This window comes from Asaia sp. VD9, assembly GCF_037150015.1.
Taxonomy (GTDB): Bacteria; Pseudomonadota; Alphaproteobacteria; order Acetobacterales; family Acetobacteraceae; genus Asaia.
Genome location: NZ_JBBCQM010000002.1, coordinates 115,343 through 230,685, shown reverse-complemented (window position 1 = coordinate 230,685; position 115,343 = coordinate 115,343). Strand labels below are relative to the sequence as shown.

At 60.7% G+C, this 115,343-nt stretch carries 101 protein-coding genes, 1 tRNA gene, 1 other RNA gene and 1 pseudogene (2 of these 104 running past the window's edge); 34 read left to right on the top strand and 70 right to left on the bottom strand.

Annotated features, from left to right (window positions below; all coding sequences use genetic code 11):
- The 16 genes from rpoC to WFJ47_RS03340 form a co-directional block, all read right to left on the bottom strand.
- On the bottom strand, positions 1–1,459 hold the 5' end (the start) of the coding sequence (gene rpoC / locus WFJ47_RS03415; RefSeq protein ID WP_127100454.1) for a DNA-directed RNA polymerase subunit beta'. It extends 2,792 nt beyond the left edge of the window; only the first 1,459 of its 4,251 coding nucleotides appear in the window; the start codon lies at positions 1,457–1,459; its stop codon lies off the left edge, out of view.
- Between the two features lie 88 nt (positions 1,460–1,547).
- Positions 1,548–5,723: a DNA-directed RNA polymerase subunit beta gene (gene rpoB / locus WFJ47_RS03410; RefSeq protein ID WP_023979010.1), complete on the bottom strand. Its 4,176-nt coding sequence runs from the start codon at positions 5,721–5,723 to the stop codon at positions 1,548–1,550.
- 238 nt (positions 5,724–5,961) lie between these two features.
- A complete protein-coding gene (gene rplL / locus WFJ47_RS03405) occupies positions 5,962–6,336 on the bottom strand; it encodes a 50S ribosomal protein L7/L12 (protein WP_023979011.1) in 375 nt (124 codons plus the stop codon).
- Positions 6,337–6,414: 78 nt separating this feature from the next.
- Positions 6,415–6,933, bottom strand: coding sequence for a 50S ribosomal protein L10 (gene rplJ / locus WFJ47_RS03400; RefSeq protein ID WP_062165691.1), 519 nt, complete (start codon positions 6,931–6,933; stop codon positions 6,415–6,417).
- A 293-nt stretch (positions 6,934–7,226) separates the two neighbouring features.
- A complete protein-coding gene (gene rplA, locus WFJ47_RS03395; protein WP_264814532.1) occupies positions 7,227–7,919 on the bottom strand; it encodes a 50S ribosomal protein L1 in 693 nt (230 codons plus the stop codon).
- Between the two features lie 4 nt (positions 7,920–7,923).
- Positions 7,924–8,358 carry a 50S ribosomal protein L11 gene (gene rplK, locus WFJ47_RS03390; RefSeq protein WP_025885428.1) on the bottom strand — a complete coding sequence of 145 codons (435 nt, stop codon included), beginning with the start codon at positions 8,356–8,358 and terminating at the stop codon, positions 7,924–7,926.
- 103 nt (positions 8,359–8,461) lie between these two features.
- Positions 8,462–10,084, bottom strand: coding sequence for an efflux transporter outer membrane subunit (locus tag WFJ47_RS03385; RefSeq protein WP_336760872.1), 1,623 nt, complete (start codon positions 10,082–10,084; stop codon positions 8,462–8,464).
- Positions 10,081–11,364: an efflux RND transporter periplasmic adaptor subunit gene (locus WFJ47_RS03380; RefSeq protein ID WP_336760870.1), complete on the bottom strand. Its 1,284-nt coding sequence runs from the start codon at positions 11,362–11,364 to the stop codon at positions 10,081–10,083. The genes WFJ47_RS03385 and WFJ47_RS03380 overlap by 4 nt, the downstream gene beginning before the upstream one ends.
- Complete coding sequence (locus tag WFJ47_RS03375; protein ID WP_336760868.1) at positions 11,361–14,531, bottom strand: efflux RND transporter permease subunit; 3,171 nt, start codon at positions 14,529–14,531, stop codon at positions 11,361–11,363. The genes WFJ47_RS03380 and WFJ47_RS03375 overlap by 4 nt, the downstream gene beginning before the upstream one ends.
- 233 nt (positions 14,532–14,764) lie before the next feature.
- Complete coding sequence (locus WFJ47_RS03370) at positions 14,765–16,183, bottom strand: HAMP domain-containing sensor histidine kinase (RefSeq protein WP_336760867.1); 1,419 nt, start codon at positions 16,181–16,183, stop codon at positions 14,765–14,767.
- Entirely contained in the window at positions 16,170–16,895 is a 726-nt protein-coding gene (locus tag WFJ47_RS03365) for a response regulator transcription factor (protein ID WP_336760866.1), read from the bottom strand. Before WFJ47_RS03365 ends, WFJ47_RS03370 begins: the two co-directional genes overlap by 14 nt.
- A gap of 47 nt (positions 16,896–16,942) precedes the next feature.
- On the bottom strand, positions 16,943–18,175 hold the full coding sequence (locus WFJ47_RS03360; RefSeq protein WP_408868608.1) for a DNA recombination protein RmuC: 1,233 nt from the start codon (positions 18,173–18,175) through the stop codon (positions 16,943–16,945).
- 266 nt (positions 18,176–18,441) lie between these two features.
- The gene (locus WFJ47_RS03355) at positions 18,442–18,768 is read right to left on the bottom strand and encodes a hypothetical protein (RefSeq protein ID WP_233581927.1); all 327 of its coding nucleotides are present in this window, start codon (positions 18,766–18,768) and stop codon (positions 18,442–18,444) included.
- Positions 18,769–18,817: 49 nt separating this feature from the next.
- On the bottom strand, positions 18,818–19,354 hold the full coding sequence (locus WFJ47_RS03350) for a type 1 glutamine amidotransferase domain-containing protein (RefSeq protein ID WP_336760864.1): 537 nt from the start codon (positions 19,352–19,354) through the stop codon (positions 18,818–18,820).
- 144 nt (positions 19,355–19,498) lie between these two features.
- The gene (locus tag WFJ47_RS03345; RefSeq protein ID WP_336760862.1) at positions 19,499–20,677 is read right to left on the bottom strand and encodes an aminoacetone oxidase family FAD-binding enzyme; all 1,179 of its coding nucleotides are present in this window, start codon (positions 20,675–20,677) and stop codon (positions 19,499–19,501) included.
- Between the two features lie 15 nt (positions 20,678–20,692).
- A complete protein-coding gene (locus tag WFJ47_RS03340; protein WP_127100472.1) occupies positions 20,693–21,361 on the bottom strand; it encodes a glutathione S-transferase family protein in 669 nt (222 codons plus the stop codon).
- 98 nt (positions 21,362–21,459) lie between these two features.
- Between WFJ47_RS03340 and minC the strand changes: the two genes are divergently transcribed.
- The 4 genes and pseudogenes from minC to WFJ47_RS03320 form a co-directional block, all read left to right on the top strand.
- Positions 21,460–22,218 carry a septum site-determining protein MinC gene (gene minC, locus WFJ47_RS03335; protein WP_233581928.1) on the top strand — a complete coding sequence of 253 codons (759 nt, stop codon included), beginning with the start codon at positions 21,460–21,462 and terminating at the stop codon, positions 22,216–22,218.
- Positions 22,219–22,331: 113 nt separating this feature from the next.
- Positions 22,332–23,147, top strand: coding sequence for a septum site-determining protein MinD (minD, locus tag WFJ47_RS03330; RefSeq protein WP_127100474.1), 816 nt, complete (start codon positions 22,332–22,334; stop codon positions 23,145–23,147).
- Positions 23,144–23,416: a cell division topological specificity factor MinE gene (gene minE / locus WFJ47_RS03325; RefSeq protein ID WP_127100476.1), complete on the top strand. Its 273-nt coding sequence runs from the start codon at positions 23,144–23,146 to the stop codon at positions 23,414–23,416. Before minD ends, minE begins: the two co-directional genes overlap by 4 nt.
- A 27-nt stretch (positions 23,417–23,443) precedes the next feature.
- A pseudogene (locus tag WFJ47_RS03320) lies at positions 23,444–23,812 on the top strand (YidB family protein); the annotation flags it as partial.
- A gap of 206 nt (positions 23,813–24,018) precedes the next feature.
- Here the strand turns inward: WFJ47_RS03320 and WFJ47_RS03315 are convergent.
- Together WFJ47_RS03315 and WFJ47_RS03310 are read right to left on the bottom strand one after the other, a co-directional pair.
- Positions 24,019–24,423: a hypothetical protein gene (locus WFJ47_RS03315; RefSeq protein ID WP_336760861.1), complete on the bottom strand. Its 405-nt coding sequence runs from the start codon at positions 24,421–24,423 to the stop codon at positions 24,019–24,021.
- 130 nt (positions 24,424–24,553) lie between these two features.
- Positions 24,554–25,744 carry an SMP-30/gluconolactonase/LRE family protein gene (locus WFJ47_RS03310; protein ID WP_127100480.1) on the bottom strand — a complete coding sequence of 397 codons (1,191 nt, stop codon included), beginning with the start codon at positions 25,742–25,744 and terminating at the stop codon, positions 24,554–24,556.
- Between the two features lie 219 nt (positions 25,745–25,963).
- Between WFJ47_RS03310 and WFJ47_RS03305 the strand changes: the two genes are divergently transcribed.
- Entirely contained in the window at positions 25,964–28,303 is a 2,340-nt protein-coding gene (locus tag WFJ47_RS03305; protein ID WP_336760859.1) for a TonB-dependent receptor domain-containing protein, read from the top strand.
- Positions 28,304–28,427: 124 nt separating this feature from the next.
- Here WFJ47_RS03305 and WFJ47_RS03300 read toward each other — a convergent pair whose 3' ends face one another.
- The 12 genes from WFJ47_RS03300 to WFJ47_RS03245 all read right to left on the bottom strand — a co-directional run bounded on the left by WFJ47_RS03300 (position 28,428) and on the right by WFJ47_RS03245 (position 43,290).
- Complete coding sequence (locus WFJ47_RS03300; protein WP_336760856.1) at positions 28,428–29,198, bottom strand: glycosyltransferase family 2 protein; 771 nt, start codon at positions 29,196–29,198, stop codon at positions 28,428–28,430.
- A 34-nt stretch (positions 29,199–29,232) separates the two neighbouring features.
- Positions 29,233–31,002, bottom strand: a complete 1,770-nt coding sequence (locus WFJ47_RS03295) for a hypothetical protein (protein WP_336760855.1) — start codon at positions 31,000–31,002, stop codon at positions 29,233–29,235.
- Between the two features lie 281 nt (positions 31,003–31,283).
- Positions 31,284–32,219, bottom strand: coding sequence for an ABC transporter ATP-binding protein (locus tag WFJ47_RS03290; protein ID WP_127100488.1), 936 nt, complete (start codon positions 32,217–32,219; stop codon positions 31,284–31,286).
- Positions 32,216–33,163 (bottom strand): ABC transporter ATP-binding protein, encoded by a 948-nt coding sequence (locus WFJ47_RS03285; protein ID WP_127100490.1) that lies wholly within the window; start codon positions 33,161–33,163, stop codon positions 32,216–32,218. Before WFJ47_RS03285 ends, WFJ47_RS03290 begins: the two co-directional genes overlap by 4 nt.
- On the bottom strand, positions 33,153–34,133 hold the full coding sequence (locus WFJ47_RS03280; RefSeq protein WP_336760851.1) for an ABC transporter permease: 981 nt from the start codon (positions 34,131–34,133) through the stop codon (positions 33,153–33,155). Before WFJ47_RS03280 ends, WFJ47_RS03285 begins: the two co-directional genes overlap by 11 nt.
- Positions 34,130–35,110: an ABC transporter permease gene (locus WFJ47_RS03275; RefSeq protein ID WP_408868607.1), complete on the bottom strand. Its 981-nt coding sequence runs from the start codon at positions 35,108–35,110 to the stop codon at positions 34,130–34,132. The genes WFJ47_RS03280 and WFJ47_RS03275 overlap by 4 nt, the downstream gene beginning before the upstream one ends.
- Positions 35,111–35,219: 109 nt before the next feature.
- Positions 35,220–36,230 carry a DNA polymerase III subunit delta gene (gene holA, locus WFJ47_RS03270; RefSeq protein ID WP_336760850.1) on the bottom strand — a complete coding sequence of 337 codons (1,011 nt, stop codon included), beginning with the start codon at positions 36,228–36,230 and terminating at the stop codon, positions 35,220–35,222.
- Positions 36,231–36,236: 6 nt separating this feature from the next.
- On the bottom strand, positions 36,237–36,887 hold the full coding sequence (locus WFJ47_RS03265) for a hypothetical protein (protein ID WP_336760849.1): 651 nt from the start codon (positions 36,885–36,887) through the stop codon (positions 36,237–36,239).
- Positions 36,888–36,891: 4 nt separating this feature from the next.
- Entirely contained in the window at positions 36,892–39,489 is a 2,598-nt protein-coding gene (gene leuS / locus WFJ47_RS03260; protein ID WP_336760848.1) for a leucine--tRNA ligase, read from the bottom strand.
- 47 nt (positions 39,490–39,536) lie between these two features.
- Entirely contained in the window at positions 39,537–39,971 is a 435-nt protein-coding gene (locus tag WFJ47_RS03255; protein WP_233581948.1) for a DUF3576 domain-containing protein, read from the bottom strand.
- A 217-nt stretch (positions 39,972–40,188) separates the two neighbouring features.
- Positions 40,189–42,300, bottom strand: a complete 2,112-nt coding sequence (locus WFJ47_RS03250) for a hypothetical protein (protein WP_127100504.1) — start codon at positions 42,298–42,300, stop codon at positions 40,189–40,191.
- A gap of 705 nt (positions 42,301–43,005) precedes the next feature.
- On the bottom strand, positions 43,006–43,290 hold the full coding sequence (locus tag WFJ47_RS03245) for a hypothetical protein (protein ID WP_127100508.1): 285 nt from the start codon (positions 43,288–43,290) through the stop codon (positions 43,006–43,008).
- A gap of 342 nt (positions 43,291–43,632) precedes the next feature.
- Here WFJ47_RS03245 and WFJ47_RS03240 point away from each other — a divergent pair, with 342 nt between their 5' ends.
- Positions 43,633–44,880 carry a dicarboxylate/amino acid:cation symporter gene (locus WFJ47_RS03240; RefSeq protein WP_127100510.1) on the top strand — a complete coding sequence of 416 codons (1,248 nt, stop codon included), beginning with the start codon at positions 43,633–43,635 and terminating at the stop codon, positions 44,878–44,880.
- Between the two features lie 272 nt (positions 44,881–45,152).
- Here the strand turns inward: WFJ47_RS03240 and WFJ47_RS03235 are convergent, their stop codons facing one another.
- A complete protein-coding gene (locus WFJ47_RS03235) occupies positions 45,153–46,559 on the bottom strand; it encodes an amino acid permease (RefSeq protein ID WP_233581929.1) in 1,407 nt (468 codons plus the stop codon).
- A gap of 331 nt (positions 46,560–46,890) precedes the next feature.
- Between WFJ47_RS03235 and WFJ47_RS03230 the strand changes: the two genes are divergently transcribed.
- Complete coding sequence (locus WFJ47_RS03230; RefSeq protein ID WP_336760844.1) at positions 46,891–48,513, top strand: dihydroxyacetone kinase subunit DhaK; 1,623 nt, start codon at positions 46,891–46,893, stop codon at positions 48,511–48,513.
- A 118-nt stretch (positions 48,514–48,631) separates the two neighbouring features.
- Here WFJ47_RS03230 and WFJ47_RS03225 read toward each other — a convergent pair whose 3' ends face one another.
- The gene (locus WFJ47_RS03225) at positions 48,632–49,399 is read right to left on the bottom strand and encodes a GntR family transcriptional regulator (RefSeq protein ID WP_336760843.1); all 768 of its coding nucleotides are present in this window, start codon (positions 49,397–49,399) and stop codon (positions 48,632–48,634) included.
- Positions 49,400–49,508: 109 nt separating this feature from the next.
- On the bottom strand, positions 49,509–50,525 hold the full coding sequence (locus WFJ47_RS03220; RefSeq protein ID WP_336760842.1) for an alcohol dehydrogenase catalytic domain-containing protein: 1,017 nt from the start codon (positions 50,523–50,525) through the stop codon (positions 49,509–49,511).
- 389 nt (positions 50,526–50,914) lie between these two features.
- Between WFJ47_RS03220 and WFJ47_RS03215 the strand changes: the two genes are divergently transcribed.
- Positions 50,915–51,697, top strand: a complete 783-nt coding sequence (locus WFJ47_RS03215; RefSeq protein ID WP_336760841.1) for a hypothetical protein — start codon at positions 50,915–50,917, stop codon at positions 51,695–51,697.
- A 47-nt stretch (positions 51,698–51,744) separates the two neighbouring features.
- Positions 51,745–53,061 carry an FGGY family carbohydrate kinase gene (locus WFJ47_RS03210; protein WP_336760840.1) on the top strand — a complete coding sequence of 439 codons (1,317 nt, stop codon included), beginning with the start codon at positions 51,745–51,747 and terminating at the stop codon, positions 53,059–53,061.
- A 79-nt stretch (positions 53,062–53,140) separates the two neighbouring features.
- Here the strand turns inward: WFJ47_RS03210 and WFJ47_RS03205 are convergent, their stop codons facing one another.
- From WFJ47_RS03205 to pstS, 3 genes are all read right to left on the bottom strand, one after another.
- Positions 53,141–53,962: a fructosamine kinase family protein gene (locus WFJ47_RS03205; protein WP_336760839.1), complete on the bottom strand. Its 822-nt coding sequence runs from the start codon at positions 53,960–53,962 to the stop codon at positions 53,141–53,143.
- Positions 53,963–53,964: 2 nt separating this feature from the next.
- A complete protein-coding gene (locus WFJ47_RS03200) occupies positions 53,965–54,432 on the bottom strand; it encodes a low molecular weight protein-tyrosine-phosphatase (protein WP_127100524.1) in 468 nt (155 codons plus the stop codon).
- Positions 54,433–54,645: 213 nt separating this feature from the next.
- Positions 54,646–55,638 carry a phosphate ABC transporter substrate-binding protein PstS gene (pstS, locus tag WFJ47_RS03195; RefSeq protein ID WP_336760836.1) on the bottom strand — a complete coding sequence of 331 codons (993 nt, stop codon included), beginning with the start codon at positions 55,636–55,638 and terminating at the stop codon, positions 54,646–54,648.
- Positions 55,639–55,745: 107 nt separating this feature from the next.
- Here pstS and WFJ47_RS03190 point away from each other — a divergent pair, with 107 nt between their 5' ends.
- Positions 55,746–56,117, top strand: coding sequence for a DUF4870 domain-containing protein (locus WFJ47_RS03190; protein ID WP_336760835.1), 372 nt, complete (start codon positions 55,746–55,748; stop codon positions 56,115–56,117).
- Between the two features lie 138 nt (positions 56,118–56,255).
- On the opposite strand, the gene WFJ47_RS03185 is transcribed toward WFJ47_RS03190, so the two are convergent.
- The 7 genes from WFJ47_RS03185 to WFJ47_RS03155 form a co-directional block, all read right to left on the bottom strand.
- Positions 56,256–57,245, bottom strand: a complete 990-nt coding sequence (locus tag WFJ47_RS03185; protein WP_336760834.1) for an ATP-binding protein — start codon at positions 57,243–57,245, stop codon at positions 56,256–56,258.
- A 168-nt stretch (positions 57,246–57,413) separates the two neighbouring features.
- On the bottom strand, positions 57,414–58,109 hold the full coding sequence (gene phoB / locus WFJ47_RS03180) for a phosphate regulon transcriptional regulator PhoB (protein WP_127100532.1): 696 nt from the start codon (positions 58,107–58,109) through the stop codon (positions 57,414–57,416).
- Positions 58,106–58,822, bottom strand: a complete 717-nt coding sequence (gene phoU, locus WFJ47_RS03175) for a phosphate signaling complex protein PhoU (RefSeq protein WP_127100534.1) — start codon at positions 58,820–58,822, stop codon at positions 58,106–58,108. Before phoU ends, phoB begins: the two co-directional genes overlap by 4 nt.
- Positions 58,823–58,853: 31 nt before the next feature.
- Entirely contained in the window at positions 58,854–59,675 is an 822-nt protein-coding gene (gene pstB / locus WFJ47_RS03170) for a phosphate ABC transporter ATP-binding protein PstB (RefSeq protein WP_127100536.1), read from the bottom strand.
- A gap of 19 nt (positions 59,676–59,694) precedes the next feature.
- Positions 59,695–60,564, bottom strand: coding sequence for a phosphate ABC transporter permease PstA (gene pstA, locus WFJ47_RS03165; protein WP_127100538.1), 870 nt, complete (start codon positions 60,562–60,564; stop codon positions 59,695–59,697).
- Complete coding sequence (pstC, locus tag WFJ47_RS03160; protein WP_127100540.1) at positions 60,561–61,535, bottom strand: phosphate ABC transporter permease subunit PstC; 975 nt, start codon at positions 61,533–61,535, stop codon at positions 60,561–60,563. Before pstC ends, pstA begins: the two co-directional genes overlap by 4 nt.
- A 137-nt stretch (positions 61,536–61,672) precedes the next feature.
- Positions 61,673–62,611 carry a glycosyltransferase family 2 protein gene (locus WFJ47_RS03155; protein WP_336760831.1) on the bottom strand — a complete coding sequence of 313 codons (939 nt, stop codon included), beginning with the start codon at positions 62,609–62,611 and terminating at the stop codon, positions 61,673–61,675.
- Between the two features lie 149 nt (positions 62,612–62,760).
- Between WFJ47_RS03155 and WFJ47_RS03150 the strand changes: the two genes are divergently transcribed.
- A complete protein-coding gene (locus tag WFJ47_RS03150; RefSeq protein ID WP_336760830.1) occupies positions 62,761–65,262 on the top strand; it encodes a glycosyltransferase family 2 protein in 2,502 nt (833 codons plus the stop codon).
- A gap of 260 nt (positions 65,263–65,522) precedes the next feature.
- On the opposite strand, the gene WFJ47_RS03145 is transcribed toward WFJ47_RS03150, so the two are convergent.
- Positions 65,523–66,734 carry an MFS transporter gene (locus WFJ47_RS03145; RefSeq protein ID WP_336760829.1) on the bottom strand — a complete coding sequence of 404 codons (1,212 nt, stop codon included), beginning with the start codon at positions 66,732–66,734 and terminating at the stop codon, positions 65,523–65,525.
- A 47-nt stretch (positions 66,735–66,781) separates the two neighbouring features.
- On the opposite strand from WFJ47_RS03145, the gene WFJ47_RS03140 reads away from it, so the two are divergent.
- From WFJ47_RS03140 to WFJ47_RS03130, 3 genes are all read left to right on the top strand, one after another.
- Positions 66,782–67,159 carry an AtzH-like domain-containing protein gene (locus tag WFJ47_RS03140; protein ID WP_127100548.1) on the top strand — a complete coding sequence of 126 codons (378 nt, stop codon included), beginning with the start codon at positions 66,782–66,784 and terminating at the stop codon, positions 67,157–67,159.
- An 84-nt stretch (positions 67,160–67,243) separates the two neighbouring features.
- Positions 67,244–67,780 (top strand): DNA starvation/stationary phase protection protein Dps, encoded by a 537-nt coding sequence (gene dps, locus WFJ47_RS03135; protein WP_127100550.1) that lies wholly within the window; start codon positions 67,244–67,246, stop codon positions 67,778–67,780.
- Positions 67,781–68,176: 396 nt separating this feature from the next.
- Positions 68,177–69,607 (top strand): calcium-binding protein, encoded by a 1,431-nt coding sequence (locus WFJ47_RS03130; RefSeq protein WP_336760827.1) that lies wholly within the window; start codon positions 68,177–68,179, stop codon positions 69,605–69,607.
- Between the two features lie 81 nt (positions 69,608–69,688).
- Here WFJ47_RS03130 and WFJ47_RS03125 read toward each other — a convergent pair whose 3' ends face one another.
- From WFJ47_RS03125 to ahpC, 4 genes are all read right to left on the bottom strand, one after another.
- Positions 69,689–70,672, bottom strand: coding sequence for an aldo/keto reductase (locus tag WFJ47_RS03125; protein WP_336760825.1), 984 nt, complete (start codon positions 70,670–70,672; stop codon positions 69,689–69,691).
- Positions 70,673–70,791: 119 nt separating this feature from the next.
- Entirely contained in the window at positions 70,792–71,904 is a 1,113-nt protein-coding gene (locus tag WFJ47_RS03120; protein ID WP_336760824.1) for a DNA topoisomerase IB, read from the bottom strand.
- Between the two features lie 102 nt (positions 71,905–72,006).
- Positions 72,007–73,566 carry an alkyl hydroperoxide reductase subunit F gene (gene ahpF / locus WFJ47_RS03115; protein ID WP_336760822.1) on the bottom strand — a complete coding sequence of 520 codons (1,560 nt, stop codon included), beginning with the start codon at positions 73,564–73,566 and terminating at the stop codon, positions 72,007–72,009.
- 83 nt (positions 73,567–73,649) lie between these two features.
- Positions 73,650–74,213 (bottom strand): alkyl hydroperoxide reductase subunit C, encoded by a 564-nt coding sequence (gene ahpC, locus WFJ47_RS03110; RefSeq protein WP_127100560.1) that lies wholly within the window; start codon positions 74,211–74,213, stop codon positions 73,650–73,652.
- Between the two features lie 144 nt (positions 74,214–74,357).
- On the opposite strand from ahpC, the gene WFJ47_RS03105 reads away from it, so the two are divergent.
- Entirely contained in the window at positions 74,358–75,299 is a 942-nt protein-coding gene (locus tag WFJ47_RS03105) for a hydrogen peroxide-inducible genes activator (protein ID WP_127100755.1), read from the top strand.
- Between the two features lie 122 nt (positions 75,300–75,421).
- On the opposite strand, the gene WFJ47_RS03100 is transcribed toward WFJ47_RS03105, so the two are convergent.
- Together WFJ47_RS03100 and WFJ47_RS03095 are read right to left on the bottom strand one after the other, a co-directional pair.
- Positions 75,422–76,036, bottom strand: a complete 615-nt coding sequence (locus WFJ47_RS03100; RefSeq protein ID WP_336760820.1) for a hypothetical protein — start codon at positions 76,034–76,036, stop codon at positions 75,422–75,424.
- Between the two features lie 72 nt (positions 76,037–76,108).
- Positions 76,109–76,324, bottom strand: coding sequence for a hypothetical protein (locus WFJ47_RS03095; protein WP_127100562.1), 216 nt, complete (start codon positions 76,322–76,324; stop codon positions 76,109–76,111).
- Positions 76,325–76,464: 140 nt separating this feature from the next.
- Here WFJ47_RS03095 and WFJ47_RS03090 point away from each other — a divergent pair, with 140 nt between their 5' ends.
- Positions 76,465–76,800: a hypothetical protein gene (locus tag WFJ47_RS03090; RefSeq protein ID WP_336760818.1), complete on the top strand. Its 336-nt coding sequence runs from the start codon at positions 76,465–76,467 to the stop codon at positions 76,798–76,800.
- Positions 76,801–76,867: 67 nt separating this feature from the next.
- On the opposite strand, the gene WFJ47_RS03085 is transcribed toward WFJ47_RS03090, so the two are convergent.
- Together WFJ47_RS03085 and thyX are read right to left on the bottom strand one after the other, a co-directional pair.
- A complete protein-coding gene (locus WFJ47_RS03085; protein ID WP_336760816.1) occupies positions 76,868–77,119 on the bottom strand; it encodes a hypothetical protein in 252 nt (83 codons plus the stop codon).
- Between the two features lie 4 nt (positions 77,120–77,123).
- Positions 77,124–78,032, bottom strand: a complete 909-nt coding sequence (gene thyX / locus WFJ47_RS03080) for an FAD-dependent thymidylate synthase (RefSeq protein WP_336760814.1) — start codon at positions 78,030–78,032, stop codon at positions 77,124–77,126.
- A 181-nt stretch (positions 78,033–78,213) separates the two neighbouring features.
- Between thyX and ssrA the strand changes: the two genes are divergently transcribed.
- Positions 78,214–78,546: a transfer-messenger RNA gene (ssrA, locus tag WFJ47_RS03075) on the top strand.
- A 161-nt stretch (positions 78,547–78,707) separates the two neighbouring features.
- Positions 78,708–79,232 carry a ClpXP protease specificity-enhancing factor SspB gene (locus tag WFJ47_RS03070; protein ID WP_336760813.1) on the top strand — a complete coding sequence of 175 codons (525 nt, stop codon included), beginning with the start codon at positions 78,708–78,710 and terminating at the stop codon, positions 79,230–79,232.
- Between the two features lie 169 nt (positions 79,233–79,401).
- On the opposite strand, the gene WFJ47_RS03065 is transcribed toward WFJ47_RS03070, so the two are convergent.
- Complete coding sequence (locus WFJ47_RS03065) at positions 79,402–79,932, bottom strand: helix-turn-helix domain-containing protein (RefSeq protein WP_336760811.1); 531 nt, start codon at positions 79,930–79,932, stop codon at positions 79,402–79,404.
- Positions 79,933–80,036: 104 nt separating this feature from the next.
- On the opposite strand from WFJ47_RS03065, the gene WFJ47_RS03060 reads away from it, so the two are divergent.
- The 3 genes from WFJ47_RS03060 to WFJ47_RS03050 are packed head-to-tail and all read left to right on the top strand — an operon-like array spanning position 80,037 to position 82,145.
- Entirely contained in the window at positions 80,037–80,603 is a 567-nt protein-coding gene (locus WFJ47_RS03060) for a hydrolase (RefSeq protein WP_336760809.1), read from the top strand.
- A 38-nt stretch (positions 80,604–80,641) separates the two neighbouring features.
- Complete coding sequence (locus WFJ47_RS03055; protein WP_336760808.1) at positions 80,642–81,724, top strand: AbrB family transcriptional regulator; 1,083 nt, start codon at positions 80,642–80,644, stop codon at positions 81,722–81,724.
- A gap of 28 nt (positions 81,725–81,752) precedes the next feature.
- A complete protein-coding gene (locus WFJ47_RS03050; protein WP_127100577.1) occupies positions 81,753–82,145 on the top strand; it encodes a VOC family protein in 393 nt (130 codons plus the stop codon).
- A gap of 114 nt (positions 82,146–82,259) precedes the next feature.
- Here the strand turns inward: WFJ47_RS03050 and WFJ47_RS03045 are convergent, their stop codons facing one another.
- The 5 genes from WFJ47_RS03045 to WFJ47_RS03025 all read right to left on the bottom strand — a co-directional run bounded on the left by WFJ47_RS03045 (position 82,260) and on the right by WFJ47_RS03025 (position 85,108).
- Complete coding sequence (locus WFJ47_RS03045) at positions 82,260–82,484, bottom strand: hypothetical protein (protein ID WP_127100580.1); 225 nt, start codon at positions 82,482–82,484, stop codon at positions 82,260–82,262.
- 153 nt (positions 82,485–82,637) lie between these two features.
- On the bottom strand, positions 82,638–83,237 hold the full coding sequence (locus WFJ47_RS03040; RefSeq protein WP_336760806.1) for a YceI family protein: 600 nt from the start codon (positions 83,235–83,237) through the stop codon (positions 82,638–82,640).
- Complete coding sequence (locus WFJ47_RS03035) at positions 83,234–83,821, bottom strand: cytochrome b (protein WP_233581934.1); 588 nt, start codon at positions 83,819–83,821, stop codon at positions 83,234–83,236. Before WFJ47_RS03035 ends, WFJ47_RS03040 begins: the two co-directional genes overlap by 4 nt.
- Before the next feature lie 28 nt (positions 83,822–83,849).
- On the bottom strand, positions 83,850–84,467 hold the full coding sequence (locus WFJ47_RS03030; RefSeq protein ID WP_336760804.1) for a YceI family protein: 618 nt from the start codon (positions 84,465–84,467) through the stop codon (positions 83,850–83,852).
- A gap of 29 nt (positions 84,468–84,496) precedes the next feature.
- A complete protein-coding gene (locus tag WFJ47_RS03025; RefSeq protein ID WP_336760802.1) occupies positions 84,497–85,108 on the bottom strand; it encodes an NAD(P)H-dependent oxidoreductase in 612 nt (203 codons plus the stop codon).
- Between the two features lie 159 nt (positions 85,109–85,267).
- Here WFJ47_RS03025 and WFJ47_RS03020 point away from each other — a divergent pair, with 159 nt between their 5' ends.
- The 5 genes from WFJ47_RS03020 to WFJ47_RS03000 all read left to right on the top strand — a co-directional run bounded on the left by WFJ47_RS03020 (position 85,268) and on the right by WFJ47_RS03000 (position 89,900).
- A complete protein-coding gene (locus WFJ47_RS03020; RefSeq protein ID WP_127100588.1) occupies positions 85,268–86,257 on the top strand; it encodes a LysR family transcriptional regulator in 990 nt (329 codons plus the stop codon).
- A 153-nt stretch (positions 86,258–86,410) separates the two neighbouring features.
- Positions 86,411–87,448 (top strand): tRNA preQ1(34) S-adenosylmethionine ribosyltransferase-isomerase QueA, encoded by a 1,038-nt coding sequence (gene queA, locus WFJ47_RS03015; RefSeq protein ID WP_336760800.1) that lies wholly within the window; start codon positions 86,411–86,413, stop codon positions 87,446–87,448.
- The gene (gene tgt, locus WFJ47_RS03010) at positions 87,445–88,617 is read left to right on the top strand and encodes a tRNA guanosine(34) transglycosylase Tgt (RefSeq protein ID WP_336760798.1); all 1,173 of its coding nucleotides are present in this window, start codon (positions 87,445–87,447) and stop codon (positions 88,615–88,617) included. Before queA ends, tgt begins: the two co-directional genes overlap by 4 nt.
- Positions 88,618–88,630: 13 nt before the next feature.
- A complete protein-coding gene (queG, locus tag WFJ47_RS03005; protein ID WP_336760797.1) occupies positions 88,631–89,692 on the top strand; it encodes a tRNA epoxyqueuosine(34) reductase QueG in 1,062 nt (353 codons plus the stop codon).
- Positions 89,685–89,900 (top strand): ribbon-helix-helix domain-containing protein, encoded by a 216-nt coding sequence (locus WFJ47_RS03000; protein WP_127100596.1) that lies wholly within the window; start codon positions 89,685–89,687, stop codon positions 89,898–89,900. The genes queG and WFJ47_RS03000 overlap by 8 nt, the downstream gene beginning before the upstream one ends.
- Positions 89,901–89,967: 67 nt before the next feature.
- On the opposite strand, the gene WFJ47_RS02995 is transcribed toward WFJ47_RS03000, so the two are convergent.
- Positions 89,968–90,219 (bottom strand): hypothetical protein, encoded by a 252-nt coding sequence (locus tag WFJ47_RS02995; protein WP_336760795.1) that lies wholly within the window; start codon positions 90,217–90,219, stop codon positions 89,968–89,970.
- Positions 90,216–90,653, bottom strand: coding sequence for a DUF2778 domain-containing protein (locus WFJ47_RS02990; protein WP_336760794.1), 438 nt, complete (start codon positions 90,651–90,653; stop codon positions 90,216–90,218). Before WFJ47_RS02990 ends, WFJ47_RS02995 begins: the two co-directional genes overlap by 4 nt.
- A 290-nt stretch (positions 90,654–90,943) precedes the next feature.
- On the opposite strand from WFJ47_RS02990, the gene WFJ47_RS02985 reads away from it, so the two are divergent.
- The 3 genes from WFJ47_RS02985 to WFJ47_RS02975 all read left to right on the top strand — a co-directional run bounded on the left by WFJ47_RS02985 (position 90,944) and on the right by WFJ47_RS02975 (position 96,177).
- On the top strand, positions 90,944–94,123 hold the full coding sequence (locus WFJ47_RS02985) for a response regulator (RefSeq protein ID WP_336760792.1): 3,180 nt from the start codon (positions 90,944–90,946) through the stop codon (positions 94,121–94,123).
- Positions 94,124–94,155: 32 nt separating this feature from the next.
- Positions 94,156–94,983: a TerB family tellurite resistance protein gene (locus WFJ47_RS02980; RefSeq protein WP_336760791.1), complete on the top strand. Its 828-nt coding sequence runs from the start codon at positions 94,156–94,158 to the stop codon at positions 94,981–94,983.
- Between the two features lie 156 nt (positions 94,984–95,139).
- Complete coding sequence (locus WFJ47_RS02975; protein ID WP_336760790.1) at positions 95,140–96,177, top strand: sulfite exporter TauE/SafE family protein; 1,038 nt, start codon at positions 95,140–95,142, stop codon at positions 96,175–96,177.
- A 38-nt stretch (positions 96,178–96,215) separates the two neighbouring features.
- Here WFJ47_RS02975 and WFJ47_RS02970 read toward each other — a convergent pair whose 3' ends face one another.
- Positions 96,216–97,367, bottom strand: a complete 1,152-nt coding sequence (locus WFJ47_RS02970) for an aldose epimerase family protein (RefSeq protein ID WP_336760789.1) — start codon at positions 97,365–97,367, stop codon at positions 96,216–96,218.
- Positions 97,368–97,727: 360 nt separating this feature from the next.
- On the opposite strand from WFJ47_RS02970, the gene WFJ47_RS02965 reads away from it, so the two are divergent.
- Positions 97,728–98,573: a VacJ family lipoprotein gene (locus WFJ47_RS02965; RefSeq protein WP_127100608.1), complete on the top strand. Its 846-nt coding sequence runs from the start codon at positions 97,728–97,730 to the stop codon at positions 98,571–98,573.
- A gap of 12 nt (positions 98,574–98,585) precedes the next feature.
- Positions 98,586–99,203, top strand: coding sequence for a phospholipid-binding protein MlaC (locus tag WFJ47_RS02960; RefSeq protein ID WP_127100610.1), 618 nt, complete (start codon positions 98,586–98,588; stop codon positions 99,201–99,203).
- 685 nt (positions 99,204–99,888) lie between these two features.
- On the opposite strand, the gene WFJ47_RS02955 is transcribed toward WFJ47_RS02960, so the two are convergent.
- From WFJ47_RS02955 to WFJ47_RS02945, 3 genes are all read right to left on the bottom strand, one after another.
- Positions 99,889–100,413 (bottom strand): GNAT family N-acetyltransferase, encoded by a 525-nt coding sequence (locus WFJ47_RS02955; protein WP_336760786.1) that lies wholly within the window; start codon positions 100,411–100,413, stop codon positions 99,889–99,891.
- A 68-nt stretch (positions 100,414–100,481) separates the two neighbouring features.
- Positions 100,482–102,161, bottom strand: coding sequence for an energy-dependent translational throttle protein EttA (gene ettA / locus WFJ47_RS02950; protein ID WP_023979103.1), 1,680 nt, complete (start codon positions 102,159–102,161; stop codon positions 100,482–100,484).
- Between the two features lie 80 nt (positions 102,162–102,241).
- Positions 102,242–102,315, bottom strand: a tRNA-Ile gene (locus tag WFJ47_RS02945).
- Between the two features lie 166 nt (positions 102,316–102,481).
- Here WFJ47_RS02945 and WFJ47_RS02940 point away from each other — a divergent pair.
- The 3 genes from WFJ47_RS02940 to WFJ47_RS02930 all read left to right on the top strand — a co-directional run bounded on the left by WFJ47_RS02940 (position 102,482) and on the right by WFJ47_RS02930 (position 105,145).
- Entirely contained in the window at positions 102,482–102,787 is a 306-nt protein-coding gene (locus tag WFJ47_RS02940; RefSeq protein WP_127100616.1) for a SelT/SelW/SelH family protein, read from the top strand.
- A gap of 156 nt (positions 102,788–102,943) precedes the next feature.
- Entirely contained in the window at positions 102,944–103,465 is a 522-nt protein-coding gene (gene ppa, locus WFJ47_RS02935; RefSeq protein ID WP_127100618.1) for an inorganic diphosphatase, read from the top strand.
- A 210-nt stretch (positions 103,466–103,675) separates the two neighbouring features.
- The gene (locus WFJ47_RS02930; RefSeq protein ID WP_336760784.1) at positions 103,676–105,145 is read left to right on the top strand and encodes a carbohydrate porin; all 1,470 of its coding nucleotides are present in this window, start codon (positions 103,676–103,678) and stop codon (positions 105,143–105,145) included.
- A 142-nt stretch (positions 105,146–105,287) separates the two neighbouring features.
- Here WFJ47_RS02930 and WFJ47_RS02925 read toward each other — a convergent pair whose 3' ends face one another.
- The 6 genes from WFJ47_RS02925 to WFJ47_RS02900 all read right to left on the bottom strand — a co-directional run.
- Positions 105,288–106,517 carry a glycosyltransferase gene (locus tag WFJ47_RS02925; protein WP_336760783.1) on the bottom strand — a complete coding sequence of 410 codons (1,230 nt, stop codon included), beginning with the start codon at positions 106,515–106,517 and terminating at the stop codon, positions 105,288–105,290.
- A gap of 225 nt (positions 106,518–106,742) precedes the next feature.
- Entirely contained in the window at positions 106,743–107,579 is an 837-nt protein-coding gene (locus tag WFJ47_RS02920) for a hypothetical protein (RefSeq protein WP_233581935.1), read from the bottom strand.
- A gap of 189 nt (positions 107,580–107,768) precedes the next feature.
- A complete protein-coding gene (locus WFJ47_RS02915; RefSeq protein WP_336760780.1) occupies positions 107,769–110,723 on the bottom strand; it encodes a glycosyltransferase in 2,955 nt (984 codons plus the stop codon).
- Entirely contained in the window at positions 110,686–112,452 is a 1,767-nt protein-coding gene (locus WFJ47_RS02910; RefSeq protein WP_336760779.1) for a tetratricopeptide repeat protein, read from the bottom strand. The genes WFJ47_RS02915 and WFJ47_RS02910 overlap by 38 nt, the downstream gene beginning before the upstream one ends.
- Before the next feature lie 31 nt (positions 112,453–112,483).
- Positions 112,484–113,938 carry an HlyD family type I secretion periplasmic adaptor subunit gene (locus WFJ47_RS02905; RefSeq protein WP_336760778.1) on the bottom strand — a complete coding sequence of 485 codons (1,455 nt, stop codon included), beginning with the start codon at positions 113,936–113,938 and terminating at the stop codon, positions 112,484–112,486.
- A gap of 3 nt (positions 113,939–113,941) precedes the next feature.
- Positions 113,942–115,343, bottom strand: partial view of a peptidase domain-containing ABC transporter gene (locus tag WFJ47_RS02900; RefSeq protein WP_127100765.1) — the 3' portion only. The gene runs 761 nt beyond the window's last position; 1,402 of the gene's 2,163 nt are visible here — the last part of the coding sequence; its start codon lies beyond the right edge, outside the window; the stop codon is at positions 113,942–113,944.

The following is a 115,343-nucleotide window of genomic DNA, read 5'->3' as shown; positions in this document are numbered from 1 at the left end:
CCATCTGGTCGCCGTCGAAGTCGGCGTTGAACGCGGTGCAGACCAGCGGATGCAGCTGGATCGCCTTGCCTTCGATCAGCACGGGCTCGAAGGCCTGGATGCCGAGACGGTGAAGGGTCGGCGCGCGGTTCAGCATCACGGGATGCTCGCGGATGACCTCTTCGAGGATATCCCAGACTTCCGGACGCTCCTTCTCCACCATGCGCTTTGCAGCCTTGATGGTGGTGGCGTGACCGTATTTCTCGAGCTTGCTGTAGATGAACGGCTTGAACAACTCGAGCGCCATCTTCTTCGGCAGGCCGCACTGATGCAGCTTCAGCTCGGGTCCGACCACGATGACCGAACGGCCCGAATAGTCGACGCGCTTGCCGAGAAGGTTCTGACGGAAGCGGCCCTGCTTGCCTTTCAGCATGTCGGAGAGCGACTTCAGCGGACGCTTGTTGGCACCCGTGATGGCGCGACCACGACGGCCGTTATCGAACAGCGCGTCAACAGCTTCCTGCAGCATGCGCTTTTCGTTGCGGACAATGATGTCCGGCGCACGCAGCTCGATCAGGCGCTTCAGTCGATTGTTACGATTGATCACGCGGCGATAGAGATCGTTCAGATCGGACGTCGCGAAACGACCGCCATCCAGCGGCACGAGCGGGCGCAGCTCGGGCGGAATGACCGGAACGAGGTCGAGGATCATCCATTCCGGACGCGAACCGCTCTCGGCAAAGGCTTCAAACAGCTTCAGGCGCTTGACGAGCTTCTTGCGCTTGGCTTCCGACGTGGCTTCGCGCAGGTCTTCACGCAGCAGATCGCCGTCAGACTTGTCCTGATCGCGGCCGTCACGGTCGATCAGACCCGGGCGATCGGTCTCGGTGGAGAGCAGACGCGCCTTCCACAGGATCTTCTTGACCGCCTCGGCACCGATACCGACTTCCAGGCCTTCGTCGGCATAGTCGTCCATGGCGTCGAAATACTGATCTTCCGACAGCAGCGAATAGCGCTTGAACGGGCTCGTGCCGGATTCGAGAACGATATAGCTCTCGAAATACAGGACCTTTTCGAGGTCCTTCAGCGTGATATCGATCATCGTCGCGATGCGGCTCGGCAGCGACTTCAGGAACCAGATATGCGCAACCGGCGAAGCCAGCTCAATATGGCCCATACGCTCGCGGCGAACCTTGGCAAGCGTGACTTCCACGCCGCATTTCTCGCACACGATGCCGCGGAACTTCATGCGCTTGTACTTGCCGCACAGGCACTCATAGTCCTTGATCGGGCCGAAGATACGCGCACAGAACAGGCCGTCACGCTCGGGCTTGAACGTACGGTAGTTGATGGTCTCGGGCTTCTTGATCTCGCCGTAAGACCAGGAGCGGATCTGCTCGGATGAAGCGAGCTGGATTTTGATCTGGTCAAAAGACTGGGTCTGGCCCGTCTGACCAAGGATCTTCATGAGTTCGTTCATGCGCCGAAATCCCATTTCACGGAGCGGGCCGGAAGGCCGGCCGCGCCCGCGTTAGCAACAAACACAGAAAAGGCGGAGACAAAGCGCATCAGATTGCGCTCTGCTCCAGATCGACATTCAGGCCGAGCGACTTCAGTTCCTTGATCAGAACGTTGAAGCTCTCGGGGATACCGGCTTCGAAATCGTCCTGCTCACGCACAATGGCCTCATAGACCTTCGTACGGCCGGAAACGTCATCGGACTTGACCGTGAGCATTTCCTGCAGGGTGTAGGCGGCACCGTAAGCCTCAAGAGCCCAGACTTCCATCTCACCGAAGCGCTGACCACCGAACTGCGCCTTACCACCCAGCGGCTGCTGCGTGACGAGCGAGTACGGACCGATCGAGCGGGCATGGATCTTGTCGTCGACAAGGTGATGCAGCTTCAGCATGTAGATGTAGCCGACTGTGGTGCGGCGCTCGAAAGCCTCACCCGTACGGCCGTCGATCAGCTGCGACTGGCCCGACTTGTCCACACCGGCCTTCACCAGCATGTCCTCGATATCCGGGATCGACGCACCGTCGAACACCGGCGTCGCGATCGGCACGCCCTTGCGGAGGTTACCGGTCAGCTCGAGAAGCTGCTCGTTCGGCAGGGTCGCGATATCGCTCTCGAACACGGCATCGCCGTAGACGTCACGCAGGCTCTCAAGCAGCTCGAGCTTGCGCTCACCGGTGCGCTGGTAGTCATCGGCAATCTTGCCGATATTCTGGCCGATATTGGCACAGGCCCAGCCCAGATGGGTCTCGAGAATCTGACCGACATTCATGCGCGACGGCACGCCCAGCGGGTTCAGAACGAGATCGACGGGCGTACCATCCTCAAGGAACGGCATGTCCTCGACTGGCACGACGCGCGAGACGACACCCTTGTTACCATGGCGACCGGCCATCTTGTCACCCGGCTGCAGCTTGCGCTTCACAGCCACGAAGACCTTGACCATCTTCATCACGCCCGGCGGCAGCTCGTCACCGCGCTGCAGCTTCTCGACCTTGCTGTCGAAACGGGCCTGAATCTTGCCAACGGCAGCGTCATATTCACGGCGCAGTGTTTCCAGCTCGGACATCACGCTGTCATCGCTGACCGTGATGTTGCGCCAGGCGCCACGCGGATGCTCGTCCAGAACCTCGTCGGTGATGACGGTGCCTGCACGAATACCCTTGAAGCCAGCCGCAGCCGTCTGGTTCAGCAGACGCTCGCGCAGACGGGCCACGAAGCTGCGCTCCTGAATGGCGCGCTCATCGTCACGATCCTTGGTCAGACGCTCGATCTCGGCACGCTCGATCGCCATGGCGCGCTCGTCTTTGTCCACGCCGCGGCGTGAAAAGACGCGTACGTCAACGATCGTGCCGCTCGTGCCCGGGGGCAGCTTGAGCGAGGTGTCGCGAACGTCAGACGCCTTTTCACCGAAGATGGCGCGCAGGAGCTTCTCTTCCGGCGTCATCGGGCTTTCGCCCTTCGGTGTGACCTTGCCGATCAGGATGTCGCCCGGGTTAACTTCGGCGCCGACATAGACAATACCGGCCTCGTCGAGGTTGCGCAGGGCTTCCTCGCCAACATTCGGAATGTCGCGGGTGATTTCTTCCTGACCCAGCTTGGTATCACGCGCCATGACCTCGAATTCCTCGATATGGATCGAGGTGAACACGTCATCACGGGCAATACGCTCGGAGATGAGGATCGAGTCTTCGAAGTTGTAACCGTTCCAGGGCATGAACGCGACGAGCACGTTGCGGCCCAGGGCCAGTTCGCCCAGCTCGGTGGACGGACCGTCAGCGATGATGTCACCAGCATGAACCGTGTCACCCACGCGTACCAGCGGACGCTGGTTGATGCAGGTGGACTGGTTCGAACGCATGTACTTGCGCAGACGATAGATATCGACGCCCTGGGTCGACCCGGCTTCGTCGGTGGCACGCACAACGATACGTGCACCGTCGATCTGGTCGATCACGCCATTGCGCTTGGCAACGATGGTCGCACCCGAGTCATGCGCCACAGCGGCTTCCATGCCCGTACCGACCAGCGGCGCATCGGCGCGCACCAGCGGCACGGCCTGACGCTGCATGTTCGAGCCCATCAATGCGCGGTTGGCGTCATCGTTCTCGAGGAACGGAATCAGCGCCGCAGCGACGGAAACGAGCTGCTTGGGCGAAACGTCGCAAGCCGTGACCTGCTCGGGCGGAACAAGACGGAAGTCACCCGAACGACGGACAGAAACCAGCTCGTCGGTCAGACGGCCCGTGCTCTTGTCCTGCGCGGCATCAGCCTGGGCGACGATCAGCTTGTCCTCTTCCATGGCGGAGAGGTACTTCCACCCGGCCTGCAGCACGCCATCCTGCACGAGGCGATACGGCGTCTCGATGAAGCCGTACTTGTTCACCTTGGCATAGGTCGAGAGCGAGTTGATCAGACCGATATTCGGCCCTTCAGGCGTCTCAATCGGGCAGATACGGCCGTAATGCGTCGGATGAACGTCACGGACTTCGAAGCCGGCGCGCTCACGGGTCAGACCGCCCGGGCCAAGCGCCGAGAGACGACGCTTATGCGTCACTTCGGAGAGCGGATTGGTCTGGTCCATGAACTGGCTGAGCTGCGACGAGCCGAAGAACTCACGCACAGCAGCAGCGGCAGGCTTGGCGTTGATCAGGTCATGCGGCATGACCGTATCGACATCGACCGAACCCATACGCTCGCGAATGGCGCGCTCCATGCGGAGCAGGCCGACGCGATACTGGTTTTCCATCAGCTCGCCAACGGAGCGGACGCGACGGTTACCGAGATTGTCGATATCGTCGATCTGGCCGCGACCGTCCTTGAGCTCGCACATGATCTTGACGGTGCGCAGGATGTCTTCCTTGCGCAGAACGCGCATGGTGTCCGGCGCATCGACCTCGAGACGCATATTCATCTTGACGCGACCAACGGCCGAGAGATCGTAGCGGTCGGCATCAAAGAACAGGCCCTGGAACATGGCTTCTGCCGTTTCCGGGGTCGGCGGCTCACCGGGGCGCATGATGCGATAGATATCGATCAGCGCTTCATCGCGGCGGTTGTTCTTGTCCACGGCCAGTGTATTGCGGATCCACGGGCCATGCGAGGAGTCGACAGCAAGCATCGGTAGCTCGGTGACACCCGATTCCTCGAGGGCTTCGAGACGCGCTTCGGTCAGCTCTTCACCAGCCTCGGCATAGATCTCGCCCGTGTTCTCGTTGACGAGATCCTGCGCAATGAAGCGGCCCAGCAGATCGGCACGACCGACGAGCACGTCCTTGGTCGTTTCCGCGATCTTGCGGCACATGCGCGCCGTCAGCTTGGCGTCGGCCTCGGCCACCACTTCACCGGTATCGGCGTCATAAAGCGGCTCAAGCAGCTTCATGCCACGGAAGGCCTCGGGATCGAACGGACGCGCCCAGCCCTTGGGCATGCGCGTGAACGGCACCGTGCCGTAGAAATAGGCCAGGATTTCGTCCTGATCCATGCCACGAATACCGAGAGCCTCGACGTCGCCGCCTTCTGCAGCCTTGGCGGCGCGGGCAGCGATGGAGTGCTCGCCTTCGAGGGCGTAGAGCAGGGTCGTGACCGGCAGCTTGCGCTTGCGGTCGATACGCACATAGATCAGGTCCTTGGCATCGAATTCGAAATCGAGCCAGGAACCGCGATAGGGGATGACGCGGGCAGCAAAGAGATACTTGCCGGAAGAATGCGTCTTGCCCTTGTCGTGATCGAAGAACACGCCGGGGCTACGATGCATCTGGCTGACAATAACGCGCTCTGTGCCATTGATGATGAAGGTGCCGTTATCGGTCATGAGCGGCATGTCGCCCATGTAGACCGGTTGCTCCTTGATGTCGCGGATCGAGCGTGAGCCCGTATCCTCATCCACATCCCAGACGATGAGACGCAGAATGACCTTCAGCGGCGCGGCGAAAGTCAGCCCGCGCTGGATGCATTCCTCAACATCATATTTCGGCTCTTCGAGTTCATAGGAAACGAACTCGAGACGGCCACGTCCCGCAAAATCGTTGATCGGGAAAACCGACCGGAACACTTCCTGAAGACCCGTCTGCTGACGGCTGTCAGGCGCCACGTTCATCTGAAGGAACGTCTCATAGCTCGCGCGCTGCACGTCAATCAGGTTGGGCATCGGCGCAACTTCGGGGATCCGCCCGAAGCTCTTGCGAATCCGCTTGCGTCCTGTGAACGATTTGGTGATTGCGTTCATCTATCCCTGCCCTCTCGCACCAGACCTTCGGGTCGTCCACACGCCAGGAAACCTGACATGGCGGGCGACCGGAACGACCGGCACCGTGAATTCGTAAAGTTGTTGCGTGACAACCGGCCCTTATACAGGGTTTGTCTGCAACGGCAAATCGGGCGGAAACCCAAAAGGATTTCCGCCCTGACCTGTCTCAATCCACAACCGGCTCCGCCCGGGGGCGAAGCGCGGTTCGTGGGCTTGATTACTTGACTTCGACCTTGGCGCCGTTGTCTTCAAGCAGCTTCTTGATCTTGGCTGCTTCGTCCTTGGAAACGCCTTCCTTGACGGTCTTCGGAGCGCCTTCGACCAGGTCCTTGGCTTCCTTCAGACCCAGGCCCGTGATGCCACGGATTTCCTTGATCACGTTGATCTTCTTGTCGCCGGCTTCGGCGAGGATCACGGTGAACTCGGTCTGCTCTTCAGCAGGAGCAGCGGCAGCGGCCGGGCCAGCAGCAGCAACGGCAACCGGAGCAGCAGCGGAAACGCCCCACTTCTCTTCGAGCAGCTTCGAGAGTTCAGCAGCTTCGAGAACGGTCAGAGCGGACAGTTCGTCAACGATTTTGTTCAGATCGGCCATGATGATGGTCCTATATGGTAACTGGTTTTCGATTCACAACCCGCGCTCCTGAAGAGGAGCGGTGCTGCGTAAGACAATTCAGGCGGCTTCGCCGGTCTTGGCATAGGCGCCGAAAACGCGAGCAAGCTGGCCGGCCGGAGCCTGGACAACACCTGCGATACGCGTAGCGGGGGTAGAAATCATACCCACCAGCTGCGCACGCAGTTCATCCAGCGACGGCAGCGCGGCAAGAGCCTTGACACCATTCGCATCAAGCGTCTGGCTACCAAGGGCGCCACCGAGCACCACAAGCTTCTCATTCGTCTTGGCGAACTCGACGATCGCCTTCGCGACTGCAACCGGATCCTCAGACCACGCAAGCGCGGTCGGGCCCTTCAGCAGCGGAAGAATCCCGTCGAATTGGGTCCCATGCAGAGCGAGGCTGGCCAGCCGGTTTTTCGCAACCTTGTACGTCGCACCCGCCGCACGAACGCGTCGACGCAGCTCCGTCACATCAGCTACCGTGAGACCTTTGTTTTCGGTCACGACAACCATGGACGTGCTGTTGAACACGTTGGCGAGGAATTCGACGAAGGCCCGTTTTTCCTGACGGTCCAAATCCATTCTCCTCGTCAGTCCGGAAATTTTGGCTTCCAGACCGGGTTACCCATGGCACTTCCCCGCAATCGGAAAAGTACCGCTCGCCTGTCCATTCAATCGGAACCCAGCATTCCGGCAGGTTGCCCTACCCTTGTCTGCTGGCGCCCCGTCTCCCGCTCGCGGATCCCTCTCAGGATCCCTTAGGCTGTTCCGTAGAACAGCACGCCCGGTCTCGGACAGGTTCGGAAGCGGAGAAATATCCCCGCCCCTGCGCCACCGCACGGCCAGGCCGCGCGGTGTCATCTCTCAAATCAGGCCGTGAACGACGCCACGTCGACGCGCACACCCGGGCCCATCGTGGAAGACAGGGCTGCCTTCTTCAGATAGGTACCCTTGGCACCGGTCGGACGTGCCTTCTGGACGGCATCAACCAGAGCCTTGATGTTCTCGACCAGCTTATCTTCACCGAAGGAAGCCTTGCCAACGCCAGCATGGATGATACCGGCCTTCTCGGCGCGGTATTCGACCTGGCCGGACTTGGCTGCCTGAACGGCGCCCTTCACGTCCATGGTCACCGTGCCCAGACGGGGGTTCGGCATCAGGCCGCGCGGGCCGAGGATCTTACCCAGACGACCGACCAGTGCCATCATGTCCGGGGTCGCAATGCAGCGATCGAACTCGATTTCACCGTTCTGGATCTTCTCGGCCAGGTCTTCCGCACCGACGACTTCCGCACCGGCTGCCTTGGCTTCTTCAGCCTTGGGGCCACGAGCGAAAACGCCAACGCGCAGAGTCTTGCCCGTGCCGTTCGGCAGCGAGATCAGACCACGGACCATCTGGTCAGCGTGACGGGGATCGATGCCAAGGTTCAGCGAGATTTCGATGGTCTCGTCGAACTTGGCCTTCGCATTGCCCTTGACCAGGGCAACGGCTGCGGACAGGTCATACTGCTTGTCGGTGTCGACCGTCGCGCGGGCGGCGTTCAGCCTCTTGTTCTTGGCCATAGGATCAGCCCTCCACCACGTTCAGACCCATCGACTTGGCCGAACCGGCCAGCATGCGCACAGCGCCGTCGATGTCATTGGCGTTCATGTCCTTGAACTTCTCTGCAGCGATCTCGCGCAGTTGCGCGGTCGTGACGGAGCCAACAGCGGCAGACTTGCCGACCGTCTGGCTGCCCTTGGAGACCTTGGCAGCCTTGAGCAGGAAGTAGGTGTTCGGCGGGGTCTTGGTGACGAAGCTGAACGTACGATCCGCATAGGCCGTGATAACGACCGGGATCGGCATGCCGGGCTCGAGAGTCTGCGTCTTGGCGTTGAACTCTTTGCAGAACTGCATGATGTTCAGGCCGCGCTGACCCAGGGCCGGACCGACTGGCGGCGACGGATTCGCCTTGCCGGCCGGGATCTGCAACTTGATGTAGCCAACTACTTTTTTGGCCATATCCGGGACTCCTCAATGGTTTGCCCGAACCGCGGTTCCAGTGAGGCGTTGCCGATCCTGCGATCGCTTACGCCTCTCCCGCGTTCCGAATGGGAGCGGCCCCTTACCGCCCCTGAGCCGGGGCTGTCAAGCCTTTCGTGCTCGCTCCCACCGCGTCACCGCCGCTCAGATTCTGGTCCCCGGGTCCTGTGCGCGTATCCACGTCACCCGCCGGGCGCGGATGATGCAGCCCGTCATATTGCAGCACACCAATCGGATCGATGGACTTGATCGAGGGCAATGCCGAACGATCCCAGCCACCGCCCAGAGCCTTGATCAGGCGCACGCTGGCCTGAAGCTGGATGGTCTGGGCCTGAACCGCGTCAATACGCGCCACAAGAGCCGCCTGCTGCGCCACAACCACATCGAGGTAGTTGGTCAAGCCGCCCGTATAGAGGGCCATGGTCATGCGCTGTGTGCGTAGGGCCGCATCAACGGCCGCATATTGCTGCTTCTGCTGATCTGCGAAGGCGCTGGTCTGGGACAGACCGTCCTCCACATCCTGAAAGGCCGAGAGCACGGTCGAGCGATATCGATCGGCGCTCTCGCGGTATTGGGCCCAGGCGCGCTGCAAGGCGGCACGACGTAGACCGCCCGTAAAAAGCGGCTCAACCGCCTGCACCCCGTAGCTCCACATGGAATTCCCGAGGCTGGCCAGGTCGAAGCCGTTATTCATGAAACCACCATTCAGGCTGAAGGTGACGTCAGGATAAAAAGCGGCACGCGCAACACCGATCGCCCGGCTATTAGCCGCAAGATTACGCTCGGCAGAAGCGATATCGGGGCGACGTTCGAGAAGCTGCGAGGGCAGACCGCTCGGAATACGCAGGATGGAATAAGGCAGGACCTGCGTCGTGGAGGGAGCGATATGGAAGCTGCCCGGCACGGTGTTCACCATTACCGCTATGGCATGTTCCAGCACCTGACGCTGGGCGCGTACATTGCTTTGTGACGCCATGGTCGCAAAAAGCTGGTTCTCGGCGCGTGAGACATCCAGCCCGGCCGCAATCGCGCCAGCCTGACGCAGCTGGGTGATTTTCACCGCAGTCTGATAATAGCGGATGGAGTCGGCATAGACCGCATACTGGGCATCAAGCCCACGCAGACCGAGATAATTGGACGCCAGTTCGGCTTCGAGCATCAGGCGCAGATTGGCGTAATCCGCCGCACTGGCCTGAGCCATGTTCTTCTGCATGCGTGTGGAATTGCGGATACGGCTGAAGAAATCCGGCTCCCAGGTCGCCGCACCACTGTAGAAGACGCTCGACTCGGTCGTGGGCGAAGTCGCGGTATTGCCGCGCCACAGACGCGTGAGCGATGTCTTGTTGTTCGACATCCCCGCAGAGCCATTGAGTTGCGGGGCAAGCTGCGCCTCGGTCTCTCGCGCGATATCGCGTGACTGGGTGAAGATCTCCGCCTGAGCCTGAAGGTCAGGGTTCGACGCCAGCATCCTCTCCTCAAGGGCGTTCAGCTGGGCATCGTGGAACACCTCCCACCATTTTCCCTTGGGCACGTCATCAGCTGGTCGGGCATCTACCAAGACGCCTTTCCCTTTCCACCCATCGGGGTAGATGAATTTGGGAGCCTGATAATTTGGCGCGAGGTCGCAGCCAGACAGGAGCGAGAGGCTGAACACGGCCCCGGCGATGCTCCCGCGCAGGGCACGTCTTGTGGAAGACCCTCTCATCGGCGCGCCCCGTTCTCACTGCTGCCACCGTCATCATCCTCGGGCGCAGGCTGATGCGGCTGAGGCGCAACGTTCTTGCGCGGGGCTGCCGTTGCATCGTTATAACCGCGCGTCGAGGGAACCACCTTCACCTCATCCCCTTCGAGCATATCGGCCGTGGGATTGGCCACAATCTGATCCTTGGCGGCAATCCCCCCCAGAATCTGGATGGTCATTCCATAATTGATGCCGGTTTTCACGTCGATCAGGTGGATGCGATTATCCACCACCGTGGCGAGCTGCGTGCCCTGGGCGCGGAAGATCAGTGCATTGACCGGCACAATCAGAACACCCGGCTCGCCCGGTGCCGTGAAATGCGCGGTCGCGTAGGAATCGGGCCAGAGTGAGCCATCCTCATTGCTGAGTTCCAGCTCGGTCGTGACCGTGCGCGTTGCCGCGTTGAAGGCCTGCGCGGTAGCAAGGAAGCTTGCGTCATAAACGCGCCCTGGAAACTGCGGCAGGGTCAGCTTGGCTGCAAGCTTGTCCGAAATCACCGCCGCATAATCCTGCGGGACGGAAACAAACACACGCATGCGATGCGTATCCGCCACCGTGAAGAGTTCGGAGGCATTGCCGCGCGAATTCAGGTCCCCGCCACCCGCATTGACGTAATCGCCCACATTGACGAGACGCGACGTCACGATGCCATCGAAGGGCGCCACGATACGCTTGAAGTTCTCGAGTGCCTCGAAACGCTCGACCTCATGCTGTGCCTGATCGACCTGCGCCTTCTGGGCGGCGGCATTGGCGGCCTGCACGTCGACCTCCTGACGGGACACAGCCTGAGTGTCACGCAGATCCGCCCAGCGCTTGGCCGTGATGACGGCCAGTTTGTAACGCGCGAGAACGACATTGTAGTTGGCCTTGGCGGCTTCGAACTGTGCATCGAGGCTCGGCGTGCTGATCTCGGCAAGCAGGTCGCCAGATTTCACATGGGCGCCGTAATCCTTGTACCACATCTTCACATAGCCGGAGACCTGCGCATAGATCGGCGCCTGATACCAGGCGGCCAAATTGGCAGGCAGGTCGAGATGACGCTCTGCCGGTCCCGGCTGCGGGTTGATGAGGCTGACGCGCGCGCGCGCATTATCGTCAGCTTCCTCACGCAGGGTGCTGTAATGCATCGAGCGCCCGATGATACCCCATGCCGCAATCAGAACAGCGATACCGAGCACGATGAGAATGATGAGGCGGCCCCGCTTGCGGTTCTGCTCGGCACCTGTTTTCGGGTGCTGGGTCATGCGTGGGCTCCCTCATCGCCGCGCTCATGCGGCTTTCTGTAATGGACAATGGCAAAAACGCAGGGGACGAACAGGAGCGTCGCTGCTGTGGCTACAATCAATCCGCCAATCACGGCCTTGCCGATCGGGGCGTTGTCGGAATTGCTCATGGACATGGGCACCATGCCGATGATCATGGCGAGTGCCGTCATCAGGACCGGGCGAATACGTTCATACCCGGCCTCGAGCGCGGCTTTCAGCGCATCCCCATGGATCTCCATACGCTCACGCGCGAAGGACACCACCAGAATGGCATTGGCCGTGGCTGTACCCATGCACATGATGGCCCCCGTCAATGCGGGCACCGAAAGCGAGGTATGGGTCAGGAACAGGCTCCAGGCGATGCCGCCCAACGCACCCGGCAACGCCGTGATGATGACAAACGGATCGAGCCAGGACTGGAAGTTCACAACGATGATCAGATAGACGAGCGTGATCGACATCGCGAGACCAATGATCAGCTGCGAATAGGCATCGGTCATCGTCACGGCCTGACCGCGCACCACCAGATGCGAGCCGCGCGGCAACTCGGACTTCATCGAATCCGCCACGTCCTGCACAGAGCGTGCCACTGTGCCGAGATCGATATTCTCGTTCGCGGCGTAGATATCGAACACGGGCATGATGTTGTAATGCGCAACTTCCGCCGGGGTGCCCGTCTGCTCGATCTCGGAGAGCGCGCCCAGAAGCTGAGGCTGGGCGTTCGTCGGGTTGCCGTCACCACGATCAATCGGCACCGTCTTCAGATCATTGAGTGTCTGGAGGTAGTTTGCCGGGGTCTGCACATCGATGAGCTGCGCCACGCCCGAGCTGTTCAGGTAATAGACCTGCCCCACCTGCGCACTGCCCGAAAGCACAACCAGCGCGTTCTGCGCGATATTCTGCTCGGTGATGCCGGTACCGAGCGCGAAGCTGCGCTTGGCGTTGATGCTGAGCGTCGGCTGGGTCATGGGCTGCTGGATGGACACATCCGTGATGCCCGGAATGGTCGCCAGCTTGCGACGCAGCTTCTTGGCAAAGGCGAAATTGCCGTAGAGATCGCGTCCCACCACCTGCACGTCGAGCGGCGCGGGCAAACCGAAATTCAGGATCTTCGCGGTCAGATCGGCGGGCTGGAAAGTGATCTGCGTTCCGGGAAAAGCCTCGATCAGCCCGGCCCTGATCTTGCGGCGATACTCGGCCGTCGGGCTCTCGTCGTTCTTGAGCGAGACCGTGATATCACAATCTTCGGTGCCCACGGTCGGGGTTGGGATGAAGGCCTGATTGAGCTGTGAGAAAGGTAGACCACAGTTGTTCAGCACCGCGTCGATCTGACCGGGCAGAATCTCGTGCATCTTCTTTTCGATCAGCACGGATATCTTGCCGGACTCCTCCAGACGCGTCCCGATGGGCGCGCGCATATGCAGTTGCAGGGTGCCGGATTTGATCTCGGGGAAGAAATCCTCGCCGACAAAGAAATAAAGCCCCGAGGACAGGATCGACACCGCCATGAAGAACGGGACGAATTTCTTCCTCTCCTCGATCAGGCCACCCAGCACAATCTTGTAGCGCTCACGGAAGCGGAAAAACCCGCTCTCGAAGCCGCGCTGGAACCGCCCGAAAAAGCCGGGCTCCCTGCCGTCATCGCCACGTTCATGGGCGGCCACCTGCGCGGCCAGCATCCAGTTGGCCATGGTCGGCACAAGGGTTCGTGACAGAATGAAAGAGGCGATCATGGCGAAGATGATGGCTTCGGCCATCGGCATGAACAGCCACCCCGCAACGCCGGTCAGTTCGAAAAGCGGCAACCAGACGATACAGATACAGGTGGTGGAAACGAAGGTCGGCACGACAATCTGATTGGCCGCATCGATGATGGCCATTTCCAGATCCTTGCCCATCTCAAGATGGGCGTCGATATTCTCGATCATGACGGTGGCGTCATCGACAAGGATACCGACCGCCAGGGCCAGACCGCCCAACGTCATCACATTGATGGACTGCCCGGCGAGACTCAATCCGATGACCGAGCAGAGAATGGCGAGCGGAATGGACGTCGCCACAATCAGGGTCGAGCGCCACGACCCAAGGAAGAGCAACACGGCGAGAGAGGTCAGCAGCGCAGCGATAATCATTTCGCGCACCACGTCCTCGACCGAATCCTTCACGAAGCCTGAGGCATCGGTCAGGATCTTGATGCTCGTGCCCTTGGGCAGGGTCTCGATCACCTGAGGCAGCAGCTTCTTCACGCCAGCCACCACGTCGAGCGTCGAGGCATCGCCGCTTTTCATGATGACCATCATGACGGCCTGACGCCCCTTCACCAGCACCATATTGGCCTGTGGTGGGCCGCCGCGATGCACATGGGCCACGTCGCGCAGATAGACCACCGCATTGCCCACCTGCTTGAGCGGCAGGTTATTGAAAGTCTCGACCTCGCGCGGCTGTGCGTTGGTGCGCACCATGTAGTCGAACGGTCCGATACGCTGATCGCCAGCGGGCAGCACGATATTCTGCTTGTTCAGCGCCGTGCTGACATCCACTGCCGAGAGGTTATGCGCCATCAGCTTGGAGGGATCGATATCCACCGTGATGTAAGGCGCGAGCCCTCCATAAGGGTTCGGGATCGATACGCCGGGCACGGAAACGAGCTGAGGCCTGATCAGGTTGGAGGCCATGTTGTACAATTCGGAGCCGTTCAGCTTGTCCGAATTGATCTGAAGCGTCAGGACCGGCACGGAAGACGCATTATAGGCCAGAATAAGCGGCGGCGTGGCGCCGGTCGGCAACTGCTTGATGACGGTCTGCGACACGGAGGTAATCTGTGTCTGCGCCACGGAGGTATCGGTACCGGGCTGGAAATAGACCTTGACGATACCACGCCCGTAATACGAGCCACTCTCGATATGCTCGATATTATTGACCGTCGTGGTCAGGGTGCGCTCGTAATAATAGACCACACGCCCGGACATATCCTCGGGCATGAGGCCCAGATACGACCACACGATCGCAACGACCGGAATATTGATGTTCGGGAACACGTCGGTCGGCGTCTTGATGACCGATCTGACGCCGAAAATCACGATGAAGATGGACAGGACAACGAAGGTATAGGGGCGCTTGAGCGCGGTGATGACAACCTGATTCATGCCATCGACCCATCACCCAGTCCGGCCACCACCCTATGCCTGTGCGCGTAGCCCGGCATGGAGTGACTCCATCCGTTTCCCGATATCATCAAGCAGGTTCCTTTTTCTGTTACAGCCAGACATACAAATCCAGCCGGGGGCGACAAGGAAAATTCCTTTTAAGTTCCGTTCTGGAACGACCTTTCATCGTGCTGTCACAACCTGCCCAGCCTGTATACGGGACCGGGCGCGGATCAGGCGGGCTCTGGACTGCTGGAGGCTTGAAAGATCATCTCGAACGCGCACCCCCTGGTCGCCGCGGTCCCATCGCCATCTGCAATGGCCAGCTCGACACCATGCAGGCGCAGGATCGCCATGACCAGACTGAGTCCGAGCCCGCTCCCCGGCACGTGACGGCTTTTATCCGAGCGATAGAAACGCCCCAGCACGGCCTCTCGTTCCGCCTCCGGAATACCGATACCGGTATCCGCGACGCGCAGATTGATCACGCCCGGACCAGGCGTCACCGACACGGTGACGTGCCCATCCGACGGGGTGAACTTCATGGCGTTATCGAGAAGATTGGCGAGAACCTCGACGAGCAGATCGCGATCCCCGAAGGTGACGAGCGCATCACTCGCGGGAGCGGCTACGACCAGACTGGTCAGGACGAGACCATTCGTCTCGGCTATCGGCTCATACAGATCGACGATATCGGCCACCAGATCGCCGAGATTCACATAGGCAAATCCCGCACGACGCCGACCGTTTTCGATTTCGCCGATACGCAAGAGCGCCGTGATGACCGAGAAACACTGGTCCAGATCCTGGGTCGCCTGCTCGATGACGGAATTCAGGTAATCCGCGTCATGCGGGCTCGATGTCGCCCTCTCGAGCCGCGCCCTCACTCGTGAAAGCGGTGTCCGCAGGTCATGGGCGATGTCATTGCCCACATCGCGTATCTCATCCATCAGATGCTCGAGGCGGTCCAGCATGCGATTGACCGACCCGGCAAGACGCTCGAGTTCGTCGCGCTCACGCCCGGCAGGCAGACGTTCATGCACATCGCCCTGCATGATGCGGTCTATCGCCTCGTGCATGGTCTTGACGCGCGCCAAGGCGCGGTGGCTGAGCACGACCCCCGTCAATAACGCGAACATCACCACAGGGAAGACCGAAAGCAGTGCGCCAGGGCGTATCATGTAATGCAGTTCGGAGAGCAGATGCAGCGAATGCGCCAGCACCAGAATACGGCCGCCCGGCACCTTTACAGCGAGAAACCGCATTTCATAAGGCGCGTCATCGGTGGGAGAGAGCGTCAGGCGATGGACCTTGCCATCCACGGTCAACCCCTCGGGCCATGCCTTCAGATCGCCTGCGATATGATGGTAATGCCCGTCGAACAGCCCGACCCAGTTGATCACCACGCGTAATTCGTTGCTGGCCCGCTCACGCACCTGATATTCAAGACGTTCGGGTGTCTCCTGCACCAGCACATCAGCCTCGCGATGGAGAATACCGCTGGAGCGTTCGGACTCGAAATGCGTCATCTGCACGAAAAGCAGAACGAATTGCAGCACCATGCCGCCAATGATGGCGGCCACAAAGGCCAGGGTCAGCCGGAACGTGGCTGTGCGGAAAACGCCGAAGCGTGACGTATCAGTGAGAGACACGCAGCATGAACCCCGATCCGCGGATACTGTGGATCAGGGGCGTCTCACCCGTGCCATCGACCTTGCGCCGTAGCTTGCCGATATGAACATCGACCAGATTGGTCTGGGGGATGAAGCGGTAATTCCACACATCCTCCAGGAGCATGGTGCGTGTCAGAACCTGATTGGGGCGGCGCATCAGATATTCGAGCAGCCGGAATTCCCTTGGCAACAACTCGATGTCACGCCCATCGCGCGTCACGGTGCGATCAATCAGATCCATATCCAGCGGACCAACGCGTAATGTCGTGGCGCGGGTGTCATTCGGGCGGCGCAAAAGCGCCTCGATACGCGCGACCAGCTCGTCCATGGCGAAAGGCTTGGTCAGATAGTCATCTCCACCGGCCTTGAGCCCGGTTACACGATCATCCACAGCGGAAAGCGCGGAGAGAACGAGGACAGGGGACTGGACATTCTGAGCGCGCAGCTTCTCGATCACGGAGAGCCCATCGAGCAGTGGCAGCATGCGGTCGAGCACCAGGAGGTCATAGACTTCGCTCGTCGCGGCCTCGAGACCGGCCTGACCCGTCGAAACGTGGGAAACCGAAAACCCGCGCGCCGCGAGCTCCTCAACCACCTCTTTCGCCAGTGTATCGTCATCCTCGACGAACAGGATACGCGCCTTGGAAGGCACCTCGAGCGGGACAGTAGAGGGGCTGTGATCCGGTATCATGATGTCCTCTGTGCCGAAACATGGCCCGTTTCGATAGTAAATTCCGCTTAAAGCTCGTCCAGTGTTTCAAGGTCGTCACCCGGAACCTGCCCGTCAAGACCACGAAGCTTGCGCCCCAGAACGCGGGTACGCCGTCTCGCCTCATCGATGGTATTGCTCATGGCACCTGCGCCACGCGCGAGTTTTTCGAGCACGCCATCCATGCGCAGCATCTCCTGGCGGGTGAGCCCCAGAAGCCGCGCAATTGCATCGGTGCGCTCCTCCAGCGCCAGGGTCACATAACCGAGATGAACGGTGCGCAGCAGGGCGGGGATAAGCGACGGCCCCATGACGATGACCCTATGGATACGCCCCACCTCATCGATCAGCCCCGGTATACGGGCGACCTCCATATAGAGCCCATCGGTCGGCAGATAGAGGACGGCGAACTCCACAGTCAGCGGCGGGTGAATATATTTCTCGGCAATCTTGCGCGCCTCAAGGCGCACGGCATTATCGAGAGCACGGCGCGCAATGCGCTCGGCTGACGGGTCGGTACGGTCCACAGCATCAAGCAGGCGTTCATAGGCTTCGGTCGGGAACTTGCTGTCGATCGCAAGTCGGGGCGGCACGGCGCTACGCACGGGCATACGCAGGGCAAATTCGACCGTCTCACTCCCCTCACCGATCCGGAAATTACTGTCATAGGACCCGGTAGGCAGGATATCGTCGAGGATGGCCCGCAGCTGTGCCTCCCCCCAGCCGCCGCGCGTCTTCACATTACCAAACAGACGCTTCAGATCGCCGATCTGGGCGGTGACCGCAGAGACCTCGCCGATGGCCTTTTGCATGGCCGCAATCTGCTCGACGACGCGCTGGAAAGAGGTCTGCATCTGCTTTTCGACCGTCACGTGCAACTGCTCACTGACCGAGGCCCGGATCTGGGTCAGCTGCTCGGCATTCTCACGCATCATTTCACGGAGCGTTTCGCCCTGAGCCAGTCTGGATTCGGACAGATCCTGCCCCAGACGCTGACTCAGCGTGGCCAGCCTGTCCGCTACGTCGGTGCGCTGCTGTTCGAGACGTGAGACAAGAACGCGCTCGGTTTCCATCAAGGCCGTGCGATGGAAATCGCTCTCGGCCCCGCGCTCGGCGGCATCACGCTCGAGCAGAACATAGATGCGCGAGAGCAGGTCACGATCTGTCCCACGCCGTGAGAGGCGGGACCAGAGAAAAACGGCCACGGCCAGCGCAAGCGCGGCAACGAGCCAAGGAAAAAAACTGAAGAAATCCTGCGACAATTCGGGCTCCGTATTCTGCTCCGAGTATAAGAACAAAATAGGAATGACGAAAGTCGTTTCCCGCGCGGCGCGCCTCTGAACCCATCATCGCGGGCGCGCGACCAGCCTCACGTTGAGATTGTCTTGAGCGCTGCGGCAGCTGCGATCGCCTGGCTCCCAGGGACCAGGCCTCGACGTGCAATTCAACGCAGTTGCCGAGGACCGCCTCCACGTGGCCCCATATCCCAGGACGGGTCCTGGCCCATCATGGGAGGGCGGCTGTCAGATCAGGGCTGGTGGATGTTGCCATAGGAGGCTGCACCAATCCCCGGGCAGGAGCAGGGGTTACCGAGCGGCACCTGTGTGGGCATCTTGCAGGTGTAGATCCCGGCCTTGCAGGTATAGCCATAGCCGACCACCTGCATCCCCGGCGGGGTCGGCCCCGGGGCCGCCGTGCCGGAACAGGCGGCCAGCAGCGACAGAGCCGCGAGCCCTCCCAGGATACGGGCGGAACGGCGGAACGGTGCGGGAGCATTCATCGGATCATTACCTCTTTGTTTGCGGGCCGGCTCCCGAACGACCGCGCTCTGCCTCGGCAGAACACGGCCAGTCATGACACACGGCCTCCTTGAAGCGCAGAACGACCGAGAATAAGGGCGGTTTTCAGGCAGATTTGTCACGATATTGCGTAACAAGCGTCGCACAGAAGGCGGGCAGATCATCCGGATTGCGCGATGTGAGCAGATTGCCATCCACTACGGTTTCGCGATCCACCCATTTTGCCCCGGCATTGAGAAGATCGGTTTGCAGTGAGGGCCAGGAAGTCAGGGTGCGCCCCTTTACCCCACCGGCCTCGATCAGCGTCCACGCGCCGTGGCAAATACTGGCGATCGGCTTATCCTGCGCGACGAAGCCGCGCAGGAATGCAATCGCGGCTTCATCGATCCGGAGCGCGTCCGGGTTGGTGGTCCCACCAGGCAGCAGGATACCGGCAAAATCGAGATCGGCGGCCTCACCGATCGTGGCGTCGACCGCGATTTTCGACGCGGGCGTCACGTCGCCTTCCATGGCCTGAATCTCCCCTTTCGCAGGAGAGACCACCATGGTCCTGAAACCAGCACCCTCGAGGGCCTTGCGGGGCTCGACAAGCTCACATTCCTCGACCCCGTTCGTGGCAAGGATGGCAATGCACTGACTCATGAAACGCACTCCTTATGCCCTGGACCGGGCGGATATGATCGTCATGCCAAGACGCGGCACACGCGTGGCGGTTCGCTCTACCATCCCGCAATCCGGCTGAAGGGTCTACGCGGCTGGAACTGACCTGCCTGGCAGGGCCTGCGCTTACCGCCTTGTGGCAATCGCCCTTCCGGCAGCGACGCCGCTGGACCAGGCCCACTGGAAATTATAGCCACCCAGCCAACCCGTCACGTCAACCGCCTCGCCTATGGCGAAAAGGGCTGGCACGTCGCGGGATTCGAGCGTCTTGGAAGAAAGGGCACGCGTATCGATACCGCCCTTCATCACCTCGGCCTTCGCATAGCCCTCTGTACCCGACAGACGCGGCCGCCACCGTCCGATCTGCTCCGCCAGAGCGATGATCCGCTTGTCGGGAAGATTGGCGAGCGTGCACTCGAGATCGGCCAGGGTGTTACTCGCAATATGCCGGGCGAGACGTTGTGGCAGATCCTGCAGGAGCGAAGTGGGCTCGGCACGCGGACGGGCCTTCTTGATCTCGCCCAGCGCGCTGCGTGCATCGCGCCCTGGCATCATGTCGATGGCGGGGGCATCGAGCGGCCCGTCCTGGTAGGAGGAAATCTGCAGGATGGCGGGGCCGGACAGCCCACGATGGGTGAAGACCATACCGTCCGTAAAACCTGTCTTGCCAATGCTGGCCCGTACCGGCAGCGAGACGCCCGCCAGCTCAGGCAGCGGCGTTTCGAGCGTGAGTGGCACCAGCCCGGGCACGGTCCTGACGATCTCCAGGCCAAATTGCCGCGCAATCCGCAAGGACAAGTCCGAAGCCCCAAGCTTGGGGATGGAGAGCCCTCCCGTGGCGAGCACGAGCGCGCGCGCCTGTACCTCGCCCGCATCGGTCTGGACACGAAAGACGTCGCCTGCCGTCACACCGCGTATGGTGGTGTTGAAGCGCAAGGTGCAGCCCTCGGCCTCATGCAGCAGCATGCTCACGATATCCCGCGCGGACTCCGAGCAGAAAAGCTGGCCTGCCGCCTTTTCCTGCCAGCCAATCCCATGCCGCTCGACCAGTGCGAGGAAGTCACGCGGCGTATAGCCCGCCAGGGCCGAGCGCATAAAATGCCGATTGGCGGAGAGAAAATTCTCGGCCTTCGCATCCAGATTGGTAAAATTGCAGCGGCCACCCCCGGAAATCAGGATCTTGCGTCCCGGTTCGGCAGCGTGATCGAGCACTACGACGGATGCTCCGCCCTTGCGCGCCGTCGCAGCAGCCATAAGCCCCGCCGCTCCCGCGCCGAGAATGGCTGCGTCAAAAACCTCGCTCATAGATATCCGGCCTTATCAGAAATCAAGATCGGCATAATGCGCGGGCGGGTTGAACCCGTTAACCCGGTCATTGAGCAGGGAGCGGAAGCTGGGACGCGATTTCATGCGCGCATACCAGTCCTTTGCTGCAGGGGCCTTGGACCAGTCGATATCGCCAATATAATCGAGGCATGAAAGATGCGCAGCCGCTGCAAAATCCGCCATGGAGAGCATATTGCCCGCCAGCCAGGCACGCGTCTCGGCCAGCCACCCGATATAATCCAGATGAAAACGCATATTGGCATAGCCTGCGCGCAGCGCCGTACCATCGGGATTACCGCGCCCTGCCAGGCGCTTGTCCACCTTTTCACCCAGAAGATTGCGCGAGACTTCATGGCCGAACTTGCCCTCGAACCAAGCCATGAGACGCCTTACTTCCACGCGCTCGGCCAAAGTCCGTCCCATCAGGGGCGTATCGGGATAGGCCTCCTCGAGATACTCGCAGATCACCCACGCATTCGGAATCGATAGCCCGTTCTCCTCAACCAGCAAAGGCACATCGCCCGCAGGGTTGAGCGCGAGGTAATCGGGACGGTTTTCCCAGACTTTTTCCGTCTTGGGCTCATAGGGTAACCGTTTCTCGGCAAGAACGAGCCTGACCTGACGACTTTGCGGCGAGAGCGGCAGATGATACAAAATGCGCATGCTGTATTCTTAAGCGTCTGCCCTGTTGCGAAGCAAGAGAGCTGACCCCTCGCCCAGCCCCTATTTCCGCCCCTGATCCCCCAGAGCATTTCCAGACGATGACAGACCAGACGACCCGCGCCGATATCGACCCCGCGCCCGCCAGAGCGCCCATGCGCATCCGGGCACGCGGGCGCTCCTTTCTGGCGCTCGTTCTCTCTCCCGAGGCACCGTTGACCGAATGGCTCTCGGGTCTCGACAACCAGATTGCCCGCTCGGTCGGTTTCTTCGCCGGTCGTCCCGTGATTCTCGATCTGGGGCTCGTCGCGCAGGATGCCGAAGGACTCGATCAATTGCAGGAAGAACTGGTCGCGCGCGGCATCCACATGATCGGCCTCGAAGGCGCTGACAGAAGCTGGGCGCAGCTTCAGGACTGGGAATGGCCTGCGTCGCTTGAAGGCGGCCGAGCCAGTGGCAGTGTCGAGTTTCCCGAAGCCACGACCGAGACGGGCGAGGCGCCGGAGCCGGTCCTGCCCTCGACCCAGCGTGCCGAGAGCCTGATTGTCGATCGGGCCATACGCTCGGGCCAGAGCATCATGCATCTGGATGGCGATATCGTGGTCCTTGGGTCGGTCGCCTCGGGCGCGGAACTCATCGCGGGTGGGTCCATTCATGTCTATGGCGCCTTGCGCGGACGGGCGATCGCCGGGGTCGGCGGACAGCCCGGTGCGCGTATCTTTGCCAGCCGGATGCAGGCCGAATTGCTCGCCATCGACGGGTTTTACATGATCGCCGAAGAAATCGAGGCGGGATTGCACGACCAGCCCGCCCAGGCCCTGCTCACTGAGGACCGTGTAACGGTGACAAAACTCGCCTGAACGGAACTATTTGCATTCTGGCGATTGCGGCGCGAACCCATTCCTCATTAGTATTAAATTGGCCGCACCATAGGGATTGCGGTGGTTTCCGTTTGAGTTTTGGTGGAGCGCACATGGCTAAGGTGCTGGTAGTCACATCCGGTAAGGGCGGGGTCGGCAAGACGACCACGACAGCAGCACTGGGTGCCGCTCTCGCCCAGTCGGGTCAGAATGTCGTGGTGATCGATTTCGATGTCGGTCTGCGCAATCTTGACCTGGTGATGGGCGCCGAGCGCCGCGTCGTGTTCGACTTCATCAATGTGGTCCAGGGCGATGCCAAGCTCTCCCAGGCCCTGATTCGTGACAAGCGTGTCGAAACGCTCTCGATCCTTCCTGCCTCGCAGACACGCGACAAGGATGCCCTGACCGCCGAAGGCGTGGCTCAGGTCATCGAGGAACTGCGTGACAAGTTCGACTGGATCATTTGCGACAGCCCGGCCGGTATCGAGCGTGGCGCGCAGATGGCGATGTATCACGCCGATATCGCGGTGGTCGTGACCAATCCGGAAGTCAGTTCGGTGCGCGACAGCGACCGCATCATCGGAATGCTCGACAGCACGACCGAAAAGGCCAAGAACGGCGAGAAGGTTGAGAAGCACCTCCTCATGACCCGTTACGACCCGTCGCGTGCCGCCAAGGGTGAGATGCTGAACACGGAAGACGTGCTCGAAATCCTCTCCATCCCGCTCCTGGGCATCGTGCCCGAAAGTGAGGAAGTGCTGCGCGCCTCGAATGTCGGCGCTCCCGTCACGCTCTCGAACCCCGAATCAGCCCCGGCGCGCGCCTATTTCGACGCGGCGCGTCGCCTCCAGGGCGAGAAGCTCGAGATCCAGGTCCCGCTTGAGCGCAAGGGGCTGCTCGACTGGCTGTTCAAGAAGAGGGTCGCATGAGCCTGTTCGGACTTTTCACCAAGCGCAATACAAGCGCTGTCGCCCGCGACCGCCTGCAGATTCTGCTCGCCCATGAACGCTCCGGAAATGGCAACTCGGAGCTGATCAGCCAGTTACATCGCGAGATCCTTGAAGTGATCAAGCGTCATGTAGCGGTCGATCAGGACAAGGTTCAGGTCAAGCTCGATGGTGGCCTCGATGGATGCTCGGTGCTCGAGATCGATATCGAAATGCCGCAGATCGACAAGGAAACACGACGCTCGGCCTGAGCCCAAGGGCCAGCGCATAATCGGAGACAGGATTTGAGCGGTTTTTTCGGTTCGATGATCAATTCCGCCCTCGGTTCCGTGGGGGACAAGCTCAAGGAGAAGCTGGGAGGCAGCATTGGTGAATATCTCACCAGTGAGCAGGGCATCCAGACACTGATGGATCAGGCGCGGCGCGCTGGTCTGGAGGATAAGGTACGCTCCTGGATTGGTTCCGGTGAGAACCTGCCCATTTCCGCAGATGAACTGCGCGCCCTGCTGACGGACGAGCAGGTGCAGATGCTGGTCTCCAAGACGGGCCTGCCCGCAGGCGCCCTCTTGCCTGCCCTGGCTCAATTTCTGCCTTCCGTGATCGATCATCACACGAGCGAGCAAGGCGAGGCGCCACCGGCCGCCTGACCCGCCATAATCAGGATAAGGATAAGGATAAGCCAGGCCATGATCCGGGCTTATCCTGCCGATTTTTCTACCGGTTTGATCCTGTGATTTCAGTGATGTGATTCGACAATTGCTTCGGCTTTTCTGTCACCGGATAGGACTTCACCCCGGTGAGCGAGGCCGTTCCACGCATGACGCGTGACCCGTCAGCGCCCCGGCTACCTGACCTACTCCCTCCGACTCCCAGACGCGCTACCCCGGGCCCTCCGCCAAAATCGCAGTAGGCTTGTCTCGATGACGACCCATGTGCTCCTCACCTTGGTTAGCAGGGATGCGGCAACGAGCGCTGTGAGAACATCGAAATAAGTACTGACCTCGATGGTAGTGAACCATGAGAACATATCGGGAAGGGTCATGCTCGCAACACGCAGCCCGTCATTCCCTCCATACCAGATCAGCAGGCACCCGAGCCCGATCAGCCCCACACCGAGCATCAGATGCCAGCGTCTGAGGCGGTTCAGTGCCTTTGCGGGTAAGTCTACCATCCATCGACGCAGGAGCTGGCCTGTCGGCGTATCCCGGGACACGCTCATGAAAGCCCATAACAACAGAACAGTAAGAGCTACGCTCATAGCGTCTTTTCCGTTCCCTCCCCCAGATCGCGTGGAACTGCCCTGAACTGGATCACGACGCCAGACGATGAGCAGCTCAACTCCGCGCTAGATTGAACCCGATGATTTGCCCACAGACAGGCGGACGGCGTCAACCGTGCATATGCGCGACGGTTTGGGGACTGGCATCGAGCGGCCTAGGTGGCTCGACCGGGAACCGGATCAGCAGATAAGGGGGCTTGCGGCGGTTCTGCCCATCATTGAACGAGGGCAGGCGATTCCACTGCCCCAATGTGCAATAGATCCAGTCGGCAGTCGCACAGATCCCATCGGGTGAGAGAATGCGGGCGTCACGTACGGCCATGGAAATCGCTCCGTCCGGATCGCGGCGCAAAATGCAGTCATGCTCGTAATTCGTGGTGTAAAGCCGTCCATGACGGTCAAAGCAGAGCCCGTCTGCAGTCCCCTTTTCACCCTCATCACGTATTTGGGCACCCAACTCCTCATCAGACAGGGTCTGGTCGGCAAGGGTCGCTGCCGAGATACTGTACAGTCGCCGGCTTGTAAGAGGCGCGTAATAAAGCCGGGACTCATCGGGCAGAAGAGCTATGCCATCGGCCCCGCCTGATACCATCTGGGGATGATGGGGAATGTAACGTCTGGGCTCGCCTTCGACGATCGCCATGAAGCCGGGCACAGCCTGGGTCGAGGGGTGGTGGGCCAGTACACGCTTGGTGCGCCCCGTGGCGATGTCAGCAACGATCAGTGCGGGCTCCGTGCCAAAAGAGGAGTCGGTCACGAAAACAGTTCCCTTGGCCCCGACAGAAAGGGCCACACGCAAATCGTTCATATGGCTGTCGCGCCGCATCACCGGCGCCTCGAGCAAAATCTTGTGCACCACCTTGTCTTGCGCCGGATCGATACACAGGATCTTTGCCGCCCCTTCGGGAATATCATGGCCCGCCAGCTTGCCGTCATCAATCACCCAGAGACGTCCCGCCGTGTCAGAGGTAATCCCATGCACCGACATCAGCCTGTCCTCAGGCGCCTTTTCCGAGGGAAGGCTCAGCGCATCTGAAGGGTAAGGGACGATAGCCCCGTCCTTGACTTCGCCCAGCGTCGCCCCAGGGTGATTATCCGCGTGGCGCGGAAAGCTTACGAACATGCGCCCATTGGGCAGCACCGCCACACCCGATGGGCCCGGACCGTCGAAACGCGCCACAATGTCAAAATCTCCCGATGAACTCGTGCCGTCATCGGCGTTTCCTGCTGCGAGAGCGGGCGTTACCAACCCCATCGCAGGCGCAAGAGAGGCAGCGGAAAGAAAGGATCGACGCTTCATGGCGAGATGACCTCAGTCGGGAATGCATAGGTTTTCAACGAACGCCGGGCTGAGGCGGTAGCTTCCTCTCTAAAATGCTTTTCATGAGCTTGTGGCCTGTCGCCAATTTGTCACACTCTGCAATAGAGGGACATCGACACCCTGATCACTATTGTTATGTTATATCATACAGAATAGGAACGAAGCCGATATATTCCGTTCCCAGCCTGTTGGATTGTCATGATGTCACCCCGCTCCCTGTGGTCGGCCGGCCTGCTCCTGTCCTGCTCCGTCATCGCCCTGACCCTGCCCGCCCGCGCGCATTCTGCCGCTGCGAACGCCCGTGATGCACAGCGCGGCACGCCCCTCGCCCCCAAAGCACACCCCACCGCCCCCAAAAGCCCGGCGGTTCCGCCCCCCAAGGAGGCAGCTGATAGCGGCTCACGCACGTCATTTGACAATCACGGCGCGGTCTCACCAGCGGATAGCGAGGCGAGCCATGAGGAACATATCATCGTCAATGCGCGCCTCGATGAAATCCGCTCATCCCTGCAATCCTCGACCGGTGCCACGACCTATCGCTTCACGCGGCGCGATATCGAGACCAATCCAGGTGGCGATAACGCCCCGCTGAACACCTTGCTGCTTCAGGCCCCTGGTGTAGCGCAGGACAGCTTCGGCCAGATCCATGTGCGCGGCGATCATAACGAGGTGCAGTTCCGCCTGGACGGCGTTCAGTTACCGGAAGGTCTGAGCGTGTTCGGGCAGGCGCTCATGACGCGCTTTGCCCATTCCGCCTCGCTCACCACAGGTGCGCTCCCCAGCGAATACGGTTTTCTGCAAGCTGGTGTGATTGACATCACCACCAAGAACGGCAGTGCCGATCCGGGCGGCGATGCCTCGATCTATGGCGGCGCGCGCGACTATTTCTTCCCATCGCTGCAATATGGCGGGCACGCCGGGAAGTGGGATTTCTTCGCCACAGGCGATTTCGTGCATAACCGCGTTGGCGTCGAAAACCCGACCTCGAGCTTCAACCCCATCCATGATCTGAGCAACCAGTATCACGCGCTCGGGCATCTGCGGTACACGGCCGATGAGAACACCCGTATCAGCCTGACAGGCGGCGTCTCGAACGCGCAGTATCAGCTTCCCAACAACCCAGGCCAGCAACGGCAATTCGCCAATCCCAGCTTCCTGGACTCCTCTTTGTCACAAGAGGTCTATGGCAGCGTGGACAGCGCCAGCCTTAATGAGCGCCAGAAAGAAATCACCGATTTCGGCATTCTTTCGCTGCAGAAGGATATGGGCAAGGTCAGCCTGCAAAGCTCGATCATGACCCGCTATTCGTCGCTCGGCTATTCTCCGGATCCGCTGGGCGACCTCGTCTATAACGGCATCAGTCAGCAGGCCGCGCGATCCGTCTTTTCCACTGGCTCACAGACGGACGTGACATGGCGTGCCAGCCGGCAGCATACGGTGCGTTTCGGCTATCAGGTGTATATCGAACGCAACAGCTCGAAAACGGACTCGGTTGTCTATCAGCAGACCGGCGCCGAGGATGACGGCACGCCCATCTATGACGGTACCACCACCAATGTGCATGACGGCAGCGGGCGCACGGGCTGGATGTATGGGCTCTATGCGCAGGACGAATGGCGTCCCGTGCACAACCTGACCATCAATTACGGAGTGCGCTTCGACGGTGTGGATGAATACACCCACTCCAAGCAGGTCAGCCCGCGTCTGAACATCGTATGGCGTGCCTGGCGGGGGGGCGTGCTTCATGCTGGCTATTCCCGCTATTTCACCCCACCGCCCTTCGAGCTCGTGTCCAACACCTCGCTCAGCAAATTCGTTGGCACCTCGAACGAGCCTCAGACGCTGCAGAACTACACGGTCAAGGCCGAGCGCGACCATTATTTCGACGCGGGTGTGACCCAGTCCCTGCTGCCGGGCTGGCATGCGTCTTTCGACGCCTATGTGAAACTTGCCAAGAACATGATCGATGAGGGGCAGTTCGGCGCACCGATCATTCTCTCGGCGTTCAATTATCGCCGTGGTCAGGTCAATGGCTATGAGCTCTCGACCAATTACGAGCACGGCCCGATTTCGCTCTATGGCAATGCCGCCTGGTCGCGCGCCATCGGAAAGGACATCACCACCGCACAATGGACGATGGACCCGGACGACCTCGCCTACACCGCGCATCGCTGGATTCATCTCGATCATGACCAGCGCTGGACGGCGTCCGCAGGGGGGAGCTATTCCTTCTTCTACCATACCGGCCATCCCACACGGGTTTCAGCCTCGATGGTCTATGGCAGCGGCCTGCGCGCTGACGGGCTCACCCCCAATGGACGTTCCGTGCCCATCTACGCCACGTTCAATCTCTCGCTCGTGCAATCCTTCAAGGATCTGTTCCAGGTGCCGTTCCTCAAGCGCACGGAATTGCGTCTGGATGTGCTCAACCTGTTCGACAAGAGCTATCAGATCCGCGACGGGTCGGGCGTAGGCGTGGGAGCACCACAATACGGCCTGCGCCGCACGATTTTGACAGGGATTTCGCAGCGATTCTAGGACGGCGCTATCGATAGGAAACGCGTCTCCTGCCTAGAGGGGACGCAAAGCAGGGCCTCATAGAAATCTGCCTATGAGGGGGTCTGCAAGTCCGGGACCACAAATCGGATCACGGCTGGCGCGGTCAGCTCAGCGCCCCAAGACGCAACCATGGGTGTCGCTGACTCATCTCGATGTAAATCGCACCATAGCGTGAGGACGTTTCGCTCCTGAGCATGGATTGCCCATGAACACGATAGCGCCCCAGTATCTCCGGGACGAAGCCACCCTCGAACCCATGCTCGACGAATTTGCACCAGAAGTCATAGTCTTCCCAGCCACCCTCGATATGGCTGTAACCCTGCACGCGTTCCCATGCAGCCTTAGACACCAAAGCCATGGCATCGACATAATTGCCCCGCTCGAAGAAATCCGGAGACCACAGATCAGCATAGCCGATCTGACGCTGATCCCCGAAAAATTCGAGCTGGCTGTAGCACGCTTCGTATCCGGATTCGTCCATCGCCTCTGACAGGCGTGAGAGGCATCGTGGATAGATTACGTTATCCGCATCGATGACGAAGACCCGGTCCGCCGTCGTCTGGGAGAAAGCAGTGTTTCGCGCCTGGGCCAATCCCTGATTTGTCCTGTGACGCAGGAGCAGAACCCGCTCGAAACGCGTGACATGCGCCTCGATCCATTCCTGCGCGACGGCGACGGAGTCATCCCGCTCCGAACGATCGTCAACGATGATCAACTCGATTCTATCCCAGTTCTGCGCAGCGACAGAATCGAGACAGGCGGGCAGGAATTCCGCGTAGTTGAAAAGACTGACCGCCACGCAAATCAGCATGCCTTCCCTGTCCTGGTCGCTTCGGCGTTCGATGACGCGCTCGACTTCGGCCAATTTATTCACGGGGCTCTCCGGACGGAACGTGATCGGGGCAGCATCAGATCCTGTTTCCCCATAGCATGCCCATAAGAGGGTCTACGGCAAAGAACGGATCAGGGCGCGCTGTGAGAAGCGCTTGGTTATTCATGCATACGCGCCGTGCTGTCTCCTGGCCATCAGCACTCTTGAGCAACCAGTCGATGAGATCGGGGGTATAGCGTGGCGTCTCCTTAAAATAGTGCTCCCCTGCCCTGAGCAAACCATGGGGGAGCCGCCCCTCTGTAACAAGGACGCTGCCAGTCCAGGCCGCGCGCTCAGCAAGTCCATGCCATTCAGCGCTGCCGAACTCGTCCGCATGGATATCAAGCAGGATCTTCGAGTGGCCCGTCACGTGGGTATAGAGCCGGGAAAGATGGGTTTTCTGCCTACGCGCCCCGAAAGGCGATCCAGAAGGCGATCCAGGTAGACGCCGACAATGGAGGAAACACGCATACTCGGCCAGGCGTGGGGCATAACCGGCCAGTACCCGCTCGCGATAGGGCGTGTGATCGCCACTGAACATCACCGCAACATCCCTATCCGTCCACATGGCGGCGGGATCCGGCTGCTTCTTTACGGCCTTGGGAAGCACCCTGAACAGAGGGTGATCCCGGTCCTCCTGGGTGAGAGGCGATGCATCGTATGAAAGCCCCGACGAGAGCGACAAAGCGGGCACACCGGCATCGGCAAGCATTTCCGTGAGTTGTGGCGTGACATCGATTACTCCGCGCGCAGCCATCAGGAATGGAACGGCGCGAGCGAAGCCGGGCGATTGGAGAGGCTCCGTATTGAGCATGAACGACCCGGTCACAACATCCTGGCGTCGCCAGATCCGCCCTCCCTCCCCATAGAAGAATTCGTGAGGTGCGATGACCAGAGTTACTTCGGGACGCGCGTTCAGATCTGAAGTTTCATCCAGCAACTGGATATCGGCGCCCGCCGTCCTCAGTTTGACCGCCAGATTCTTGGCGAATATCGTGACTGCTTCCTCTCCGGCACTGTGACGATAGAGGCCGAGCGTGTGCCCCCTGCTTCCTGCCGTGAGGGGAGAACGAAAACCGGGCTGCGCTGCTTCGCCTTCCCGAGCCGTAGAATACAGGCCGAGCGCGCGGGCAATCGCTTCATGGGTAAACAGGGCCCGTCCCTCTTGAGCTCCGTAGCAAAATGCATGGGCCGACGGAGAAAGACCGGTGCTGGTGCTGTCTCGATGCATGGCGCCATAAGCGGCTGGGTCAAACGCTGCAAAGCGCTCCAATCGCAGCACGGCCTCGCTCAGAATATGCGGGTCATAATCCGCAATCTGACCCGCCAACGGGGCGGAGATGCAAGGGATTCCCGGTGGCGTGGAGCGTGCCTGACGCAGTTCGCTCAGGCGACGTCTCAATTTGAGCGTCACGATCCACCAAAGCAGCCGGGCCGAGCGTCTGATCAGCTTACGCAAGGTCGGTGGTATGAAAGCAGTAAGGCGGCGGGCCTGCACGAGGACCCGCCAGCCTGCTGATCCGTGCACCCTGTCCAGATCTGACAGCGCACGCGCAAGGGCAGAATCGAGTGACTGGATCCGCGAGGATGAGCTTTGTACCTCTGCCTCGAAGCGTGCCTCGAGCACCGTGTGATCACGTCTGACGTTGAAGAGGTCGCGCTGCAACCGCGCGTGAAGCCGGGAGGGGTCCTCCAGTATGCTGTTGCCGGGCACTTCTGAATTCAGAGTATCGAGGGACGCTCGCCCCGGGACCCATTCCTCTTTCGGAAAACCCGGCTTTGCCGCAGCGGAGGAAGGATCAGGCATGGCTTCTGGTCTGCGTCCCGGGTGTTAGGTGTGAGAATTGGGGCATTCGACGCCTTTGCGCATCAAGCCGATGGCGGCTCGCTCATCTAACTCACTGGTCAAGGCGAGACGAGGCAACGCTTCATTGAAGGCGCTCTGGCGAAGCCGGTCAATATCACCCGGATCCAATCCTCTCGGAAAATCCTGCCGATGTCCCGTCGAAGGTAAGGAGACCGATATCGGAAGGGTCACAAAGTCCCCCCGCCTCGAGAACCTGGCGTGGAGTGCGGGGCCCGCATGATCTAGCCTGTCAGCGGATAATGGCAGGCGACATGGCGCCCATCCCGATACGGCGCCAGGAACGGTCTCTCGGTCGCGCATCGGGATCGCGCCACCGGGCAACGCGTGTGGAAGCGGCATCCCGATGGCGGGGAGAGCGGGCTTGGGACATCGCCTTGCAAGGGCACCCCGAGCGGCTTGCCGGGTTGCGGCACGGCTTCGACCAGCGCGCGCGTATAGGGATGAGATGGGGTCGCCAGCACAGAGAGCGTTTCCCCCTCCTCTACGATCCCACCAAGATACATGACGGCCATGCGATCGGCGATCTGACGGACGACCGCGAGATCGTGCGAAATAAACAGGCAGGCCAGATCGAGGTCGGCCTGCAGATCGCGCAGCAGATTGATGATCTGCGCTTGCACTGACACGTCGAGCGCTGAAACCGGCTCATCGGCGATGATCAACTCTGGTGACAGCGCGATCGCGCGGGCAATGTTCAGCCGCTGGCGTTGACCTCCAGACAGGGCGGCAGGATAACGGTCGTGAAAAGCTGCCGAAAGGCCCACGCGATCCAGCAATGCCTCGAGGCTCTCGCGTGACCACGGACGCCTGTGGATACGGAAGGGCTCTGCCAGGGCTTGGCCAATGGTCCAGCGCGGATTGAAGGCCGAGCCGGAATCCTGGAATACCATCTGCAATCGGCTGCGTATCTGACGTGTGGCACGCGCAGAAAGCGCCGCGAGGTCCTGCCCCCCGAAGACCACCTGCCCCCTGTCCGGGCGATCAAACCCCATCAGGAGACGCCCGAGCGTGGACTTGCCGCAGCCAGACTCCCCCACCAGAGCCAGCGTCTCGCCCCGCGCGAGCGTGAGTGAGACGCCCTCGACAGCGCGCAATTTTCCGCCCCCGCTGACGGAGTAGGCTCTGACCAGATCACGGGCTTCCAGCAAGGGTCTCATGGATACAGCACACAGGCGACCTTGTGATCACCCCGCTCCCTGAACGCCGGCCTCGTCTGGCATCGTGACTCGACCGCGGCGCAGCGCGGAGCGAAGACGCAGCCCGAAGGGCGCGTCTTCGGCGTAGGGGGGACGCCCTCGATGACCGGCAGACGGTCCGGTCTTGGCCCCTCAAGAGGTGGGATCGCGCGCAGCAACGCCTGTGTGTAGGGGTGAAGCGGAGTCGCCAGGAGCTTTTGCACCGGAGCTGTCTCGATCACGACCCCGGCATAGAGCACTGCGACGTGGGTACAGCTTTGCGACACGACGCCCATATCATGGGTGATCAGCATGACGCTGGCATCACGCGCGCCGATCTCACGCAGGAGGGTGAGGATCTGCGCCTGAACGGTCACGTCCAGCGCCGTCGTCGGCTCATCCGCGATCAGCAATTCGGGATCGCAGGAGAGCGCCATGGCGATCATGGCGCGCTGCCTCAACCCACCCGATAACTCATGCGGATAGCGCTCTGCCATGCGTTCCGGAGAGGGGACTCCCATTCGTCCGAGCAGCGCGATGACGCGTGCCCGTGCCGCGCGCCGAGACATCGTCATATGCAGCCGGATCTGCTCCTCGATCTGTGGACCGATACGCCTCACCGGGAGAAAAGCAGTCATGGGGTCCTGGAAGATCATGGCGGCTCGCTTGCCCCGGAACCCACGCCATTCAGCCTCGCCAAACCGGGTCAGATCCTGCCCGTCGAAAATCATCCTGCCAGACAGTTTCCCCGTTGGCTGCAGACCCAGAACGCTGAGACCCGTCAAACTCTTGCCCGAGCCGGATTCTCCGACCACCCCCAGAATCTGACCGCGTTCCAGGGTGAGTGAAACACCGTCGAGCAGTATTCCCGCCCTTGGATGATCAAGGCGCAGATCGTGCAGGGACAAGAGGGTCTTACCGGTCATGCGGACTTCGAACGATACGAGGGTCGAGCACCCGATACAAACCGTCGATCAGGGCATTGGCAATGACTACGAAAAAGGCCGCATAGAGCACGGTGGCCATGATCAGTGGCAGATCGAGCGTACTCAGCCCCTGATAGGTCAGATGGCCTACCCCCGGCAGCGCAAAAACGACCTCGGTCAGTAAGGCCCCGCCCCCGAGCAACTGCGCAAAATCGAGCCCGAAAAGCGATAGCGCACTCAACCCTGACAGGCGAAGCGCGTGGACAAACCATAACCGCCACGGCCCCACGCCCTTTGCGCGGGCCGTGCGCAAGGACTCCTCCTGCATGGCAACCAACAGATCGGTACGCAACACCCGACTGTATAGACCGATAAACGCTACTGAGAGCGTCATGGCGGGCAGAATCAGGCCTTTTGCCCAAGCGATAGGGCTGGTGGCGAAGGGCACGTAGCCCAGGGGCGGCACCCAGCGAAAAAGCCAGGTTTCATGAAACCGGCTCTGGCTCACAAGATTCACCATCTCACCCAGCCAGAAAACCGGCATCGACAGCCCGACCAAAGCCAGCCCGCCAATCAGCCGATCCAGCGCGCTGCCTTGCCAGGCAGCGCCGATCAGCCCGAAAACCAGGGCGCCTGCCAGCCAGAATAGCGCTGCGAATAGCACGAGCGACAGCGTAACGGGAGCAGCATCGAAAACCTCGCTCACCACGTTCTGGCCGTGATTGACGTAGGAGGTCAGGTTTCGCGAAATGAAGAGATGGTCCATCATCGTCAGGTAACGCACGGGCAAAGCGCGATCGAACCCATAGGCATGACGCACGCGCGCCACCACTTCTGGGCTCGCCCCGCGCCCTGCGATGCGGGCGGAGGGGTCTGATCCCGGCGTTGCGAAAAACACTGCAAAAACGAGTACCGAGATACCGAACAGGACGAGCACCATCTGACCGAGACGGGAGAGAAAGCCGCTCATCTCTGTCCCTTAGCCCTGAGCTCCGCCTGCGCCGCATCGCCCAGCGTATTGAGGCATAACACGGTGACGATGATCGCCAGTCCTGGCGCGATGGCAACTACGGGACGACTATAGATCAGTCCTTCGCCATCATGGATCAGACTTCCCCATGAAGCGGCTGGCGCCTGAACGCCGAGGCTGAGAAAGGACAAGGCGGATTCCGCAAGCAGGCAGAGCGCCATGATCAGAGGGGCCAGTACCAGCACGGTTTCCGCCAGAAGAGGGAGGATCTCACGGAGGACGATACGTAGCGATGATGCCCCCAGCCCGCGTGCGGCCAGTACGAAGCCCGCGCTGGACAGGCTTTTGGTCCGTGCGCGGATCGGACGCGCCGCGTAAGGCACGTAGATGAGGGCGATGATGAGAATGGGCAGTAACAGAGAGTCGGCTCTTAGGTGAAACGGACCCAGGGCGAGATCATGGCCGATTGTGACCACGCTCAGACTGATGGCAAAGAGATAGACCGGTACCGCCCAGAGAATATCCAGCAGACGCGAAATCACGAGATCGACCCAGCCGCCGCAATATCCCGCAAGGAGCCCACAGGCCGTTGCAGCGAGGAGCGACAGGCAGGCCGCCGAGAATGCAATCAACAGGGAGCTACGCGCACCATAGAGCAGCCTGGCGGCAATATCGCGTCCCTGTGAATCCGCCCCCAGGGCATAAGCACCCCAGCGCCAGGAGGGGCCTATGGGCGAGAGGCCGAGATGCAGCGGGTTATCGTTAGGCTGCATCACGTCCTGGCTTACCCCATCACGCACGACCACTCCCGCGAGGTTTGATTCCATAGGGTCGACACCGACCGCTCGGGCATAGAGCGGTGCAGCGAGCGCCGCCAGGATCATCAGGCCGAGCGTGCAGCACGCGCCAAGCGCATCGCGACGACGCAGAAGCATCCCCCAGAGGCTCCGCACGCTCACGAGCCATGTGCTTTGCATGCAGAGCCTGCACGGGCGCTCGACAGCGCCTTCACGTTACAGCTGATCGTGTCATCTCCCCGCTCGTCCGAAATCACCTATAACGGCGTGGCAGAGTTGCAGCGTGATTTCAACGCTGGAATGACCGGGGCCCGAGGCAGAGCTGTGCGACAAGGCGCCGCGAGAGCGCCAGATCGGGCGACCCTGTCTGTTTGCAGGCCAGTTCGAACCCCTGAACCGCCTCGCAGGCGCGACTCAATCCCGCGCGATCCCAGCGCTCGATCGCCTTGCTGAAGCTCTCCTGCTTCTTGAAGAAGACCGGAGGCTTGAGCATCTTCATTGCCTCCTGCCTGGATCGCCCCTCATCCATCCAGTCCAGCACGCGCATCAAGCGCGTCATGAGCGACAAACACGCCCGGGCCAGCGCAATGGGCGACAGGCCATCGGCCAGAGCACGTTCCAATGCAATATCGGCGATAGCGCGCTCACCCGCCAGGGCCGCAGATGTCGCGTCATCGAGCGTGGCATTTGCCGAATCCCCGATGCATTCCTGACACTCATCAAGGGTGAGCTTGCCGCTCTCACCCGCATAGAGGACCAGTTTATCGACCTCGCTACGCACAGCCGCACGATCAGCCCCAAGCACCGAAGAGAGCCAGAACAATGCGTCCCGATCTATGGCGATTCCCGCTTCACGAAAAAGCTCGGTCAGCGAGGCAATGAGGGTACGCCCCTCTTCCGGGTAGCACCCGATCGAGGCGATCTTCGGATTGGAATCGAGTGCCGCGCGCAGCTTGGCGCGGGACGCCAGGCCAGGTGCCTCGATCACCAGCAATGTATCGCTATCGATGCCCAGGGCTGCCGTCACCCTTGGCAGCACCCCATCCTGGGCGTCACGCACCCAGACCGCCCGTCGACCGCCGATGAGGGAAAGCGCGCCGACCTCTTCCTCAACACGCCCATGCTGCTCCTGATCCAGCACGGCAACACGGAATGGATCGTCCAGAGACTCTGCCACGAGGCGCACGCAGTGCGCTGCGCGTTCGCGTATCAGACCGAGATCATCGCCATAGAGCAGGACCCCGCGCCACTTGCCGATCTCGGCCAGGGTGCGCGCGGTCGAGCGGGCATCGATCTTCATACGGCGTTATTCATCCGTGCTGTTGAGGTCGGTACGACCCGTTGCGGCAGCGGGGAATCCGTCCGGTCCGGCCTTCTGGTAGGGCTGGCCATTACGCGTCGGCATGGCGTTGGGATCGAAATACGATGGCACATCATCGGCATTGTTGCGCGAAGGCTTGATCTGGGAGCGGAACCAGACTGCGATCTGCTGACGTATGATCCCCGCCAACCCCTCAGCCAGACGCGCATGGATGGTCTCGTCATTGAGCGTGGAGGCAAGATATTGCTCGAAGGTTGCATTCGCGCCATCGAGAAGCGTGGCATCGCCCTCTGCCAGGAATTTCGGGGAGGCCTCGACCGTGTAGAGCCTCCAATGCGCATTGCCGATTTCACGAATGCGCCCCGAGGTATTGTCGCTATGGATGTCGATTGCCGAGGCATTGATGCCGAAGCTGACATTGAGCGTATATCCATCAGGGGCCTTGGTGCTGCCCGCACCCAACTGCTCCTGTAGCGCCAGGCGCAATTGCTGCCCCGTCCGCTCGGACATGTTTGCCACATAGATACGCTGCATCTCGCGATTGACGCGCGCGCCCTCCTCGCTCCTGCTTCCGTAGAGCGGTTGAAACCCGCAACCGCTCAGGGTCAGGCAGACGAGCAGGACGAGACGACGCATGGATTCAGCCTGCCACAACGAAATTGACGATACGGTTGGGCACATGGATGCGCTTGACGATACGCTTGCCCTCGAGCATGCGCGCGACGTTCGGCTCTGCTTCGGCCAAGGGCAACACCATGTCTGAGGGCGCGTCGGGAGGAACCTCGATCGTGCCGCGCAGCTTGCCCATGATCTGCACACCCAGCGTCACGCTGTCTCGCGTCAGGAATTCTTCCAGTGCCTCCGGCCAGGCGCGTTCGACAACCATCGCGCCCTCTGGATCGAGCATTGCCACCATCTCTTCCGCCAGATGCGGCATCATGGGCGCCACGAGCAGGGAAAGGGCGAGGGCGGCTTCGCGTCGTGCCGCGCCAATTCCTGCCTCGCTCGATTTCTCGGCCTCCGAAAGGGCCGCACTCAGTTCGTGAAGACGCGCCACGGCCACGTTGGGCGTGAAGCCCTCCAGAGCCTCGGTCACGGCGCGAATGGTGCGATGCGTAGCCTGACGCAGGCTACGCCCGCCCTCGGCAAAGGCAACATCCGACGGCACCTGTGCGGCAACGGACTGAACCAGACGGTAGAGACGCTGGCCGAAACGGGCTGAGGCAGCCACACCCGCTTCCGTCCATTCCATGTCACGTTCCGGCGGGCTGTCGGAAAGGACGAACCAGCGCGCCGTATCTGCCCCGAAACGCTCGATGATCGCGGTGGGGGAAACCGTGTTGCGCTTCGATTTGGACATTTTCTCCAGACGGCCCTGCTGAACCGGCTGGCCATTATCGCGGCGCACATAGCCCTCGCCCGAACGCATGACGTCTTCCGGCGCAAGCCAGCCGTTCTCGTCGCGGTAGCTTTCATGGGTGATCATGCCCTGGGTGAAGAGCCCGGCAAAAGGCTCGTCCACATTCAGGTGACCGGTTTCATGCATGGCCCGGGTGAAGAACCGCGCGTAGAGCAGATGCAGGATCGCGTGTTCGATACCGCCGATATACTGGTCGACAGGCAGCCAGCTATTGGCCGCAATCGGATCGGTAGGGGTGGCGGCATGAGGCGCGGTAAAGCGCGCGAAATACCAGGAGCTATCGACAAACGTATCGAAAGTATCGGTTTCGCGACGTGCCTTGGCGCCGCATTGCGGGCAATCCACATGCTTCCAGCTCGGGTGATGATCGAGCGGGTTGCCGGGACGATCAAATGTCACGTCCTCGGGCAGCTTGAGCGGAAGCTGGTCATCCGGCACCGGAACGGCACCGCAACTATCACAGTGAATGACCGGGATCGGGCAGCCCCAGTAACGCTGACGGGAGATACCCCAGTCACGCAGGCGCCAGTTCACGACGCTCCGGCCGATCCCCATACCCTCGAGGCGCTCGATCGCCTTGCGCTTGCCTTCTACGATATCCAGCCCATCAAGGAAGCCGGAATTGATGAGCGTGCCGTCGCCCGTGACGGCGGTCTTGCCAATCGTGAATTCCGCCCGCTGCGCGCCGGTCGGCAGAATGACCGGACGCACCGGCAGAGCGTATTTGTGCGCGAAATCCAGGTCACGCTGGTCACCGCAGGGGCAGCCGAAAACGGCGCCCGTACCGTATTCCATCAGCACGAAATTCGCGATCCAGACCGGCACGGTTTCGTCGGGGGCAAAGGGATTGCTGACACGCAATCCCGTATCGATCCCGCGCTTTTCAGCGGCCTCGATCGCTTCCTCGGACGTGCCGAGACGCTGGCATTCCTCGATGAAACGGCGTACCGCCTCGTTCCCCTGCCCGACCTTGGCAGCAAGGGGGTGATCGGCCGCAATCGCCACGAAGCTCATACCGAACAGCGTATCGGGACGCGTTGTGAAGACCTCGACCGAATCCAGATCGACATCGAATCCTTCCGGCGGCGCATGAAGAGCAAAACGCACCCGTGCGCCCTCGGAACGACCGATCCAGCGCTCCTGCATCACGCGTACGCGCGCCGGCCAGCGATCAAGCTTGTCCAGCCCCCCGAGCAGGGGCGCCGCAAAATCGGTGATCTTGAGGAACCACTGGGACAGGCGCTTCTTTTCGATCAGCGCGCCGGAGCGCCAGCCACGGCCATCGACCACCTGCTCATTCGCCAGAACGGTGTTGTCCACCGGATCCCAGTTGACCGAGGATTCGCGTCGCTCGACGAGACCCTTGCGCCACATATCGAGGAACAGCTTCTGCTGATGGCCGTAATATTCCGGCAGACAGGTCGCGATTTCGCGCTCCCAATCGAGCGAGAAGCCCAGACGCTGCAAGGTGCCGCGCATGGCAGCGATGTTGTCGAGTGTCCACTGCCCCGGATGCACCCCGCGCTCACGCGCCGCGTTTTCAGCAGGGAGACCAAACGCATCCCAGCCCATGGGATGCAGAACCGAGAAACCGCGCGCGCGCTTGTACCGCGCCACAACATCACCAAGCGCATAATTGCGCACATGGCCCATATGGAGCTGACCCGACGGATACGGAAACATCTCGAGCACGTAATATTTCGGCTTTTCGGCGGCAGGATGGTCGTCTGCGGCAAAAGCGCGCACAGCGTCCCATTTTGCCTGCCATTCGGGCTCAGCCTTGGCGAAATCGTAGCCGAGTGTTTCTTGTTCCGTCATGATCTTCTGTCGTCTGTTCGCGTCACGTGGTCTTCAGTGCGGGAAAATCAGTCCCGATTGCCGTTATCGGCACGAAGCTGGCGTGCGCGGGCTAGGATGCGCGTCGTGATATCCGAGGTCGTGTTATTGGCAACCGGGGTATCCACCCATTCACCCCCCTGCTTTTCCTGACGGAATACCGAAACGCGCAGCGCGTCCGAACGCAGGCGACGATCAAGGATGTAGGCCGCGATCTTGAAACGCTCATTCGTGCTGGCGGGTGGCTGATACCAGTCAGTCAGAATCACACCACCGCTTGCATCGGCCGAGGCAAAAGGCATGAAGCTGAGCGTATCGATCGCACCGCGCCACAGATAGGCGTTGACCCCGCCCTGAAGCTGGTCGTCGCCACCGGTGGCGCCGCGATCAACGCCGAGCAGATGGTTGCGGGGCTGGGTCAGGCTGTCTGGATCGCGCCCACCGCCACAAGCGCTCAGCGCCATCAGCGCGCAGAGCGGCAGAACGGGAAGAAACCGTCCCTTGAGTGACGTCGCCTTTACGGGCGCGTTGAGAGGGGCGATCGGCTGCAAACGAGGTGTCATGTTGTCCCTATTAGACTGGCACTGGCCGCGTGTCGAAATCCCCGATCGCGGTACCCGCGCCCGGCTTCAACAACAGTTCATATCGCGCCCGCCCGATCACGCCAAGCGGGGCAATGATTTATCCGTTGGGGAGACTGACCCGCTCAAGCAGTTCGCGCAACCAGGCCTGCATGGTGTCGGGCAGGAAGGCATGGCGCGCCATGATGCCAGAGATCGTCACATCCGGCACGAGACGCAGCAGATGACGCTTGACGCGCTCGGCCTCCTCGCTCACGCCCTGCCCCGCCAGGGCGACGAGGTAATAGAGCACCCCGGCGGCACTGCGTGGATAGAGGCTGACGAAAGCGGCACCAGCCTGGCGCGCCTCTTCGGAGTTCCCCGACGCCTTGAGCACGAAAATGCTGAAGGGCTCCGAGAGAACGGCCAGAGGCTGCGAAGCGCGCAATGCCCGGAATTGCTGAATTTCGTCCAGCGCGACAGCCTTGTTGTCCGACAGCAGGGCCTGGATGGCCTTGAGCGCGTGGATAGACGGCGAAATCGCGATAGCCGGGAAAACACCTCCGGCACCGGTATATTCCGCCGTGAGGGCTCTTGCCTCGTCCAACTGTCCTGGGGTGAAGGTACGCGTCAGCATCGACAACCAGACACCCAGCGGGTTGGCGCGCAACTGTACCGCCACGTAGCCGGCAGACGCCGCTATATCCTCCATGTCTTCCTGCGCATTGCCCGACCAGTCATCGAGATACAGGAAAAAACGGATCAACGAGCGGACATACAGGACAAAAACCGATTCCTGATCGAGCTGATAGGCACGCTCGACCAGATCTTCGAGTTCCGACCCGAGCGTGACGTCGCAGCGCAGCAACAGCGTCAAGGCCCGAATGGCCATCTGGAACGCCGAAAGCTCCGCGATGGGACGCGACATCATGCGCTGTCCCTCGGACATGAAGAGCGACCACTGAAGCGACTTCATGACATAGAAAAGCAGGGCGCGCTGCGCACGCGTGTCACGCGGCAATTCGAAACGGTCAGCCCAGACGACGCTTCCCTCCTGACGCAGGCTCAGCAGACGTATGATCACATAACCTTCGGAAAGCTCGTCATGCTCGCAATTGGACCGTACCAGCCCAGAGATGACATAGTCGGTCCCGGGATTATGGGTATTGCCCAGAAGCGGGCCGGTTTCGCCTTGGGGCGTGGCTGGAAAAGGCACGACCGTGAAGGTTTGCAGCCCGACGAGCTTGACCTCGAGGCGCTCCGTCAGCTCTGCGGCGAGCCCCTCTGCATGATCACCCCCCGTAGCCTTGAGTGGCGATACAGCGATGGAGCCAAGCGTGCGCGGCATGGGCGCAGGTGAGAGGAACCCGGCCTCACTGCCATTGCCGCCGAAAAGACCCGAGCTTTCGACATGGATATCCGCATGCACCAGAGCGGGATCGGCTTCGGAGACGCCGCCATGGTGAGTCTTGGCATAGGCATCGAAGGCGATGCGTTCCTGCAGACCCCGCACCAGCCCCATGGTCGCAGGGCCGGGAACGGTGCCAAGCTGATCCTGAAACAGCTGCACAACCTGATCGCCAAGCGCCGCAGCCTGAGCATACTCACCCTTGGTCACCCAGGCCTGGATACGGGCGCGCCACGCTGCCTCATTCAATCCGTCACGCAGCAGGAGATGATCAGCCGTCTCGAGAATGGCATCCGGATCGACCTGTGTCCGCAGCGCGCTCTCGAAAAGCTGGTAGATATGCCGGTTCAGGCGCGTTCTCTGCCCCTCGATCCACTCATTGAATGCTGGATCGATCCCATTGAGTTCGCCAAGCAGGACTTCACTCGGAGGAGGGAGCTCGCGCAGGATAGACTTGCCACCATTGAGGATACGTTCCACATCGACCGAGGTCAGGGCAGGCTTGAGCGCGAGCGTATGACGCTGCACGTCGATCACATCCACACCGAGCGGGCTCAGCGCATCGAGAAGACGATGAATCTCCTGACGCAGCGAGGCTCTCGCGAGATCATCCGGGCGCCGGCTCCACAATAGTTCTGCCAGATGGGAACGCGCTACAGGCTTGCGATCGGAGAGTGCCAAAATGGCAAGCAGACCCTTCGTCTTCCCGCCAACGGGAAGAACGCTTTCACCTGTCAGCGTCGTCGCTTCCATGCGCCCGATAAGGCGCAGACGCAGCAGGGTAGAGTCGGTTTTTGCAACACCTCGGAGGGCAAGATCGAACATTACTTTACGCTTTCTCTTCTCAGCACCTTATATCACATTCCCTGTCGCTTATTTTTACGAAACGTTTTCTCTGATTAGGTATCGCACGTTGTTGATCGTGAAACCTGCGATAACAGGAGCGTGGGTATCGGCTACAACCTTTTGGGGAAGAAACACAGTAAATCATCCTTCCCAAAATGCGGGGCAAAAGTTTCTGCCCTCTGCCTATCGGCTTTGAGACTTACTAAACAAAGTTATAATAAGATGTGTTTGAAGTATTGCAACCGATCACCGGGAACAGAAAAAGTTGAAGGCTCGGCGCTTGCCTGGCCGACCCGCTGCCCGTAGAATGCTTATGGTTGTCCGCGTAGCTCAGCAGGATAGAGCACAGGATTCCTAAAATTGGGCGCCATACACGGAAACGTTATGGTGGATCTGCTCAAATTCGGGGAAAGCTCTGGCCTTGCGCCGTGCCAATCCCGAGCCAAACACCGCCCTGTCAGGGCGGTGGAGGTGTAGAGACTGTACGGGCAGCGCCTGTCGTCCGGTTCTGCCGGGCCATGGTGAAGAGACAGTCCAGACCACGAACGATCTGCGATGACCCCGGTCGCGCAGCATCGGCGGCGAAAGTCGAAGTGGTATGAATCCTGGGGCCGTGGGTTCGAATCCCGCCGCGGACACCATCATTACCAATGTTTATACTCCCCGACAGGGGACGAATAGTTTTCAGAGCGCGACAGTCTGGATTTCGGGCACGAAAATCGCGTGAAGCAAAAGCGCGAGCAGAACAAGCGCGATCAGAATACCGAAAAGCTTACCGAACAGACGAAACGCCGTAATAACGAGCAAGAGAAGTAAAAGCGCGAGCAGCGCGGTCTGTATCTGATGCGGCACCCCGAGTGAGGCCAGCACCCTGCGCGCAGTCTCCTCGATAAACGCGATCACGGAGACGATGAGGGTGAAGAGACCCATGATCAGTCCCACGATCACTGCCAGCGTATTCTGTATCACCGCAGCCGTCCCTCCGTTTGAGCCGACCCAAGCGGCCTTGCCTGATCAAGCATATGACCGAGATTACCCGTTCCCACAACGCAGGAATGAGGGAGGAGGCCGCACTGGCAAGGCGTCGTCTTGCCTCTCAACGGCGCTTAGCGACGTCACTTGCGTCCGTTTTCCCCGTCACCCACACCGCCCCAGCAAGAGAGGCGCGACCACGCTTCCTGGAACGCGTCAGGGTTTGCCTGAGCAGAGTTCCCCGGCGTGACCGATATCGCCCGCCCATGACTGGTCATTTGGTGTCCGGACCGATTCTGGCCTAGACCAGCCCCATCTGACACGCAGGGAGGCCACAGGATGAAGCGTCTGAGCATGACCACCATCATCGTCATCGCGATGCTGCTCGGCATATTCGTGGGGGGCTCCGCCCATGCGTTGATCGCGGATACTGTGCAACAGCAGCATTTCGCCCATTATATGTCGATCGGCTCCACGGTCTTCCTGCGCCTTATCAAGATGATCATCGCCCCGCTCGTGTTCTCGACTCTCGTCGTGGGCATCGGCCATATGTCCGACGCTGCAACGGTCGGGCGCGTGGGTGCCAAGGCGATGATCTGGTTCGTTGGCGCTTCGCTCTTTTCGCTCACGCTGGGCATGATTCTGGTCAATCTCTTCGGCCCAGGGGTCGGCATGCATCGCCTCCACGGTGTCGCGACCTCGCCGCTGGCAACCGATGGCATGTCGCTCGACAGCTTCGTCAAGCATATCGTGCCAGATTCCGTCTTCCGGGCCATGACCGATAACGAGATCCTCCAGATCGTCGTGTTTTCGGTCTTTTTCGGCGTGGCCTGCGCCTCGATGCCCGAGAAGTCACGGGTCATCATGGAATGGACCGAAAGCCTCTCCCAGATCATCCTGAAGGTCACGGGCTATGTCATGATGCTGGCACCGGTCGCCGTGTTCTGCGCCATGGCCGCCACCATCACGACCAACGGGCTCGGCGTGCTCATCAATTACGGCAAGTTCATGGGTGAGTTCTACATCGCCATGGCGCTGCTCTGGTGCGCCCTGATTGCTGCCGCCTTCCTGATACTGGGGCGCCCGGCCCGACGCCTGATCGGGCTCATGCGCGAACCCTTCCTGCTCGCCTTCTCCACCGCGAGTTCAGAAGCCGCCTATCCGCTGATGCTCGATCAGCTCTCGCGTTTCCCCATCTCGCGACGGATTTCGTCCTTCGTTCTGCCCCTGGGCTATTCCTTCAATCTCGACGGCACGATGATGTATTGCACCTTCGCGAGCATCTTCATCGCCCAGGCCTATGATATCAGCCTGCCCTGGAGCACGCAGATCGTCATGCTCCTGACGCTGATGCTGACGAGCAAGGGAGTGGCCGGCATTCCACGCGCGTCCCTGGTCGTGATTGCGGCAACACTCAGCCAGTTCAAGCTCCCGGAAGAGGGCGTCCTGCTGATTCTCGGGATCGATACATTCCTCGATATGGGGCGCTCCGCGACCAATGTCGTCGGGAATTCTCTTGCGACGGCCGTCGTCGCGAAGTGGGAAGGCCAGAACCCAGGAAATCCCGCCCCGGCTGCAGAGGCCTGAAACCCGGGACGCTCATGCCGGAAAGCGGCTCGTCACACGGCACGAATGTCGCGGCGGGCAGCCCGCGCCCAGAGCGATCATGCGTTACAGCTACGGGATGAAAGATCGGCGGCTCGCTCAGAGCGGTACCGCCGAGGCTCCTAGAAAGAAGCCAGTCGTGTCGCGGTGTCCCTACAACGACACCGCGGGCATATCCCGAGGGGAAAACTTCCCTCAAGCGCATTCTCGAACTCAAATCGCCCCTTCAGCAAGAGGGGCGTCGGCCCCTTGCTTCAGGCTTGACGCCGAGCCAGGGCAATCAGACCCCACCCACCGGCGAGCACCGCCGCAATGAGCGGTATGGCCATGACCGTGTAGGTCCCTTCCGGGTAATCCAGCCCCATCATGACCACCACAAAGCCCAAAAAGCCGAGGGTCAGCCAGGCCGTATAGGGTGCGCCGGGCATACGGAACCCGGCGCTCTCGACCTCACCCGTATTGACCAGCTTGCGCAGGCGTATCTGGCAGATCAGGATGAAGCTCCAGGTACTGATGATCCCCAGCGCCGCCACGTTGAGCACGATCTCGAACACACGTGCCGGAATAAGGTAGTTCAGTCCCACGCCGATCAGATAGACCGCAACAGTGGTCAGAATGCCGACATAGGGCACCGACTGTCGGTTCATCTTGGCCAGAGCGCGTGGGGCTGAACCACCCAAGGCAAGTGCGCGAAGAATGCGTCCGGTCGAATACAGGCCCGAATTGAGGCTCGACAGAGCGGCGGTAAGCACGACGATATTCATCACCGTATCCACGTGAGGGACGCCGAGAGCCTGAAAGAAGGTGACGAAAGGGCTGACCCCCTTGTGATACGCGTTCCAGGGCAACAGGCAGACCAGCAGGATGACCGAGCCCACATAAAACAGGCCGATACGGTAGATCACGCTGTTGATCGCCCGGGGAATGATCTCGCGCGGATTGGCGCACTCGCCAGCCGCAGTGCCGACCAACTCGATCGCTGAATAAGCGAAGACGACACCCTGCATCAGGAACAGCGCCGGCATGATCCCGTGGGGAAAGATACCCCCGTTTTCGGAAATCAGATGGAAGCCAGGCACCTGCCCGGCTACCGGCATCTTCAGACCCAGAACCACGCATCCGAAGATGAGGAACAGGGCAAGGGCCACGACCTTGATCAGCGAGAACCAGAATTCGAGTTCGCCGAAATAGCGCACCCCGATCATGTTCATGGTGCCCACGATCCCGAGGGCCACAAGAGCGAACACCCATTGCGGAACGTGATCGAAGGTGCCCCAGAAATGCATGTACAGCGCAACAGCGGTGATATCGACGATGCCTGTCATGGCCCAGTTCAGGAAGGACAGCCACCCGGCGGCATAGGCCGCCTTTTCGCCCAGAAACTCACGTGCATAGGACACGAAGCTGCCGGCACTCGGACGATACATGACCAGCTCGCCCAGCGCGCGCAGGATCAGGAAGCAGAAGATGCCGCAGACCAGGTAATCGATGGCAAGAGACGGACCCGCCTGTTGCAAACGTGTTCCGGCTCCGAGAAAAAGTCCCGTGCCGATCGCGCCACCGATGGCGATCATCTGGACCTGACGGCGGCCCAGATCCTTGTGGTAGCCCTCATCCACTTGCGGAGGCGGATGATGATGCGACTTGGATGGAATGTCCAAAACTCTGTAATCCTGACCCAGTTGACGAAATTTCTTGTATAATCGTAACGAATTCCTCGGCCTCTGCCAATCGTTTACATGATCGGGGCGGCAGAGGTCGCCAGGCTGAAATCCAGAGCACCCGGGGAATGATGTCAAGTCGCCCAACACCACAGGCAGCCCCGCTTGGCCGCATCAAGGCGGCTTCACACGGTCTGGTAGTCAGATGTCACATCAATGTGTCTTTCATCACATCGATATGTCATATTCCTGATCCCAATCCCCTCTTACGCTCCTCCACCTGAACGATCTTCGAGGCCAGGAAGCCTCTGATACCGTGGTGGAGAAGAGAATGAAGCGGTTCTTCAACAAGCGCGAAACGATTGTGACGGAGGGGCTGGAGGGCCTGCTTCGCTCCTCCAGCGGCGCCGATCTCTGCCGGCTCGATGGCGCAGAGGATATCCACGTCATTCTGCGCCGGCATTGGAACAAGGATCGCGTTGCCGTGCTCTCGGGCGGCGGATCGGGCCACGAGCCGGCCCATGCCGGATTCGTCGGCCGGGCCATGCTCACCGGAGCCATATGTGGTCAGGTTTTCGCCTCGCCCGGCGTGGATGCCATTCTGGCTGCCATACGCGCCGTCACGGGCGATGCGGGCTGCCTGCTCATCGTGAAGAACTATACGGGCGATCGCCTCAATTTCGGGATCGCAGCCGAGCAGGCAAAGGCCCTCGGGCTCAAGGTCGAGCTGGTGATCGTGGGCGATGACATCGCTCTGGGGCGCACGGACAGGGCGCGTGGCATTGCCGGAACGGTGCTCGTCCACAAGATCGCCGGTGCCGCCGCGGAATCCGGACAGTCGCTTGACGCGGTCGCCGCGCTCGCCCGCAAGGTCGCAAGCGGGCTCAGTTCCATCGGACTGGCTCTGAGCGATTGCAACGTGTTCACCCCGGACCAGCCCCCGAGACTGGGCGAGAACGAGGCCGAGCTGGGCCTTGGCATTCATGGGGAACCCGGCGTCGAGCGCATTCCCATGGACAGCCTCGACAGGCTGATGGCCCGTACCGCCGACAAACTCGAGGCCAGCCTGCCGAAAGAAGGCAAATTCATCATCCTGCTCAACATGCTCGGTAGCGTCCCCCCTATCGAGGCCCTCGCGTTGCTGGACGGTTTCTCCCGTACCGCTCTGGCTGAACGTACCGCCTGGATCATCGGCCCGGCTCCGCTCATGACGGCGCTGGACATGAATGGCTTCTCCCTCACCGCCCTGCCCGCTGAAACGGCGTTTGTGGACGCGCTGGCAGTTGAGGTCGGTCCAAGGGCCTGGCCGGGTATGGCGCGTTATGCACCCGTCGCCACCCTGCCCTCGCCTGAACTGCCTGAAACCTTTATCGACGCGCCCTCTGATGCCCCGCTGCTACGCAAGCTGATCACGACGGGTGCCGAAGCCCTGCTGAGCCACGAATCCGCCCTGAACGCGCTCGATGCAAAATGCGGGGATGGCGATGCCGGCTCGACCTTCGCCGAATCCGGCAGACAAATCCTCAAATCTCTCAATTCCCTCCCCCTTGCTGCGCCGCAGAAGGTTCTCGCAACGCTGGGCCGGTTGCTGGCGCGGCATAGCGGTGGCTCGAGTGGTGTACTGCTCTCGATTCTCGCCACCACAGCGGGGCGAGAAACCGACTGGCGCAGTGGGTTACAGAAGGGGGCGGCGCAGATGCAGGCCTATGGCGGAGCCAAACCGGGCGATCGCACGATGCTCGACGCGCTGCTGCCCGCCATTTCGGCGCTGGAAGCCGGCAAATCGCTTGGCGATGCTGCTGAAGCCGCACGGGCCGGTGCCGATGCCACACGGCAAATGACGGCGCGGGCTGGGCGCGCCTCCTATATCCCGGCCGAACAACTCGCCGATATCCCCGATCCAGGCGCCGAGGCGATTGCAGTCTTATTCGAGGCGATGGCGAAAGCGCTCTGAAACGTCAGAAAGGGGGGATGCAAAGCCTGCTTCCCTTTCCGGCGCCTGGGGACGCCCTTTTCACTTCTTGGTTTGCGCCACTCCCCTGCCTGCCCGAACGCCGCCTCCCGGGCAGGGATCAGAGCGCATTCACATCGACTTCGAGCGGGATCAGATCGCTCCTGACCCAGGCCTCGTACATGTCGAAGCGCGTACCATCAGGCCGCCAGGAGACTGAGCGCACGCGCAAAAGCGGTGCCGCACGACGTATATCGAGCGCGTGTGCAATCTCACGCGGTGCAGCGACCGCCATGATCGACCGATGGGCCCCTTGGAGTGGATAGCCCGACCGCGCCAGCAGGCTGCTCAGCGAAGAGCGTCCCTCGAGAACCTCCCGACCTGAAGCAAGCACCGGAATAAGCGCAGGAGGGCTGTAATTGATGCTGTAGAGCGCGGGCACATCGCGCAGCGCGCGAAGGCGCACAAGTTCGTATCCTGCGCTTTCCTGGGCGAGCTCGAGCGCAGTGCAGGCGCATTCGGGCAGGATCGTCTCTCCTGCCTTCAATACCGCCGTGCTGACATCGTGGCGGCCATGACTCAAGACGGTTTCAAGAAACCCCTTATCCCCCTGGATCATCCAGCCCTGCGGCGCCTCGATTGCGCATACGAAAGCGCCGCGCCCGGAGATACGCTGAATCAGACCGCGCGTCTCGAGTGTCTGAAGCGCCTGCCTCACCGTCGCCCGGGACAGTTCGAACCGCGTGCACAGCTCATGCTCGCTCGGAAGGCGCGCGCCTGTCGCGTATTGGCCGGAAGCGATGAGCGTCTCGAGATAGGAGGAGAGTTGGGCATAGTAAGGCGTCGTCGACAGGCGATCGATCGTGCCGTCCGGCAGGGATGTGGTCATGCGGGGAGTTCCGGTCTCTCTCGTCAGCGTCTCGACCCCGCATGTTAGCACGGAAAATCCTCAATGCAGGTCAGGCGCGATTCTCGGGCCCTCCCTTTTCATCTGCTCCTCAGGGAGAGGGATTGCAGCGTATCAGGACCTTGCGGGCCATTTCGGAACGGGCCGTGGCAAAAGCCTCTCGCGCCTCGTCAAGGGCGAATACATGACTGACAAGCCCCTGCAACGCAGGCGCAAGCATCGTCATGACCTCGATCGCCCGACCATAGGCTCCTGAAAGCGATTGAGAGCCGATGAGACTGAGTTCACGATCGAACAGGTCGAAAGGCGTGAGAACAATCTGCGCCTCGGGAGCGCAAACACCCATCTGTATCAGCACACCCCGGGGGGCGAGGCGGTCAAGCGCATCGGCCACCGCAGCAGGATGGCCGCTCGCTTCGATAACAAAACGCACGTCGCGCCGGTTCTCCCGCTCGCCAGGAGCAAAAGCGACTTCAGCGCCCAACTCGAGTGCCGCCGCACGGCGTGTGGCGCTGGGCTCGATCACCTCGATGCGCGCCGCTCCCTGATGGCGGGCCAGGGCGATCGCAAGGAGGCCGATACTTCCCGCCCCATAAACCAGGACGGAGGCGTCTTGCAGGGTGGGAGCCCGCTCAAAAGCATGGAGCACGCAGGCAAGGGGCTCGATCAACGCCGCCGCCTGAGCATCGAGCGATTGGGGAAGCAAGTGGACGATTTTTTCAGGCACCGCCACAGCCTCGGCAAACCCGCCATCGATCGTGACCCCAACAGGCACGAGATTGGAGCAGAGATTGAAAGCGCCCTCGCGACACATGGAGCACGTGCCACACGCAATATTCGGATCCACGCAAACCCGTGCCCCAATTGCGAAGCGCGTCACACCGGGGCCAATGGCCAGAACACGCCCGGAGAATTCATGACCTGCGATGCGGGGGAAACGCCCAAGAGGATATTCCCCATCGAGAAGATGGAGGTCTGTTCCGCAGATCCCGACCAGTTCCGGCGCGATCAGCACCTCGCCCGGCCCCGCAACGGGGCTCTCCCGATTTTCGAGGCGCATTCCGCCCTCGTAACCGCTCGTTCTGCCGTCAAATACCAAAGCACGCATGGCGTTTATCCTGAGTGAACCTATCCGGCAGACAGCGTGATATCCCAATGCCCGTGCTCGAAGAATGCCACGGACGATCGGGATACGCGCGCTGAAGCGCAATCGCAGCTCCTACCTTGACGCCTACATAACAGCGTTCTCGATGCAGACCATCCTGTACGGACAGTACGGATGATCAGCACTTTGTGAAAAGTGCCCAAACTGCTGCATTTTCAAAGACCTCTGCCCGCACCGGTGTACTCGAACACCGGTGCGAGCCGATTTTGCCGGTTGACCATCACGGGAAAGACGCGCTTCTTTCGACCTGTACGTACAGACCGTACAATTCATCGGGCTTCTGTAGAGGCGGCCCGAATGAACCCGTATCGTCCAGTCCAGGAACCCGTTTCATGTCCATGACCTATCGTTTGCGCCGCACTCTTCCGAGCCACCGCGCCGCCATCATCATGCCTGTCGATCATGGCCTGATCTTTGACAGGATCGAAGGGCTCGAAACCCCCTCATCGCCTTTTGCACGATGGGCCGGGCTGGGTGTCACGGGCTTCATGCTGACGCCGGGCCAGGTACGACAGACAGAGGCATTCTTCGCCGCGCATCCCGAGCTGACCCGCGTGCTCACCATCGACACCTATTACGATTACCGCCAGCTCGATGGCGGCGGAGCGCATGACCTGATCACCTCCGTCGAAGACGCCGTGCGCCTGGGGGTAGACGCGGTCAAGATGCTCTTCCCGTGGAACATGTCGAACAAGGAGCGCGTCGCGCTTTGCCATCGGGCCGGGAAGGTCATTTCCGCCTGCGATCGCTGGGATATTCCTCTCGTGCTCGAGCCCGTCCTGATTGGCGCGCCCCGCACCGAGGAAGTGATCATCGAGGAAGAGAAGATCGCTCGCATCGCCTATGATCTGGGCGCACACGTGGTCAAGATCGCTTTCCCTGGAGAGGCCCGCACCAAGCGCCTTGTCGAGGAATTGCAGGTTCCGCTCGTGATCGCAGGCGGTCCGCTGGCCGGCACCCCCGAAGACACACTGGACGCCGTAGGCCAGACCATTCGCGCCGGGGCACGTGGCGTTATCGTTGGGCGCAATATCTGGCAGCGTGACCAAAAGACCGCGACCCGGCTCCTGGACCAGTTGAACACGCTCGCGCAGTCGGTCACCTTCAACGACTGATTACAGCTCAACCGCATGATCGGCCCGAAAGGGGCGGAGAGATCGTCATGGGAATCGAACATGTGGCTGCCGGTCTCGATATCGGCAGCACCAATCTCAAGGCCCTGGCCATCACGCGAGAGGGAAGAATCATCGGGCGGGCCTGCCTGCCAACGCCCCGGCGCACGGCCGACAGAATGATCGATGCGCGCATTCTCGTGACGGAGGCAACATCCCTGCTCGGGCAGATTTGCGGGACTGATTATCGCATCGCCGCCATCGCCTCGGCAGGTATCGGTGAGGATGGCATGCTGGTTGATCCGTCGCTTGCCCCGCTCACCCCGGCTTTGCCCTGGTTCGATACCCAGCGTCACGCATTATTCAAGCGCTTCGCGTCGCGCCTCCCCCCCTGTGACGCGGCAGGCATCGTCGCCGATCCGTTTCGCACCCTGACGGGCTGGTACTGGGCCCGGCAGCAACCCGGCCATGAACGGGCAAGGCACTGGCTGTCCGTCACGGATTACGCCGCATGTTACTGGAGCGGCAGGCCATTCATCAGCGATACGATCGCCGCCCGGAGCGCTGCCTTTCTGCCCAGAACACGCCGCTGGGCGGATGACCGTGTGGCTTTGACCTTGGGCAATGTGGCATGGCTCCCCCCCGTCCTGCCCACGGGGAGTGTCGTCGGTCCCGTCCGGCACCCGGCACCCGGCGTCTCTTCCCCCTTTGCGGCAGAGGCGGTGGTGGTGGCAGGGGGACATGATCACCCCGTCGGAGGCTGGGGAATCACCCAGATCAACGCTAACGCCATTCTGGATTCGATGGGCACGGCAGAGGTCGTGGCCATGCAGATGCCAGAATATCCAGCGACTGAAATCAGCGCCTTCGATCTTGCACCGGGCATTCTGTCCCAGGGAGCAACGGTCATGCGTGTCGAGGAACTGGCGCGCAACCTCGCCTGGGCTTCTGAGGATGAAGCCACAGGCAACGCGATCAAGGCACTTTTCTCGGGCGCCCTCACGCCCGATTCCTGTCTCGATGAGACCTATTTCACGCCAGGAGGTCATGGCGGATACGCGCCCGCCTATGCGCCCTCTCTCCCAAACTCCCCGCTTTCGCGCGCCTCGGCGGTCACGGGCGCCCTGGCACGCATCGGCAATCAGGCGGTGGAGCGTCTCGCGGCTTTGCGGGATACGCCGTCATCCTTGTATGTTTCGGGAGGCTGGTCCCGTGCGCCAGGCTGGATCGCCATCAAGCGACGCTTTTCTTCTCGGGCGTTCGATGTCGTGCGCGAGCCGGAGTTGACCGCCGCAAGCGCCGCCCTGCTGGCCGCACGCGCCATCGGCTGGGCGCCGGATGTACCTACCCTTCTCATGCCAGGGTGAATGCGGCGCTCTTTTGACACGTCCAGCACCGCAGCCGATGAAGGCGCGGTGCCGAGGCGGGCCTGATCGCGGGCCTTGCCTAGAGTTCAAGCGCATCCAGAAGGGCTGTGACCATACCGAGATAAGACGTTCCGAAGAGCCGGTAATGCACCAACGCCGGGAACAGGCGATACACGCCAATGGCGCGCTCATATCCCTCAGGGAGGGGGCCGTAACTCTGCCAGAACCCCGCAGGAGGCGCCGAAAACAGGGTCAGCATGGCGAAATCGGCACTCGCATCTCCGATGACACAGGCCGGATCGATCAGGACGGCCTCCTCCTGTCCAGAGGATGCAGAAGAAATGAGGACGTTCCCCCCCCAAAGGTCACCATGCAGCAGGGCGGGACGGGGTGTCTGGGGCAGGAAACGGTCGAGCGTACCCGCAAGATGGTTCACACGCGCAGCCAGTTCCCTTGGCAGGAAATCCAGACATGAACGCAGGCGATGCTCTGCCCAGAACAGGCGCCAATCGGCGGTCCAGCCGTTGCGCAGCGCCATCGGACCGAAAGCGTAATCCTGATCCCAGCCATAACGGGGCGGCTGTGGGGCCTGATGCAGACGCGCCAGGCTTCGCCCGAGCACCCGCCAGCCCTCCTCGTCGAGCCTGCGGGGCGTCACATATTCCAGAACGAGCAGATCTGCCTGCACCGCCAGCACCTGCGGTGTTCGCGCGCCTGATTGCCGAAGAGCCTCAAGCATGCCCGCCTCAACCGGCGAGTGCGCACCCAGCTTGACCACAACCGAGCGCTCATCATCAAAACGGAGCTGCCATATCTCGGACAAATCTCCCCCACCCAAGGGGGAGGCTTCGAAAGACCCCGCTTCGCCGATCAGCCTCGCGGCCGTCTCAAGCCGCGTCATGCTCAGGAATCGAGCGTGAAGCTGGCCAGATGCGCGCAGCCCAGCGCGATCTCCTGCCACGCCGTCTCGAAATCAATATCCTTGCCGTAGAAGGGATCGGAGATCTCCTCACCCACGCGCTCAGGCACATAATCGAGCAGGAGACGTATGCGCTCCTGTTCCGCCTTGGGTGCGAGGCGGCGCAAGGCTCTCATATGGCCGGAATCGAGGGCGATGATATGGTCAAAGCGGCTGAAATCATCTTCCTGCACCTGACGGGCCACGTAGGAGTCAATGTCCAGACCATGACGTTTGGCCACGCGGCGCGCCCTCAGATCCGGTGCCTCGCCCACATGCCAGACACCAGTCGCGGCGGAATCGATATCGAGCGTCAGGCCGCGCTTGGCCGCCTCAGCCCGCATGGCGGCTTCTGCCAGGGGAGAACGGCAGATATTGCCTGTGCAGACGAAAAGGAATGAAGGCAAAGGCATAGGCTCTATCCCGCGCGGTCTTTGTTTTGCCCAAAACCAGAATTGGCGTACCGGCCTCGGGAGGAAAAGCCAGAATAGACAGCCCGACGCGGTTGAAAATGCCACACCCTATCAAGACTTTGCTACCGGAGCGGTCGGGAACTATTCGCAATTATCGACGCTACGCGCCCTCAAAGAGGCGCAGGCGTGACGCCCCCCTCAACTCGTTTTATCCTAATGGGCCCATCCAGCCAGGCAATCCTCGCGCACCGCCTCCGGGACCGGAATATAGTCGAGACGTTTTGCCTCCTCATTCCCTTCTCTCAGCCCCAGTTCGAAAAAACGTTTGACCTCAGGACGGGTCTGACTGGGGACGATGGCATAGGTTGCGCTCATGATCGGCCAGGCATTCGCGCCCGCGCTATCGAGCAAATCGACCACATGCCCCTGTGCGTGCTGCCAGTCGGCCTGCGCAGCCGTGGCTGCAAAACTGGCCGGGGTCGCCGCCACATAGGCGCCGTCATGGCTCCTGAGCTGCGCCATGGGGATATGATTGTGGCTGGCATAGGCATATTCGACATATCCTATGCCGCCGATCGTCTCATGCACGCTGGCCGCCACCCCGTCATTACCTCGTGCGCCTGCCCCCTCTGTCCAGGCAACCGAAGTGCCCGCACCGATTTTCGCTCTCCATTCCGGCGAGACATGCGACAGGTAGGAGGTGAATACGAAACTCGTCCCTGACGCGTCGGCGCGGTGAATGGGGGCCACATCGGCGTCAGGCAGTTTGAGCCCCGGATTTTGCGCCTGAATGCGCGGATCGTTCCATTCAGTGATGCGTCCGTCATAAAGCGCTGCCAGCGTAGGACCGTCGAGATGAAGCACCCCCGGAGGCACATCGGGGACATTGACGATCACCACAATAGCTCCGAGCGCGGTCGGAAACTGTAGAAGCTTGTGCTCCTCCAGCAGCGCCTTGGACGCAGGCTTGTCAGAGGCTCCGAAATCGACAGTACCTGCCACGACCTGATTGAGCCCGGCCCCTGAGCCGACACTTTGGTAGTTGACGCTGATTCCGGCCTTGTCACGCGCGAGCGTGCCCCAGCTTTCGTAGAGCGGGGCTGCAAAGCTGGAACCGGCTCCCGTGACGCTCTGCGCCTGCGCGCAGGAGAGGGAGAGCGAGGCAGCGAGACCCAGAAACAGCACAGGGCGCGAAATCGAAATCATGGCACCGATCATTTTTCTTTATCGACATGAACCTGCATCGGGATATTCTGCCCGACGCGACCCGACCTGAATTCTAGCACAGCACAGTAAAAGGACTGAAATCGCCCATGCAATCCGGTTTCACACAGGCCTGGCCGACCTCTCCGCGCGCTGAGCGCTCACGACGCTGGGCATGGATCGTCCATATCCTGTTCATCGCCTCCTTCTTCTGCGGCATCACCAGTATTCCCGGTGTGATCGTGGCCTATATGAAGCGTGGTGAGGCGCAGGGCACGATCTATGAGAGCCATTTCATCTATGCCATCCGCACGTTCTGGCTAGGTCTTCTCGGCGCGGCAATCTCGGGCGTGCTCTGCTTCGTCATTGTCGGCTATGTCCTGTTCGGCCTGCTCTTTGTCTGGTGGCTCATCCGCGTGATTCGCCCCGTCATTGCCCTCGTCGATGAAGCACCCATGCGCAATCCGCGCGGCTGGTTCTGAGTACGCTTTTATCAGTCCGGGCGGAGTTTCGCCCGGCTTCCCTGGCCTGACTCTCTGCCCCATCCCCGTGGACTGCTTGTTTGACGGGGAAGCAGGCCGTTCCTTCCCCCCAACAGATGCGCTTCCCGAGACCGGTCCCTAGCTGGTTTTGGGCAGCCAAATGCGGCAGGTCATCCCTTTGCCAGGGGCACTCTCGATGCGCAGCCGACCGCCATGCCTGTCAACGATATGCTTGACGATGGCAAGCCCCAGCCCCGTGCCCGATTGTGCAGCGGTCGCGCGCCCCTCTACACGATAGAAGCGCTCGGTCAGTCGGGGAACGTGCTGACTGTCGACGCCGCGCCCATTATCCGACACCGAAATCTCGACGCCCTTGCCATTCTCGGGCACGATTCCAACGCGGATTTCCACATCCGGTCCACCATATTTGAGAGCATTTTCGACCAGATTGAGCAGCACCTGCACGATCTGGTCCTCATCGGCCGGAAAGAACAGATCCTCCTCGGTCGGCATGAGGATCAGCCGTGCTTCCGAGGCGCGTATCAGGATCTGACTATCTTCCAGAAGACGGTCCATCAGGTCCTGTGCCGCGACTATGTCGTGCGGGCGCATGTGCTCAAGACGCTGAACACGCGACAGATAAAGCAGACGCTCGATAAGGCGTTCCATACGCGCTGCCTGCGCTGCCATGATGGCCAGAAATTGCTGCTGGGCAGCAGGATCATCTGACGCTGGTCCCTGAAGGGTCTCAATGAACCCGATGAGCGATGCCAGAGGCGTCCGTAATTCATGACTCGCATAGGCCACGAAATCGGCGCGCATGCGGTCCACGACTTCGAATTCAGAGCAATCTTCCAGGACAGCCAGAACGCCCTCATGCCACCCGATGGCGCTCGCAAAGCGTTCAGGCCACTGGCGGAACGTCACCTGAACGATGCGGCGCACCGGCACATCCAGCTCCACACGGGTCACGACACCGGTTTCGGGCGTCAGTGTGGAGAGCACCGACTGCACAGCCGGGTGGCGAATGACAGCCCCCAGCGCATCGCCGAATATCGAGTGCGCCACACGGTTGGCATGGAAGATACGCCCGCCACCATCGAGCAGGACCGCCGGTATCGGCAGCAACTCGCAAAAGGCAGGCGCTGCTGGCGATTCATGCGGCCTCGGAGCAGCGGGCAGAACCGAATGCCGATCGAGACGTGCCCTGCCGAGCCAGTATCGCCACGAGATGAACCACCCGACCAGGGAGAGACAAAGGAGGGTGGCGAGAAAAAGAGTCAGAGGCGCGTTTCCTCAGGCCTGATCGTCAAGCGCATAACCGGCAGAACGGACAGTCCGCACATAATCCAGTTCGTCGTCCAGATTGAGTGCCCGACGCAGACGACGGATATGCACATCGATCGTACGCAGCTCGACATGGACATTCGAACCCCAGACCTTCTGAAGCAGATCCTCACGCGAAAAAACTCGTCTCGGATGACGCATCAGAAACTCGAGCAGCCGGAATTCGGTCGGACCGAGAGTCAGGGCCCGCCCGTTGCGCTCGGCGCGGTGGGTCTGCAGGTCGAGCTGAAGATCAGCGAAGTTCAGCACGTTCTGCTTGACCGGCTGAGTGCGACGCAGCAAGGCGCGCAGCCGGGCATCGAGCGCCTCGATACTGCAGGGCTTGGCGATATAGTCATCGGCTCCGCTATCAAGACCGCGGATACTATCCTGCTCGTCGGCACGCGCCGTGAGCATCAGCACTGGCAGATCGTGGAGAGTCGACGTTCCCCTGATGCGCCTGCACAGATCGATGCCCGACATGCCGGGCAGCATCCAATCGAGCACGATCGCGTCGGGGCGGGCGCGGGAGATGAACTCCCAGGCCTGCTCGGCTTCGGGAAAGGCCGAGACGTCATAACCGAGCTTGTCGAGGTTATAACGGATCATCAGCTGCAGCGAGGGATCGTCCTCTACGACGACTATCTTCACCAGCGAACCACTCATCGTGAGACCACATCATCCCCTGCGGCCAGACCGCCACGCGGGCGTACCGCAGGCAGGTTCTCGCCTGTCACGGCGTAATAGACGCGCTCGGCGATGTTGGTCGTGTGATCGCCGATGCGTTCGAAGTTCTTTGCGATGAACAGCAGATGGGTGCACGGGCTGATGTTGCGCGGGTCTTCCATCATATAGGTCACGAGCTCACGAAACATGGCCGTGTAATACTCGTCGACCTCGCGATCGGCCTGCCAGACTTCGGTCGCGCGATCGGAATCCTGCTGGGTCACGGCGTCGATCACGCGGCGCAGATTTTCCTGCACCAGGCGCCCCATGCTGCGCAGCCCGGAGAGCGAGATCTGACGATCAACCAGATCGAAACGCTGGCTGCGCCGGGCGATAGACGCCGCATAATCGCCGATACGCTCCAGATCACCCGTGATCTTGAGTGCCGCCACGATCTCACGCAGATCGCCCGCCATGGGGCTGCGCAAGGCAAGGAGACGAATGGCCAGCGCCTCGACATCGCGTTCCAGCAGATCGACCTGCGGGTCCTGTGCCGGTGCGGCCTGAGCGGCATCCTCGTCATGTTCGGTTACTGCGGCGACCGCCTGGGCTACCTGACTCTCAACGATCCCGCCCATACGCGCCATCATGGCGCGCATACGATCGAGTTCCTGCTCGTAGCTCTTGACGGTGTGAAGGCTGTCCGCTGGCATGATACCTTGTCCCTACCCGCTTGGGGAAAACTTAACCGAAACGCCCGGTGATGTAATCCTGAGTCTGCTTCTGACGCGGATTGGTGAACATCCGGTCAGCACTATCCATTTCGATCAGGGAGCCAAGATAGAAAAACGCTACCTGATCCGCGCAGCGCGCCGCCTGCTGCATGTTATGCGTCACAATCGCAATGGTGAAATCCTGCTTGAGCTCGTCGAGCAGTTCCTCGATGCGTGCCGTCGAGATCGGATCGAGAGCCGAAGTCGGCTCATCGAGCAGAAGCACCTCTGGCTTGGTCGCGATGCTGCGCGCGATGCACAGACGCTGCTGCTGACCGCCCGACATGCCCGCAGCGGGCTCCTTCAAGCGATCGCGCACTTCCTTCCAGAGTGCCACACGGGTCAGCACGTCCTCGACGCGCGCATCCATCTCGGCGCGCGACAGCTTTTCGTGCAGGCGCACGCCGAAAGCGATGTTGTCGTAAATCGACATGGGAAACGGCGTGGGCTTCTGGAACACCATGCCGATGCGCGAGCGCAGCATGTTCAGATCCAGCGCCGGGTCGAGGATATCGGCCCCATCGAACAGTACCGATCCCGTGGCGCGCTGCCCCGGATAGAGGTCGTACATGCGGTTGAAGATACGCAGCAGGGTCGACTTGCCGCAGCCCGAAGGCCCGATCATGGCCGTCACGTTCTGCTTGCGAAAATCCATGGTGATGGATTTCAGCGCCTGCTTCTCACCGTAATAGAAATCGAGCTCGCGCACGGCCAGAGCGGCCTCGGGTGTCGCAGGCTGTGCGGCCCCCTGGGCCGACGATGATGCGGAAAGATCCTGCAGGGCTTCGCTCATGAGCGTGTCGTCCTCTTGCTTATGACTGTTTGCTGCGGAAGCCGAACCGCACGATGATATTGATACCGAGAACGCCAAGCGTGACCAGCAATGCACCGGTCCAGGCCAGACGCACCCAGTCATCATAGGAGGCGCCTGCATATTGATAGATGGCGATAGGCAGGCTTGCCATGGGTTTATCGAGACTGAAAGACCAGTTCTGGTTTCCGAGCGAAGTGAACAGCAAGGGTGCTGTCTCACCACTCACGCGCGCCAGGGCGAGCAGGATGCCAGTGAGTACGCCCGGCGCTGCCGAGCGCAGGCACAGGAACAGCACGACGCGCCAATGGGCGGCGCCGAGCGCCGAACCCGCCTCACGCATCGCGACAGGCACCAGACGCAGCATGTCTTCGGTGGTTCGAACGATAATGGGGACTGCCAGAATGGCGAGAGCCACAGAACCGGCGAAGCCGGAGAAGTGCCCGAAGGGCGCCACCAGAACCAGATAGACAAAAAGACCAATCAGAATGGAGGGTGCCGAAAGCAGCACGTCCGACACGAAACGCACGGCAGTGGCAAATTTCGATCCGGTACCGAATTCGGACAGATAGATACCGCATCCCAATCCGACCGGGGTGGCGATCAGAAGGGCCACAGCGGTCTGAATAAGACTGCCGAGAATGGCGTTGGCCAGACCACCATTGCTGCCGGGCGGTCCCATGGGATGCAGCAACGCAGCGAGCGACAGCCCTGCAAGCCCGTTCCAGAGCAGTGTCCAGAGGATTGAGGCGAGCGCGAGGACCAATATAGCCGTAGCCGTCAGGCTCATCCCGGTCGCAAGGCGGTCCATCAAGAGGCGCTGCGTAGCGCGCGGGTCCTTGCGCCAGCCCTGTCCCATCGACTTGCTCATGCGCGTTTCTCCCTCAGCAGCCAGCGCGCAATGGCCAACGTTGTGAAGGACAGAAGCATGAGAATGAAGCCCAGAGCCAGCAGGGAGGACAGCTTGAGACTGCCGGCGGCACTCTCGGGAAATTCCAGCGCCACGAGCGAGGCCACCGTGTTGCGCGGGGCGAAAAGCGACCAGCCGATGGTATTGGCATTACCGATCACGAAGGTAACAGCCATAGTCTCGCCCAGGGCACGGCCCATGCCCAGCACCACACCGCCAATCATGCCAGCGCGAGACCAGGGCACGATCACGCGACGCATGACCTCCCAGCGCGTCGCACCCAACCCATAGGCGCTCTCCTTGAGCATGGGCGGCATGACAGCAAACACATCACGCATGACTGCGGTGACGAACGGAGTGATCATGACAGCCAGAACGAGACCGCCCGTAAGCAGGCCGTATCCGAAGGGCGCGCCATGAACGAGCCAGCGCACACCGGGCACATGACCGAAATGATGCCGGAAAAAGGGCTGAACATGCTGCGCCATGAAAGGCACGACCACGAAGAAGCCCCACATACCAAAAATGATCGAGGGCACTGCGGCCAGGAGCTGCACCGCTGTCCCCACCACCCCGGCCACCATGGGTGGCGCAATGTTGGTCAGCCAGAAGGCGGCCCCGAATGCAAGCGGCACACCGATGGCAATGGCAATCAGTGTCGAGCCGATCGTGCCGAACACCGGTGCCAGAGCGCCATATTCGTTGGTGACAGGATTCCAGACATTGCTGAACACGAACCCCGGGCCGAACGCACCGAAGGCCTTGCTGCCGCCGAACGCCATGGTCAGAACAAGACCGCCCAGCGACACCAGAACGAGCAGGGCGCACGCCCCCACGAGCAGACGAAACAGCCGGTCACCCTTCCAGAAGGGAGTTTTGCGGGCTTCCTGGATCGGTGCAGGCTGGGTCCGCGAAGCGGCAGCACTAGTCATACGGTCGTTGCGTCCTGGCTCAAACGAGGAGGGATCAGGGTGGTCAGGCATCCTGTGCCAGTTTGTCGTGTAGCTTTCCAGCCCGTGCGAGACAACAAGCCTCGCCGCCGCCAGCCTGTGAATATTTCATGACACTCTCAGAATTGACGCCCTTCTGCCCAGCCATGAACCAGAAAATGCACGAGTGCCCCCGGTGGCCACCCCGCGACATCGCCATTCATCTCCAGGTATCGCTGCCCGGACCACTGTCTGGAAACCCGGCCATCCGCCAGAAGTGAAGGCCCGTTCTCGACGTGAACCGGGAGAGCGGAGGGCGAACCTGCCCAGGGCAGATAGAGATGCAGCATGCCATTATAGCGGTCGCGATAATGCGCTTCGTCCTCGAGTAGAACACTCACCAGATGACGACCGGGCAGATTGGGCGTGATCGCGTAGCGCATCAGCGCTGCCCGATCATCGGGGTCAACCAGAGAATTGCTCAGCTTCACCCGAGCACGCCCACGCATCTCGGCATAATCGTGATTATGCCAATGAAGATAGACAAAGCGTGTCAATACATAGCCGGGCGCCACGCGCGAGGCGGGATTATGCTGCCCGTTATCGACCACGCCTACGGTCCGCGCCGCCACGAAGCCCTTGATGAATTCGGGATCGAAGGCAAACCAGCCCGGCTTGCCCGGGACATTGAAGAAGGACCCGCCGATCCGGAACGCGCTTTTCTCCCCGTGTAACCGGGCAAATTCGGCGTGTATCTTTGCCGAACTGGTCGAAATCCCCTCCTCATCCGCAACCACCAGAAACTCGTCGCAATCGACCGGCAACGCAAATTCGTAATCGTGGAGGCGGTCCCATTGCCTGATCTCACGGGCAAAATGACGCCCCTTGCCGTGAAAGTCATCGGGCAGTTTGTGGTCGCGTCTGATCGTGGCGCCACAACGCGCGGCCTGATCGAGCAGATGCAGGGTCAGCGGATCAGTCGATCCGTTGTCGAAGATGACAAGATTTCCAAAACCGAAAATCTGGCCATAATAGGAGAGCCATGCCATCAGCATGGCGCCCTCGTCACGCTGCATCATGACCACACGAATGCGGGGCGAGGTCAGAATGAGACTTCTCCGCGCGTACGGTTCTCACCGGCGACGCATATCAGGCCCTGCGTTTCGCTACTCCCAATCCAGTATAAATTGGGTTTTCGACATAGTTTTTCTTGTATCGGGATTTTTTCATGACGAGTTCCCAGGGAAACAGCCCGTTTTTGGGCTATTGCGACGGTATTCATAAAGAAATACTGATCGGCTGGGCAGTCAACCGTCTGGATCCCTATCAACCGGTGCGCCTGCACGTCCTGATAGACGGCCAGGAAATCGCCCAGATCCTCGCGGACCAGTCCCGATCAGACGTTCAGACCGCACTGAAGACCCCCCATGATCGCCTCGGATTCAGCTTCACCATTCCGGTTCGCTTTATGGATGGCGTGGCGCATGAACTGTCGATACGCCTGCCGGATCGGACGATCCTGCCGATTGCCGAGCAGAACGGAGAAAACGCCCGCACGTCCCAAAGCTTCAAAATAGATGCGCGACCGGAATATACGAGCTGTGTCGACGGGGTCAAACAGGGCGCTCTGAAAGGCTGGGTTCTCCAGAAGATGCCGGGGGAGAGCGAATGGCGAGGCGATTGCATTGTCTCCGTGACCGCCAATGGCGTTCTGGTGGCACAGGTACGGGCCGATCGCTATCGCGGCGATGTAGCAGCGGCTGTGGGCTGCAACCCCAATTGCGGTTTCGACATTCCCATCCCGCAGCGCTTCAGAGGGTCTTCTCCGCGCAGCTTCTCGGTCAAGATCCTGCCCGAAGGCGAGGAGTTGATGGGCAGCCCCTTCACCACCTCGATTGCTGATGACGCGCTTGAAACACGCCTGCTCGATATCGCCGAGACCATCGACGAGCTGCATCGGGAACTGACAAAGCTGCGCACCGAAATACGCAATGCGATCCCGCGCGCCGGGTATAATCTCGGCAATTACGATCGCTGGGCCCTGCTCTATTACACGGCCCTGCGCGAACGCACCGCGCTACTGCGCGTGAAGGCCCCCCTGGGGACGGAGCCGCTCGTCAGTATCCTGTGCCCGACCTACAAGCCTCTCAAGGCTGATTACGTGACGGCCATCGAGTCCGTACTGCGTCAGACCTGGCGCAACTGGGAGCTGATTCTGATCGATGACGGGTTGGTCTGCCCGCAGACCACTGCACTGATGCAAGAATATGCTGCCCGTGATGCACGCATCCGCGTTCTGCCTCTCGAGAAGAATCTGGGCATTTCAGGCGCTACCAATGCGGGTATGGACGCCGCCACAGGCCTGTACACGGTCTTTTTCGACCATGACGACATGCTCGTGGATGTCGCAATCGAGACGATGATGCGCAAGGCGCTGGAGACAAACGCCCTCCTACTCTATTCGGACGAAGACAAGGTCGATCAGGCCAATAACTGGCAATCCCCCAACTTCAAGCCCGATTTCAACTACCGCTATCTGCTGGGCTGCAACTATGTCTGCCATCTCACCATGGTCGAAACCGAGACCATGCGAAAGATCGGCCCACTCCGGGCAAAGTATGATGGCGCTCAGGATCATGATTTCATCCTGCGCGCCTGCGAGATCATTCCCCATGACCGGATCGGTCATGTTGCGGAACTGCTCTACCACTGGCGCATGACGCCCAATTCGACGGCTGTGACCGTCGGCAACAAGAACTATGCCATCGCGGCGGGGGTGAAAGCCGTTTCGGATCATCTGGATCGGTGTGGCTATGAGGCCGCTGTTTCCTCCATCAATGGGCTCACCCTGTATCGCGTGGATTGGCGCCTCAGCGCTTCCCCGAAAGTGTCGATCATCATTCCGTTCAAGGACCAGATCGATATCACACAGCGCTGCATCGAAACCCTTCTGGAACGCACGGCCTATGACAATTACGAGATCGTGCTGATCAATAACTGGTCGGTCACGCCGGAGGCCCATGCTTTCATGGAAAGATTCGGCGCACACGAGAAACTGCGCTTTCTGACCATCGAGGAGCCGTTCAATTACTCGCGGCTCAACAATCTGGCCGCTCATGGCTGCACCGCCGATTTCCTGCTTTTCCTCAATAATGATGTCTTCGTGGAAGAGAAAAACTGGCTGCGGCTGATGGTCAACGAGGCCCTCGCCGATCCGCAGGTCGGCGCGGTCGGCGCGCGGCTGCTCTACCCCAACCAGACCATTCAGCATGCGGGCGTGGTCGTGGGACCCGCCGGTGTCGGTGCCCACGCCCATCGCGGATGCGGTCCCGAGGATTACGGCTATATCGGGCGGATCCTGCTCAGCCATGAAGTGACCGCCGTCACCGCAGCCTGCATGCTCGTGCGTCGGGAGGTGTTCGAGTCAGTCGGTGGCTTCGACGAGATCGAGCTCAAGATCGCCTATAACGATGTCGATCTCTGTCTCCGGATCAGGGATGCAGGGCACAGGATCATCTATTGCGCCGAGGCCGTGGCCTGGCATCACGAAAGCCTGACACGCGGCTCTGACGATGTGCCCGAACATGAGGCACGGTTCTTCCAGGAAGGCCAGATCATGCAAAAACGCTGGGCAGGCCACCCGCTTTTCGAGCGCGATCCGGCCTATCCTCGTTTTTTCACTGTCGATCTCCAGCCCTTCTTCGATCTTGTCGACCCCACCCGCAGCTGATTTGCAGGACATGATGCGTCCATAAGAAGCGAGAGCGGCAGGGGGATGATTGGCAGGGGCGAGACTAGAAGGCGACCGACCCCGGGGTGGGACTGACAGACGCAGGATCGCTCCGGTGCGTCCGTTTCCCCGTCGCACTGCCGCTGAATTTTCCCTGCGGAATGGCCTGGCACGAGCCCGTCCTTCTTGCGCCCTCCCGCATCCGGAACCTGTCAGGCCGAGCACCATGATCGCATAAAAGGGGGCCGAAGCCCCCTTTTTCAAACTCTGGGTATGTTGTTCTTCTTCGATTTGAACTCATCGGCGATGCTCAGCACATAGATGCCAAAACCTCCCAGTGAGAGGGCAAGTCCGACCCACCCCACCGACGTCCAGCCGAGTCCTGCCGAGATCGCGAGCCCCCCGAGCCAGGGGCCGACGGCATTGGCAATGTTGAACGCACTCTGGTTCAGCGCCGCCGCCAGGCCTTCTGCTCCGACCGCAACGGTAAGCAGGCGCGCCTGAACCACTGTCGCCAGACCGCCACTCGCGCCGATCATGAAGACATTGATGGCCAGCGGGATGAATTTATGGGCCGCCTCGGGAAAGCCCGCCATGGACGCCGCCCCCATGAGCAGCACCCCTGCAAGCGTGGGCATCATCTTGTGATCAGCGAGCCAGGCACAAACCAATGTGCCGATGGTCATGCCGATACCAAAGACAGCCAGCATGATCGGAACATAGGATTCGGGCACTTCGGTCACATGAATCATGATCGAGGCCAGATAGGTATAAACACAGAACACACTGCCAAATCCCACCGCGCCAATGGCGAGGGTCAGCCAGACCTGCTTGAGCTTGAGCGCTGTGAACTCATTGAGAATGCTGGCATCCTTGCGCGGCGTATCGCGGGGGGCAAAAGCCATCAGGAGCAGCGCCGTGCACAGGGCCAGGAAGGCGATCAGCGCGAAGGCCCAGCGCCACCCGACAATCTGCCCGATCCCATTAGCCAGGGGCACCCCCCCGATCGTGGCAATGGTCAGACCCAGAATCACGCGCCCCACAGCCTGGGAGCGCTTGTTCGGGGGCACCAGCGAGGAAGCCAGAATACCGGCTATGCCAAAATAGGCGCCATGCGGCAGGCCACTGATGAAACGGCACGCGAGAAAAAGGAGATAATTGGGCGCGATCGCGCTGATACCATTGCCCAGCATGTAGAGCAGCATCATGCTGATGAGCATGGTACGACGGCTGATCCCCGCGCTGAACAGCGCTATTGTGGGAGCGCCCACGCACACACCGGCTGCATAGAGCACGATGGCATGGCCCGCCTCCGGATCGGTCACACCGAAACTATGGGCAATCATTGGCACAAGGCTCATCGCGGCGAATTCAGCCGTGCCAATTGCAAAGGCCCCAAGGCCGAGACTAAAAAATATGATGCGTATGTCGCGCATCGACCGTGCCAGATCGCCAGATCCCAAGCCGCTCATGCCACCCTCAGCAAGTCTATGAATTACTCTCGCAAATAAGGGCGCCCATGACTTCTGCCGCATATCCCGAGACCGTCTCTGCCCTTACTCTGGCATCGGACGAATATGAAGAGGCACTGGCACAAAATGATGTCCCGCGCCTCGACGCCCTGTTCAGCGATGACCCGAATGTGATCCGCCTCGGCGCGACCGAGAATCTGTTCGGACCGGAGGCGATTGCTGCCTTCAGACGGGGGCGGACCGGGGGCGCACCGCCGCGTGAACGCCTCCGCCGGGACATCGTGGCCACCAGCCCCTTGTCAGGGTGCGTCACGATCCTCTTCAGGAACCTCAGCACAGGTCAGACTGGTAGGCAGAGCCAGACCTGGATCAAGGAGGGAAACCACTGGCGTATCCTGGTCGCTCATGTGTCTTTCCTTGTCTGAGTGGCGCAACCGACCCATATCATGAGCGTTCAGTTCTCATCGCTTTCTGCGAATGTCCGACAGCTAAAACGCAAGGGTATAACAATGACCACCAAACACGCGATGCATACGACCCAGAATGCTCTCAAGTCGAACGCCAAGACGGTCTCGATCGAGACACTCAATGCACGCCTGGCCGACCTGATCGATCTCGCGTTGATCACCAAGCAGGCCCACTGGAATCTGAAGGGGCCGCAGTTCATCGGTGTGCACGAAATGCTCGATGGCTTCCGCGACAGCGTCGACGATCTGGTCGACAAGGTTGCCGAGCGCGCCGTGCAGCTGGGAGGGACCGCCTACGGGACGGTTCAGGATGTATCCAAGAACTCGGCCTGCACTCCCTATCCGACCGATGTCTACAAGATCGCAGATCATATCTCGGCCCTCATCGACCGTTATGCGACGGTCGCCAACAACGTGCGCGAATCCATTGACGTAACCGATGAGGCAGGTGACGCCGATACGGCAGACCTGTTCACCGAAGCATCGCGCGCACTCGACAAGCATCTCTGGTTCCTCGAGGCGCACACCCAGGAGCCGACGGGGCAGATGCGTGACGGCGACCATACGGGCGCCCGCTAAGCTCCCGCTCTAGCGGAAGCAGCAAGAGATGAACCCCGTTCTCTTTATGAGACCGGGGTTTTTTCATGCGTCGTACAGCGGCGTCTTATCAGGATAGTCCCCATATCGCCCGAGCGCCCCTTGTCGTGCCTTCAGGTGCGGGTGCTCACCTTTCCCCTGAAAAAAAGATTTACGGCATGCGCTGCGCGGCAATGTAATCTTGCGGCGTACGCGACCTACGACGCTACAATGCGGTAAGCGTTAACAAAAAACGAAATAATAATGATTGTTGATGGTCAAACCGTCACGATTTGCGAGATTCCACTTAAATTAACGTAACTCGCGTTCCGGTTACAGTCTGTTTAACGGCATAACATTCATGGCTCCCCCGGGCTTTCCTCATATGGGTGGAACAGGATGAGTATTGTCACGATTGTCGGAACGTCTGGTACCGCGATTCACGTCACCGTTGACGGTGGACGTGCACAGGGCTTGGCTGAGCTCTACGCGCAGCAGATGGCCGATGCGTTTCAGAAGAACAAACTCGCCTCTGTGCGTCTTGCCCAGGGAGACAGCTCGGTGACTGGCACCGATAGTGTCACTCTGCAGGGCATGATCGCGTCGACCGGCGATTATGCTCCGCATGGCGATTACACATTCATCGGGGTGGGCAACTGGGCCGACAGCACAGCCTATCGCGCGGGCGAGACAGCAGATGGACGCGTCACGATCGAGGGCGCTGGACTCACCTCCACGGGTATCGTGACGATCCTCGGCGGAAATACCGATGGAATCACGTTCAACGCCGGAAGTTCGAATGGAAGTTTTCTGGGTGTCAGTGGCGATAACTATTTCAACGGTGCAAGCCAGTCAGCAAACTGGACGATCGTAACCGCTGCGGGTAACGACACCATCCTGGCGACGAACGGCACAAATGACATCGATGCCGGCACGGGTGAAAACCTGATCATGCTGCAGCGCGGTGTGAACAGGGTTGTCTCTGAGGGAAGCGATACCATCCGCGGGATCAGCGGTGGCCAGGATTCAGTCACATTGCTGGGCGGGAACTCCTTTGTCACGCTCAAGGAAAACGCCTATGTCGCCGATCAGGGTAGTGTGGCCAGCACCATCACACTGGGCGACAATAGCAGCGTCGTCGGAGGATCGGGCTCGATTGTCTTCTTCACTGGTGCCAAGGGAACCTTGACCGGTGCAAGCAATGATACGGTCTCGGCTCTGGGCGATCTGCGCGTCGATCAAGGGAGTGGGCAGACACTGAGTGTCACGGGCGCGCTCTCCTTCATCGCCGGGACGGGGAGCACCCAGGTCCAAGCCAGTCAGGCCACGCTATGGGGCGCGGATCATCTGTCATTGTCACTCGATGTCACCGGAACGGCATTGTGGACGGGCAATCAGAGCGCCTCGAGCACGAATGAACTCGTCGACGCCTCCTCATCGACCGGACACCTCGAAGCCTGGAGCGGTGCTGGCAACCAGACCCTCATCGGGGGCCAGGGAGGTGATCATTTCGTATTCGGAACATCTTTCGGCGATAATAGAGGGGCGACCAACGTGACCGTCACCGGTGGCAGCGGCGCGGCAAACACATTTGGCGTGCTGTCCGGTCATACAGCGGGTGATGTGACCATCACCGATTTCTCGGCGGCCGCGGGCAATACGTTCTTCATGTATAACTATCGGCCTGGCAACGCCCAGAAGGAGATCAACGCCTTGCTCGGTACGGCGACGGTATCCGGAGGTAACACCTCCATCATGCTCGATAATGACATGAAAGTGACTTTCCTTGGTGTCACAGACCTCAAGGCATCTGACTTCTCGATCAGTTGAGGCCCCCCTTCCGCTCCCGCAAAAACAGCCAGATGCCCAATCAGGGCATCCGCACGCAGTATTTCCGGCAACGGAACCGCCCTACCGGTTGACGAGCTTCATGTTGCTCTCATTGTAGCGCTGACCCGTGACCCGCTCAGCGCTCAACGCTGAGTCGAGTGCCGCAAGATCCTCCTGCCCGAGCCTGACCGTCAGGGCACCGAGATTGTCATCAAGGTAAGTCTGCCGCTTCGTACCGGGTATCGGCACGATGTCCGGCCCCTTTGCAAGCAACCACGCCAGTGCGATCTGGGCAGGCGTGGCTTCATGGCGGGTGGCAATAACCCCTACGACTTCAGCGGCTTTCTGGTTGGCTGTAAAGCTCGCCCCCTGGAAACGTGGATCTGTGTGGCGGAAATCGGTCACCGGATAGTCCTCTGCGGGTTTGGCCGTGCCCGTCAGAAACCCGCGCCCAAGCGGGCTGAATGGTACGAAGCCGATGCCGAGTTCGCGTAGAAGCGGCAGGATTTCGGCTTCCACATTGCGTTCCCAGAGCGAGTACTCACTCTGCAAGGCGGTCACGGGATAGACGGCATGCGCCTCACGTATGGCCCCCACTCCGGCCTCAGAGAGGCCAAAATGCAAGACCTTGCCCTCCTCGACCAGCTTGGCCACAGTCCCAGCGACCTCAGCCATGGGAATGGCGGGGTCCACGCGATGCTGATAGAGCAGGTCGATGCGATCGGTCTGCAGACGCCGAAGGGAGGCTTCGACCACCTCCCGGATATGGGACGGGCGACTGTCCACTCCAACGGATTTCCCGTTCTCTATTCGGAAGCCGAATTTGGTGGCCAGTGTCAGTCTCCCTCGACGGGATGACAGGGCGCGCCCCAGGAGTTCCTCGTTGCGAAAGGGGCCATAGACCTCGGCGGTGTCGAACAGGGTAATCCCCCGCTCGATAGCGCGGTCGAGCGTTGCGAGGCTCTCACGCTCATCAGCTTCCCCATAGGACTGGCTCATGCCCATGCAGCCCAGCCCCAGAGCGGAGACGCGCAGTGCTGACGTTCCAAGAACGCGATATTCCATGACCCTCTCCTCTGTCATCGACCCGGAGCAACGGCCGTCGCCCCCGGGGGAGGCGCAGCGCCTTATCCTGCTTTGACGCCGCTCCGGAATTTTCAGGGAAAACTAAAGCCAGGAACGTGTCAGGGTTTCCTGCGCTTGCCCGGCGGTTTGGCCGGTTTTTCCAGAAGGCGGGTGAGATATCCTACCATCATGGCCTCATCGGCACTCAGGGAGGTGCACCCGGTTTCCTGCTCCAGCAGGTCTTCGGCCTGTCGGGCGAAGGCCTTGCGCAAGCTGCCATCGAGATAACCCGTCAGGATCTGGGGGTGAATGTAACATTTGCGACAGACGCTGGGCGTGTTACCCAATCGTGCTGCCACATGCTCAATGGTCCGCAGGATATTCTTCTTCGCGCGCGCCCGACTATCACCCTCCTCGAGGCTGGCCAGAGTCAGCGCTGCCAAATGCGTGGCGGCCCAGGTGCGGAAATCCTTCGCCGTGATTTCCTCGCCGCTGATCTCCTGCAGATAGGCATTCACGTCATGAGAGTGGATCTCGTGGCGCTCTCCCTCATCATCGACGTACTGGAAGAGCTTTTGACCCGGCAGGTCCTGAAGCCGGGAAATCACGCGCACCAGCTTGGGATCACGCACGTCCAGATGCGCCTCGATACCGTGCTTGCCCCTGAAATCGAGGGCAAGCCTGCCGCCCTCGACGGTCGCATGACGATGGCGCAGCGTCGTCAGGCCGAAACTGCGGTTTTCCTTTGCGTAGGTTTCGTTGCCGATACGCGCCATGGTGCGCTCCATCAGCCTGACCACAGCGGCGAGAACACGGGTTCGATTGAGATGCGGGTGGCGCAGATCCTCATCCACACGCTGCCTTATGAGAGGCAGCTTGTCGCCAAAGACGAGCATGCGGGCGAACTTGTCTTCATCACGCACAAGACGCCAACGTGGATGGTAACGATATTGCAGCCTGCCGCGACTATCCTTGCCCACGGCCTGCAGGTGCCCTTTCGGGTTGGGGCAGATCCAAACATCCTGATAGGCAGGCGGGATGGCCAGACCCTTGATACGACTCAGGCTCTCGGGAGTGGTGATCCGCTCGCCGTCCGGCGTGCGATAGAAGAAACCACGACCGGCCCGATGCCGTGTGATGCCCGGGCGGGAACGATCCACATAGGTCAACCGGGCGGATCGGGCGTGATCGCGTGCCTCCTGTTCGGCGCTGCTCATCGTCTGATTGTCCATCGCACTCCCTTCCCGATCCCCTCGCATGGGGAGGAAAAAGCGCGACAGGGGCAGAAGGGTTCCCCCTCCTGCCCCTGCCAGACGAGACGATCATATGGTGCCTTATTCTGCCGGCAAACGAATGAGATAGTCAAAGGCAGAAAGCGCGCTCTTCGCTCCCTCACCGACAGCAATGACGATCTGCTTATAGGGCGTCGTCGTGGCATCACCGGCGGCAAAGACGCCCGGCACGGAGGTCGCGCCGTGATCATCGACCTTGATCTCGCCGAAATCGTTCAGCGCGAGCGTGTTTCGCAGCCATTCCGTGTTAGGCAGCAGACCGATCTGGACGAACACACCTTCGAGGTCGATCCTGTGATCCTTGCCATCGCCCCCGCGATAGGTCAGACCATTCACCTTGGTGCCATCGCCTTCAATCCGGCTCGTCAGCGCTTCGGTCAGTACCGTCACATTGGGCAGGCTGCGCAGCTTGTCCTGCAATACCTTGTCAGCCTTCAGCTTCGAACTGCGCTGCAACAGCGTGACATGACCAACGATACCAGCGAGATCGATAGCTGCCTCGACACCGCTATTGCCCCCACCGGCCACAGCAACGCGCTTGCCCTTGTAGAACGGGCCGTCACAATGCGGACAATAGGCGACACCCTTGGTGCGATACTCTTCCTCACCCGGCACACCGAGCTGACGCCAATGGGCACCGGTCGTCAGAATAACTGTGCGGCTATGCAGGATCGCCCCGCTTTCAAGCGCAATCCCATGCAGCCCACCCACACGGGATGCCGGAAACAGCTCCTTGGCGCGCTGCCCCGAGATGATCTCCACGTCATAGCTGCGCACATGGGCCTCGAGCTGGGCCGAGAGTTTGGGGCCCTCGGTTTCCTTGATCGAAATGAAGTTCTCGATCCCCGCCGTATCCATGACCTGACCGCCGAAACGATCGGCCACGAGTCCCGTGCGCAATCCCTTGCGCGCTGCATAGATTGCGGCGGAGGCACCGGCAGGGCCGCTGCCGATGATCAGCACATCGAAGGCCGGCATGTCCTTCAGGCGCTCGGCTGCACGGCGCGGTGCATCGTCATCCAGCTTGGCGAGGATCTGGTTCACATCCATGCGCCCGGAGCCGAAGGCCGTGCCGTTCAGATAGATCTGGGGCACGGTCATGATGTTCTTGGAGGCCACTTCCTCCTGGAACAACGCGCCGTCGATCGTCGTCACATTGATCGCAGGATTGATCACGCTCATGGCGTTCAGAGCCTGGACCACATCCGGACAGTTCTGGCAGGACAGGGAGACGAAGATCTCGAACCGGAATTCACCCCCGAGCCCCTTGATCTGCGTGGCAATTTCCGGGTCGATCTTGGGCGGATGACCGCCTGCCTGAAGCAACGCCAGCACGAAAGAGGTGAATTCATGCCCCATAGGAATGGCGGCGAAATTCACGCCATGACGGCTATCGCCGCGCCTGATCAGGAAGGAGGGACGACGCTCGCTCACACCGTCTGCCGAGTAGGTCACTTTATCGGAGAGGGCAGCAACTTCCTGGAGGAGTTCACCCATCTCCCGCGCTTTCGCGCTCCCGTCGAGGGACGCTTCAAGCACGACCGGATGGGCCAGATTGGCGAGATAGGTCGAAAGCTGTGACTTGATGGGGTCCTGCAACATCAGGCTGATCCTGCTCTTTCCGATAAACTGCGCCGAAGCAATCCGGCGGGGTTGGCCCGGCGCGAAGGCCGGGCCAGACGACCTCAGATCTTGCCGATCAGGTCGAGCGACGGGGACAGGGTGGCTTCACCCTCTTTCCACTTCGCGGGGCAGACTTCACCCGGATGCGAGGCAACATACTGCGCTGCGCGGATCTTTTCGATCAGTTCGGCAGCGGAGCGGCCAACGCCACCCGAAGTCACCTCGATGTACTGAATTTTGCCTTCGGGATCGATCAGGAACGTGCCGCGATCGGCCATGCCTGCTTCCTCGATCATGACGTCGAAGTTACGGCTGATCGTGCCCGTCGGATCGGCCAGCATGACGTACTGGATCTTGCCAATAGCCGGCGACGTGTCGTGCCAGGCCTTGTGCGTGAAGTGCTTGTCGGTGGAGACCGAGTAGATCTCGACGCCAAGCTGCTTGAAGGTAGCGTAATTCTCGGCCAGATCTTCAAGTTCGGTCGGGCAGACGAAGGTGAAGTCAGCAGGATAGAAGAAGAAGACGGACCACTTTCCCTTCACATCCGCTTCCGACACCTTGATGAACTTGCCATCATGGTAGGCATCGGTCTCGAAAGGCTTCACGGTCGAATTGATGCGTGGCATGTCATATGCTCCCTGGTTCACATCGCTGTTTGATGACGGGCTCGTTGTCCCACGAACACGAACGCCTCGGAAATCGTTTCTGTCAATGGCAGATATAGGCAGAACCGTTTTTACCGGCATCACGGATTGGTCCTATCTATGTCCATGACCTATATTCCTCTTTCCGGCCTCTCCCTTCGCGATATCGAATATGTGGTGGCGGTCGATGATCTGCGCAATTTCTCGCGGGCCGCCGAGCGATGTGGCGTGAGCCAGGCGGGATTATCAGAACAGGTTCGCAAGCTCGAGTTACTACTCGATGTCACCCTTTTCGAGCGCTCGCGCCGCCATGTCGCGCCGACTCCGGATGGTATTCGCCTGATTGCCATGGGCCGGGAGGTTCTGGCCTCAGCACGCGCCATGATAGAGGCTGCACGCGCACGCACGGGTCCCCTGGAGGGGCTGCTACGTATCGGAGTGATCGCAACCCTCGGCCCTTACTACGTACCGAGCCTCCTGCCATTGCTGCGCCGCGCCTATCCCGAACTGAAACTGCAGCTGACGGAAAGCCTGACCCAGAGCATGCTGTCACGCTTGCGCCAGAACGAGCTGGATCTCGTTTTCGCAGCCCTCCCCGTTCCGGGCGAGAGCTTCGAAACCTTTCCGCTCTTCGAGGAACCCTTCCTGGCCGTTTTTCCGCGCAACCATCCGCTCGCCACGCGGGACGCACTGACGATGCAGGATCTGGCCGCCGATCACGATGAAAATGGATTGCTGTTGCTGGAAGACGGGCATTGCCTGCGCGATCAGGCACTTGCCGTGTGTGGCATGATGCCGGCACGGGATCAGCAGCGTCTGGCGACCAGCCTGGAAATGCTATGGCACATGATCGGCGCGGGAGAAGGCTATTCCCTCATACCTCAGCTGGCTCTGAGGAACCGCGCCGAGTGGGACGAACTCGTGGTCACACGCCCCATGGCCCCTGCCAGTCGGCAGATCGGCCTGGTCTGGCGCAGTTCGGACCCTCGTGGTCCCGCATTCAGGGACTTCGCGGCTTTTCTGGCAGATAATATCCCCGAGGGTTGCCTGCCACCGAGCGCAGGCTGAGCAACATGACCAATGCTGTAAGGTTCTCACAAGGCGGTGTTGGGCACACGCCTTGAAGTCCGATCAGGCAGATGGCGCGTTAGCGCGCAGGTCGCCCTGCGCTCACAGCGCTCTCTCGTTGATCAGAACAGCCAGCTCCAGAAGCCCTTGTCCTTCAGGTCATTTTCGCAACTCGCATATTGCGCGGCATAGACATTCGACCGCGCTCCCACCTTGCGTGCGACCGTCATGAGCCAGCCCTTGCTGGCATAGGAGCGTTTGCGATATCCGCCCCAGCCCTCATGATAAGCCAGATACTGCCTCATCCCGTCTGTCACGGGCACATGGGCCTGTCTCTTCGTGCTGGTGACATACCAGTTGATGAAGTCGAGCGAATCCGCGAAATCTTCACGACTGGCGCTCGTATCGGTCGCACGCTGGTAATCCTGCCAGATCTCATCCTTGGCTTGAGGATACCCATAGGCGGTCGTGATATATCCCCATGGAATGAACCATAGAATATAGGTGCGCTTGGTGTGCAGATTACTGTGGAATCCTGATTCCTGATACATGATCGCCATCGGCACGGAGAACGGGACGTTCCACTTCTTCTCCTGCCGAAGCGCCGCATGATACCAGCCCCGTTTCTCGTGAAAGACGGAACAGATATCATCCGGATGCGCAGGGGGCGTGGGCGTACAGCCCCCCAGCAACAAGGCCGCAGGGGCAATCGACGAAATCAGTTTTCTGACAGACACTCTCGCCCCAGTTCCTGACACCCGAATGACCCAGCCAGGCCATTCCGGTCCAGTCAGGGACGATACGACCTGTCAGCCTTCGAGCTTGACGTCCCCGGCCCATTCATCGCGCGGGATCAGGGACAAATCGGCTGCGCAGGTCCCGACCATATAGCGATCGACGTCCCAGGACCAGATTTCAGGTGCGTTGACCGGCTCGGCTCCACCATAGGTCGGCAGGGAAAACGAGAGGCCGACCGATCCGGTCTTGATGGCTTCATACAGGCTGTCGAGCGTCGGATACATCATGAGCAGAGTGACCTTTTCCAGGTGAACCGGTTATTGAATTCCGGGTTGCAGGCAAAACCGGCGAGCCCTGTCGCGGTTTCTGTCTCTGGGGGCGCCGTAGCCGTCACTTTTCCGACAGATTTTCGGGGGCTTATCGCATCATGATGTCAACCAGACCGGGCCTCCTCCCTGCCTCGATCTCGGCGGAGGAGGAGAGGCAACGCCGACTCACCCTCTTGCTTGCACGCTTGCCCGAAAAGCTTCAGCGATTGACACGCTGGCTCCTCACGCCCTCACGCTGGTGGGTGAGGATTCCGGCAGGCGTCCTGTTCATGATCGGGGGGTGTCTGGCTTTCCTGCCGATATTAGGGCTTTGGATGCTTCCCTTGGGCTTCTTCCTCCTTGCGGAGGATATCCCCTTCCTTCGCCGTTTGAGCGGAAGACTTCTGGCCTGGATCGAGCATCGTCACCCGCGCTGGATGGGCCTTGCGCCCTGAGAGACCCGATATCTGCGCGACGAGGACCATGTCCCGGCAAGGATGAGGCGGGACCCTTCAAAGGCGTCTAGTGTGCGCCGCGTGTTCCCTGAGCGCCGCCTGGCGCCGACTCGCTACGGACACAGGCACTCTGTGTCCCGGGAGTCGCGCCACATTCTGGCAGGGGGGCGGGCGCCGTCACCGGCCAGAACAAGCGTATGCCCAGCGAGATCACGACAAGAACACCTGCAAGAGCGGCCCAGGGCAGGATCGAGGGCAGCTTTCTCGGAGGCTCGGGGTCGGGGACCCCCTCCTCCATCATGCGGCGAAGATCGGTCACCGCATCACGCCTTTTGCAGGACGGCCTGCATCTCTTCCCATTCGCGCTTGCTGAGCCCCGATTCCGGCTGTGTCACCGCCTCACCGGCCAACTGGCGACGCAGGACGGCCAGCATGCCTGATGAAAAGGTGAAGGCCCCCAGACGATACTCCTCGAAAGCGGAAGCCGTGATGGGCACCCAGGCGCGCAGCACATCGAGCATGGCCTCGGCATAGACGCGGATTTCATACTGGGCGTGGCTGTCGGCGCGCAGGCTCAGGAAATGCAGCAGGTTGTGAAGATCGATCTTCCAGTACCACTGCGTGTAGGTGTTGAGCGTCAGATTCATGCGCGCCAGTTCGCGCGCCAGACCATACCCCTCAGGGTCGAGCATCGTCTCGTAGTTGTCATAGCAGCGCGCCGCATCCTGACGCAGCAGGTCGAGCACCTCAGCCGCCTTTTCGGGAGAAAGCGCCTCGGCGCGGCCCTGGCGGTTCGACACGCTCTGTGCCGACACCTGCTCGGGATCGGGCAGATAGAATTCGCGATCCAGAATCGAATAGCGTGCCGAGTATTCGTTCACATTTGCCATGCGATGACGGATCCATTGACGCGCCACAAAAACGGGCAGCTTCACATGGAACTTGATCTCGCACATCTCGAACGGGGTCGAATGGCGATGCCGCATCAGATAGCGGATCAGCCCCGTATCCTCGGAGACCTTCTTGGTGCCGCGCCCGTAGGAAACACGTGCAGCCTGCACGATGGCCCCGTCATCGCCCATGTAATCGACGACACGGACGAAGCCATGGTCGAGCAGTTCGATGGGGGTGAAGAGAATCGCCTCCAGGGCAGGCACGGTCGGCCGGCTCGTCTGAGAGGGCGTGAGGCGGGAAGCGTCGATCTCGGCGCGTTGTTCTGATGTCAGCGGCATGGGCCGAGGCTTATCACAGGACGGCTTGGGAAAACACCAGCACTTCATGTCACGGGATGATTCGGTCCGCACGCATCCATCCTCCACCCAAGCGCCCGCAAGGCCGATCGCCATCATGGTCCATTGCGATTGCCCGGACTTGGACCGCCTTGCGCGCTCAATCCGCTCCGAGGCCGGGCAGCCCCTTGCCGTGAAAGCGGCGCGCGTCTATATGCATCGGTGCCGGAGGGCTTGCCCTTGGCTATGGCGATAAACGGTAAGTGGAATAATCGTTACGGACCCGGGGGCAGTGCCCGGCGTCTCCACCATTCCTTCCCGAGGGCCCTGCCCAACGGAAAGTCAGGGGACGAAACAGGCTCGACGTGCGTGGTAAAGACTTGCCTTTTGCCCGGCATTGTACCGCCGTTATCGGGCTAAATCACAAGTGCCAATGATAACACAAAGGTGCTCGCTGTCGCTGCATAAGCGATAAGCGCGGTTCGGGAGGGCACCGGGCAACAGAAGCCCTCCCACTTCATTCATCCCCCATCCTCAGAAACGCGACCGCAGGCGTTCAGGCATTTCCCGCCCTTACGCCGAGGGTTCGGGATATAGTCTACCGACACGAGCCCTTGCCATGGGCCCTGAATCGTCGCATCCCTGAGTGATCAGTGTCTCGAAAATGGATCGATTAGAATGAGCGATGATCAGGGTGACGGCATGGATCACGAATTGCCAGAAAGCCTGCTGCCCTATGATGAATGGGTGGAAGACGCTTATCGTGAAGTCATGCTGCGCGCACTCGATTACGCCAGCACAGAGGGTCTCCCGGGCGAGCATCATTTCTATCTCACCTTTCTGACCGATTATCCTGGCGTCATCATTCCCGACCGTCTGCGCGCGCAATACCCGCATGACATGACGATCGTGCTGCAGCATCAGTTCTGGGATCTGAGGGTCGATCGCGAGGCCATGACGGTGTCGGTGGGTCTCTCTTTCGGGGGAATCGGCAGCGTGCTTGTCATTCCCTTCGCCGCGATCACTGCCTTCGCTGATCCCCATATCCGTATGGCTCTGCGCTTCACGGTCGAGCCGGGCGAGATGGCCGCCGAGATCGATGAGGCGGAGCCCACGGCTGAGGACGAGAGCGCGTCGACGCAGACCGGCAGCGAAGATGGTCAGGTTGTCAGCCTGGACGCCTTCCGCAAGCGTCCGCACTGATCTCACCCCTTTTCCCGCCCCGAACTCCATCCCATCCCGGCGTCAGGTTCCATGAACGCGAGCAAAGGGCAGAGAGGCCCATCAAGGCCAAGCGGCCTGGAAGCCTCTCCGCAGCCGAGTATCAACCCGGCTGCGGTTCACGGTCTGTGCGCCCATGCGGGTCGCGAGCTCAGGCACCCCTGACCAGCCCCAGGACTACCTGACGCAACTCCTTCTCGATCTCCCTACCCAGCGAGCCTGTCACAAGTTGCGGGGCAAGCTTCAGGACGTGAAGCACCACGACGCCTCGCGCCGGAGCCGTTTCAGCTTTGTCAGGTGTTACGCGCTCAAGGATACGCACCACGCGCTCCAGAAACTGGCTACGCCATTGCGCTGTGTAATGCTCGGCATCGGAGCGTGTTGCCATGAGCATGGTCGTCACATCGCGCTCTTCACGCTTTTCCAGCCAGGCGTTCATCAGGAGTTCGGCGGCGGCGTCGAGAGCGCCAGGCCCGAGTTCCTCATACATGCGATCGAGCAGATCGAGACGATCCTCGATGAACCGCTCCAGCAGCGTGATGGCAATACTCTCCCTTGTCGGGAAGAAACGATAGAGCGACCCTATGGCCGTTCCCGAGCGCGCGGCGATTTCCGTCATGGTCGCGCCCTCGACGCCCTTCTCGGCAAAAAGCGAGGACGCTGCATCGAGGATCAGGGCCACGCGCTCCCGGCCACGCTGCCTCTTAGGGGCGATGGCATTTGACTTATGCGAGGAATTCCTCGCATAACTGGGCAGTGACGTTTCCATCGATGAAAGGCTCTCCCATGCTCACTCTCGATCCCAAAACGACGGCGCTCGTCCTGATCGATCTCCAGAGCGGCATATTGTCCCTGCCTGTAACGCCTCATTCAAGCCAGGAAGTGCTCGCCAAGGGCAGGAAACTTGCGGAAACCGCTCGCGCCGCAGGAGTCTGCGTTGCGCTCGTTCATGTCGGCTTCGCGCCCGATTTCGCGGATGCCCCGCCCCATAATGTCGATTCCCCCCTGTCCACCGCCACTGCCCTGCCTGCCAATTGGAGCGATCTGGCGCCGGGCTTGCAGCAGGAGGGCGATCTCGTGATCCTCAAGCGCCAATGGGGCGCCTTCACGGGAACGGATCTCGACCTGCAACTGCGTCGCCGCGGTATCAGGACCATCGTTCTGGCCGGTATCGCCACGAATTTTGGCGTGGAATCGACGCTGCGCCACGCCTGGGAGCTTGGCTATGATGTGGTGGTCCCTGAGGATGCCTGCACCTCGCTGAACAAGGAGATGCATGAGATGACGATCACCCATGTATTCCCCCGGCTGTGCCGCGTGACGACCACGCAGGATATCGGGTTCTCGGCCTGAGCTGAGGAGGGATCGACGCTGGTGCAAAGGCAGGGGCCATGAAGAATGCGATAGGCATCCTCGTCATTCTCACGCTGCTCTCGGCGGTGCTCGCCGGAGGGCTGCTTGTTGCCGGTCTTCCCGCCGCTCTCCTGATCGGCCCAATGATTGCGGCCATCATCGTTGCGGTCTCGGGAGGCAGCATACCGCTCGACAGGCGGCTGCCTCCCCTCGCCCAGTCGATCATCGGCCAGTTGATGGCCCATTCCCTGACACTTCGCGTCCTGCGCGAGGTAGTCAGCCATTGGGCCATTTTCCTCGGAGGGGTGTTTTCGGTCATTCTGATCAGCTTCTCGCTGGGCTGGGTCCTCGCCCGGCTGCGCGTCATGCCCGGCAGCGTCGCGCTCTGGGGCTCGTCCCCCGGTGCCGCAACCGCCATGACCCTGCTCTGCGAGTCCTATGGCGCCGATCAGCGCCTCGTGGCTTTCATGGTCTATCTGCGCGTCTTTCTTGTCACGATCGCCACCTCGATCGTCTCGCATATCGTGGTGTCCTCGCATGGGGCGCATCCACTTTTCCCCACGGACCCACATCTGCCAATCTGGCCCTGTTTCATCATCGTGGCGCTTACGGCAGTCGTCACCCCATTCCTGCGCCTGGGTGCCGCGCCGCTTCTGGTCAGTCTGGCGCTGGGGGTGCTGTGCCAGAGCTTTCTGGGGCTCAGCTATACCTTGCCCGAATGGCTGCTGGCCCCGAGCTATGTGATCATCGGCTGGATGATCGGCCGACGCTTCACCCGCGACGTACTTGGCCACGTCTGGCGCGCCCTGCCCGCTGTCACGCTCTCGACCTGTGTGCTCATTGCAGGATGTGCGCTCCTGTCCTGGCCGCTGGCCCGGATCGCGCATGTGGATCTGCTCAGCGCCTATCTGGCCACCAGCCCCGGTGGCGCGGACTCAATCGCCATCATCGCCGCCTCGACACCGATCGATGTGCCTTTTGTCATGGCCATGCAGATTGCGCGCTTCATGGTGCTGATCGCAGTGGCCCCCATGATCGCCACGTCGCTCATGCGCTTCCTGCCGGGTGAGACAGCGGAGATCTCTAGTCAGGCGGGGCGGAACACTGATACTGAACACTGAGGCCCCTGTCAGCGAAAGTCCGGACCTCATGCGTTTTACCGTCGATCGCCTCGACCATATCGTTCTCACGGTTCGTGACCGCGCCCTTTCCGCCAACTGGTATCAGCGCGTTCTGGGGATGGAAATCGAGGAATATGGCCGCAACAATCGCGTCTCGCTCTCTTTTGGCGGCCAGAAGATCAATCTGCGGCCGCTGGATTCAGAAGGCTGGACCACAGCCGGGAAAGCGGCTCCGGGGGTGAGCGATCTGTGCTTCACCACGGCAATCGATTCGGAAAATATCATACGCCATCTGGAAAAATGCGGCGTGGCCATCATCGAAGGACCGGTGAACCGTATCGGAGCGCTCGGGCCGATCACTTCGGTCTATATCCATGACCCGGATCAGAACCTTATCGAGATCGCCTCTTATCAGGGCTGAACGTGCTGCCCGGATCGCCGCGGCCTTTCGAAAGGATGTTTCCAGTTCCTTTTCACGACACGCAGAGAGATGCAGGCGCCACCGGGACAACCCGGATGGCGCAACACTGCGATGTTACCAGTTCTTGCTGATCAGCCAGAATTCTTCCGATGTCAGCGTGACCAGACCACCACCCGGCAGACTCGTCTCGGCGGCCGCACCGGCGAGTGCCTCGATACGCTCGATCATGATCGTCTTGCGCTGATGGGTTTCGGATTGTTCCTTGACCTGCCCCAGAGCAGTCAGAGCGGATTTTGAGGCCTTTGCGACGCGGGCAGCGTCAAGGGCGGCGTAAGACATCGAATTTCTCCAGTGATGATCTGTTCCCTGTCTAGTCGATTTGAGGGCGCAGTTCATCCCCCTCCCGGTTTTGCCCTGTCGAAAGACGTCGCCCAGGGAACTAGTCGGATATCTTATGGAGGGGATTTTTGAGGCGAGGTCAGCGGGAGATGATCACTTCTTGCCATGGGCCACGAGGTCAAAGGTTACGCCAACCTCGAGTGCCACCCATTGCCCTGAGGCCCAGGGCCCCTGCCCGACGCCGAATGCCGTTCTGACAAGATCTGCCTGACCTTGCGCGTAAGCACTGCCATCTTTCGCCTCGAGAGTGAAGCGCAGGGTGACGGGCTTGGTGACGTCACGCAGCGATAGCGTTCCCAGTGCCTCATAATGCTTCTCGCCCACTGAGCGGATGGCAGTTGAAACGAAACGCGCTTTCGGGAACTGGGCCACATCGAACCAGTCTGCGCCCGGAAGGGCCGTGTCACGCTGCGTGTCCCCGGTATGGGCGCTCGCAAGATCGATCGTCACCTCGATATGCCCGCTCTCGGGATGCGCGGGGTCCAGCGCGATCTCGCCATCATATCGCCCGAACTCCCCGGCGAAACGTGTCCCGGTCTGGGTTCCAGTGAAGCCGATATGACTTTGTGCCTTGTCGAGCACCCAGTCCTGCGCCCGCACGGGGGCGGAGGCGAGGAGCACGAGAACCGGCAAGGCCAGAGCGTGTAAAACGAGTACTGGCTGGGCGCGACGCGACATTCTGAGCGTGATCATCGATCTTTCTTTCCCAACTGGGGCAGCATGCGCTCAAGCACGCCATCCTTGAGGATGAGCTGATGCCGCAACGCCGCGAGCACATGGAGCGTGATCAGGGCAATGAAACCATAAGCCCCATAGCTGTGCAGGGCGGAGAATGCGTCCTCGACCGGCTGCTTGTTCGCCAGATGCGGCAGGTAGGGCAAATCCGGCCAGGGTATGAGGCCATAGAGGACGGTCGGAATGGCGTAGACGGAACTCGACACCACGGCCCATCCGCTCAGAGGCAGCAGGATCATGGCCGCATACAAAACGGCATGGGCGAGCGCCGCGAGATGACGCTCCATGCGCGGCATCGTTCCGACAAAAACGGGAGGGCGGTGTGCAAGGCGCCACGCCAGACGACACAGCGCCGCGAGCAGGATCGTGATCCCGATCGATTTATGCAGCTGAAATAGCCGGAACATCGTACCGGGAGGTAACCCGCCATGCACCATGGCCAACCCGATCGCGATCAGCGCCAGTATCCCCAGGGCCATGAGCCAGTGAAGGCCCATGGCCACGAGGTCATAACGCGACTTCATGCCAGATCGATCGCGCATACCGCCCATCACTTCCGATCGCCCCTGTTCAGGAGGCTTTTTCGAAAGCGCCGGCGATATGCAGTGTCACCTGATCACCCACCAACGGCACATAGCGCGAAACGCCGAACGCGCTGCGCGAAATCACCGCGGTGCCTTCGAACCCAACCGTTTCCTTCTTGTCGAGCGGGTTGACGCCGCTTCCGATCAGACGCGCCTTGAAGGTGACGGGCTTGGTCACGCCATGAAGCGTCAGATCGCCCGTGATCGTCGCCATGCTGCTTCCGGCGCGCGTGACGCGTGTGGAGACGAAATGGGCCGTGGGGAATTTCTCGGCGTCGAACCAGTCAGCGGATTTCAGCTCGCCATCGAGCTTGCCCACAGTAGTCTGGACCGAGGCGATGGGCAGGGTGACATCCAACTTCGTCGCGTCGATATGCGCTGGGTCGAGGGTCAACGTGCCTGAGGCCTGCGAGAAAAAGCCTGAGAAATTGGTGAAGCCCATATGCAGGAGCGTGAACGCGACCTGGGTATGATAGGGCTCGACGCTGTAACTGCCAGCCTGAACCGCCTTGGGGTCAGGCGTGCCGCCCTTTTGGGCGTGCGCGTGCGGGACAGAGACGAGAGCCGCGAAAAGGGCGGCGCTGGCGAGAATGGTCTTGTTCATGGAAAAGAGCTCCTTCGTTTCGAATTGAATCAGAGTGTCAACGCGGCAATATCGGCCTTGGCGGCGCTCATGGCCGCATCACGGGCCTCTGCCCCGCGGCTCAGCCCTTCAGCGCGGATCCAGGTTATGTCGCGCAGTCCGATGAAGCTGAACACAGCCGTCATGTAGGGCTCCTGATGGTCCATCGGCGCCGCCGGAGTACCCGGCGTATAATTGCCGCCGCGGGTCGAGATCAGAACCGCCTTCTTGCCCCCGGGCACCAACCCCTCGGGACCGTTCTCACCATAGCGGAAGGTCTTGCCCGCTACCGCAATACGGTCGATCCAGTTCTTGAGCTGGACAGGAACGGTGAAATTGTACATCGGCGCGCCGATCACCACGATATCGGCGGCGAGCAGTTCCTCCACATGGGCGTTGCCTCGCGCCAGATCGGCCTGGATTGCCTCATCGGTCACCTCCGCGCCGAAACGCGCCGCCATATGACCGGCCGAAAGATCCGGGATCGGATGGGCGGCCAGGTCATGATAGGTGATCTCGGCTTCGGGATGGGCTGCCTTGAGATGGGCGATGGTCTCGGCCGTCAGGGCGCGACTGGCAGAATTGTCACCGAGAATGCTGGAATCGATGTGAAGGATCTTCATGATGGGCGCTCTCTGCTTCAGGGCCTGATGAGGAAGCAGGAAAACCCCGTGATGGGGCGTCAACCTGCTGTTCCCGCATACCGTCCCATACGTTAACCCATCTCGACACTCGATATCTTCCGATGGATAGTATCGCTCTGGACTATGGATGGGGGGATCATGCTGGACCGGATTTCGCTCGATCAGCTCCGTGTCTTCATCGCGGCAGCCGATGATGGCAGCTTTTCGGCAGCGGCGAGGCGCTTTCGACGCTCGCAGCCTGCGATCAGCGAAATGATCGCGACACTGGAATCCCAGATGGGCGTGGCCCTGTTCGACCGTATGGGACGCTATCCACAACTGACAAAGGCGGGCCAGACCTTGCTCGCCGATGCGCGCGGTATCGTCATGGGCGTCGATCACATGAAGGCGCGTGCCTATGGCATGGCGTCGGGCATCGAGCCCGAGCTTTCCGTGGTAGTGGATGTCTTCTTTCCCATGGACCGAATGACCCGCGTGGCGCGCGGCTTTCGCGAGACTTTCCCCCAGACGCCGCTGCGTCTCTATGTCGAGGCGCTGGGCGGGGTCTTCCAGCCTATTCTCGAGTCACGCGCCCAGATCGGCATTGCAGGTCCCCTGCCCGATCTGCCCGATGCCCTTTCCTCGGAGGCGCTGGGTGACATCCGATTCATGATGGTGGCCTCGGCGGAGCATCCTCTCGCCCGCCATGACGGCCCGATCCCCAAGGAAGAACTGGCGCGCCATGTGCAACTGGTCCTGACCGATCGGACCGATCTTTCCGCTGGTCGCGAGCGCGGTATCTTCTCGCCCGCTACGTGGCGTCTGGCAGACCTGTATGCGAAGCATCATTTTCTCCTCGGCGGGCTTGGCTGGGGCGGCATGCCGGTGCACAGCATCAGCGCCGATCTCGAAGCAGGTCGTCTAGTGGAACTGCAGATGGATGGGTTCACGCCCGGTGGTTCGGCCATGCCCATGACGGTGGTCTACCCTACGGCAGAGCCCCCTGGCCCGGCAGGACGCTGGCTGATCGATCATCTCAAGCTCTGCCCCGGACGGCACGGCGTGACCGGACCCGATACGGGCCAGGCGCCCCCAGAGCCGCAAATCGCGCAAACGATCTGCCGTACCAGGCAGCCAGCCCTATCCTGAAAAAGCCGACAGGCGTGATACGGGCGCGGCACGCGCCGTTTCCACTGCGGATCGCCTCCTCATCAGAGCCGTATCGTCTGAAGATATCCGAGCCGCCCACCGCCTGATTTGCACTGGCATTGACGGGCGGTTCTGGCCTAAACCGAGCCGCCCATGCAGATATCCGATTTTGATTTCGATCTTCCGCGCGAGAATATCGCCCTGGAACCCGCCCGACCGCGCGATTCAGCGCGCCTGCTGCGCGTGGCTGCCAGCCAGCCCCTGAGCGAGGCGCGTATCAGCGATCTCCCCTCCCTGCTGGAGCCGGGCGATCTGCTGGTGGCCAATGACACAGCCGTCATACGCGCTCAGCTCGCGGCACGACGCGGCGAGGCAAAGATCGGCATCACCCTCGACCGTATCCTGAGCGATGGCAGCTGGCACGCGCTGGCGAAGAATGCCCGCAAGCTCAGGCCCGGCGACACGCTGCATTTCGGCAGCGATCCTGTCACGGCTGACGTGGTGGAGAATGAGGGAGATGGGGCCATCTCCATGCGGTTCTCGGCCGAAGGGGAGGCCTTCGACGACTTCCTCAAACGGGCCGGTGTGCTGGCCCTGCCCCCGTATATCGACCGCCCCACCGGCCCGACCGCGCAGGATGACAGCGACTACGCCACAATTTTCGAACGCCATAAGGGTGCCGTTGCCGCCCCAACGGCGGGACTGCATTTCACCCCCGACCTGCTGTCCGCGCTCGACGCACGCGGTGTGAAGCGTCACACCCTCACCCTGCATGTAGGAGCGGGCACCTTCCTGCCCGTCCGTGATGAGATTGCCAGCCATAAGATGCATGCCGAATGGGGCCGCATTGACGCCCAGACAGCGCAGCTCATCAACGACACCCGCGCCAGCGGCAAGAAAATCGTGGCCGTAGGCACCACAAGCCTACGCCTGCTCGAAAGTGCTGCCGATGAGCAGGGCATCGTGCATCCGTGGGAGGGCGAGACCTCCATCTTCATCAAGCCCGGCTATCGTTTCCGGGCGGTCGACAGGCTGATGACCAATTTCCACCTGCCGCGCTCGACCCTGTTCATGCTCGTCTGTGCGCTGGCCGGAACCGAAACCATGCGCGACGCCTATCGCCATGCGATTGCCGAGGGCTTTCGCTTCTATTCCTACGGAGATGCCTGCTTGCTGGACCGCGCCCCATGACCGAATCCGCCACGAAAATGCAGTGGAAGGCCGAGGCCTGTTGCGGTCAGGCGCGTGCGGGCCATCTGAATACCGCCCATGGCACGATCCCGACGCCCACGTTCATGCCGGTCGGCACGGTCGGCACGGTCAAGGCCATGACCATGGATGCCGTGCGCTCGACGGGTGCGGGTATCATTCTGGGCAATACCTACCACCTCATGCTGCGCCCGGGTGCCGAACGCGTGCGCAAGATGGGCGGCCTGCATCGCATGATGGGCTGGTCCGGGCCGATCCTGACCGATTCAGGCGGGTTCCAGGTCATGTCGCTTGGCGCGCTGCGCAAGCTCGATCAGGACGGAGTGACGTTCAACTCGCATATCGATGGCTCGAAGCATCGCCTGACGCCGGAAAGCAGCACCGACATCCAGCACGCGCTCGATGCCACCATCACCATGTGTTTCGATGAATGCCCCGCCCTGCCCGCCACGCCGGAGCGTCTCGAATCCTCCATGGAATTGTCCATGCGCTGGGCAGCGCGCTCGCGTGAGGCCTTCGTGCAGCGCCCCGGCTATGGCCAGTTCGGCATTGTGCAGGGTGGGACCGAACGCGATCTGCGTGCCCGCTCGGCGAAGGCCCTGACCGATATCGGCTTTGAAGGCTATGCCATCGGCGGCCTGGCGGTGGGCGAAGGTCAGGAACTGATGTTCTCGACGCTCGATTTCACCACACCACTCCTGCCGCAGGACCATGCGCGCTATCTGATGGGCGTGGGGACGCCCGATGACCTGCTGGGCGGTGTCGAGCGTGGCGTCGACATGTTCGATTGCGTCATGCCCACGCGCGCAGGCCGCACGGCACGCGCCTATACTGAGCGCGGCACGCTGAATATGCGCAATGCGCGCCATGCAGAAGACAACCGTCCGATCAGCCCCGATTGCGATTGTCTGGCCTGCTCACGCCATAGCCGCGCCTATCTGCATCATCTCTTCCGTGCCAATGAAATTCTGGGGCCGATGCTGCTGACATGGCATAATCTGGCCTATTACCAGCGGCTGATGCGCCAGATACGGGTCGCCATTGTCGACGGCACCCTGCCGCAGAAAGCGCTCGCCCTGCGCGCCGACTGGGCCGCCGGAGACTGGACGCAGGACGAGTTCCCCCAGCCGGACTGGCCGCCGGTCCCATGACGCCTCTCTCCCCATGAGCAAGAGCATCGAAGACCGCATTGCCGACCATGCGCGGCATCTCGGTTTCGATGCGATCGGCTTTTGCGACGCCTCCCTGCCCGAGGAAGCCCGCACGCGGCTGCGCCAGTTTGTGGAAGACGGGCGGCACGGCACGATGAGCTGGATGGAGCAGCGCATCGGACAGCGCGGCGACCCCAAGGCGCTCTGGCCTGAAGTCCGCAGCGTGATTTCACTCGGGCTTTCCTACGCACCCGAGGCCGATCCTGCCGAAACGCTCGACCAGCCCGATACGGGCACGATCTCGGTCTATGCCCGCCATCGCGATTATCATGACGTGCTCAAAGGCATGCTCAAGCATCTGGCGCAATTCGTGGTGCGTCAGGATGTTGGCGGCGATGGCACACAGGTGAAGGTGTTTGTCGATACGGCGCCGGTTATGGAAAAGCCTCTGGCCGAGCAGGCCCAGCTTGGCTGGCAGGGCAAGCATACCAATGTCGTCTCCCGCGATCACGGGTCATGGCTGCTTCTGGGTGAAATCTACACCACGCTCGACCTAACCCCGTCACCACCACGCGCCGGGTCATGCGGCAGCTGCACGCGCTGCCTGACCGCCTGCCCCACCGACGCTTTTCCGCGCCCTTATGCGCTCGATGCGCGACGCTGTATTGCCTATCTCACCATCGAGCATGACGGGCCGATCCCGGTAGAATTCCGCAAGGCCATGGGTAATCGCATCTATGGCTGCGATGACTGCCTCAATGCCTGCCCGTGGAACCGTTTCGCTGCGACGTCGCGCCACATGAAACTTCAGCCCCGTGCCGATCTGATGGCCCCCAAACTGGATGATCTGGCCCGGCTCGACGATGCTGGATTCCGCAGCTTTTTCTCCGGCTCGCCTATCAAGCGCATCGGGCGCAACCGCTTCGTGCGTAACGTCCTGATTGCGCTTGGGAATTCCGGTGATCGCGCGCATCTACCCCTTGTCGCGCATCTGACGCAGGACGAAAGCCCGATTGTCGCTGACGCTGCCGCATGGGCACAAACCGAATTGCAGGAAGCCGCATCGAATGAGTGATCTCGTCAAACGCAGCTTCACCTTGTCACGCCATCGCACAAGCATCGCCCTCGAGCCTGAATTCTGGGCCGTGCTGGAAGAGATGAGTGCGGAGAATTCCCTCGCCTCTCTGATCGCCAGCATCGATGCGACGCGCCCACCGGAACGCCCGCTCGCCTCGGCGCTGCGCGTGGCTTGTCTGGTTTTCCTGCGCAGCAAAGGACCATGATTCGACAAGACATCTGCGGCCTCGATCCGTCGAGATCCGTCCCACCTCCTCATGCTGCCGATGTCATCTAGCCGCGGCGGCGGCCTATCAGCGCGCCTAGCCCCGTCACGATGCCATAAGCCAGAATGAGGCTGACGAGCATCATGGTCGCCATGATGATGCCGGCCTGACTCAGATCCAGACCGAGAGCGTCATTGATATAAAAGACGGGCGATAAAACCTTCCACCTTCGGCCTGACCAGGCAAAATAGTGATGGGTCGCATTGCCCAGAGCAAGATAGACAGCGACGGCGACTGGCAGGGTGATGAGCGCTTTCATTTGACTTCCAGCGTCCCGTAAGACCGCATTCCATTCAGGTAGGCAGGAGGCTGCGCGAGCAGGATCTCGCGCAGGCGATAGAAATCATGGGCATCGGGCAACGTGATGCATCCCTTGCTGATCCCCCAGAAGCCGACTGGATGCAGCCGGAATGCCCCACGCCTGATGCCGTCTATCGATGTCTGATCGTCTATGACGCCATCATCGCGGTAGAGGGCGAACCAGTCTTGACGATGGGTGCCCGCGAAGAAATCACCGACATGGTCCCTGACGACACCCAGCCGCCCCCCACATTGTCGATCGAGAATATGGTACAGCCCCCGCGGAAGAGGACCATTATTCCTGTTATTGGTCGCGGCAGGGCGATTGGTTAAGACGCCGGACCCGGAATAGGCGGGAAACGAACCAAATCCCGCGCAGGTAAGCACCGACACATCTTTCTCGTTGAGGTAAAATACGCAATGCGCGGGCAATCGAGTTCTCTCCGATCTTGATGCAAAACCTGTTTCTTATACTGGTCTTGTCTTTTGCATTTTCCTGATCGAAAAGCCATTGCGGGAGGACGTTAGACGCCTTTGTGCCAATCGTGATGCGGTTGAGTTCCGAGCCACTGAGCCGCCACTCACCCGATCGTGAGCGAACCCCTAGCCAATGACGATTGTTGTCGATATTTAACGACAACATCATCATGCTCACCTTTGTGACGCTGAGGCTTCATCGATCCATGACGTCTTGCCCATCTGGCGCTGCCACTTCTTCTGACAGCCTCGAAGCCTTCATTGAGGCCGAGATCACGCGTGGCAGTTTTGCAGACGAGCGCGCCATGATCGAAGCCGGGCTCACCCTGCTGCGTGAGAAAATGGCCAGCGCGGCGAAGAAGGAGGGGATCGCTTTTCCGCCTGCTGGCGGCCAATGCGGTGCGCTCATACGCGGACTTGACTGGACACAGCATGACGTCGGCCCGACACGCACATGGTCCGACCCGCTGAGAGCGACGATCACCAATATCGTCAACTCTCCCGTGGCCAAGATGCTGCTCTGGGGGCCGGAACAGATCCTGTTCTATAACGACGCCTTCAGTATCATCGCAGGGGACCGCCACCCCTGTGCGCTCGGAAGCTCGTTCGCACGGGCTTTCCCTGAACTCGATGACTGGGCAAGACCTTTTCTCGAAGCGGGGTTGCGCGGGGAGGCCGACAGTCTTCTCAATCGGAAGATCGCACTGAGCCGGAAGGATCAGATCGAGACGCTGATCCTCGATTTCTATTTCACCCCCGTCTACGAAACGAACGAAACCGCCGGGGGGGTGCTTTGCACCATCGTCAACAACACTGAACGTGCTCTTGCCGAGAAGCGTCTTGCCTCGAGCGAGGCCGAATTGCGGCGCGTGACCGATGCGACGCCCATGCTTGTCGCCTATGTCGACCGGCAACACGTCTATCGTTTTGCCAATGCGCATTATGAAACCTGGCTCGGCCTGCCGCTTGATCGCATCGTCAACCGGCCCGTGACCGAGGTTCTGGGCGAGCGCGTCTATCAGGACCGCCGCCCAGATCTGGAGCGCGCCTTGTCCGGCGATCATGTGGTGGCCGAAACACGACTGCCGCAACAGGACGGCACCTGCCGCCATACTGAATTCCGCTATGTGCCGCATCTCGCCGAGGATGGCTCGATACCCGGCGTGCATATTCTGGGCATCGATATCGAGGAGCGCACGAGACGAATCGTCGAAGTAGCCGCCAGCGACCGGCGCTTTCGTACCGCCATGCAGGCCGTCCACGGCGTACTCTGGACCAACAGCGCTGATGGCCGCATGACGGGCGAACAGCCGGGATGGGCAGCCCTGACGGGTCAGACCTATGAGGAGTATCAGGGATTTGGCTGGGCCAATGCCGTGCATCCCGATGATTCTGCCGCAACGGTAATGGCCTGGAACGCTTCGGTCTCGGCACGCACCATGTTCGTCCATGAGCATCGTGTGCGCAGCTGCGACGGTCAGTGGCGGAACTTCGCCATACGCGCCCTGCCCATTCTTGACCCGAGCGGCATCATTACCGAATGGGTGGGCGTTCATACCGACATCACCCATCAGCGCGCAGCCGAGGCTGCCTTGCGCGAGCACGCGGAAGATCTTGCCCGTCAGGTAAGGCATCGCCAGAGGGCCGAGGAACAACTGCGCAAATTCAACGAGACGCTCGAAAACCGGGTAATCGAGGAAATTGCGGAGCGCCGCCAGGCCGAGGCCCGTCTGGCGCAGGCCCAGAAGATGGAATCGATCGGCAAGCTCACCGGGGGCGTGGCCCATGATTTCAACAATCTGCTGCAGGTCATCAGCGGCAATCTGCAGTTACTTGGGCGCGATGTAGCCGGTAACGCACGTGCCGAGCGCCATATTGCCAGCGCCATGGGCGGGGTGCAGCGCGGATCGCGCCTGGCCAGCCAGTTGCTCGCTTTCGGGCGGCGGCAGGCGCTGGAGCCCAAGATCGTCAATGTGACGCGCTTCGTGCGCGGCATGGATGACATGCTGCGCCGCGCCATCGGCGAGGGGATCGAGATCGAGACTGTGGTGTCTGCCGGATTGTGGAATACGTTCATCGACCCCGCTCAGATCGAGAACGCGCTGCTCAACCTCGCCATCAACGCACGTGATGCCATGGAGGGTCAGGGCAAGCTCACCATAGAGCTGGGCAATACCCATCTCGATGATGCCTATGTGCGCCAGCATGACGACGTGAAGGCCGGCCAGTACGTGCTGCTCGCTGTCAGTGATACGGGTTCGGGCATGACGCCCGAGATCCTGGCGAAGGTGTTCGAGCCCTTCTTTTCCACCAAGGCCGAGGGCAAGGGCTCGGGGCTTGGTCTGTCCATGGTCTATGGCTTCGTCAAGCAATCGGGCGGTCACATCAATATCTACTCCGAACCCGGCGAAGGCACGACGATCAAGCTCTATCTGCCGCGTGCCATGGATGCTGAGGATGTCGAGATTGAGCACCATATGGGGCCGGTCACCGGCGGGACCGAAACCGTGCTCGTGGTCGAAGATGATGACGAGGTACGCGCGACGGTAGTCGAAATGCTGTCGGACCTCGGCTATCGCGTGTTGAAAGCGACCGATGCGGCCAATGCGCTCGTGGTGATCGAGAGCGGCATGCCCATCGACATCCTGTTCACCGATGTCGTCATGCCCGGTACGCTCAAGAGCCCGGAACTGGCGCGTCGTGCCAAGGAACGCCTGCCCGATATCGGGGTGCTGTTCACTTCTGGCTATACCGAGAACTCCATCGTCCATGGCGGACGTCTGGATGCCGGGGTCGAACTGCTTTCCAAACCCTACACGCGCGACGCCCTCGCCCGGAAGTTCCGCCACGTGCTTGGCAATCGCGCCCAGCGCAGTGCTGCTGAGACACGTGGCATTCAGACGTCAACGGGTAACGCGATGCCACCGGAGGCGACGCAGGAGGCGCGCGCGCCGTCACAGGCCCTCTGTGTCACAGTGCTGTTCGTCGAGGATGACCGGCTTATTCGTCAGACGACGACCGAAATGCTCAGGGACTCAGGGTATCTGACCGTTGAGGCCGCCGATTATGACGAGGCCCTGATCGTCCTGCAGACCATGCCTGTCGATGTGCTGCTGTCCGACGTGAATCTCCCCGGCAAATCGGGCAAGGAACTGGCCGAGCAGGCCAGATCCCTGCGTCCCGATATCGGGATTGTGTTCGCCACTGGGGACAGCCACGCGGTGCAGGGCGATCCTTCCGTGACGATCCTTCCCAAACCCTATGACCTGCCAGCGCTGATCAGCGCGCTGGGTAACTGCCTGCCGCGTCTCGCACCCGGTCGGGCTGCCAATGAGGAGAGGGATACCGCAGCGGGCAGTGCTGCGGATCGTCCGGCCAGCGTTTGAACTCCGCCCTGCCCTCATGCTACCGGTAGGTCATGGCATTCTGGGGTAAAATGTTCGGTGGTGTGGCCGGCTTCGCGGTAGGTGGGCCGATGGGCGCGCTCATGGGGGCAGCTCTGGGGCATGCGGCCGACCGGGGGGCGCTGCTCGAGACGCCTGCAGGCGGCTGGCATGAGCACTGGCGTACCAAGGGCGCACCTGACCCCAATGGCGCTGCCTTCATGGCCGCTGCCAAGATGTCCACCCTGCTGGGCAAGACCGACCAGCTCTACGCTATCGGTCTTGTCGCGCTCTGCGCGAAGATGGCCAAGATCGATGGTCCCGTGAACAAGGCCGAGATCTCTACCTTTCGCTCTCTCTTCCAGTTCCCGGCCGATAACATGCGTGAGGTCGGCATGCTGTTCGATCGGGCACGCGACCGGACCGATGACTACGAGATGTATGCCCGCGAGCTCGGTAAGGGCTTTGCCAAGGATCGCGCGCCACTCGAGCAACTCCTGATGGCGCTGTTTGTCATTGCCCGTGCCGATCTTCCTCCGGGCGCGCCGCTCCATCCGGCGGAGACCACATTCCTGCAAAAGGTGCATGCAGCATTCGGCCTGCCTCCCGGCGCGTGGGACAGGGCGGAGAGTGGGCGCTCAGGCTCGGCAAGCAACGAGAACGACGCCTATGTCGAACTCGGACTCACGCGCTCGGCTACGGATCAGGAAGTGCGCACCCGCTGGCGCGTGCTGATACGCGAACATCATCCCGATGTGCTAAGCCAGAAAAACCTGACCCCCGACGCCATGGCCAAAGCCGCCGATCGCGTGGCGCGCATCAATGCGGCCTGGGACAGGATCAAGCGCGATCGCAAGCTTTGAGCTTGCGCCCTGCCATCAGCACAGCACCTCGCACCCTCCCCCGCCGCAGGCAGACATGATTTGTCAGATAGCTGCGAATAATTCTCAGCTAACCTCCCGGACCGAAACTCCCGATGCCGCGAGACATAGGGGACCACGGAAACGGAAAGCCCTGCAATGCTGCTCGTCCTGCTCCTTTTCATCCTGTCCTGTGCCGCCTTCACCATCTCCTCGGTCGCTGGGGGTGGGGCCGGGCTCGTCATCATGCCCGTGCTGGGGTTGATGCTGACGGCGTCGCGCATCCCGGCGGCCCTCTCCATCGGCACGATGATCAGTACGACAGGCAGAATCGCGACATTCCGGCGCGCCATCATGTGGCGCGTGGTGCTTCTGTTCCTGCCCGCAGCGCTGCCAGCCGCCGCTTTGGGGGTGTACTGCCTGCGCCTCATGCCACCAGTCTATCTCGAACTGCTTCTGGGACTGTTCCTGAGCGGCAATGTCTTGCTTCTCCTGCGCCCGCAGGCAACGATCCAGCCCGATCCTGCCTGCTGGCGCAGCCTGCCCATCATCGGTTTTGCAGCCGGCTTCATCTCGGGATTCACGGGCGCAACGGGCCTCCTGTTCAACCGGTTCTACCAGAAGCTCGGCCTGCAGAAAGAAGCCATCATCGCCACACGCGCCGCCAATGAGGTGCTGCTTCACGCAATCAAGCTGGTGCTCTATGCGCGTTTTGGCCTGTTCGATCATTCCGTGCTCGTGGCCGGGCTGGTTGTCGGGGCCTCGGCCATCGTCGCGCTTCAGGTAACCCGTCTGGTTCTACCCCTACTGACCCACGCCCAGTTCTGCCGCATCGGTCACGCAGCCGCCGCCGTGGCCGGAATGTTCATGCTCGGCAGCGCCGCTCATCAGATCGCGTTGAAAGATGCCATGTCCCTCAGCTATGGCCGCGCCCATGGCGAAACCGAACTGGCGATGACCTGGCGCAGCCACAGAGTAGCGCTCGAACTCGAACGCCCTCTCGAACTGGAGGTAAAGCATCGCGTCGCTCTGGCCTCAGATCCAGGATCGGGACGGCATGGCGCCACATTGACCGTGCTGCATCTGGCAGCGGATCGCGGCGTGTTCGTGACGCGGCGTGTTCTCGGAGGTCATGACGGGAAAAGATGGGGGGGCGATGGGGCGTTCGGTCACCCTCACCACCGCCATGATGCGTGATCTGTGCCCCGAAAGCGGGGCACAGGCATAAGACCGGCTCAGCGTGTCCCGAGCTTGAAGATTGTCGTATAATCGAAGTGCTGACCCGGGCGGAGTTCCGTAGTCGGGAACGCGGGGTGGTTGGGGCTGTCCGGATAATGCTCGGCCTCGAGCGCGACAGCGTCAGTCTGACGATAGGCGCGATGCGAAATGCCCGCGTATTTTCCGGTCAGTGAGTTCGAGGTGTAGACCTGCAGACCGGGCTGGTTGGTCGATACCTCAAGCGTACGCCCCGAAGCCGGGTCGAAGATCACCGCAGCCGGGCGGGGTGCCTTGCCATAAGCGCCATCCACCACCCAGTTATGGTCATAGCCACGGGCGATGAGCATCTGCGGGAAATCGCTGCGCAGGCGATCGCCGATGCGCATGGGCTTGCGGAAATCGAGCGGCGTATTCTCGACTGGAGCAAGTTCGCCCGTCGGAATCGAGGTGCCGTCAGTCGGGGTATAGCGCGCAGCATTCACCTGCAGCACTTCATTCTCGATCGAGCCCGAGCCTTCGCCATTCAGGTTCCAATAGGAATGATTGGTCAGGTTCAGAACGGTCGGCGCGTCGGTGGTCGCCTGGTAATGCAGGCTGAGCGCGTTGTTCTCATCAAGCGTGTAGGTCACGTTGGTGGTCAGTGTGCCGGGGAAGCCCTGATCGCCATTCGGACTGACGAGACGCAGTGTAACCGACGCACCCTTGGCATTCTTCTTTGTATCGACCAACGTCCAGACATGCTTGTCAAAACCCACCTTGCCTCCATGGAGCGCGTTCGGCGGATCGGTCAGATCGGTATGGTAGCTCTTGCCATCGATGGTGAACGTGCCATGCGCCAGACGATTGGCGTAACGGCCGATCATCGCGCCGAAGAACAGGCCGCCCTGTGCGGAGTCCTTGGTATAACCGTCGAGCGTGCCGAAGCCGAGAACGAGATCCTGCACATGACCGGAACGATCCGGCGCCTCGACAGACTGGATGATTCCGCCGTAGGTGATGACCCGGACGGTCATGCCATGATCGTTGGTCAGGGTGACGATCTTCACCTCCTGACCTGCAGGGGTCTGGCCCCAGGATTGTACCGTCACAGCGGGCGCTGCCTGCGCCGCACCGTCCATTAACCCGGCAAGCGCCGCCACACATACGGCGCTCTTAACTAATGCTCTCATGGACGAGGTGCTTCCATCTGTTGATTCGGGGCCACACTGATCGGAGAAATGCTCTGTGTCAAAGTATATAAAGCCTCTCTTCGCCAACCGCGGGCCTCTTCAAACGCTAGAGAGACAGCATGAGTTGGCATCTACGGTCTGGCGTCTGGCAGACATCGTGCTAGAAAACCACGATGCTGCGTCTCTTAAGGGACAGCACGCGCCTCTTCTCCCCTAGGGTGGTTGGTGTCATGCTGCGCTTTCGGGTGACGCGAGAAAGTAACGAGACCGGGGCTGGATGCCAGCTTCGTACAAAACGATCGTGGGCAGGTGCGCAGTTTCTGGCGCGACCGAGCGCGCTGACACGACTTGGGGATTGCGATGACCGCACCGCTAGGTGATTCCGATAACCGGCAAGACGCCGGATCTGCCGTCGAGAGCCGAACGACACGGCAGGAGAAGCGCAAGGGCGGCCGTCTTCTTGTCGGGCTGACAGCCCTTCTTTCCCTGAGCGCCTGCGCGAGCTGGCGTAACCCGCCCCCGAAGGATCCGGAAGCCCTGGCGGATTACAAGGAAGCCAACGACCCCTACGAGCCGGTCAATCGCAAGATGTACGGCATCCAGATGTGGGCCTATCATCATGCCCTGCGCCCGGTGGGCAAGGCCTGGGCCTGGGCAGTGCCCAAGCCGATCCGCAACTCGATCGATAACCTGAACCAGACCTGGTACATGCCCACCGTCTTCTTCAGCGATGTCGGTGCAGGCAAGCCGCGTCGCGCCGGTGACGATTTCATGCGTTACGTCATCAACATGACGCTGGGCGCCGCCGGTTTCATCGATGTCGCAACCTCGCTCGGTTATCCGCACCATGACAGCGATCCCGGGCTGACGCTGGCCACCTGGGGCGTTCCGAGCGGTCCGTATCTCTTCCTCCCCGGCCTTGGCCCGAACACCCTGCGCGACGCAGGCGGTTACGCCATTGCTCAGGGCCTGTCCCCGATCAACTATGTGCCTCGTGGCTACGGTCTCCTGACTTTCAACTGGGCGTATAATATCGCTGGCGTTCTGGGGGGCTTTTCGAGCCATATTGACGAGATCGATCAGGTCGAACAGGATTCGCTCGATCCCTACGCCTTCATCCGTAGCGCCTGGCAGCAGAACCGTGCCAGCCAGGTCGAGACCATGCGCAACGACCACCGGGCGACCGTGCCGGACTGGTACAATTAAGGACCTCCCGACATGCTCAAGACCTGCCTCTCCTTTTCCCGCCGCACGGCTCTGGGTGTCCTGACCACGGCACTTGTTTCGGTAGCGGCCCTGTCCAGCCCTGCTCATGCGGAAGATGCTCAGGGCTTTGTCACCTCTTTCGGCGGCAAGCTGGTCGGGATCATCAACAGCGACAAATCCCTGTCCGAGAAGCGCGCCGAAGTGCTGCCGCTGCTGCAGGATAACGTTGATATCGCCACCATCGGCAAATTCTGCCTGGGGCGCTACTGGCGCACCGCGACGCCTGAACAGCAGGCACAGTATCTCAAGCTGTTCCATCAGGTTCTGGTCAATGCGGTAACCGACAAGATCGGCGATTATCGTGGCGTCAGCTTCAAGGTCACCGGCACATCCAATACGCCCAACGGCGAACTGGTCAGCGCGCAGATCATGCGTCCGGGCCAGCCCGTCGCCGATATGGGCCTGCTGATTGCCCATGATGGCGGCATGAAGATTGTCGACATGATCGGTGAAGGCACAAGCCTGCGCCTGACTCAGCGACAAGACTATAGCTCCTACCTCGCGCGCAATGGCGGCAATGTCGCCACGCTGATCAGCGCTCTGGAGCGTCAGCTCTCCCACCGTCACTGACGGTAACGCCTTCTTCCGCCGGGTCGCGCACCCCGCGGGAGAAGGTTTGAACGTCCCTGAATCGCGAACGTGACGTGTCAGTGTGGCTATGTGGATGCCCTTGAGGCAATCCCGGAAGACTCTGCGAGTCACGACCCAGATCCTACTCCCCGTGCCGGATGATCATGCATCTGCCCCCTCCCCCTTAACCGCGTAAGGGTGCCCTAGGGCTCTTGGCGCTCGATCCATTGGCGGTCAGGGATAACTGTCGGAGCCGTCGACAGATCATGTGCCTCATGGACTATGGGGGTTGGTTCGCCATGCTTACGGCACCTTCAATCGTGCGCGTCTCGCCGGAATAGAGGCTTCCCGTGCCTCGCCAATTTCCTGCCCATTCAAGGCATCCCATGATGCGATGCTGCTTATCGGCCCGCGATACAAAGCTTGTGCCATCGCGCAGGGAGTCGAAGCGCGAGCAGATCACCGACCCTCCCCCTTCATCCTGCGCGCGCACCCATGCCCTACGCCTCACGCTAGGCTCGGGTCTAACCGGATCAAGACAGGATAGCTGCACCTGCGTATCACGCTTATGCAAAACTGCGCCGAAGGACCGGCAGCGGATTGGAAAGCGTTATCAGTGGCTGAAGGAGTGCTGCGCAACGCGCAAAGGGGAACATCGTCCGGACCGAGCAGCCCTCGTAACGGGTCATATCCGAGTGGTGGAATCCGGGATGTCCTGCGTGATCTCGTAAACAAGCATCAGATAACCGTCGCGTTCGAAGCTTTCGACATGATGCATACCGATACTGCCCAGCACGATGCGCGAAGCCATATTGTCCTCGCGGGTCACGCCGACGATGCGTTTCACCCCGGCATCGAGAGCGAAACGCATGGCAGCGGCAGCGGCTTCACGCGCAATACCGCGCCCCGCCGCTTCCGGCACAAGTGCGAAACGCAGCCCGAGACCGCGCCCATCCGGACGCTCATGCAGCCCCGTAATTCCTACGAAGCGATCATTCTCGCGAATGGTGAAAATACCGATGCCACGCTTTGCCCAGAAAGCGAGGTCATCGGCCATTTCGTCCTCGACCTGCCTGAGCGAGCGAACCCCGCCCAGCATGCGCCCAAATGAAGCGCCATTGGTCTTTAGACGGATCATGTCCTGCATGTCGTGCCAGGAGACCGGCTGCAGCACGAGCCGCTGGGTCCGTATCTGGCGCCCAAGGGTCATGGCACTGACCCCTTTCCGACATCGACAGGAGAGATGTCAGAGAAACGCCACTCCGACATCCTCATCCCTTAGCGCGCGATGGGACGATACTTGATACGGCTCGGCTCGGTCGAATCCGGGCCAAGGCGGCGACGCTTGTCTTCTTCATAATCCTGGAAGTTACCCTCGAACCATTCGACATGGCTATCACCCTCGAAGGCGAGGATATGCGTCGCCAGACGGTCGAGGAACCAGCGATCATGCGAGATGACCACGGCGCAACCGGCGAACTCGGCCAGAGCATCTTCAAGCGCGCGCAGCGTGTCGACATCGAGATCGTTTGTCGGTTCGTCGAGCAGAATGACGTTGCTGTCCTTCTTGAGCATCTTGGCCAGATGCACGCGGTTACGTTCACCACCCGAGAGCACACCGACGCGCTTTTGCTGATCGGAGCCCTTGAAGTTGAAGGCCCCGACATAGGCGCGTGACGGCACCGTGCGCTTGCCCAGCTGGATGACATCCGTGCCGCCCGAGATTTCTTCCCAAACCGTCTTGCTGTCATCAAGCGAGTCGCGTGACTGATCGACATAGCCGAGCTTGACCGTGTCACCGATCTTGAGCGCACCACCATCCGGCTGGTCCTGACCCGTGATCATCTTGAACAGCGTGGATTTACCCGCACCGTTCGGCCCGATCACACCCACGATGCCACCCGGCGGCAGCTTGAAGTTCAGGCCGTCGATCAGCAGTCGATCGCCAAAGCCCTTTGAGAGGTTCTCAGCCTCGATCACAGTGCCGCCCAGACGGGGGCCGGGGGTGATGACGATATCGGCCGTGCCACCGGCACGCTCCTGACTGGCGGCCAGCATTTCCTCGTATTTGGTGATACGGGCCTTGCTCTTGGCCTGACGGGCCTTGGGCGAGGCACTGATCCATTCCTGTTCGGCGGCAAGGGCGCGCTGGCGCGAGCTCTCTTCCTTCTCCTCCTGAGCAAGACGTTTGCGCTTCTGGGTCAGCCAGGAGGAGTAATTGCCTTCGAACGGATAGCCGCGACCGCGCTCGATTTCGAGAATCCAGTTCGTGACATTGTCGAGGAAGTAGCGGTCATGGGTGATGACCATGACGGTGCCCTGATAATCGCGTAGGGTCTTTTCGAGCCAGGCCACGCTCTCGGCATCGAGATGGTTGGTCGGTTCGTCAAGCAGCAGCAGGTCGGGCTTTTCGAGCAGCAGGCGGCACAGCGCCACGCGACGGCGCTCACCACCGGAAAGCATGGTGACAGGGCTATCGGCAGGCGGGCAGCGCAGGGCTTCAAGAGCGATCTCAAGCTTGCGATCGAGCTCCCAGCCGTCGCCAGCGTCGATCTTTTCCTGCAATTCGGCCTGTTCGGCCAGAAGGGCAGTCATTTCATCGTCGGTCATCGGCTCGGCAAAAGCCATCGAGATCTCGTTGAAGCGATCCACTGCGTGCTTCAGGTCACCGAAACCGAGCGCCACGTTCTCACCAACGGTCAGGGACTCGTCGAGCTTGGGCTCCTGCTCCAGATAACCGATGCGTGCGCCTTCCGCGCCCCAGGCCTCACCGCCATATTCCTTTTCAATGCCCGCCATGATCTTGAGCAGCGTCGATTTACCGGCACCGTTCACACCGAGCACACCAATCTTGACGCCGGGAAGGAAGGATAGGGTGATGCCCTTGAAGACTTCGCGCCCCCCGGGATAGGCCTTCGTCAGGTCCTTCATGACATAGACATACTGATAGGCGGCCATGACGGATCTCCTGATGAAATGGTCGGTCGGAAAAGACGAGAACGCGGCTCGAGTGCGCTCCGTTCTGGAGCGAAAACCCCTGCGCCCGGCAGGACTCGAACCCGCAACCAAGCCGTTATGAGCGGCCTGCTCTAACCAATTGAGCTACAGGCGCACAGGTTAGGCTCGAAATCGCGCAATTCCCGCCGTTTTGCAAGACGGCGCGGCAAAGAAATCCGTATTCGCCCCAAATTTGCAATGTTAGGGAAATCCTGTGTCGGGTCGCCTGGGATAGGCGACCCGATTATCCTTCACAGCCTGCTGCAGCGGGAATACGCCCCATGTCGACACAGCCCTCCCCTCCCGATCGCGATCCCAAACCACGCGTTGCGATCCGTTACTGCACGCAATGCAACTGGATGCTGCGCTCCGCCTGGATTGCACAGGAATTACTCTCGAGTTTCGGCACCGATCTCGGTGAGGTCGCGCTGGTGCCGGATACGGGAGGGCATTTCAGTATCACGGCGGGTGACGTGCTCATCTGGGAACGCAAACGCGATGGGGGCTTCCCTGGCCCGAAGGACATCAAGCAACGCTTGCGTGATGTCATCGCCCCGGAGCGCGATCTTGGTCATGTGGACCGATGAGAAACGGGGCATGATGACGCGTATAGAACACATCAAAACGGAAAAAAGTGGCGATGTTAACAATATGTCCGGTACATAACGTTACCGCGTCTGTGCAGCGTCCTGTCAAACCGCTAGGATCGCACCATAAATGCAACCCTTCCAGGAAATGAAGTGATGGACGTCACCAAAATCTCCCCCGGCAAGTCTGTTCCCGACGACATCAATGTTGTCATTGAGATCCCGCAGGGTTCTTCGGTCAAGTATGAGGTCGATAAAGAGAGCGGCGCAGTTTTCGTCGACCGCTTCCTGTTCACCCCGATGAACTACCCGGCAGCCTACGGCTTCATCCCCAACACGCTGGCCGCAGACGGTGATCCGGCTGATGCTCTCGTGCTGGCTCCCGGCCCGATCGTTCCCGGTGCGGTCATCCGTGCACGTCCGATCGGCATGTTGAAGATGGAAGACGAAAGCGGACAGGATGAAAAGATCATCTGCGTGCCGCATGACAAGATCCATACGCAGTACACTGATGTAAAGACCATCAATGATCTGCCGGAAATCACGCTGAAGGCCATCGGACACTTCTTCGAACGCTATAAGGACCTTGAACCCAACAAGTGGGTGAAAGTCTCGGGCTGGGAAGGCCCGGAAGAAGCCAAGAAAGCCATCATCGCAGCTCTTGAAGCCGCCAAGTAATCGGCCTGCGCTGTAATAAACAGTGACCGGAAAGACACAGCGTCCTTCCGGTTTTCTGTATCACAGGGCTGTGAGGCGTTATCCTGCCTTGGTCATGTTGCCAAATCTAAATCATATGTAATAAAAGGGTCATGTTGGGAACAGGAAGCGCTCCTATTCCCTCAAAGCACTGGAACCCTGCGTTATCCATCCGACTGGCGGACTGCCCTCATGTCTCTTCCCCGTACTTCCCTAAAGGCGCTGGGTGTCGTCACCTCAGCTCTCGCTACGTTCTCTGCCATCCCGTCGGCCCAGGCGCAGTCGCCTCTGGCAGGTGGTGCTCCAAACGGAACGGGCCTTGCTCCTGCCGTGCGCGTATCGAGCCCGATCGGCAGCGTCAATCTTCAGAATTCTACCGTGCCGCCCCTACCCCATCCTGAGGCGATCTTCGATGATCCCTGGGGCTGGAACACCTGGCTGCGTCAGCATGGTGTGGCCATCCTGCTCGACACGACCAATGAATTCGCCGGTGCCATTACCAGCCCAACAAAGGGTCTCGGTCTCCGCCAGGGCAGCAGTAATGCCGGTCAATACGGCTTCGAAAACGATATCGACTGGGAAAAGCTTGCCGGTATCCGCGGCTTCTCCACCCATGCCGTTTTCGTTGGCCGTTACGGCATTCCCGCCAGCCGCATGTTCGGCGATAATCTGAATCCCAGCCAGGAAATCTACGGCGGTGGCGGCAACGTGGTCGTCCATCTCGTTTATATCTATGGCGAGGAGACACTGTTCAACGGCCATCTCGATATCGCGGCCGGTCGTATTCCGCTTCTGACCGACTTCTCGTCGAACCCGCTGTATTGCAACTTCATGAATAATGCTTTCTGCGGTAATCCGAAAGCATCTTCCGACAATACCAGCCATTCGTCCTATCCGGACTCGAACTGGGCAGCCCGAGTCCGTGTTCGTCCCTCACAATACACCTATATTCAGGCCGGCGTTTACTTCAACACGATGGGCATCTACGGCGTGAAGCAGATGCGTACGGGCTTCAAGTGGAACGGCGCGGACATCAATGGTGAGGCCGCACCGGTCGAAGCCGGATGGGAACCCATCTTCGGCAAGGACAAGCTGCCCGGTCACTACAAGATCGGTGGGATCGTCGATACCGCACCGCATCCCGATGTACTGTATGATCTGAACGATAATTACTGGGCCGTGACAGGTCAGGCCCGCAAGGTGCATAACAACTCGTGGTCGGCCTATGCACTGGCTGACCAGATGATCATGCGCCACAAGGGCAATGGCCCTGATGCCGGCATTACTCTGCTTGGCGTGTTCTACAACAACTCACCCGTTACCCAGACCCGTGAGCGTCAGTTCTCTCTCGGTGTGCTCGACCGTGGTTTCTGGAAATCCCGCCCGCTCGATGCCTGGGGCGTGAACTTCAGCTATATCCAGGTCTCCAAGAAGGTGAAGACAGCCCAGCAGATTCAGCAGAGCCTTGGCTATCAGACCCTTCTGAACGGATCTTTCTTCCCGCAGACCAACGGGATGGTGATCGAAGCCATGTATCAGATCCGTGTCTGGCGCGGCATCACCTTCGCTCCTGACTTCCAGTATTTCATCCGCCCCGGTGCGCAGCAGGGCCTAAAAGACGCGGCAGTTCTGGGCTTCAAATCCCATATCGAAATCTTCTGATTACTTGCTGGCCCGAAAGGGCCGGTATCCCGAGCGCGATTGGGCCTAGTCATCTCGGGCCTGATCATCGACGGCAAAAAGGCCGGGTCGCTGAAGCGATCCGGCCTTTTTTCACATCTGGATTCCCGGTCGCTGGCGACCCTCAGGCCTGGCCTACAATCGACGCGATCAATCTGTCATAATTGGCGAGATAATGATCGAGGGACAGGGCATTCTCCGCAAATTGACGCGCGTTTTTGCGAAGCCTGCGCGCAAGCCTGCGGTCCTCAAGTATCTCAAGAATGGCGCGCGCAATGGCGTCAGGCTCCAGGAAGGGAGCCAAAAGCCCGGTCTGCCGATCACTGATGAATTCCTCGACCGAGGCTGTCTCGCTACCGATCAGCGCACAGCCTGTCGCCATGGCCTCACGCAACGACCAGGAAGCGACGAACGGGTAGGTCAGATAGACATGCGCGTCGGATCGCTTGAGGGCGGTACGGAAGGTGTCGTAATCGACTTTCCCGAGGAAATGCACGCGATCCAGATCGATCCGGGACGCCACTTCCTTGAGGAACAGATCGCGCCAGCTCCCCACCTCGGCCGGAGGGGGAGCGCCATAGCTCGTGCCGTCGCCCCCGATCAGAACGATACGCGCATCCGGTCTTTCCTCCAGGACGGCAGGGAGGGCGCGCAAGAAGCTGTGGATGCCGCGATAAGGCTCCAGATTACGTGCCACGAAGGTGATCAGCTTGTCCTTCGGGCTGATCACGTGCGGACCGATCACCACCTCTCCTTTGAAGATGGCAGGATCTGGCGCACAAAGATCGAGATTGACCCCTTCACGGAGCAGGGTGATCCGCTCCTGTGCCCAGTCGGGGTAGGTACTGCGCTGGAACAGTGTCGGGGTCTGGCCATACTGATTCAGATTCAGCGCCAGAAGATTGATAGCATTCTTGACCCGAACGGTGGGGAACAGATCGGTTCTCGGCGGGAATTCCGGATCGAAATCGACGTCATTTCTGTCGGTATGATAGAAGAACTCAAAGTATCCCAGGATAGGTGTCGAGGGATAAACATCGACGATATTGAGCAGTTCACCCCATCCGTGGTGGCCAATGATGATATCGGGGGTATAGCCAAGACTTTTAAGCGTTGCCGCCGCGCGGGCCACCGCCTCTGCGCGGATGAGACCGAGTTCCAATTCACGGAGCGAAGGATGGGTGTGCGCGGAAACCTGCCGATCCTGACGATAGAGGACACGGCGCACACCTGGAAGATGGCCTTCATTGGCCTCCGAGATGAAAACGATCTCATGGCCGCCCTGCTCATGCAAATGTCGGACCAGATGGAGGAACTGACCCGGGAAATTCTGATGCACGAACAGGAAACGCACGATCGGGAGACTTTCAGATAGTCGTTCATCATGAAGCTGGGGTCACCGGATTCGGTCATCCGATGCTCCTGCGTCGAAACGATCCTACCCGATTTCGGGTAACCCTTCACAGGGACGGACCGCCACGGCCTCAACATGAGAGGAGAGGCCAGCCCCTGTGAAGGATCCCGGCCCTTTCAGCCCTTGGGCCGGGGCGCGTTGCGTCCCTTGCCCGATCGGCTTGGATCAGCCCGCCTGTCCCTTGCGACGGCTCGGGCTCTTCTTGCCCGCCTTGGCAACGGCTGATGCGCTATTCTTGGGGACAATCGCGATATGGAAGGCTTCCAGCGGCGCAAGAGACTCTGCCTCAAGCGCCTCACCTCCGGCCACCGGACCGAGACGGGTGCCGTCGGTAAAGCTCGCACTGACGGCGAGATCGAATTTGTCCTCTGCCCCGTTCTTCAGACGAACGCAAAGCCCGAGAATAGGCAGGGCCATGCCGCGCGATCCGCAATACTGACCGGCCTCCGCCCAGGGAGAGAGCCAGCCCTTGCCCAGCACGGCCTGATACTCGATGTCTTCCGGCGCGATCAGGCTCTGCGGAGCAATCCCGAATCCCTCGATCCAGTTATGGCTGCCTGGTTCACCCATCCACTCGCCGATCTGGGCAAGCACGTCACCGCGACGCTGTATATGGGCTGCGAGCTCCGGTTTGGCATCGCTCTGCGGGGCTGCAGCAGCTTCTTCCTGAGCGCCCGAGGGAGCGGCCGCCGCGGTGGAAGCCGAGGGCTCATTGGAAAGTCGCGCGACCTGAATGCCCGGTGCGGGCATCGTGCTGTCAGGGGCCTGATAGGTCGTGACAAGAATCTGGGCCGGACCGCGCGCGATGCGAACAAGAGCCGCGCCAGCACCAGCGCCGCGCGTGCTGCTGATCAGCCCGTCATCCTCGAAAGTCTTGATCGTGACTACACCTGCCGGCATGTTCGGTGCCTGCGTCACACTGACAGCCGGATAACCGTTAACGCAATGCGCCGCCTGGTCGGGGGGCAGGAACACGCAGAATAATCCTGCGTCGAAAGTCATCAAGGATGCATGAACCTTGAGTTGGACAACCTGTTCCTTTCCGGAGGAAGTCACTGCATTAGACATCTGTATTTGTCCATCATTGATATAGGCTTGCTCAAGAGATGCTGGCCGGAATAAGCCTTTTACATCTCATACGATCGTTAAACTTGTATAACAGCTGTGGCCTTACGGTAAAAGTGCCGAGGCTCAATGTGATAAGTGTAGCAGCAGATTACTAAGTAACGGCACGGGCATTCCAAGCGGCACGACGGCGCCCTGTCCGGACTTCTGAATACGTTCGGATTGCGCGCCAATATCGAAGCTCACGGCACGCAGCCCCGCTTTCCAGATGTTCGACAGGGCAAAACACCATGTCTCGGGCCAGAGAGAGGGGATCAGACCCAGACTGCAATCGAATTCGCGGATCAGATCCGTCGCCTCATCCTCCTTGTATTCCCCTGTGATCAGCACGTGCCCCGTTGCCATCAGACGATCATCGTCAATTGTGTAGCCGACGATGACATAATCCAGGGGCAGGTCGCGTTTGGCCGCCTCTTCCGCCAGTTGAAGCACGATTTCGTATCCTTTCTCACGACCGATTGCGCCGGGAATACAGATACGTTTGCGCGCCCGGGCCGTGCCCGCTGAAACACGCGGATCAAGCGGGGCCAAAGGCGCCTCGAAGGGTTGCAGACTGATTTCGAGCCCGGGGAAATGGCGGGCCATCCGCCTTTTGAGATCATTGGACCCTGCGATGACCTGACGTGCCTCACGCAGGGCGCGATCGGACTGGGCCACGAGTTCCGCCACGGACAGATGCTCCTCCACAAGAGCCCCCTGCTGCGCCACGCAGGAGACACAGCCTGCGAGGGCGGGCTCACCGCAATAATGTCCATTGGGGCCAATCAGACAGATACGCGGACAAAACCAGACATAATCATGCAGAATGATGTCCCACTTCATGCCCAGAGCGGAAGCGAGATCATGCATGGCCGGCGCATGGCCGATCAGGTGATGCCACTCGAGACGCTCGGCCTTCATGCGCTTCAGCACTGCGACGAAATTGAGCCATTCATGCGGAAGGTCGAAAATGAGATTGGCCGTGTCTCCCCCACAATCCTCGATCCGGCATCCTCTTTCATGGGGGCGCAGGATCAGAACCTGACTTCCCTCCGCCTGAGCCTTGCGCAGACGATGCTGGACCACACGCTCCACACCGCCCCCCGAATCATGCGTGACCATGATAAGACACGAGCGCGCCTTGGCGCGGCGGATGATCATGCGGACAAGCCCCGCATTACGGCGAACGGCCCCCAGGGGATCGGATTTGACGAATGCGGCGATCGTATCCTCATAGCCTGGGTGGCGGCAATTCAGTAGGCGCAGATTACGCTCCAGCAGCAGGCTGCGCGTCCGGCCAAATGAGACAGATCCTATGTGCAGAACGAAGAGATCACTCGCCGCGATATGGCGCCACCCCAGGGCACTGGCACGACAGCAGAAATCATTCTCCTCTCCGTAGCCTTGCGCAAAGAGCGCGACATCGAGCAGACCTGTCTGCACGAGGCAATCCCCTCTTATCCCCATGCAAAATCCGATACCTGTAGGCAGATCGACCGGCTTCTGTCGGGGCAACGAGGCAAAGATCCTGTCGAGCGCCCTCGCCTGGGCCAGATCCGGCGTCGGATTCGGTTTTTCGACCGAGGGGTAGGACAAAATAGTCGCATCATTCGAGAAGGGCGTGACGGTTCCGATCTTTTCTCCCACATCGAACCAGGCGCGCAGGCGTGCCAATCCCCCCTTCGGAAGGAGCGCATCACTGTTGAGGAGAACAACGTCACGCCCGCGCGCCTGCTCCAGACCGGCATTGGCGCTCGCCGTGAAGCCCAGATTTTCCTCATGCCTGACGAGAGTAATCCGCCCGCCCTGTTCGAATTGGTCGAGCATGGCGCTAAGCGCCTCTTCGGGTGAGGCGTCATCTATGACGAGGCATTCCACATCGTCGCCCGCCTCCCTGAGCACCGCCTCGATGCAGCGTCGCGTGAGCGCAGCATCCCGGTAGGCGGGTATGATGACAAGACATCCTGACGCGCGGCCCGGCAGTGGCCGTGCACCCTCCGGCCTGCGCGCTGAAGGGGCTGCAGTACAGGACGATTTACCCGGCGGAGGATCGAGCATCGCAATCACGGCGGGGCCGAGCGGGCTACCCGTCAGCGCCGTGCCATATCGGTCCCTGAGGGTGATGATCCCCTCCGGCAGGGCGTCAAGCGGCAGCCCGAAATGACGGGGGCGTGCCAGAGGCTTGTCGAGATTGACCCCCTGCTCGATCTGGGACGCCGTCAGATCGATCATCTCCCCGGCGACCTCGATCACGGCATGAGGCGTGAAATCCGGATCTGCCGGATACCAGATCCATCCTTCGAGATGGTGATTCCTGACAGTGACGAATCCCTGAACCTGACGAATGGCGGGCAAGGCGATCGGGCTGCCATAGAGCGGCCTTCCGTCACTTTCGACCACCAATCGGCGCGCCTTGCGCCATGTTTCCGGCAGGGAAAAAGGCAGGGCGACATCCTGGGCAACCAGCCCATCATCAAGCCGGATTGTTACCGGGCCCGGACAGACGCCGAATACCTCCCCGGCATTGCTGGTTGCGCACCAGCCGTCAAACCCGGCATGGCGGGCGAAGACGTCAGCCCAGCTGAATACCTCGGGCGAGGGCGCGTAGTGCCCCAGCATCCTGCCGAACAACGCGACGGCTTCATCCCATTGACCGAGATGAGACAAAGCGATCGCCCGCCCGACCAGTGCCTTGCGCATGATGAATCGCTCAGCGATCCATGCCATCCGCTTCGCGGCGTCCTGCCAACGGCCCGCCGCCAGAAGCGCCATCGCATAGGCGAAGATGACATTGGGCTCATGACGCGCCATGCGCGCGGCCCGGCCGAGCCAGTAGACGGCCTCGTCCTTTCTGCCCTTTTGACCGGCCTCGGTCCCGCGGCGATAGGAATCCTGCGCCTTGGCGTCATGCCATCTTTGCCAGTTCTCCCGATCTTTGGCCGTGACGACATGTCCATAACCGGAGGCTACGGGGCGCGGACGCCGCGAGGGGGTATTGCGCCTCTCAGGCACGCGAACCCATGCGTCGATCGAGCTTGGCAAGCTCCTCCTGGGCTTCGGCCACGCCTTGAGAATGGGCACGCTCCAGCCACAAGCGCGCCTCGATCGGATTGACCTCTCCGGCCAGGCCGCGTTTCAGATACCGCCCGAGCATGAGTTGTCCAAGGCCATGACCGCATTCGGCTGCGCGCCTGAACCAGAGCTGCGCCTCGCGCCGATCGGCCGGCACTTCATGCCCGCCTCCCAGCATGGCCCCCACAGAGAACATGGCCTCGCTGCTGCCAAGCGACGCAGCGTCTTTGTAAAGACCGAGCGCATAGGTGTGATTGCGCCCCCCTACCGCATGGCCAGAGACATGCAACTGGGCCAGAAGCGTCATGGCCTCGACCATCCGCGCCTGCGCCGCCTTTTCGAGCCATTGATGAGCCTGCGCCATATCAGGCGGAACACCGCGCCCCTCAAGATACATGCGGCCCAGCCAGTACTGCGCATTGATCACGCCATCGGCGGCGCGCTGCATCCAGAACAGCGCACGCGTGTCATCGCGCATGGTCCCCACGCCTTCGGCATAGCAGACCCCCAGATTGAAGGCGCCGACGAGATCGCCCTCCTCAGCCGCCTTCAGGAAGCGCGCCTGCATGGCCTGCCTGTCTTCTTCCGTGCCGATGCCGGTCAGAGCCAGATTACCCAGATCCGCGTCGGCCACGCGATCCCCGCACTCTGCCGAGATACGGAACCACCTGGCTGCTTCGTCGGGATTACGCGCGACCCCTGTTCCTGTAAGGTGCAAAAGTGCCAAGCCACGGGCGGCGGCCCCATGCCCCAGCTCCGCCGCGATCTGGTACCAGGTCGCCGCCTCGAGATAATTCGGCGCCATATCATCGCCGCGGATATGCAGGTCGCCCAGCAAGGCTGCTGCTTCGGCATCGCCCGACATGGCTGCGCGGCGCAGCCAGGTTTCAGCCCGGTCGAGGCGACGCTTGACGCCCTTGCCCTGCAATAGATAGAGCGCAATACGGGTCTGCGCAGCGGTAACACCACGCTCGGCAGCTTTCTCGAAGTAATGGGCGGCCCTGGCGAAATCCTGATCCTGGCCGACACCCTGCTCATTGATCCAGGCAAGATAATAGTAAGCCGTCGCGAGCCCCGCCTCGGCAGCGTGGCTCAGCTCGATCGTACCCTGCTGGCGATCCGCCTCGGAACGGGGCCAGGTATGCATGGCAATACCCAGGCCCAGATGCCCCTGGGCAGAGCCCGCCGCAGCGGATTTCTCGTACCAGCCTCGCGCCTGATCCAGATCGCGCAGATCATCCGGTCCGTTCGTCAGCACATAACCGATAAGCGCCTGAGCGTCGGGGCTTCCTGCCTCCGCTGCAAGACGGCCCCATCGGGCTGCATTTTGCAGATCGGGAATGCGCCTCGCTTCGGTCGCATCCGTTTTCTCGGTCAGGATTGCCCCACGATTCTCGTCGAACCCTTCAGGGAAACCCATGAGATAGAGCGTGGCCAGAATGAGCTGAGCCTGAACATGCCCGGCCTCGGCGGCCTTTCTCGTCCAGCGCGTGCCCTCCTCCAGGCTTGGGGGCGTGCCCCATCCCTCGAGATAGGCCTTGCCCGTGCGATACTGAGCCTCGACGCTCCCTTGCTGGGCCAATTGTCCCAGCTGGGCAAAGCCGCGAACCGCATCCTCGCCGGACTCGATCTGACTGATCGCGTTCTTGAGTCTGGCCTCACGCGAAACGATGCCTGCCAGACGTGTCTTCAGTGCCAAACCGCTCTCCCTCCCGCTCGTCCTTACGGGGTCATGACGGCTCCCGCAGGCCGGTAGTTGCCGCCGGTATCGCCTTGCTGAAGAAATACTGCATCATGGTGCGCTTGCCGACCTGGATATCAGCCGTGACGGGCATGCCCGGCGTCGGATGGAAGAAGCTCGGGACACCATGCAGCGTATAGCGATCGATCCGCAGACGCACGCGATAGAAGCCCGATTGCGACGGATCCTGATCCCCTGCCGGGGGCTCACCCGAAGCTGCACTTTTCATATCGCCTGCCGTGAAGGCATCGGCGCTGATCAGACGCACCGTGCCATCCGCCCCGCCATATTGCGTGTAGGGGAAGGTCTGAAACTTCAACAGCGCATGATCGCCCAGCTTGACAAAGCCTGCATCATTGCCGCGAAGCACCGCCTCCATCTCAAGCGCAGCTCCCGTTGGCACGATAGCCATCAACATCTGACCCGGAGATATGACCGAACCTACCGAAAGCTTGGCAATATTCAGGACCACGCCATCATCCGGAGATCTTAGTTCGACAAGCTTGTTACGCAACTCGGCTTTCTTGTATTCGCCAATCGCATCATCGGCGTGATGCTGTACCTCGGCGAGCTGGGTATAGATCTGCCCTTTCCAGTTCTGCACATAGGCATCGCGTTCCGCCTGGGTCGCTGCCAGTTTGGCCTTCGTGGCCGAAGCCGTCTGCTGGGCTTCGATCTGCGCGCGTTCGGCATCCATGAGTTCGCTTTGAGCCGCGAGCGTGGAAAGCTTGCTCCCCACCTGATCTGCCTGAAGGCGCCGGCGCATCTGAAGCACTTCATTCGCCACGCGTCCACGGCTCTGATGCATCGCAGCGCTGGCGAGTGAACCAGTCATCTGGCTCTGAAGAGCCGCTATTTCCTGATCGTATTGATTGATCTTTGCTGTGTACTCGGCGCGACGGCGCTCGAATGACGCAGCCTCACGCACCGAATAGCTGTTGTTCAGATCAGGCGTGTAAGCCTTGCCCTCGGCCTCGGCATGCAGACGATCGATTGTTGCGACATAGGAATCACGCTGTGCCTTGAGATTGACGATATCCGCCTTCGAGAGTGTGGGGTCGAGATGAGCAAGAACCTGACCCTTCTTCACATACTGCCCCAGCTCAACATCGATCGAACGAATGATCGAGATTTCCAGCGGCTGGATGACCAGATCGCGATCGACAGCAACCAGACGTCCGGGCGTGCTCACCACCTTATTGAGCGGGAACACGGAGGCTGCGGTCAGACTTGCAACCATCAGCGCGCCGACGATCCAGATGATATAGCGCGCCGTAGCCGTGGGGGGCAGGTTGACCAGCGCCGCACTGGGTGAGTGAAATTCCAGGAGTGCGAGGGGCATGCCCTGCTGCGCAAAGGGATCATCGGCCGGGCGCGGGATATGCTGCTCGACTTCCTTGTGATCTTCGGTTCCGTTTTCCGGAACGATATCCTTGTTGCTCATGGCTTATTCCTCATCCATCAGCATGGGATCATCTTGGGGACCGGCATTGGCGCTGCGCGCACTGTGTTCATGCCGGTTCTGTTGCATCCAGAGCATGCGATAGATCTCACAGCGTTCCAGGAGCACCGCATGGGGGGCCACATCCACCACCTTGCCCTTGTCCATGACGCAAATCTGATGGCAGTCCACCAGCGAGGAGAGACGGTGCGAGACGATCACCATCGTGCGACCCTTGCCGATACGCTGCAGGTTGGCATTGACCAGAGCCTCGCTCTCGGGATCGAGTGCCGAGGTCGCTTCGTCGAGGATCATGAGCTTGGGATCGCTGATCACCGCACGGGCAATCGCGAGGCGCTGTCTCTGACCGCCCGAGATATTCGTCGAGCCTTCTTCGATCGCGGTATCATAACCCGCAGGCATGCGATCGATGAACTCCTCGGCACCCGCCAGACGCGCTGCGCGGATCACGTCATCCATCGTATAGCCAGGCCGCCCGGCCGTGATGTTGTCACGCACGGTACCGCGGAAGAGGAAGTTGTCCTGAAGCACGACACCGAAGGAGCGACGCAGATGGCTCAGATTGATCTCGCGCAGTTCGACGCCATCGAGGCGCAGATAACCGGTATAATTCCGGCTAACCCCCTGCAACAGGCGCGTCACGGTAGATTTGCCAGAGCCTGAGCGTCCGACGAGGCCCAGCATCGTACCAGCCGGAATTTCGAAATTGACGTCGTTAAGCGCCTTGATGGTGGACCCGGGATAACAGAAATCCACCTGCGTGAAAGAGAGCGCCCCCTTGATCGGGGGGCGTAGCCCCGAAGTCAAGGCCTTGGTCTCGGTGGGCTGGTTCAGCACCAGCCCTGCCTCACCCAGCGACGTCATGACTTCGTTGACGTCTTCCAAAATCTTGGCCAAGCCAACCAGAGGCGCCGCGACGCGACCCCCGAGCATCATGAAGGCCATGAGAGCGCCGGGTTGGATGGAACTCGATCCTGTCAGGATCAGATAAGCCCCAACCAGAATGATACCGCGATTGATGAACATCTCGAGCGGCATGACAAGGGTGGAGGGCCAGCTCTGCATACGACCGGCAGCGAGCTTCCAGCGGATTACATCGGCCGTTGTCTCGTCCCATTTCTCCCGTCGGGTGGGTTCCAGCGCCAGCGTCTTGACGGTGCGGATACCGGCCACTGTCTCATACAGCACCGAACTGCGCTCCATCTCGGCGCGGATGAGGCGGTTATACACGCGCGTCATGGGCGGCAGGAAGATCACGATGATCAGCCCGATCAACCCGGCACAGGCCACAGTCAGCCAGGCGAGCGTGGCGCTCATATAGAAGAGCAGCGGCAGGATCACGAAAAGCGTGAACATATCCAGGAAGGTCGACATGAGCTTGCCGGTC

Bases quoted from the DNA above. Each gene is read 5' to 3' on its own strand.
- WFJ47_RS02955 (WP_336760786.1), bottom strand. From the start codon at position 100,413: ATGACCCTTGGGCGCCAGATACGGACCCAGCGGCTCGTGCTGCAGCCG.
- WFJ47_RS03350 (WP_336760864.1), bottom strand. From the start codon at position 19,354: ATGAGTCAGTGCATTGCCATCCTTGCCACGAACGGGGTCGAGGAATGT.
- WFJ47_RS03310 (WP_127100480.1), bottom strand. From the start codon at position 25,744: ATGAAGCGTCGATCCTTTCTTTCCGCTGCCTCTCTTGCGCCTGCGATG.
- WFJ47_RS02970 (WP_336760789.1), bottom strand. From the start codon at position 97,367: ATGAGAGCATTAGTTAAGAGCGCCGTATGTGTGGCGGCGCTTGCCGGG.
- rplK (WP_025885428.1), bottom strand. From the start codon at position 8,358: ATGGCCAAAAAAGTAGTTGGCTACATCAAGTTGCAGATCCCGGCCGGC.
- WFJ47_RS03230 (WP_336760844.1), top strand. From the start codon at position 46,891: ATGAAGCGGTTCTTCAACAAGCGCGAAACGATTGTGACGGAGGGGCTG.
- WFJ47_RS03385 (WP_336760872.1), bottom strand. From the start codon at position 10,084: ATGAGAGGGTCTTCCACAAGACGTGCCCTGCGCGGGAGCATCGCCGGG.
- WFJ47_RS03225 (WP_336760843.1), bottom strand. From the start codon at position 49,399: ATGACCACATCCCTGCCGGACGGCACGATCGATCGCCTGTCGACGACG.
- WFJ47_RS03045 (WP_127100580.1), bottom strand. From the start codon at position 82,484: ATGTCTTACGCCGCCCTTGACGCTGCCCGCGTCGCAAAGGCCTCAAAA.
- WFJ47_RS03280 (WP_336760851.1), bottom strand. From the start codon at position 34,133: ATGAGCGGCTTTCTCTCCCGTCTCGGTCAGATGGTGCTCGTCCTGTTC.
- WFJ47_RS03055 (WP_336760808.1), top strand. From the start codon at position 80,642: ATGAAGAATGCGATAGGCATCCTCGTCATTCTCACGCTGCTCTCGGCG.
- pstB (WP_127100536.1), bottom strand. From the start codon at position 59,675: ATGAGCGAAGCCCTGCAGGATCTTTCCGCATCATCGTCGGCCCAGGGG.
- WFJ47_RS03035 (WP_233581934.1), bottom strand. From the start codon at position 83,821: ATGCGCGATCGATCTGGCATGAAGTCGCGTTATGACCTCGTGGCCATG.
- WFJ47_RS03285 (WP_127100490.1), bottom strand. From the start codon at position 33,163: ATGACCGGTAAGACCCTCTTGTCCCTGCACGATCTGCGCCTTGATCAT.
- WFJ47_RS03295 (WP_336760855.1), bottom strand. From the start codon at position 31,002: ATGCCTGATCCTTCCTCCGCTGCGGCAAAGCCGGGTTTTCCGAAAGAG.
- WFJ47_RS03345 (WP_336760862.1), bottom strand. From the start codon at position 20,677: ATGAGCGAGGTTTTTGACGCAGCCATTCTCGGCGCGGGAGCGGCGGGG.
- ahpC (WP_127100560.1), bottom strand. From the start codon at position 74,213: ATGCCACGCATCAATTCGACCGTGAAGCCTTTCGAGACCGATGCCTAC.
- WFJ47_RS02965 (WP_127100608.1), top strand. From the start codon at position 97,728: ATGACCGCACCGCTAGGTGATTCCGATAACCGGCAAGACGCCGGATCT.
- WFJ47_RS03095 (WP_127100562.1), bottom strand. From the start codon at position 76,324: ATGATGTATCCGACGCTCGACAGCCTGTATGAAGCCATCAAGACCGGA.
- WFJ47_RS03200 (WP_127100524.1), bottom strand. From the start codon at position 54,432: ATGCCTTTGCCTTCATTCCTTTTCGTCTGCACAGGCAATATCTGCCGT.
- pstS (WP_336760836.1), bottom strand. From the start codon at position 55,638: ATGATTTCGATTTCGCGCCCTGTGCTGTTTCTGGGTCTCGCTGCCTCG.
- WFJ47_RS03120 (WP_336760824.1), bottom strand. From the start codon at position 71,904: ATGGACAATCAGACGATGAGCAGCGCCGAACAGGAGGCACGCGATCAC.
- WFJ47_RS02975 (WP_336760790.1), top strand. From the start codon at position 95,140: ATGCTGCTCGTCCTGCTCCTTTTCATCCTGTCCTGTGCCGCCTTCACC.
- WFJ47_RS03025 (WP_336760802.1), bottom strand. From the start codon at position 85,108: ATGAAGATCCTTCACATCGATTCCAGCATTCTCGGTGACAATTCTGCC.
- ppa (WP_127100618.1), top strand. From the start codon at position 102,944: ATGGACGTCACCAAAATCTCCCCCGGCAAGTCTGTTCCCGACGACATC.
- holA (WP_336760850.1), bottom strand. From the start codon at position 36,230: ATGAAGATCGATGCCCGCTCGACCGCGCGCACCCTGGCCGAGATCGGC.
- minE (WP_127100476.1), top strand. From the start codon at position 23,144: ATGAGCCTGTTCGGACTTTTCACCAAGCGCAATACAAGCGCTGTCGCC.
- WFJ47_RS03000 (WP_127100596.1), top strand. From the start codon at position 89,685: ATGAGTGATCTCGTCAAACGCAGCTTCACCTTGTCACGCCATCGCACA.
- queG (WP_336760797.1), top strand. From the start codon at position 88,631: ATGAGCAAGAGCATCGAAGACCGCATTGCCGACCATGCGCGGCATCTC.
- WFJ47_RS02980 (WP_336760791.1), top strand. From the start codon at position 94,156: ATGGCATTCTGGGGTAAAATGTTCGGTGGTGTGGCCGGCTTCGCGGTA.
- WFJ47_RS02960 (WP_127100610.1), top strand. From the start codon at position 98,586: ATGCTCAAGACCTGCCTCTCCTTTTCCCGCCGCACGGCTCTGGGTGTC.
- WFJ47_RS03190 (WP_336760835.1), top strand. From the start codon at position 55,746: ATGCAATCCGGTTTCACACAGGCCTGGCCGACCTCTCCGCGCGCTGAG.
- WFJ47_RS02995 (WP_336760795.1), bottom strand. From the start codon at position 90,219: ATGAAAGCGCTCATCACCCTGCCAGTCGCCGTCGCTGTCTATCTTGCT.
- WFJ47_RS03380 (WP_336760870.1), bottom strand. From the start codon at position 11,364: ATGACCCAGCACCCGAAAACAGGTGCCGAGCAGAACCGCAAGCGGGGC.
- WFJ47_RS03130 (WP_336760827.1), top strand. From the start codon at position 68,177: ATGAGTATTGTCACGATTGTCGGAACGTCTGGTACCGCGATTCACGTC.
- WFJ47_RS03290 (WP_127100488.1), bottom strand. From the start codon at position 32,219: ATGAGACCCTTGCTGGAAGCCCGTGATCTGGTCAGAGCCTACTCCGTC.
- WFJ47_RS02930 (WP_336760784.1), top strand. From the start codon at position 103,676: ATGTCTCTTCCCCGTACTTCCCTAAAGGCGCTGGGTGTCGTCACCTCA.
- WFJ47_RS03240 (WP_127100510.1), top strand. From the start codon at position 43,633: ATGAAGCGTCTGAGCATGACCACCATCATCGTCATCGCGATGCTGCTC.
- WFJ47_RS03355 (WP_233581927.1), bottom strand. From the start codon at position 18,768: ATGACTGGCCGTGTTCTGCCGAGGCAGAGCGCGGTCGTTCGGGAGCCG.
- dps (WP_127100550.1), top strand. From the start codon at position 67,244: ATGACCACCAAACACGCGATGCATACGACCCAGAATGCTCTCAAGTCG.
- leuS (WP_336760848.1), bottom strand. From the start codon at position 39,489: ATGACGGAACAAGAAACACTCGGCTACGATTTCGCCAAGGCTGAGCCC.
- WFJ47_RS03145 (WP_336760829.1), bottom strand. From the start codon at position 66,734: ATGAGCGGCTTGGGATCTGGCGATCTGGCACGGTCGATGCGCGACATA.
- tgt (WP_336760798.1), top strand. From the start codon at position 87,445: ATGACCGAATCCGCCACGAAAATGCAGTGGAAGGCCGAGGCCTGTTGC.
- minC (WP_233581928.1), top strand. From the start codon at position 21,460: ATGACAGACCAGACGACCCGCGCCGATATCGACCCCGCGCCCGCCAGA.
- WFJ47_RS03315 (WP_336760861.1), bottom strand. From the start codon at position 24,423: ATGAGCGTAGCTCTTACTGTTCTGTTGTTATGGGCTTTCATGAGCGTG.
- ettA (WP_023979103.1), bottom strand. From the start codon at position 102,161: ATGGCCGCCTATCAGTATGTCTATGTCATGAAGGACCTGACGAAGGCC.
- WFJ47_RS03210 (WP_336760840.1), top strand. From the start codon at position 51,745: ATGGGAATCGAACATGTGGCTGCCGGTCTCGATATCGGCAGCACCAAT.
- WFJ47_RS02920 (WP_233581935.1), bottom strand. From the start codon at position 107,579: ATGACTTTCGACGCAGGATTATTCTGCGTGTTCCTGCCCCCCGACCAG.
- WFJ47_RS03050 (WP_127100577.1), top strand. From the start codon at position 81,753: ATGCGTTTTACCGTCGATCGCCTCGACCATATCGTTCTCACGGTTCGT.
- rplL (WP_023979011.1), bottom strand. From the start codon at position 6,336: ATGGCCGATCTGAACAAAATCGTTGACGAACTGTCCGCTCTGACCGTT.
- WFJ47_RS03250 (WP_127100504.1), bottom strand. From the start codon at position 42,300: ATGTTCGATCTTGCCCTCCGAGGTGTTGCAAAAACCGACTCTACCCTG.
- queA (WP_336760800.1), top strand. From the start codon at position 86,411: ATGCAGATATCCGATTTTGATTTCGATCTTCCGCGCGAGAATATCGCC.
- WFJ47_RS02940 (WP_127100616.1), top strand. From the start codon at position 102,482: ATGTCGACACAGCCCTCCCCTCCCGATCGCGATCCCAAACCACGCGTT.
- WFJ47_RS03070 (WP_336760813.1), top strand. From the start codon at position 78,708: ATGAGCGATGATCAGGGTGACGGCATGGATCACGAATTGCCAGAAAGC.
- WFJ47_RS03220 (WP_336760842.1), bottom strand. From the start codon at position 50,525: ATGCGTGCTTTGGTATTTGACGGCAGAACGAGCGGTTACGAGGGCGGA.
- ahpF (WP_336760822.1), bottom strand. From the start codon at position 73,566: ATGTTGCAGGACCCCATCAAGTCACAGCTTTCGACCTATCTCGCCAAT.
- WFJ47_RS03205 (WP_336760839.1), bottom strand. From the start codon at position 53,962: ATGACGCGGCTTGAGACGGCCGCGAGGCTGATCGGCGAAGCGGGGTCT.
- WFJ47_RS03365 (WP_336760866.1), bottom strand. From the start codon at position 16,895: ATGATACCGGATCACAGCCCCTCTACTGTCCCGCTCGAGGTGCCTTCC.
- WFJ47_RS03090 (WP_336760818.1), top strand. From the start codon at position 76,465: ATGATGTCAACCAGACCGGGCCTCCTCCCTGCCTCGATCTCGGCGGAG.
- WFJ47_RS03265 (WP_336760849.1), bottom strand. From the start codon at position 36,887: ATGCGTCGTCTCGTCCTGCTCGTCTGCCTGACCCTGAGCGGTTGCGGG.
- WFJ47_RS02985 (WP_336760792.1), top strand. From the start codon at position 90,944: ATGACGTCTTGCCCATCTGGCGCTGCCACTTCTTCTGACAGCCTCGAA.
- WFJ47_RS03060 (WP_336760809.1), top strand. From the start codon at position 80,037: ATGCTCACTCTCGATCCCAAAACGACGGCGCTCGTCCTGATCGATCTC.
- rplA (WP_264814532.1), bottom strand. From the start codon at position 7,919: ATGGCCAAGAACAAGAGGCTGAACGCCGCCCGCGCGACGGTCGACACC.
- pstA (WP_127100538.1), bottom strand. From the start codon at position 60,564: ATGAGCAAGTCGATGGGACAGGGCTGGCGCAAGGACCCGCGCGCTACG.
- WFJ47_RS03040 (WP_336760806.1), bottom strand. From the start codon at position 83,237: ATGATCACGCTCAGAATGTCGCGTCGCGCCCAGCCAGTACTCGTTTTA.
- WFJ47_RS02905 (WP_336760778.1), bottom strand. From the start codon at position 113,938: ATGAGCAACAAGGATATCGTTCCGGAAAACGGAACCGAAGATCACAAG.
- WFJ47_RS03340 (WP_127100472.1), bottom strand. From the start codon at position 21,361: ATGCGCATTTTGTATCATCTGCCGCTCTCGCCGCAAAGTCGTCAGGTC.
- phoU (WP_127100534.1), bottom strand. From the start codon at position 58,822: ATGCCAGCGGACAGCCTTCACACCGTCAAGAGCTACGAGCAGGAACTC.
- phoB (WP_127100532.1), bottom strand. From the start codon at position 58,109: ATGAGTGGTTCGCTGGTGAAGATAGTCGTCGTAGAGGACGATCCCTCG.
- thyX (WP_336760814.1), bottom strand. From the start codon at position 78,032: ATGCCGCTGACATCAGAACAACGCGCCGAGATCGACGCTTCCCGCCTC.
- WFJ47_RS03030 (WP_336760804.1), bottom strand. From the start codon at position 84,467: ATGAACAAGACCATTCTCGCCAGCGCCGCCCTTTTCGCGGCTCTCGTC.
- WFJ47_RS03125 (WP_336760825.1), bottom strand. From the start codon at position 70,672: ATGGAATATCGCGTTCTTGGAACGTCAGCACTGCGCGTCTCCGCTCTG.
- WFJ47_RS03155 (WP_336760831.1), bottom strand. From the start codon at position 62,611: ATGATGCAGCGTGACGAGGGCGCCATGCTGATGGCATGGCTCTCCTAT.
- minD (WP_127100474.1), top strand. From the start codon at position 22,332: ATGGCTAAGGTGCTGGTAGTCACATCCGGTAAGGGCGGGGTCGGCAAG.
- WFJ47_RS03150 (WP_336760830.1), top strand. From the start codon at position 62,761: ATGACGAGTTCCCAGGGAAACAGCCCGTTTTTGGGCTATTGCGACGGT.
- WFJ47_RS03275 (WP_408868607.1), bottom strand. From the start codon at position 35,110: ATGCAAAGCACATGGCTCGTGAGCGTGCGGAGCCTCTGGGGGATGCTT.
- WFJ47_RS03020 (WP_127100588.1), top strand. From the start codon at position 85,268: ATGCTGGACCGGATTTCGCTCGATCAGCTCCGTGTCTTCATCGCGGCA.
- WFJ47_RS03375 (WP_336760868.1), bottom strand. From the start codon at position 14,531: ATGAATCAGGTTGTCATCACCGCGCTCAAGCGCCCCTATACCTTCGTT.
- WFJ47_RS03215 (WP_336760841.1), top strand. From the start codon at position 50,915: ATGTCCATGACCTATCGTTTGCGCCGCACTCTTCCGAGCCACCGCGCC.
- WFJ47_RS03105 (WP_127100755.1), top strand. From the start codon at position 74,358: ATGACCTATATTCCTCTTTCCGGCCTCTCCCTTCGCGATATCGAATAT.
- rpoB (WP_023979010.1), bottom strand. From the start codon at position 5,723: ATGAACGCAATCACCAAATCGTTCACAGGACGCAAGCGGATTCGCAAG.
- WFJ47_RS03140 (WP_127100548.1), top strand. From the start codon at position 66,782: ATGACTTCTGCCGCATATCCCGAGACCGTCTCTGCCCTTACTCTGGCA.
- WFJ47_RS03255 (WP_233581948.1), bottom strand. From the start codon at position 39,971: ATGGCGCTGAGCGCTTGTGGCGGTGGGCGCGATCCAGACAGCCTGACC.
- WFJ47_RS03305 (WP_336760859.1), top strand. From the start codon at position 25,964: ATGATGTCACCCCGCTCCCTGTGGTCGGCCGGCCTGCTCCTGTCCTGC.
- pstC (WP_127100540.1), bottom strand. From the start codon at position 61,535: ATGACTAGTGCTGCCGCTTCGCGGACCCAGCCTGCACCGATCCAGGAA.